Source organism: Salmonella sp. SAL-020 (assembly GCF_017372215.1).
Taxonomy (GTDB): Bacteria; Pseudomonadota; Gammaproteobacteria; order Enterobacterales; family Enterobacteriaceae; genus Salmonella; species Salmonella enterica.
In genome coordinates this window covers 2,241,605-2,356,947 of the sequence record NZ_CP071690.1, presented here as the reverse complement: position 1 = coordinate 2,356,947, position 115,343 = coordinate 2,241,605, and the positions used below count along the sequence as shown (strand labels likewise).

General features: G+C 51.2%; 106 protein-coding genes and 3 pseudogenes (1 of these 109 cut by a window edge). 60 read left to right on the top strand and 49 right to left on the bottom strand.

Going from position 1 to position 115,343, the window contains the following annotated elements; genetic code table 11:
• Positions 1-271, bottom strand: partial view of an L-asparagine permease gene (ansP, locus tag J1G48_RS11390; RefSeq protein WP_000857112.1) — the start only. Its footprint begins 1,223 nt before the window's first position; the window shows 271 of its 1,494 coding nt (coding positions 1-271); it begins with the start codon at positions 269-271; its stop codon lies beyond the left edge, outside the window.
• 512 nt (positions 272-783) lie between these two features.
• Between ansP and steA the strand changes: the two genes are divergently transcribed.
• Both steA and nhoA read left to right on the top strand, forming a co-directional pair.
• Entirely contained in the window at positions 784-1,416 is a 633-nt protein-coding gene (gene steA / locus J1G48_RS11385) for a type III secretion system effector SteA (RefSeq protein ID WP_001147138.1), read from the top strand.
• A 282-nt stretch (positions 1,417-1,698) separates the two neighbouring features.
• Positions 1,699-2,544 (top strand): N-hydroxyarylamine O-acetyltransferase, encoded by an 846-nt coding sequence (gene nhoA, locus J1G48_RS11380; protein WP_000200329.1) that lies wholly within the window; start codon positions 1,699-1,701, stop codon positions 2,542-2,544.
• A 35-nt stretch (positions 2,545-2,579) separates the two neighbouring features.
• On the opposite strand, the gene J1G48_RS11375 is transcribed toward nhoA, so the two are convergent.
• The 7 genes and pseudogenes from J1G48_RS11375 to J1G48_RS11345 form a co-directional block, all read right to left on the bottom strand.
• Entirely contained in the window at positions 2,580-3,473 is an 894-nt protein-coding gene (locus J1G48_RS11375) for a PhzF family isomerase (protein ID WP_000804298.1), read from the bottom strand.
• Positions 3,474-3,578: 105 nt separating this feature from the next.
• Positions 3,579-4,259 carry a respiratory nitrate reductase subunit gamma gene (narI, locus tag J1G48_RS11370; protein ID WP_000617106.1) on the bottom strand — a complete coding sequence of 227 codons (681 nt, stop codon included), beginning with the start codon at positions 4,257-4,259 and terminating at the stop codon, positions 3,579-3,581.
• Positions 4,256-4,951, bottom strand: coding sequence for a nitrate reductase molybdenum cofactor assembly chaperone (gene narW / locus J1G48_RS11365; protein WP_001166287.1), 696 nt, complete (start codon positions 4,949-4,951; stop codon positions 4,256-4,258). Before narW ends, narI begins: the two co-directional genes overlap by 4 nt.
• Entirely contained in the window at positions 4,951-6,495 is a 1,545-nt protein-coding gene (gene narH, locus J1G48_RS11360) for a nitrate reductase subunit beta (RefSeq protein ID WP_000702595.1), read from the bottom strand. The genes narW and narH overlap by 1 nt, the downstream gene beginning before the upstream one ends.
• Positions 6,492-10,232: pseudogene (locus tag J1G48_RS11355) on the bottom strand (nitrate reductase subunit alpha). Before J1G48_RS11355 ends, narH begins: the two are co-directional and overlap by 4 nt.
• Positions 10,233-10,323: 91 nt before the next feature.
• The gene (locus J1G48_RS11350) at positions 10,324-11,712 is read right to left on the bottom strand and encodes a NarK family nitrate/nitrite MFS transporter (RefSeq protein ID WP_000198243.1); all 1,389 of its coding nucleotides are present in this window, start codon (positions 11,710-11,712) and stop codon (positions 10,324-10,326) included.
• 214 nt (positions 11,713-11,926) lie between these two features.
• Entirely contained in the window at positions 11,927-12,505 is a 579-nt protein-coding gene (locus J1G48_RS11345) for a TetR family transcriptional regulator (protein WP_000121037.1), read from the bottom strand.
• Positions 12,506-12,622: 117 nt separating this feature from the next.
• On the opposite strand from J1G48_RS11345, the gene smvA reads away from it, so the two are divergent.
• Positions 12,623-14,110: a methyl viologen efflux MFS transporter SmvA gene (smvA, locus tag J1G48_RS11340; RefSeq protein ID WP_000489740.1), complete on the top strand. Its 1,488-nt coding sequence runs from the start codon at positions 12,623-12,625 to the stop codon at positions 14,108-14,110.
• A gap of 24 nt (positions 14,111-14,134) precedes the next feature.
• Here smvA and J1G48_RS11335 read toward each other — a convergent pair whose 3' ends face one another.
• The 3 genes from J1G48_RS11335 to yddG all read right to left on the bottom strand — a co-directional run bounded on the left by J1G48_RS11335 (position 14,135) and on the right by yddG (position 17,151).
• Positions 14,135-14,515, bottom strand: coding sequence for a GFA family protein (locus J1G48_RS11335; protein WP_014343841.1), 381 nt, complete (start codon positions 14,513-14,515; stop codon positions 14,135-14,137).
• A 143-nt stretch (positions 14,516-14,658) separates the two neighbouring features.
• On the bottom strand, positions 14,659-15,747 hold the full coding sequence (ompD, locus tag J1G48_RS11330; RefSeq protein ID WP_000769037.1) for a porin OmpD: 1,089 nt from the start codon (positions 15,745-15,747) through the stop codon (positions 14,659-14,661).
• A gap of 522 nt (positions 15,748-16,269) precedes the next feature.
• Positions 16,270-17,151: an aromatic amino acid efflux DMT transporter YddG gene (gene yddG, locus J1G48_RS11325; protein ID WP_000203795.1), complete on the bottom strand. Its 882-nt coding sequence runs from the start codon at positions 17,149-17,151 to the stop codon at positions 16,270-16,272.
• Positions 17,152-17,428: 277 nt separating this feature from the next.
• On the opposite strand from yddG, the gene fdnG reads away from it, so the two are divergent.
• From fdnG to fdnI, 3 genes are read left to right on the top strand one after another with little or no spacing between them, the layout of a single operon-like run.
• Positions 17,429-20,476, top strand: a complete 3,048-nt coding sequence (gene fdnG / locus J1G48_RS11320) for a formate dehydrogenase-N subunit alpha (protein ID WP_001574320.1) — start codon at positions 17,429-17,431, stop codon at positions 20,474-20,476.
• A 13-nt stretch (positions 20,477-20,489) separates the two neighbouring features.
• Positions 20,490-21,374, top strand: a complete 885-nt coding sequence (gene fdxH, locus J1G48_RS11315) for a formate dehydrogenase subunit beta (protein WP_000061599.1) — start codon at positions 20,490-20,492, stop codon at positions 21,372-21,374.
• Complete coding sequence (fdnI, locus tag J1G48_RS11310; RefSeq protein ID WP_000045657.1) at positions 21,367-22,023, top strand: formate dehydrogenase-N subunit gamma; 657 nt, start codon at positions 21,367-21,369, stop codon at positions 22,021-22,023. The genes fdxH and fdnI overlap by 8 nt, the downstream gene beginning before the upstream one ends.
• A 90-nt stretch (positions 22,024-22,113) precedes the next feature.
• Here fdnI and adhP read toward each other — a convergent pair whose 3' ends face one another.
• From adhP to bdm, 4 genes are all read right to left on the bottom strand, one after another.
• Complete coding sequence (gene adhP / locus J1G48_RS11305; RefSeq protein ID WP_000642447.1) at positions 22,114-23,124, bottom strand: alcohol dehydrogenase AdhP; 1,011 nt, start codon at positions 23,122-23,124, stop codon at positions 22,114-22,116.
• Positions 23,125-23,405: 281 nt separating this feature from the next.
• Positions 23,406-25,103: an NAD-dependent malic enzyme gene (locus tag J1G48_RS11300; protein ID WP_000447951.1), complete on the bottom strand. Its 1,698-nt coding sequence runs from the start codon at positions 25,101-25,103 to the stop codon at positions 23,406-23,408.
• Positions 25,104-25,279: 176 nt separating this feature from the next.
• Positions 25,280-25,423 carry a stationary-phase-induced ribosome-associated protein gene (gene sra, locus J1G48_RS11295; protein WP_000841559.1) on the bottom strand — a complete coding sequence of 48 codons (144 nt, stop codon included), beginning with the start codon at positions 25,421-25,423 and terminating at the stop codon, positions 25,280-25,282.
• 94 nt (positions 25,424-25,517) lie between these two features.
• Complete coding sequence (gene bdm / locus J1G48_RS11290) at positions 25,518-25,733, bottom strand: biofilm-dependent modulation protein (RefSeq protein ID WP_000495700.1); 216 nt, start codon at positions 25,731-25,733, stop codon at positions 25,518-25,520.
• A gap of 512 nt (positions 25,734-26,245) precedes the next feature.
• Between bdm and J1G48_RS11285 the strand changes: the two genes are divergently transcribed.
• The 6 genes from J1G48_RS11285 (at position 26,246) to glgX (ending at position 34,854) form a co-directional block, all read left to right on the top strand.
• Positions 26,246-26,677: an OsmC family protein gene (locus tag J1G48_RS11285; protein WP_000152297.1), complete on the top strand. Its 432-nt coding sequence runs from the start codon at positions 26,246-26,248 to the stop codon at positions 26,675-26,677.
• A 349-nt stretch (positions 26,678-27,026) separates the two neighbouring features.
• The gene (gene hdeB / locus J1G48_RS11280; RefSeq protein WP_001032161.1) at positions 27,027-27,356 is read left to right on the top strand and encodes an acid-activated periplasmic chaperone HdeB; all 330 of its coding nucleotides are present in this window, start codon (positions 27,027-27,029) and stop codon (positions 27,354-27,356) included.
• Between the two features lie 142 nt (positions 27,357-27,498).
• Entirely contained in the window at positions 27,499-28,284 is a 786-nt protein-coding gene (locus J1G48_RS11275) for an OBAP family protein (protein WP_000698598.1), read from the top strand.
• Between the two features lie 128 nt (positions 28,285-28,412).
• Positions 28,413-30,197 carry a malto-oligosyltrehalose trehalohydrolase gene (gene treZ / locus J1G48_RS11270; RefSeq protein WP_000095548.1) on the top strand — a complete coding sequence of 595 codons (1,785 nt, stop codon included), beginning with the start codon at positions 28,413-28,415 and terminating at the stop codon, positions 30,195-30,197.
• Complete coding sequence (treY, locus tag J1G48_RS11265; protein ID WP_000613139.1) at positions 30,194-32,722, top strand: malto-oligosyltrehalose synthase; 2,529 nt, start codon at positions 30,194-30,196, stop codon at positions 32,720-32,722. Before treZ ends, treY begins: the two co-directional genes overlap by 4 nt.
• 56 nt (positions 32,723-32,778) lie before the next feature.
• Positions 32,779-34,854 (top strand): glycogen debranching protein GlgX, encoded by a 2,076-nt coding sequence (glgX, locus tag J1G48_RS11260; RefSeq protein WP_000210596.1) that lies wholly within the window; start codon positions 32,779-32,781, stop codon positions 34,852-34,854.
• A gap of 112 nt (positions 34,855-34,966) precedes the next feature.
• Here the strand turns inward: glgX and J1G48_RS11255 are convergent, their stop codons facing one another.
• The 5 genes from J1G48_RS11255 to J1G48_RS11240 form a co-directional block, all read right to left on the bottom strand.
• Positions 34,967-36,169, bottom strand: coding sequence for a MalY/PatB family protein (locus J1G48_RS11255; RefSeq protein WP_000347156.1), 1,203 nt, complete (start codon positions 36,167-36,169; stop codon positions 34,967-34,969).
• 12 nt (positions 36,170-36,181) lie between these two features.
• Entirely contained in the window at positions 36,182-37,633 is a 1,452-nt protein-coding gene (nhaC, locus tag J1G48_RS11250; protein WP_001276624.1) for a Na+/H+ antiporter NhaC, read from the bottom strand.
• A gap of 143 nt (positions 37,634-37,776) precedes the next feature.
• The gene (locus tag J1G48_RS11245) at positions 37,777-38,784 is read right to left on the bottom strand and encodes a LacI family DNA-binding transcriptional regulator (RefSeq protein WP_000201082.1); all 1,008 of its coding nucleotides are present in this window, start codon (positions 38,782-38,784) and stop codon (positions 37,777-37,779) included.
• A gap of 296 nt (positions 38,785-39,080) precedes the next feature.
• Positions 39,081-39,203: a hypothetical protein gene (locus tag J1G48_RS23525; RefSeq protein ID WP_254888761.1), complete on the bottom strand. Its 123-nt coding sequence runs from the start codon at positions 39,201-39,203 to the stop codon at positions 39,081-39,083.
• A gap of 381 nt (positions 39,204-39,584) precedes the next feature.
• Positions 39,585-39,917 carry a DUF1493 family protein gene (locus J1G48_RS11240; protein WP_000253159.1) on the bottom strand — a complete coding sequence of 111 codons (333 nt, stop codon included), beginning with the start codon at positions 39,915-39,917 and terminating at the stop codon, positions 39,585-39,587.
• Between the two features lie 38 nt (positions 39,918-39,955).
• Between J1G48_RS11240 and J1G48_RS11235 the strand changes: the two are divergent.
• Positions 39,956-40,096, top strand: a pseudogene (locus J1G48_RS11235) (type II toxin-antitoxin system mRNA interferase toxin, RelE/StbE family); the annotation flags it as partial.
• A gap of 33 nt (positions 40,097-40,129) precedes the next feature.
• Positions 40,130-40,411, top strand: a pseudogene (locus J1G48_RS11230) (RidA family protein); the annotation flags it as partial.
• 57 nt (positions 40,412-40,468) lie between these two features.
• Here the strand turns inward: J1G48_RS11230 and J1G48_RS11225 are convergent.
• Both J1G48_RS11225 and J1G48_RS11220 read right to left on the bottom strand, forming a co-directional pair.
• Positions 40,469-41,542 carry an S-adenosylmethionine:tRNA ribosyltransferase-isomerase gene (locus J1G48_RS11225; protein WP_000954686.1) on the bottom strand — a complete coding sequence of 358 codons (1,074 nt, stop codon included), beginning with the start codon at positions 41,540-41,542 and terminating at the stop codon, positions 40,469-40,471.
• Positions 41,543-41,734: 192 nt separating this feature from the next.
• Positions 41,735-42,223, bottom strand: coding sequence for a MarR family winged helix-turn-helix transcriptional regulator (locus J1G48_RS11220; RefSeq protein ID WP_001293634.1), 489 nt, complete (start codon positions 42,221-42,223; stop codon positions 41,735-41,737).
• 44 nt (positions 42,224-42,267) lie between these two features.
• On the opposite strand from J1G48_RS11220, the gene J1G48_RS11215 reads away from it, so the two are divergent.
• The 5 genes from J1G48_RS11215 (at position 42,268) to J1G48_RS11195 (ending at position 49,096) form a co-directional block, all read left to right on the top strand.
• Positions 42,268-43,776, top strand: a complete 1,509-nt coding sequence (locus J1G48_RS11215) for an FAD-dependent oxidoreductase (protein WP_000199415.1) — start codon at positions 42,268-42,270, stop codon at positions 43,774-43,776.
• Positions 43,766-45,007, top strand: coding sequence for an MFS transporter (locus tag J1G48_RS11210; RefSeq protein ID WP_001095738.1), 1,242 nt, complete (start codon positions 43,766-43,768; stop codon positions 45,005-45,007). The genes J1G48_RS11215 and J1G48_RS11210 overlap by 11 nt, the downstream gene beginning before the upstream one ends.
• Positions 45,008-45,076: 69 nt before the next feature.
• Positions 45,077-46,633 carry a PhoPQ-activated pathogenicity-related family protein gene (locus J1G48_RS11205; RefSeq protein ID WP_000476916.1) on the top strand — a complete coding sequence of 519 codons (1,557 nt, stop codon included), beginning with the start codon at positions 45,077-45,079 and terminating at the stop codon, positions 46,631-46,633.
• Positions 46,634-46,809: 176 nt separating this feature from the next.
• Complete coding sequence (locus J1G48_RS11200) at positions 46,810-48,096, top strand: MFS transporter (protein WP_000824240.1); 1,287 nt, start codon at positions 46,810-46,812, stop codon at positions 48,094-48,096.
• A complete protein-coding gene (locus J1G48_RS11195; protein WP_000864924.1) occupies positions 48,071-49,096 on the top strand; it encodes a zinc-binding alcohol dehydrogenase family protein in 1,026 nt (341 codons plus the stop codon). Before J1G48_RS11200 ends, J1G48_RS11195 begins: the two co-directional genes overlap by 26 nt.
• Before the next feature lie 58 nt (positions 49,097-49,154).
• On the opposite strand, the gene J1G48_RS11190 is transcribed toward J1G48_RS11195, so the two are convergent.
• Both J1G48_RS11190 and J1G48_RS11185 read right to left on the bottom strand, forming a co-directional pair.
• Complete coding sequence (locus J1G48_RS11190) at positions 49,155-49,946, bottom strand: FadR/GntR family transcriptional regulator (protein ID WP_000388417.1); 792 nt, start codon at positions 49,944-49,946, stop codon at positions 49,155-49,157.
• A 45-nt stretch (positions 49,947-49,991) separates the two neighbouring features.
• Positions 49,992-51,083: a linear amide C-N hydrolase gene (locus J1G48_RS11185; protein ID WP_000976494.1), complete on the bottom strand. Its 1,092-nt coding sequence runs from the start codon at positions 51,081-51,083 to the stop codon at positions 49,992-49,994.
• Positions 51,084-51,510: 427 nt separating this feature from the next.
• Between J1G48_RS11185 and J1G48_RS11180 the strand changes: the two genes are divergently transcribed.
• From J1G48_RS11180 to hypA, 9 genes are read left to right on the top strand one after another with little or no spacing between them, the layout of a single operon-like run.
• Positions 51,511-52,614: a hydrogenase small subunit gene (locus tag J1G48_RS11180; RefSeq protein ID WP_001194442.1), complete on the top strand. Its 1,104-nt coding sequence runs from the start codon at positions 51,511-51,513 to the stop codon at positions 52,612-52,614.
• A gap of 2 nt (positions 52,615-52,616) precedes the next feature.
• Positions 52,617-54,419, top strand: coding sequence for a nickel-dependent hydrogenase large subunit (locus tag J1G48_RS11175; protein ID WP_000331200.1), 1,803 nt, complete (start codon positions 52,617-52,619; stop codon positions 54,417-54,419).
• Positions 54,370-55,113: a Ni/Fe-hydrogenase, b-type cytochrome subunit gene (gene cybH, locus J1G48_RS11170; protein ID WP_000924456.1), complete on the top strand. Its 744-nt coding sequence runs from the start codon at positions 54,370-54,372 to the stop codon at positions 55,111-55,113. The genes J1G48_RS11175 and cybH overlap by 50 nt, the downstream gene beginning before the upstream one ends.
• A gap of 5 nt (positions 55,114-55,118) precedes the next feature.
• Entirely contained in the window at positions 55,119-55,727 is a 609-nt protein-coding gene (gene hybD / locus J1G48_RS11165) for a HyaD/HybD family hydrogenase maturation endopeptidase (RefSeq protein WP_000852664.1), read from the top strand.
• Positions 55,727-56,026: a HypC/HybG/HupF family hydrogenase formation chaperone gene (hypC, locus tag J1G48_RS11160; RefSeq protein WP_000334904.1), complete on the top strand. Its 300-nt coding sequence runs from the start codon at positions 55,727-55,729 to the stop codon at positions 56,024-56,026. The genes hybD and hypC overlap by 1 nt, the downstream gene beginning before the upstream one ends.
• Positions 56,023-56,433, top strand: a complete 411-nt coding sequence (locus J1G48_RS11155) for a hydrogenase (protein WP_000155985.1) — start codon at positions 56,023-56,025, stop codon at positions 56,431-56,433. The genes hypC and J1G48_RS11155 overlap by 4 nt, the downstream gene beginning before the upstream one ends.
• 17 nt (positions 56,434-56,450) lie before the next feature.
• Positions 56,451-57,512 (top strand): hydrogenase expression/formation C-terminal domain-containing protein, encoded by a 1,062-nt coding sequence (locus J1G48_RS11150; protein ID WP_001109927.1) that lies wholly within the window; start codon positions 56,451-56,453, stop codon positions 57,510-57,512.
• Entirely contained in the window at positions 57,500-58,387 is an 888-nt protein-coding gene (locus J1G48_RS11145; protein ID WP_001189401.1) for an ATP/GTP-binding protein, read from the top strand. The genes J1G48_RS11150 and J1G48_RS11145 overlap by 13 nt, the downstream gene beginning before the upstream one ends.
• Positions 58,388-58,399: 12 nt before the next feature.
• Positions 58,400-58,741 carry a hydrogenase maturation nickel metallochaperone HypA gene (hypA, locus tag J1G48_RS11140; RefSeq protein ID WP_000544772.1) on the top strand — a complete coding sequence of 114 codons (342 nt, stop codon included), beginning with the start codon at positions 58,400-58,402 and terminating at the stop codon, positions 58,739-58,741.
• A 140-nt stretch (positions 58,742-58,881) separates the two neighbouring features.
• Here the strand turns inward: hypA and ompC are convergent, their stop codons facing one another.
• Complete coding sequence (ompC, locus tag J1G48_RS11135; RefSeq protein ID WP_000758335.1) at positions 58,882-60,000, bottom strand: porin OmpC; 1,119 nt, start codon at positions 59,998-60,000, stop codon at positions 58,882-58,884.
• 716 nt (positions 60,001-60,716) lie between these two features.
• On the opposite strand from ompC, the gene J1G48_RS11130 reads away from it, so the two are divergent.
• Complete coding sequence (locus J1G48_RS11130) at positions 60,717-61,259, top strand: nuclear transport factor 2 family protein (RefSeq protein WP_000513126.1); 543 nt, start codon at positions 60,717-60,719, stop codon at positions 61,257-61,259.
• Between the two features lie 55 nt (positions 61,260-61,314).
• On the opposite strand, the gene J1G48_RS11125 is transcribed toward J1G48_RS11130, so the two are convergent.
• From J1G48_RS11125 to sad, 4 genes are all read right to left on the bottom strand, one after another.
• Entirely contained in the window at positions 61,315-62,229 is a 915-nt protein-coding gene (locus tag J1G48_RS11125; protein ID WP_001676844.1) for a bestrophin family protein, read from the bottom strand.
• 254 nt (positions 62,230-62,483) lie between these two features.
• Positions 62,484-62,843, bottom strand: a complete 360-nt coding sequence (locus tag J1G48_RS11120; protein WP_000992449.1) for a DUF4186 domain-containing protein — start codon at positions 62,841-62,843, stop codon at positions 62,484-62,486.
• Positions 62,843-63,769, bottom strand: a complete 927-nt coding sequence (glsB, locus tag J1G48_RS11115) for a glutaminase B (protein ID WP_000312240.1) — start codon at positions 63,767-63,769, stop codon at positions 62,843-62,845. Before glsB ends, J1G48_RS11120 begins: the two co-directional genes overlap by 1 nt.
• A gap of 72 nt (positions 63,770-63,841) precedes the next feature.
• Positions 63,842-65,230 (bottom strand): succinate-semialdehyde dehydrogenase, encoded by a 1,389-nt coding sequence (gene sad / locus J1G48_RS11110; RefSeq protein ID WP_000178407.1) that lies wholly within the window; start codon positions 65,228-65,230, stop codon positions 63,842-63,844.
• 102 nt (positions 65,231-65,332) lie between these two features.
• Between sad and J1G48_RS11105 the strand changes: the two genes are divergently transcribed.
• Together J1G48_RS11105 and J1G48_RS11100 are read left to right on the top strand one after the other, a co-directional pair.
• Positions 65,333-66,205: a LysR family transcriptional regulator gene (locus J1G48_RS11105; protein WP_000366539.1), complete on the top strand. Its 873-nt coding sequence runs from the start codon at positions 65,333-65,335 to the stop codon at positions 66,203-66,205.
• Between the two features lie 115 nt (positions 66,206-66,320).
• The gene (locus J1G48_RS11100; protein WP_000154617.1) at positions 66,321-67,511 is read left to right on the top strand and encodes a sugar transporter; all 1,191 of its coding nucleotides are present in this window, start codon (positions 66,321-66,323) and stop codon (positions 67,509-67,511) included.
• 46 nt (positions 67,512-67,557) lie between these two features.
• Here J1G48_RS11100 and J1G48_RS11095 read toward each other — a convergent pair whose 3' ends face one another.
• Positions 67,558-68,223, bottom strand: a complete 666-nt coding sequence (locus tag J1G48_RS11095) for a MarC family NAAT transporter (RefSeq protein ID WP_000968968.1) — start codon at positions 68,221-68,223, stop codon at positions 67,558-67,560.
• Between the two features lie 258 nt (positions 68,224-68,481).
• Here J1G48_RS11095 and marR point away from each other — a divergent pair, with 258 nt between their 5' ends.
• The 3 genes from marR to marB are packed head-to-tail and all read left to right on the top strand — an operon-like array spanning position 68,482 to position 69,563.
• Complete coding sequence (marR, locus tag J1G48_RS11090; RefSeq protein ID WP_000843434.1) at positions 68,482-68,916, top strand: multiple antibiotic resistance transcriptional regulator MarR; 435 nt, start codon at positions 68,482-68,484, stop codon at positions 68,914-68,916.
• Between the two features lie 19 nt (positions 68,917-68,935).
• Complete coding sequence (marA, locus tag J1G48_RS11085) at positions 68,936-69,319, top strand: MDR efflux pump AcrAB transcriptional activator MarA (protein WP_000091194.1); 384 nt, start codon at positions 68,936-68,938, stop codon at positions 69,317-69,319.
• 28 nt (positions 69,320-69,347) lie between these two features.
• Entirely contained in the window at positions 69,348-69,563 is a 216-nt protein-coding gene (gene marB / locus J1G48_RS11080) for a multiple antibiotic resistance protein MarB (RefSeq protein WP_000783049.1), read from the top strand.
• 118 nt (positions 69,564-69,681) lie between these two features.
• On the opposite strand, the gene eamA is transcribed toward marB, so the two are convergent.
• Entirely contained in the window at positions 69,682-70,584 is a 903-nt protein-coding gene (gene eamA, locus J1G48_RS11075; RefSeq protein WP_000987750.1) for an O-acetylserine/cysteine exporter, read from the bottom strand.
• Positions 70,585-70,811: 227 nt separating this feature from the next.
• Here eamA and ydeE point away from each other — a divergent pair, with 227 nt between their 5' ends.
• Together ydeE and mgtS are read left to right on the top strand one after the other, a co-directional pair.
• Positions 70,812-71,999 (top strand): efflux MFS transporter YdeE, encoded by a 1,188-nt coding sequence (gene ydeE / locus J1G48_RS11070; RefSeq protein WP_001068051.1) that lies wholly within the window; start codon positions 70,812-70,814, stop codon positions 71,997-71,999.
• A 247-nt stretch (positions 72,000-72,246) separates the two neighbouring features.
• Positions 72,247-72,342, top strand: coding sequence for a protein MgtS (mgtS, locus tag J1G48_RS11065; protein ID WP_000901531.1), 96 nt, complete (start codon positions 72,247-72,249; stop codon positions 72,340-72,342).
• Positions 72,343-72,689: 347 nt separating this feature from the next.
• On the opposite strand, the gene J1G48_RS11060 is transcribed toward mgtS, so the two are convergent.
• Complete coding sequence (locus J1G48_RS11060) at positions 72,690-73,082, bottom strand: YdeI family stress tolerance OB fold protein (RefSeq protein ID WP_000776351.1); 393 nt, start codon at positions 73,080-73,082, stop codon at positions 72,690-72,692.
• A gap of 427 nt (positions 73,083-73,509) precedes the next feature.
• Here J1G48_RS11060 and J1G48_RS11055 point away from each other — a divergent pair, with 427 nt between their 5' ends.
• Entirely contained in the window at positions 73,510-74,037 is a 528-nt protein-coding gene (locus J1G48_RS11055; protein ID WP_001235355.1) for a 2-oxo-tetronate isomerase, read from the top strand.
• A gap of 135 nt (positions 74,038-74,172) precedes the next feature.
• Here J1G48_RS11055 and J1G48_RS11050 read toward each other — a convergent pair whose 3' ends face one another.
• Positions 74,173-74,355 (bottom strand): general stress protein, encoded by a 183-nt coding sequence (locus J1G48_RS11050; protein WP_000807638.1) that lies wholly within the window; start codon positions 74,353-74,355, stop codon positions 74,173-74,175.
• 343 nt (positions 74,356-74,698) lie between these two features.
• Positions 74,699-76,741 carry a peptidyl-dipeptidase Dcp gene (gene dcp / locus J1G48_RS11045; RefSeq protein ID WP_000106251.1) on the bottom strand — a complete coding sequence of 681 codons (2,043 nt, stop codon included), beginning with the start codon at positions 76,739-76,741 and terminating at the stop codon, positions 74,699-74,701.
• 138 nt (positions 76,742-76,879) lie between these two features.
• Between dcp and ydfG the strand changes: the two genes are divergently transcribed.
• The 3 genes from ydfG to ydfZ all read left to right on the top strand — a co-directional run bounded on the left by ydfG (position 76,880) and on the right by ydfZ (position 78,827).
• Positions 76,880-77,626 (top strand): bifunctional NADP-dependent 3-hydroxy acid dehydrogenase/3-hydroxypropionate dehydrogenase YdfG, encoded by a 747-nt coding sequence (gene ydfG / locus J1G48_RS11040; RefSeq protein ID WP_000636564.1) that lies wholly within the window; start codon positions 76,880-76,882, stop codon positions 77,624-77,626.
• A 129-nt stretch (positions 77,627-77,755) separates the two neighbouring features.
• Positions 77,756-78,442: a GntR family transcriptional regulator gene (locus J1G48_RS11035; RefSeq protein ID WP_058662145.1), complete on the top strand. Its 687-nt coding sequence runs from the start codon at positions 77,756-77,758 to the stop codon at positions 78,440-78,442.
• Between the two features lie 181 nt (positions 78,443-78,623).
• Entirely contained in the window at positions 78,624-78,827 is a 204-nt protein-coding gene (gene ydfZ, locus J1G48_RS11030; RefSeq protein ID WP_000989267.1) for a putative selenium delivery protein YdfZ, read from the top strand.
• Positions 78,828-78,893: 66 nt separating this feature from the next.
• Here ydfZ and J1G48_RS11025 read toward each other — a convergent pair whose 3' ends face one another.
• From J1G48_RS11025 to J1G48_RS11005, 5 genes are all read right to left on the bottom strand, one after another.
• Complete coding sequence (locus tag J1G48_RS11025) at positions 78,894-80,360, bottom strand: mannitol dehydrogenase family protein (protein ID WP_001181268.1); 1,467 nt, start codon at positions 80,358-80,360, stop codon at positions 78,894-78,896.
• Between the two features lie 143 nt (positions 80,361-80,503).
• Entirely contained in the window at positions 80,504-81,883 is a 1,380-nt protein-coding gene (locus J1G48_RS11020; protein WP_000192118.1) for an MFS transporter, read from the bottom strand.
• Positions 81,884-81,936: 53 nt separating this feature from the next.
• Positions 81,937-82,956 (bottom strand): Zn-dependent oxidoreductase, encoded by a 1,020-nt coding sequence (locus tag J1G48_RS11015; RefSeq protein WP_000836486.1) that lies wholly within the window; start codon positions 82,954-82,956, stop codon positions 81,937-81,939.
• Positions 82,957-82,966: 10 nt separating this feature from the next.
• Entirely contained in the window at positions 82,967-84,181 is a 1,215-nt protein-coding gene (gene rspA / locus J1G48_RS11010) for a starvation-sensing protein RspA (protein ID WP_000706266.1), read from the bottom strand.
• A 121-nt stretch (positions 84,182-84,302) separates the two neighbouring features.
• Positions 84,303-84,629: a YnfA family protein gene (locus J1G48_RS11005; protein WP_000921389.1), complete on the bottom strand. Its 327-nt coding sequence runs from the start codon at positions 84,627-84,629 to the stop codon at positions 84,303-84,305.
• A 151-nt stretch (positions 84,630-84,780) separates the two neighbouring features.
• On the opposite strand from J1G48_RS11005, the gene J1G48_RS11000 reads away from it, so the two are divergent.
• Both J1G48_RS11000 and speG read left to right on the top strand, forming a co-directional pair.
• Positions 84,781-85,122: a DUF1283 family protein gene (locus J1G48_RS11000; RefSeq protein ID WP_001066440.1), complete on the top strand. Its 342-nt coding sequence runs from the start codon at positions 84,781-84,783 to the stop codon at positions 85,120-85,122.
• Between the two features lie 35 nt (positions 85,123-85,157).
• On the top strand, positions 85,158-85,718 hold the full coding sequence (gene speG, locus J1G48_RS10995; RefSeq protein ID WP_000199997.1) for a spermidine N1-acetyltransferase: 561 nt from the start codon (positions 85,158-85,160) through the stop codon (positions 85,716-85,718).
• A 40-nt stretch (positions 85,719-85,758) separates the two neighbouring features.
• On the opposite strand, the gene J1G48_RS10990 is transcribed toward speG, so the two are convergent.
• Positions 85,759-86,469, bottom strand: a complete 711-nt coding sequence (locus J1G48_RS10990) for a YnfC family lipoprotein (RefSeq protein ID WP_000743121.1) — start codon at positions 86,467-86,469, stop codon at positions 85,759-85,761.
• A gap of 103 nt (positions 86,470-86,572) precedes the next feature.
• Between J1G48_RS10990 and J1G48_RS10985 the strand changes: the two genes are divergently transcribed.
• From J1G48_RS10985 to clcB, 11 genes are all read left to right on the top strand, one after another.
• On the top strand, positions 86,573-86,881 hold the full coding sequence (locus J1G48_RS10985; RefSeq protein ID WP_000975516.1) for a DUF1161 domain-containing protein: 309 nt from the start codon (positions 86,573-86,575) through the stop codon (positions 86,879-86,881).
• Positions 86,882-87,037: 156 nt separating this feature from the next.
• Positions 87,038-89,476 carry a selenate/tellurate reductase subunit YnfE gene (gene ynfE / locus J1G48_RS10980; RefSeq protein WP_058662144.1) on the top strand — a complete coding sequence of 813 codons (2,439 nt, stop codon included), beginning with the start codon at positions 87,038-87,040 and terminating at the stop codon, positions 89,474-89,476.
• 98 nt (positions 89,477-89,574) lie between these two features.
• Positions 89,575-92,010: a selenate/tellurate reductase subunit YnfF gene (gene ynfF / locus J1G48_RS10975; protein ID WP_000705278.1), complete on the top strand. Its 2,436-nt coding sequence runs from the start codon at positions 89,575-89,577 to the stop codon at positions 92,008-92,010.
• A 10-nt stretch (positions 92,011-92,020) separates the two neighbouring features.
• Positions 92,021-92,638, top strand: a complete 618-nt coding sequence (gene dmsB, locus J1G48_RS10970; RefSeq protein WP_000213062.1) for a dimethylsulfoxide reductase iron-sulfur subunit DmsB — start codon at positions 92,021-92,023, stop codon at positions 92,636-92,638.
• A gap of 1 nt (position 92,639) precedes the next feature.
• A complete protein-coding gene (locus tag J1G48_RS10965) occupies positions 92,640-93,497 on the top strand; it encodes a dimethyl sulfoxide reductase anchor subunit family protein (protein WP_000534697.1) in 858 nt (285 codons plus the stop codon).
• A gap of 42 nt (positions 93,498-93,539) precedes the next feature.
• Positions 93,540-94,154 (top strand): Tat proofreading chaperone DmsD, encoded by a 615-nt coding sequence (dmsD, locus tag J1G48_RS10960; protein WP_000206571.1) that lies wholly within the window; start codon positions 93,540-93,542, stop codon positions 94,152-94,154.
• 304 nt (positions 94,155-94,458) lie between these two features.
• Positions 94,459-95,169, top strand: coding sequence for an osmoprotectant ABC transporter permease OsmY (gene osmY, locus J1G48_RS10955; RefSeq protein WP_000557304.1), 711 nt, complete (start codon positions 94,459-94,461; stop codon positions 95,167-95,169).
• Between the two features lie 28 nt (positions 95,170-95,197).
• Positions 95,198-96,100 (top strand): osmoprotectant ABC transporter substrate-binding protein OsmX, encoded by a 903-nt coding sequence (gene osmX, locus J1G48_RS10950; RefSeq protein ID WP_001211193.1) that lies wholly within the window; start codon positions 95,198-95,200, stop codon positions 96,098-96,100.
• A 9-nt stretch (positions 96,101-96,109) separates the two neighbouring features.
• Positions 96,110-96,757, top strand: a complete 648-nt coding sequence (osmW, locus tag J1G48_RS10945; protein WP_000379673.1) for an osmoprotectant ABC transporter permease OsmW — start codon at positions 96,110-96,112, stop codon at positions 96,755-96,757.
• Positions 96,757-97,905: an osmoprotectant ABC transporter ATP-binding protein OsmV gene (gene osmV / locus J1G48_RS10940; RefSeq protein ID WP_000593089.1), complete on the top strand. Its 1,149-nt coding sequence runs from the start codon at positions 96,757-96,759 to the stop codon at positions 97,903-97,905. Before osmW ends, osmV begins: the two co-directional genes overlap by 1 nt.
• Before the next feature lie 135 nt (positions 97,906-98,040).
• A complete protein-coding gene (clcB, locus tag J1G48_RS10935) occupies positions 98,041-99,330 on the top strand; it encodes a voltage-gated ClC-type chloride channel ClcB (protein WP_000554906.1) in 1,290 nt (429 codons plus the stop codon).
• On the opposite strand, the gene bioD is transcribed toward clcB, so the two are convergent.
• The 3 genes from bioD to J1G48_RS10920 all read right to left on the bottom strand — a co-directional run bounded on the left by bioD (position 99,286) and on the right by J1G48_RS10920 (position 102,354).
• Positions 99,286-99,981 (bottom strand): dethiobiotin synthase, encoded by a 696-nt coding sequence (gene bioD / locus J1G48_RS10930; RefSeq protein WP_000919233.1) that lies wholly within the window; start codon positions 99,979-99,981, stop codon positions 99,286-99,288. The two genes, clcB and bioD, sit on opposite strands and share 45 nt — an antisense overlap.
• Before the next feature lie 125 nt (positions 99,982-100,106).
• Positions 100,107-101,327, bottom strand: coding sequence for a sugar metabolism global transcriptional regulator Mlc (mlc, locus tag J1G48_RS10925; RefSeq protein WP_000225087.1), 1,221 nt, complete (start codon positions 101,325-101,327; stop codon positions 100,107-100,109).
• A gap of 127 nt (positions 101,328-101,454) precedes the next feature.
• Complete coding sequence (locus J1G48_RS10920) at positions 101,455-102,354, bottom strand: LysR family transcriptional regulator (RefSeq protein ID WP_001019577.1); 900 nt, start codon at positions 102,352-102,354, stop codon at positions 101,455-101,457.
• A 119-nt stretch (positions 102,355-102,473) separates the two neighbouring features.
• On the opposite strand from J1G48_RS10920, the gene J1G48_RS10915 reads away from it, so the two are divergent.
• On the top strand, positions 102,474-103,727 hold the full coding sequence (locus tag J1G48_RS10915) for an MFS transporter (RefSeq protein WP_000091796.1): 1,254 nt from the start codon (positions 102,474-102,476) through the stop codon (positions 103,725-103,727).
• A 66-nt stretch (positions 103,728-103,793) separates the two neighbouring features.
• Here the strand turns inward: J1G48_RS10915 and J1G48_RS23320 are convergent, their stop codons facing one another.
• Positions 103,794-103,886, bottom strand: a complete 93-nt coding sequence (locus J1G48_RS23320) for a hypothetical protein (RefSeq protein ID WP_001068154.1) — start codon at positions 103,884-103,886, stop codon at positions 103,794-103,796.
• 235 nt (positions 103,887-104,121) lie between these two features.
• On the opposite strand from J1G48_RS23320, the gene asr reads away from it, so the two are divergent.
• Together asr and J1G48_RS10905 are read left to right on the top strand one after the other, a co-directional pair.
• Positions 104,122-104,370 carry an acid resistance repetitive basic protein Asr gene (gene asr, locus J1G48_RS10910; RefSeq protein WP_000756313.1) on the top strand — a complete coding sequence of 83 codons (249 nt, stop codon included), beginning with the start codon at positions 104,122-104,124 and terminating at the stop codon, positions 104,368-104,370.
• Between the two features lie 268 nt (positions 104,371-104,638).
• Complete coding sequence (locus J1G48_RS10905) at positions 104,639-105,460, top strand: serine protease (protein WP_000549649.1); 822 nt, start codon at positions 104,639-104,641, stop codon at positions 105,458-105,460.
• A gap of 39 nt (positions 105,461-105,499) precedes the next feature.
• Here the strand turns inward: J1G48_RS10905 and mdtI are convergent, their stop codons facing one another.
• Together mdtI and mdtJ are read right to left on the bottom strand one after the other, a co-directional pair.
• Positions 105,500-105,829 (bottom strand): multidrug/spermidine efflux SMR transporter subunit MdtI, encoded by a 330-nt coding sequence (gene mdtI / locus J1G48_RS10900; RefSeq protein WP_001183821.1) that lies wholly within the window; start codon positions 105,827-105,829, stop codon positions 105,500-105,502.
• Positions 105,816-106,178, bottom strand: a complete 363-nt coding sequence (gene mdtJ / locus J1G48_RS10895) for a multidrug/spermidine efflux SMR transporter subunit MdtJ (protein ID WP_000500278.1) — start codon at positions 106,176-106,178, stop codon at positions 105,816-105,818. The genes mdtI and mdtJ overlap by 14 nt, the downstream gene beginning before the upstream one ends.
• Before the next feature lie 417 nt (positions 106,179-106,595).
• On the opposite strand from mdtJ, the gene J1G48_RS10890 reads away from it, so the two are divergent.
• A complete protein-coding gene (locus J1G48_RS10890; RefSeq protein ID WP_001118268.1) occupies positions 106,596-107,630 on the top strand; it encodes an AI-2E family transporter in 1,035 nt (344 codons plus the stop codon).
• Between the two features lie 174 nt (positions 107,631-107,804).
• Here J1G48_RS10890 and pntB read toward each other — a convergent pair whose 3' ends face one another.
• Complete coding sequence (gene pntB / locus J1G48_RS10885) at positions 107,805-109,193, bottom strand: Re/Si-specific NAD(P)(+) transhydrogenase subunit beta (protein ID WP_000014048.1); 1,389 nt, start codon at positions 109,191-109,193, stop codon at positions 107,805-107,807.
• Between the two features lie 10 nt (positions 109,194-109,203).
• Complete coding sequence (pntA, locus tag J1G48_RS10880) at positions 109,204-110,733, bottom strand: Re/Si-specific NAD(P)(+) transhydrogenase subunit alpha (RefSeq protein ID WP_001219360.1); 1,530 nt, start codon at positions 110,731-110,733, stop codon at positions 109,204-109,206.
• 526 nt (positions 110,734-111,259) lie between these two features.
• Between pntA and ydgH the strand changes: the two genes are divergently transcribed.
• Together ydgH and J1G48_RS10870 are read left to right on the top strand one after the other, a co-directional pair.
• Positions 111,260-112,204 (top strand): DUF1471 family protein YdgH, encoded by a 945-nt coding sequence (ydgH, locus tag J1G48_RS10875; RefSeq protein ID WP_000769294.1) that lies wholly within the window; start codon positions 111,260-111,262, stop codon positions 112,202-112,204.
• 298 nt (positions 112,205-112,502) lie between these two features.
• Positions 112,503-113,885 (top strand): amino acid permease, encoded by a 1,383-nt coding sequence (locus J1G48_RS10870; protein ID WP_000412353.1) that lies wholly within the window; start codon positions 112,503-112,505, stop codon positions 113,883-113,885.
• 61 nt (positions 113,886-113,946) lie between these two features.
• On the opposite strand, the gene J1G48_RS10865 is transcribed toward J1G48_RS10870, so the two are convergent.
• The gene (locus tag J1G48_RS10865; RefSeq protein WP_000524877.1) at positions 113,947-114,282 is read right to left on the bottom strand and encodes a GlpM family protein; all 336 of its coding nucleotides are present in this window, start codon (positions 114,280-114,282) and stop codon (positions 113,947-113,949) included.
• A 126-nt stretch (positions 114,283-114,408) separates the two neighbouring features.
• Between J1G48_RS10865 and rstA the strand changes: the two genes are divergently transcribed.
• A complete protein-coding gene (rstA, locus tag J1G48_RS10860) occupies positions 114,409-115,140 on the top strand; it encodes a two-component system response regulator RstA (protein ID WP_001080048.1) in 732 nt (243 codons plus the stop codon).
• Positions 115,141-115,343 lie beyond the last annotated feature (203 nt).

Sequence of the window (115,343 nt, the reverse complement as noted above, 5' to 3'; positions counted from 1 at the left end):
TGGAAGGGCGATGCAATACCAGTTCGCCCAGCGCGCGTAAAATGAAAAAAGAAAAAATGCCGCATATCAGATAGACCAGCGCCAGTGCCGGTCCGGCCATTTGCAATCGGGCGCCTGCACCTAAAAATAAACCGGTGCCAATCGCGCCGCCGATAGCAATCATCTGAACCTGACGATTCCCCATCGCTTTGTGATACCCCTCTTCATGGGCGTTCAGCCAGCGTCGTTTCGCCGCATGTTGTTCTGCGGCGTGCGTAGTCTGTGTTTTCATTACGTTACCTGTTATAGCCTGTCCTGACAGAAAAATTCCTTATGCCGCGACGGGCGCTCACCAATCGATTGCCTGCAATGGCGAATGCCGCTTTTCCCTGATTCTGTGACAGGGATAAAACCGCCGGCGGAGCATCCTACCTGCAATTGTTAAATGACGCAAAACATACGGAAAGAAGAAAATGAGGATGTCGTGTTTATTTGTGCGGTCAGATGTGGTGCGGTGTGGTCACGATTCAGCCAGATAAGCTTTCAGCACAAATCCGCAGTGATTGCGTTGCGCAATAATTAATCAGGGTTAATCCCTGCAGGGATTTATGGTCATAGATATGACCTCGAACGATAAACCACCTGACGATATTGAAGCAGCATAAGATCAGGCCGTTGCGCCTGTTATTCTCATTTCCTCCTGAAAATGTATGCCTTTGAGCAATTTTGTTGATTGACATATCGTCATAATGAGAGAGGAGTAGGACATATAAAGCTATTGAGCAAAATTTGAAGGAGCAGGATATGCCATATACATCAGTTTCTACCTATGCCAGAGCTTTATCAGGAAATAAGCTACCTCATGTTGCTGCAGGAGATTATGAAAATAAATTATCAACAAAAATCATGAAAGGCATCTTGTATGTGCTTACCGCAGGACTGGCCTACGGATTTACGCGAGTAATTGAACATTATTGCAATGTTACGCCTAAAGTTGATGAGTTCTGTGCCAATGCAGGGAATATCCATAATCACCTTGCTGATGCTGTGTGTGATGGGCTGTATACTATAGATGTCGACCTTTCTGATGGTCGGAGGTTAACATTCGAACAACTCTCGCTGATGGCTGGACGTGAGCCAATCGTCAGGATATCGGATGGCGAACATACCGTTGAGGTTAAGGGGTCCTTTGAAGAGATTTGTATGAGACTGGAAGAGGGCTTTTTTGAAGCGCCAGCGTACTATGATTATGATATTGATGAAAAATATAAAACCGTCAGAGAGCGAATGGCAGCATATAATGCCTTACCTCAGGCATTAGGCGCCATTCCGTGTTTAGAATATTATATCGCTCGGGCCAGCAACATGCAGGAGGCGAAAGCGCAATGGGCGGCCGACATAAAAGCTCGCTACCATAACTATTTGGACAATTATTAAAAAGCGTTTATGTTTAGCCAGTTTTGTTAGAAATCAGACTCGCTGAGCCGGCGTTAAAAATTTTAACACGCCGCTATTTTGGCGGCGTGTCGCAAAGAGATTCTCAGAACCCGATTTCCGTTTGTACGCCAAAATTCCACGTACCTCCGGCGCGACAGCCGGCCTGTCTTATTTTTTCAAAAGTATCCAACGCTATTCCACGGATAGGGTATCCTGTTGCGCAGCGATATCCGCCTCAGCCTGTGTGCCGAACGCAAGCATTAATGTTAATGGAAGCCTCAGATGACCTCTTTTTTACATGCTTATTTTACGCGATTACATTGTCAGCCGTTGGGGGTTCCTACGGTTGAAGCGCTCAGAACGCTTCACTTAGCGCACAACTGCGCGATTCCTTTTGAAAATCTGGATGTGCTACTGCCTCGTGAAATACAGCTCGATGAGACGGCATTAGAGGAGAAACTGCTTTATGCCCGACGCGGTGGATACTGTTTTGAACTGAATGGTCTGTTTGAACGTGCGTTACGCGACATCGGTTTTAACGTCCGAAGCTTATTGGGGCGGGTCATTCTGTCTCATCCCGCCAGTTTACCGCCGCGCACGCACCGTTTGCTGCTGGTTGATGTTGAGGATGAACAGTGGATCGCTGACGTGGGGTTTGGCGGCCAAACGCTAACCGCGCCGCTTCGTCTGCAGGCTGAAATTGCCCAGCAAACGCCGCATGGCGAATACCGCCTGATGCAGGAGGGAAGCACATGGATTTTACAATTCCGCCACCATGAGCACTGGCAGTCGATGTACTGTTTTGATCTGGGGGTGCAGCAGCAGAGCGATCATGTGATGGGCAATTTCTGGTCGGCTCACTGGCCGCAATCCCATTTTCGTCATCATTTGTTGATGTGCCGCCATTTGCCTGATGGCGGCAAGCTGACATTAACGAATTTCCACTTCACGCGTTACCACCAGGGACATGCCGTTGAACAGGTCAATGTACCGGATGTACCGTCGTTGTATCAGTTACTTCAGCAGCAGTTTGGTCTCGGCGTAAATGATGTAAAGCACGGTTTTACCGAGGCGGAGCTGGCCGCGGTAATGGCTGCATTTGATACCCATCCGGAGGCGGGAAAATAATTTTTTGCCGCGAGGATTTGCGGGCCTGACAAAGATTAAAAAGTAATGGCCCATTCGGCATGAAACAGAATGACCGCCTGGCCGGAGATGGTGACGTTTTCCGGCTGGTTATCGCGAATGGTGACGGTAACATCAACAGTACCCTCTTTGCCTAAAGCGCGCCCCTGATGGCCTTGAATCTGCAGCGTTTTACCGTCATGCGCCATCAGGCCATGATGGACGAGCCATGCCCCCATCGGGCCATTGGCGTTTCCCGTTACCGGATCTTCCACAATTCCTATCGCCGGGGAAAACATTCGCCCATCGGTTTCGTTTTTTCCCGGACGAATCTGGAAAGGAAAAAAGCCGTTACAGCCAATTTGCTGGCTGATTGCCGTCAGGGCTGCCAGATTCGGAGAAAGGGCATCAATATCAACGTCTGGTTTGAGCAGGATCATCACTTTTGCATGTCCTGTTGAAGCCACCTGAATTGGCGCTCCCGGCACGATATCATCTTCAGTCAGGTTCAGTGCGGTGATAATGGCAGCCCGAATCTCTCCGACTAACGGTGGTTCAAAAGAGGGCTGACCTTGTTCCAGCGTGATGCGATAGTCGTTGTGTTCGGCATGAATTTCAACGCGATGACGGCCCGCTAACGAGGTTTGCCAGACGGTGGTGTTTCCCAACCCCAGTACCGTTGCCCGAACATAATGCGCGGCCACGGTGGCATGACCACAGATGGGGACTTCTACTGTCGGTGTAAAGTAGCGTATGCGCACATCACTCTCTTCGCTTTTTAGCAAAAAGGCGGTTTCCGAGTGACGAAGTTCACGGGCAATCAGCTGCATCTGCGCGTCGCTTAGCGTATCCGCATGTAAGACAACGCCAGCAGAGTTGCCGCGAAAGGGTTCGCTGGTGAAGGCGTCAACATGGTAAATCTGCGGTTTCATTGATGTTCTCCTTTGACTGAAGAATCATCATAGCCTGTGCGTTGCCGAATGACGACGCCCAGACGTTTTTCTTTGCCCGGTAAGCGTCCCCCCGGGCAAAGAGAATTAGCGGCGGGTACGAACAATCTGGTAGCGACGGGTGAAATACTCAAACGGCGCGCTCCAGACATGAACCAGACGGGTGAACGGGAAGAGCAGGAAAATAGTCATTCCCAGCACCAGATGAACGCGGAAAACAAACGCCACACCGCTCAGCATTTCCGAAGACCCGCCGCGGAAGGTGACAATACTTTGCGCCCAGCCCACCAACTTCATCATTTCGCTGCCATCCGGATATTGCGCCGAAAACGGAATAGTGCTCAGGCCAAGCAGGCACTGAATCAGCAAAATGCTCATGATGATAATATCTGGTGTAGTGGATGTCGCCCGCACACGCTGATTGGTCAGACGACGCCACAGTAATCCCGCGCCGCCGATCAACGTTAATACGCCGCACACGCCGCCGAGGATCATCGCCATCTGCTGTTTTACCGCAATCGGCAGGAACCAGGCATACATCCAGTGTGGCGTCAGCATTCCAAACAGATGGCCAAAAAAGATCCCCAGAATGCCAATATGGAACAGATTCGACCATATCACCATCCCACGCTTATCCAGCATCTGGCTGGACGACGCGCGCCAGGTATATTGTCCGTAGTCATAGCGCAGCCAACTGCCGAGGAAGAAGACCGTGGCGCAAATATAGGGGTAGATATCGTAAAAAAAGACGTTCAGGTACTGTATCATTTCGGGCCTCCCGCGCTGACGTCGACGTACTGCGGCGCCGCGTCCTGGCTAAAGCGTCGTTGATAATGGTGTAACGGTGAACTGTCACAGGTCGTGGCGTTATCTTCGATAAACTTCACCTGTTCTTCTTCCCAGACGGCATCCAGTGCCTGACGGGTATCATCCCGCGATTCCTGAACAATCTGTTTGGTGACACTGTCACTTGTAAGCGTACTGCCCGCCAGCGTCAGCAGGGCGTCAAACAGTTGATACCACGGCGCTCCTCGCTGTTTCAGACGACCGCCCAGTAGCGCCAGAATAGGGGCAATATTCTGTAATCCCTCGCGCGCTTCCGCTTCCGGCAACACGCTTAAGTATTCCAGATAGAGCGGCAGGTGATCCGGCAGTTCGCGGCAGTTGAGCTGCAGGCCCACGGTTTCATACTGGCTTAACAAATCGACCATCGCCTGGCCGCGATCGCGGGACTCCGCATGAACATGCTCGAATAACAGCAATGAAGTGGCGCGCCCGCGGTCAAACACTTCACACCATTCTGCTTGTTTATCCAGTAACGGCGCATAAAGCAGCTCGCGAGTGAAGTCGGCCAGCATTGGCGCATCGTGTTGGATAAGGGCAAGCGCTTCATCCCGACATTCCCACAACTCGTCGTCCGGATACTCCATCAACAGGCCAATCGCTTTGAGGATTTGCATTATTCCCCCTCCGCTTTATCACGTACTTCGGTGATATTGATGGCATCAATACGGCTACTGTTGAACAGGTTGAATTTGGTATCCGACCCGTGGCAACCGTCGCCAAAAGTAAAGCCGCAGCCGTTGCGCTCCGGAAAGGCATCGCGCGCCATTTCCCGGTGGCTGGTGGGAATGACAAAACGATCTTCATAATTGGCAATCGCCAGGTAGCGATACATCTCTTCAACCTGTTGTACGCTCAGACCGACTTCGTCAATCGCGCGGGTATCCGTCACGCCTTCAACCGTCTGCGAGCGCATGTAGTGGCGCATCGCCATCATCCGCTTTAGAGCCCGAATGACCGGACCGGTATCGCCCGCGCTGAGCATATTGGCCAGGTACTGGACCGGAATACGCAGCGTCTCCACCGCCGGCAGAATATTGCCATTGTGCGGTAACCCGCCCGCGTCGGCGTATGACTGGATGGGCGACAGCGGCGGTACGTACCAGACCATCGGCAGGGTACGGTATTCCGGGTGCAGCGGAAGCGCCAGCTTCCAGTCCATCGCCATTTTGTACACCGGCGACCGTTGGGCAGCGTCGATGACGTTTTGCGGGATGCCCTGTTTAAGCGCCTCTTCGATGACCGCCGGATCGTGCGGATTGAGAAACACATCACACTGACGTTCATACAAATCCGTCTCGTGTTCGGTACTGGCCGCTTCTTCAATCCTGTCGGCGTCGTAGAGCAGAACGCCAAGATAACGGATGCGCCCGACGCAGGTTTCCGAGCAAACGGTCGGCTGGCCGGATTCAATACGCGGATAGCAAAATATGCATTTCTCAGACTTGCCGCTCTTCCAGTTAAAGTAGATTTTTTTGTACGGGCAGCCGCTGATACACAAACGCCAGCCCCGGCATTTATCCTGGTCGATTAGCACGATGCCGTCTTCTTCACGCTTATAAATAGCGCCACTTGGGCAGGTGGCGACACAACTGGGGTTGAGGCAGTGTTCGCACAGGCGCGGCAGGTACATCATGAAGGTGTTTTCGAACTGACCGTACATCTCCTTTTGTATGTTGTCGAAGTTGCGGTCGCGGGCGCGTTTTTCAAACTCGCCGCCGAGCAGCTCTTCCCAGTTTGGCCCCCAGATCACCTTGTCCATCCGTTTTCCGTCGATCAGTGAACGAGGACGGGCAGTGGGCTGATGCTTACTCTCCGGCGCATTATGTAAATGCTGATAATCGAAGGTAAAGGGTTCATAGTAATCATCGATTTGCGGAATCACCGGGTTGGCGAAAATTTTGCTAATTACCCCCATTTTGCCGCCCAGACGGGGCCTTATCTTGCCATTAACATCACGAACCCAACCGCCTTGCCACTCCTGCTGGTCTTCCCAGTTTTTGGGATAGCCGATACCCGGTTTAGTTTCGACGTTATTGAACCATGCGTATTCCATCCCTTCACGTCCGGTCCAGACGTTTTTACAGGTGACGGAGCAGGTGTGACAGCCAATACATTTATCAAGATTCAGTACCATCCCAACCTGTGAGCGTATTTTCATTTTTTCGCCTCCTGTACCTGATCCCGGCCCTCATCATCCAGCCAGTTAATGTTTTTCATCTTCCTGATCATGATGAATTCATCGCGATTCGAACCCACGGTTCCGTAATAGTTGAAGCCGTAAGCCAGTTGCGCATAGCCGCCGATCATATGCGTCGGTTTTGGACAGACCCGGGTCACGGAGTTATGGATCCCGCCGCGCATCCCGGTCACTTCCGAACCCGGAATGTTCATAATCCGCTCCTGGGCGTGGTACATCATGGTCATACCCGGCGGGACGCGCTGGCTGACCACCGCACGAGCGGTAAGGGCGCCATTAGCGTTGAAGGCTTCAATCCAGTCGTTATCTTCAATACCCAATTCACGGGCATCGGCTTCGCTGATCCAGACAATCGGCCCGCCGCGCGACAAGGTCAGCATCAGCAGGTTTTCGCTGTAGGTGGAGTGAATTCCCCATTTCTGGTGCGGCGTCAGGAAGTTAAGCGCTTTTTCCGGGAAACCGTTGGGCGGAATTTCTCGCATTTCGCTGACGCTGCGGGTATCAATCGGCGGACGATATGCCACCAGGCTTTCGCCAAAAGCGCGCATCCACGCATGATCCTGATAGAGTTGTTGACGCCCCGACAACGTGCGCCACGGGATCAGTTCATGTACGTTGGTATAGCCGGCGTTATAAGAGACATGCTCGCTTTCCAGCCCTGACCAGGTCGGGCTGGAGATAATTTTGCGCGGTTGCGCCTGGATATCACGAAAGCGAATTTTCTCATCTTCTTTATTGATGGCCAGATGGGTGTGCTCGCGCCCGGTCATCTCGCCCAACGCCTGCCAGGCTTTCACCGCCACCTGGCCGTTAGTTTCCGGCGCTAAGGCAAGAATCACTTCCGAAGCATCCAGCGCGGTGTCGATCCGCGGACGTCCTTTCGCCGGGCCATCGTGTTTGGTGTAATTGAGCTTACCGAGGAAATCGACTTCATCTTGCGTATTCCAGGCAATACCCTTACCGCCGTTGCCTAATTTATCCAGCAGGGGACCCAGCGAGGTAAAACGTTCATAGGTGGCCGGATAATCGCGTTCAACCACGACGATATTGGGGGCGGTTTTGCCCGGAATAAGTTCGCACTCGCCTTTACGTCAGTCGAGAATATCAAATGGCTGCGCCAGTTCCGCCGGGGAATCATGCTGGAGCGGGTGTAACACCACATCGGTTTCCTGTCCGAGATGTCCGACACACACTTCAGAAAAGACGCTGGCGATACCTTTGTAGATCTCCCAGTCGCTTTTGGATTCCCAGGCAGGATCGACCGCGGCGGAAAGGGGGTGGATAAACGGATGCATATCCGAGGTATTCATATCGTCTTTTTCATACCAGGTGGCGGTCGGCAAAACGATATCGGAAAACAGACAGGTACTGGACATACGGAAATCAAGCGTGACCAACAGATCGAGCTTGCCCTCAATCGCGGCGGACTGCCATTCCACCTCTTCAGGCTTAATTCCTTCGCTGGAACCCAGCGCTTCGCCCTGAATACCGCTGTCGGTGCCCAGCAGATATTTGAGCATGTACTCATGACCTTTCCCGGAGGAGCCGAGCAGGTTAGAGCGCCAGACAAATAAATTTCGCGGGTGATTATGACCACTGTCAGGCTGTTCGCAGGCAAAACGGATAGCGCCTGATTTCAACGCCTGCACGGTATAATCCGCCGCAGACAGCCCGGCTTTATCGGCGCTCGCTTTCACGCTGAGCGGGTTAAGATTAAGCTGCGGCGCCGAGGGTAGCCAGCCCATACGTTCCGCGCGCACGTTGAAATCGATCAGGTGTCCGGAAAATTTAGCCGGATCGGCCAGCGGCGACAGCAACTCTTGCGCAGTCAGTTTTTCATAGCGCCACTGGCTGGCATGGTTGTAGAAAAACGAGGTACTGTTCATCTGACGTGGCGGGCGATTCCAGTCCAGCGCGAAGGCCAGCGGCAGCCAGCCGGTTTGCGGCCGCAGCTTCTCCTGGCCGACATAGTGCGCCCAGCCGCCGCCGGTTTGTCCAACACAGCCGCAGAACACCAGCATGTTAATCATCCCACGGTAATTCATATCCATGTGATACCAGTGATTCACTCCCGCGCCGAGGATGATCATCGAACGACCGTGAGTTTTATGGGCGGTCTCGGCAAATTCACGTGCAATAGTTTCGATATGTCGACGCGGCACGCCGGTAATCTGTTCGCCCCAGGCCGGCGTGTAGGCTTTTACGTCGTTATAATTATTGGCGCTATGGCCGTCATCCAGACCACGATCCAGCCCATAATTAGCCAGCACCAGATCGTAAACGCTGACGACCATCCGCTCGCTACCGTCCGCCAGAGCCAGGCGTTTCACCGGTAACTGACGTACCAGCACCGGTTCCTGCCGCACGCTGCGAAAATGCGGGTTTTCGTTACCGCCAAAATAGGGGAAGGCGACACCCGCCACGTCATCATGCTGACCGAGTAAAGAGAGCGACAGTTCAGTTTCGACGCCCGCCGCCACCGGTTCCAGGTTCCATTTTCCCTTTTCGCCCCAGCGAAAACCGATAGAACCATTGGGCGCGACCAGTTCGCCCGTACTGTTGAGCGCGACGGTTTTCCATTCCGGATTATTGGCTTCTCCCAGTCCATCCACCAGATCCGACGCGCGCATCATACGCCCCGGCACATAACTGCCGTCTGCGCGCTCATCCAACAGAACCAGCATTGGCATGTCGGTATAACGGCGGCAATAGTTAAGAAAATAGTCGCTGGGATTATCGAGATGAAACTCTTTTAAAATAACGTGACCCATGGCCATCGCCAGCGCGCTGTCGGTACCTTGCTTTGGCGCCAGCCACTGATCGCACAGTTTAGCGACTTCGGAATAGTCCGGGGTGATGGCGATCGTCTTGGTGCCTTTGTAGCGCACTTCGGTAAAGAAGTGGGCGTCCGGGGTACGCGTCTGCGGCACGTTAGAGCCCCAGGCAATAATGTAGGCTGAGTTATACCAGTCGGCGGACTCCGGCACGTCAGTCTGCTCGCCCCAGGTCATTGGCGACGCGGGTGGAAGATCGCAATACCAGTCATAGAAGCTCAGACAAGTACCGCCAAGCAATGACAGATAACGTGTTCCGGCGGCGTAAGAAACCATCGACATTGCCGGAATAGGTGAAAACCCCGCCACACGATCCGGACCATAGGTTTTGATTGTCCAGACGTTAGCAGCGGCAATGAGCTGATTCAGCTCTTTCCAGTTCGAACGAATAAAGCCGCCATGTCCGCGCACCTGTTTGTAACTTTGGCATTTTTGCGGGTCGTTCATTATAGATTCCCATGCCAGTACCGGATCGCTGTGCCGGGAAAGGGCCTCGCGCCACAGTTCTATCAGCCGCTTACGCACCAGAGGGTATTTCAAACGATTGGCGCTATAGAGATACCATGAGTAGCTGGCGCCGCGCGGGCAGCCGCGCGGTTCATGGTTCGGTAAATCGGGACGCGTGCGCGGGTAGTCGGTTTGCTGGGTTTCCCACGTCACCAGACCATTTTTGACATAAATTTTCCAACTACAGGAGCCCGTGCAGTTGACGCCGTGGGTTGAGCGCACGATCTTATCAAACTGCCAGCGCTGGCGATAACTGTCTTCCCAGTCGCGGTTGGTATGCATCACCTGAGCATGGCCGTCGGCAAAGGTATCGCCTTTTTGTTTAAAGTAACGAAAGCGATCCAACAGTTTACTCATGACATTTCTCCTGCTTCGATAAATTTTCCGCCATCCTGTCGATTTGGCGTTAAACCATTACCGGATGGCCGTCCTACAGGTGCGTATGTTGTTATTGTTGTTTAGGCTTACGACGCCCGTAGACCAGCCAGGTCAGCAGGACGCAAGCGATGTAAAACAGCAAAAAGATTTTCATGGCGCCCACCGGCGAGCCGGTCAAGGCCAAAGAGGTGCCAAACGCTTTTGGAATAAAGAAGCCGCCCACAGCGCCAATAGCGGAGATAAAACCGAGCGCGGCGGCGGTATCCGTCACCGCTTCGCGCTGCGCCTGCTCATCGCTCCCGCCGCGCAGTTTGACGTTGTAGAGCGTGATCTGACGGAAGATCACCGCAATCATCTGGAAGGTAGAACCGCTGCCGAGACCCGCTGTCAAAAACAGGCCCATAAAAACAAGATAGAACGCGCTAAAGCTGCCTGCGCCGGAGCCTGGCAGTGTGAGGAATAGCAAGGCGGTAAACAGCGCCATAAAGATAAAATTAATGAGCGTGACGCGAACGCCGCCGAATTTATCGGAGATCACGCCGCCTGCCGATCGCGCCAGCGCGCCGATAAAGGGGCCAAAGAACGCCAGTTGCAGAATGTTTACGTCGGGAAATTGCGTTTTGGCGAGCATGGCGAAACCTGCGGAAAAGCCGATGAATGACCCGAATGTCGCCAGGTACAACAGGCTAAGCAGCCACAGGTGCAGACGTTTTAGCACCGGCAATTGCGAGGCGACAGACGCTTTTGAACTGCCGATATCGTTCATACCAAACCAGGCGGCAAGCGTCGCGACAGCCAGTAACGGCACCCAGATCCAGGCTGCGTTAGTGAGGGCGAGCAGGGAGCCATCAGGTTGCGGCACGCCCCGGACGCCTAAAAAAGTAAATATCGGCAGAAAAATAACCAGCGGCGCAATCAACTGCATCACACTGACGCCAAGATTTCCCAGTCCGCCGTTAATACCCAACGCGCTACCTTGTCTGGCTTTTGGAAAGAAAAAACTGATGTTGCCCATACTGGACGCGAAGTTTGCCCCCGCAAAACCGCACAACAGAGCGATGAGCATAAATACCCCGAAAGGGGTGGCAGGATTTTGCACGGCGAATCCCAGCCAGGTGCAGGGAATAATCAATATTACGGTACTTAATACGGTCCATTTACGGCCACCAAACAGTGGTACCATAAAGGAGTAGGGAACGCGTAATATTGCGCCGGAAAGAGAAGGTAGTGCGGTTAATAAAAAGAGTTGGTCGGTGGTAAAATTAAATCCAATTTTATTGAGGTTGACGGCAACAGCGCTAAACAACATCCAGACGCAAAATGCAAGGAGCAAACAACTTACTGAAATCAATAAGTTTCTTCTGGCGATGCCTTTCCCTTTATTCTCCCAGAAGGCTGGATTTTCGGGTCGCCAGTCACTCAAGAGATAACGGTTATAATTCTCGTTTTGTCGTGTCATTTTACCCCTCACATGCGCATATCATTTGAAGAAAAACACAAAAAAGAGACAGAGCGTCACGCGCTCTTTTGAGAACTTATTGAAGTTTTTTTAGAATATTGAGTGAAAGAATAGATAAAAAACCAGGCCAGCGCGGCGCGATGAGGAGATATGATGTTTCTTAATTGTTACTATTTGTAAATTAAAAGCGATTTTTATTAAATTATTTGTAACTTTACGCAAAGAGTTCAAGCGTAATCATACGATCCAGATGGAATTTAAACGCGGGATCGGCCATTTCCGGAATCCCCAGTACATACATACCGTCCAGCCCGCACACCAGTGCGATAAGCCGCCAGGCGATATCCGTGGCGTTAGCAGTAAACGTAAATTCTCCTGCCTGTTTGCCCTGCTCGATAATTGTGACCGTTTCCTCATGCCACATCTGCATCGTGAGGAGATAAGCATCTCTGATGTGCGGATCCCGGTCGGCCAGAATTTGCGCCTCTCGCCACAATTTTATGTAAGGCTCAAAGCCGCCGTCTTCGCTACCCAACATAGCGTGAAGCCGTGCACGCCAGGTGGCGGGCGGCGGAACTTGCCCGGCATCAAGCAGGGTGCGGATCAAATGGACAAAGGCCAGCGCTTTGAGCTCGCCCGCCGAGCTGAAGTGGTGATGCACCTGGCCGGCGGCGACATCGGCTTCTGATGCAATTCGTCGCACCGTCATGGCGGCAAACCCGTCTGCCAGCGCCACGCGCATCGCCGCTTGCAGGATCACTTCGCGGCGTTCATCCCGGTTAAGGTAACTCATATTTTCCCCACATTAGCCAATGCGCGCAGTGTAACAAAAAGCTGGACATTCGTTCAACTTACCGTAGGATCCTGAAGCTGGACAAGCGTCCAAATTTGAGTTTTTGAAGGGAGAGTTATGTTTCGTCAGTGGTTAACGTTAGTCATTATTGTGCTGGTCTATATTCCTGTCGCCATTGATGCCACGGTCTTGCATGTCGCCGCCCCGACACTGAGTATGACACTGGGGGCCAGCGGCAACGAGCTGCTGTGGATCATTGATATTTATTCTTTGGTCATGGCTGGCATGGTGTTGCCGATGGGCGCGCTTGGCGATCGTATCGGTTTTAAACGCCTGCTGATGCTGGGCGGGACGCTCTTTGGCCTGGCGTCATTGGCGGCAGCGTTTTCGCATACCGCCAGTTGGCTTATCGCCACCAGGGTATTACTGGCTATTGGCGCGGCGATGATTGTACCGGCGACGCTGGCCGGAATACGCGCTACCTTTTGTGAAGAGAAGCATCGCAACATGGCGCTGGGCGTCTGGGCAGCGGTAGGTTCGGGCGGAGCGGCGTTTGGGCCGCTCATCGGCGGCATATTATTAGAGCATTTTTACTGGGGATCGGTTTTCCTGATCAACGTGCCGATTGTGCTGGTCGTCATGGGCTTAACCGCCCGCTATGTTCCTCGCCAGGCGGGCCGTCGCGATCAACCGCTCAATCTTGGCCATGCGGTGATGCTGATTATTGCCATTTTGCTGTTGGTCTATAGCGCTAAAACCGCGCTGAAAGGGAATTTGTCGCTGTGGGCCATCTCGCTTACCCTGCTTACCGGCACGCTGCTCCTGGGACTCTTTCTCCGCACACAGCTTGCGACATCGCGTCCGATGATTGATATGCGACTATTTACCCATCGCATTATCCTGAGCGGCGTCGTGATGGCGATGACCGCGATGATCACTCTGGTGGGTTTTGAGCTGCTGATGGCGCAAGAGCTACAGTTTGTTCACGGGCTATCGCCTTATGAGGCCGGGGTATTTATGCTGCCGGTGATGGTCGCCAGTGGATTCAGCGGGCCGATTGCGGGCGCGCTGGTCTCGCGTCTGGGGTTACGGCTGGTCGCGACGGGCGGCATGGCGTTAAGCGCGCTGAGTTTTTATGGCCTGGCGATGACGGATTTCAGCACCCAACAATGGCAGGCCTGGGGGCTGATGGCGCTGCTGGGATTTAGCGCCGCCAGCGCATTGCTGGCTTCCACGTCGGCAATTATGGCCGCTGCGCCGGCAGAAAAAGCGGCGGCGGCCGGCGCGATAGAAACGATGGCTTATGAACTGGGCGCGGGACTGGGCATTGCCATTTTCGGTCTGTTGTTAAGCCGTAGCTTCTCCGCGTCTATCCGTCTGCCTGCCGGGCTTGAGGCGCAAGAGATTGCCAGAGCGTCATCTTCAATGGGAGAAGCCGTGCAGTTGGCGAATAGCCTACCGCCCACGCAGGGGCAGGCAATACTGGACGCCGCCAGACATGCCTTTATCTGGTCGCATAGCGTGGCGTTAAGCAGCGCCGGGAGTATGCTTCTTTTGCTGGCGGTAGGGATGTGGTTCAGCCTGGCAAAAGCCCAACGCCGATAACATAACGCCTGGTGAGATAAGCGCTTAATGCGCTAGCTGGCAGGGGGAGTCCATTTCCTCAACCTCTTTACCGCTGAGGCGTGCGTATTGCCCCGTCAGTCGCCAGAAGGCAGGCTGGGTTTCGGTATAAATTTCCGCAGCCAGAATCAGCCGACGGCGATCAACTTCGTTCAGTTCCAGTAAGGTCCAGGGAATAAAATAGCGATCGGTATCGGTAAGCCGAAACCACAGCGGACACCCGCAGCCGGAACAGAAGTAGCGTTCGCCGCGCGAAGAGGATGAAAAGTATGGCGGTTCCGGGGAAAGGGGGGCTAGCTGTGGTTGCCCGCAGGCTTCCAGATACATGGCTATTCCACCCGACCATTTTTGACACAGCGTACAATGGCAGGCATAGACATCCAGCATTTCGACGTCAACGGTAAAATGGCTCTGTCCGCAAAGACAACGACCAGTGAACGTCTGCACGGCATACTCCTTATGACCGAGTCTACATCAAGAGAAAAAGCCAGCCCTGAAAGGACTGGCTTTGTATTCAGACTACAACAAAATTAGAACTGGTAGTTCAGACCAACAGCAACGATGTTGTCGGTAGACACTTTAGCCGCTTTGGTGAAGTCGCTGTCGTCCAGCAGGTTGATTTTGTAATCAACGAAGGTGGACATGTTTTTGTTGAAGTAGTAGGTAGCACCGACATCGATGTACTCAACCAGATCCTGGTCGCCGTAAGTACCCAGGTTTTTACCTTTGGATTTCAGGTAAGCGATGGACGGACGCAGACCGAAGTCGAACTGATACTGAGCAACTGCTTCAAAGTTCTGGGTTTTATTCGCGATAAACGCATCACCCGCTGAATCTTCACCAAAGGTGGTCATGTTCAGCGTTTCGGAGTAGGTGGTCGCCAGGTAGATGTTGTTCGCATCATATTTCAGACCAGCAGCCCAGACTTCAGCGTTTTTACCCGCAGCATTCAGGTTGCTCGCTGCTTTCACCTGGTTGTTAGTACGGTCAGACTTCGCATAGGCCGCACCTACGCCAAAACCTTCGTACTCATACGTTGCGGACAGACCGAAACCGTCGCCGTTAGACTCGTACGCGCCGTCACGGTCGTTTTTGCCCTGGTACTGCGCGGCAAAGTTCAGACCTTCAACCAGGCCAAAGAAGTCAGTGTTACGGTAGGTGGCAACACCAGTAGTACGGCCAGTCATGAAGACGTCAGTCTGAGTCCAGGTATCGCCACCGAACTCTGGCAGAACGTCGGTCCATGCGCCGATGTCGTAAGCAACGCCGTAGTTACGACCGTAGTCGAAAGAACCGTAGTCAGCGAATTTCAGACCAGCAAACGCCAGACGGGTTTTGTCTTTGTCAGCGCCCTGGCTTTCAGTACGGTTGCCTTTGAATTCATATTCCCACTGGCCAAAACCGGTTAACTGATCGTTGATCTGAGTTTCGCCTTTAAAGCCCAGACGCGCGTAAGTTTTGTCACCATCACTTCCGTTATCATCAGAGAAATAATGCTGAGCGTGAACTTTACCGTACAGATCCAGTTTATTGCCGTCTTTGTTATATACCTCGGCTGCATTTACAACGCCTGCTGCCAACAGGGAAGTCACTGCCACTGCCACTAACTTAAGTTTCATTTTAATAATCCTTATAATTTTCTTAGCGTGTTTCCTCAACCATTGTTAAACGAGGCGTTTGTCAATGGCAGACTATTTTTAAATGACGGAGTGGCATAAGTTCAATAATAAGTTTCATAAGATTACAAATTATTTTAATTTGTGTGATCGAGATCTCCTTAATACATTTGAGAGTATTAATTCAAATAGGGACTGTCTAATAAGATATATTTTCGGAGGGGACTATTGGGCTGTTTATGGTTTTATTTTTGGTAGTAACTACTGATTATTATATGCACTAATAACAGTTGCGAGCTAACGTTAATTATATATTTGTTAATATAATTATATCATTGCATTAACATGTTTAACGATTTTATAAAATTCATTTTTACCAGCGCAATCCTGGTATGGCGCAGGAGGAGCACGTGAAAATGGAAAATCGTCAAATACGCACAGGCAATAGATAAAAGCGTAGTTGTGTTATGAAGAGTGTCAAGGTACAGCGGGTCGATTTAATATCAATATCGGCCCGCCCGTCGCTTAGCGCCGCCGCGTTGCCAGCCAACAAAGTAGCGAACCTACGCAAACCATGACTGCGCCTTGCCAGAAGGAGAATGACAGTGGTGAGCTGAGTAACAGCGCGGCCAGAGCAGAGGACATGACGGGGGTAAAATAAGACCCTACGGCCATGATAGTCACATTGCCATGAAGTATGCCCACATTCCATGCGGCGTAGGCAAACCCTAACGTTAATGCCGCGGTAAAAAGTTTAGCAATCACCGGTAGGCTAAATATCATGGCAGGTTGCGGCGTAAGAAAATAGTGGAACCACAGCGCCACGGCGGTGAGTAACACAAAGACTGTGATACCGTTAAAACCACGCGCATATTTATTTGTGACGGTGCAGTACGTCGCCCATATAAACGCCCCAAGAAATGCCAGTAAATAACTTAGCGGACTGGTGGCGACATTGCTGATAATTTCTCCTGGATTAAGACCATTCTCGCCCCCCAGAACCCAGCAAACGCCAGTAAGTGCAATAAGCAATCCAGGAACAATAAGCCAGTTAGTTTTTTGCCCATTAAAAAGAATGGCAAACAGAATGGTCAGGCTGGGCCATAAATAGTTAACCATGCCGACTTCGATAGCCTGATGGCGAGTGGCGGCATAACCGAGAGAAAGCGCCAGGCATATTTCATAACTGACAAACAGTACGCTGCCTGCGATGAGGTATCGCCCCGGGAAACGGCGGATATCAGGTAATCCGACGGTAAAAATCAGCAGCAGACCGCTTAATGAATAGATCATGGCTGCGCCGCCTACCGGTCCGAGACCTTCGCTGACGCCGCGAATTAACCCAACCATCGTGCTCCACAGAACGATGGCAACAAGCCCTATTAGCGTTGCTTTTTGTGATGTCATGCTTTGTGACTGTCCTGAATACCGCGCAAAATAAACTGCCACTTATAGCACTTTTTCCGAGGGCGATGCCATGCAGTGTCATTTTTTAGTACCTCCCTGGAGTTATTGCGGTTTAAAAATAGGGCTATTTAATAGCGGAACCGTTTCAATATTGATTTGACGCAAAAAAGTTATCGATTTTGCTGTTAGTTTCCTCGCGAAGTTATACACGCATCCTGGGCTGAGGTTTTGCTGCAGTTCGAAGGAGGCGTGCATCCGTGGAAAAAAGAGGAAAGCAATGGACGTCAGCCGCAGACAATTTTTTAAAATCTGCGCGGGCGGTATGGCGGGAACAACGGTGGCCGCACTGGGTTTTACCCCTAAAATGGCCCTGGCTCAGGCGCGAAACTATAAGCTGTTGCGCGCAAAAGAGATCCGTAACTCCTGCACATACTGTTCCGTAGGTTGCGGGCTATTAATGTATAGCCTGGGAGATGGGGCAAAAAACGCGAAAGAAGCGATTTACCATATTGAAGGCGACCCGGATCATCCGGTAAGCCGTGGCGCGCTGTGCCCGAAAGGGGCCGGTTTGCTGGACTATGTTCACAGTGAAGATCGCCTACGCTATCCGGAATACCGCGCGCCGGGTTCCGACAAGTGGCAGCGCATTAGCTGGGATGACGCTTTCACTCGTATTGCTAAATTAATGAAAGCCGACCGCGACGCCAACTTTATTGAAAAGAATGAGCAGGGCGTCACGGTTAACCGCTGGCTCTCTACCGGGATGCTGTGCGCCTCGGCGGCCAGCAATGAAACGGGTATGCTGACGCAGAAGTTTGCGCGTTCTCTCGGTATGCTGGCGGTAGATAACCAGGCGCGCGTCTGACACGGACCAACGGTAGCAAGTCTTGCTCCAACATTTGGTCGCGGTGCGATGACCAACCACTGGGTGGATATTAAAAACGCCAACGTCGTGATGGTGATGGGCGGCAATGCCGCAGAAGCGCATCCGGTGGGTTTCCGCTGGGCGATGGAAGCGAAAAATAATAACGATGCGACGCTGATTGTCGTTGATCCACGCTTTACGCGTACGGCGTCGGTGGCGGATATCTATGCGCCAATACGTTCCGGTACAGACATTACCTTTCTGTCCGGCGTTTTGCTGTACCTGATCGAAAATAACAAAATCAACGCTGAATACGTTAAGCATTACACCAACGCCAGCCTGCTGGTGCGGGATGATTTTGCCTTTGATGACGGTCTTTTCAGCGGCTATGACGCCCAAAAGCGTCAGTACGATAAATCCTCCTGGAACTACCAGTTCGATGAAAACGGCTATGCCAAACGTGATGAAACGTTGACGCACCCACGCTGTGTGTGGAATCTGCTGAAGCAGCACGTTTCGCGCTACACGCCGGACGTCGTGGAAAACATCTGCGGTACGCCGAAAGCGGATTTCCTGAAGGTGTGTGAGGTGTTGGCCTCTACCAGCGCGCCGGATCGCACTACCACCTTCCTGTATGCGCTGGGCTGGACGCAACATACCGTCGGGGCGCAGAACATCCGTACTATGGCGATGATCCAGTTGCTGCTCGGCAATATGGGGATGGCTGGCGGCGGTGTGAACGCCTTGCGCGGCCACTCTAATATTCAGGGTTTAACGGATTTAGGACTGCTCTCCACCAGCCTGCCGGGTTACCTGACGCTACCGTCAGAAAAACAGGCCGATCTGCAAACTTATCTGGCAGCGAATACCCCCAAAGCGACGCTGGCCGATCAGGTCAACTACTGGGGTAATTATCCTAAGTTCTTCGTCAGCCTGATGAAATCTTTCTATGGCGATGCGGCGCAGAAAGAGAATGACTGGGGCTTTGCCTGGCTGCCTAAGTGGGATCAGTCCTATGACGTGATCAAATATTTCAACATGATGGATAGCGGGAAAGTCACCGGCTATTTCTGTCAGGGCTTTAACCCGGTGGCGTCCTTCCCGGACAAAAACAAAGTGGTGCAAAGCTTAAGCAAACTGAAGTATCTGGTCGTTATCGATCCGCTGGTGACTGAAACGTCAACGTTCTGGCAGAACCACGGCGAATCTAATGATGTCGATCCGACAACGATTCAGACCGAAGTCTTCCGTCTGCCGTCTACCTGTTTTGCGGAAGAGGATGGATCTATCGCTAACTCCGGTCGCTGGTTACAGTGGCACTGGAAAGGTCAGGACGCGCCGGGCGAAGCGCGTAACGACGGCGAGATTCTGGCCGGTATTTACCATCGTCTGCGTGAAATGTATCGCGCAGAAGGCGGTAAAGGCGCCGAACCACTATTGAAGATGAGCTGGAATTACAAGCAGCCGGATGAACCGCATTCGGAAGAAGTGGCGAAAGAGAACAACGGCTATGCGCTGGAAGATCTCTATGACGCCAACGGTACACTGCTTGCCAGGAAAGGCCAGTTGTTGAGTAGTTTTGCATTACTGCGCGATGACGGTACGACATCCTCCTCCTGCTGGATTTATACCGGTAGCTGGACGGAGCAGGGCAACCAGATGTCCAGACGTGATAACGCCGACCCGTCAGGGCTTGGCAATACACTGGGTTGGGCGTGGGCGTGGCCGCTAAACCGTCGCGTATTGTATAACCGCGCTTCGGCGGATCCGCAGGGTAAACCGTGGGATCCAAAACGGATGCTGATCCAGTGGAACGGCGCGAAGTGGACAGGGAACGATATTCCGGACTTTAACAACGCGGCGCCGGGGAGCGGGACCAATCCGTTTATCATGCAGCCGGAAGGGCTGGGACGTCTGTTTGCTATTGATAAAATGGCGGAAGGGCCGTTCCCTGAGCATTACGAGCCGATGGAAACGCCGCTGGGCACTAACCCGCTGCACCCGAATGTGGTCTCGAACCCGGCTGCGCGTCTGTATGAAGAAGATGCGCTGCGCATGGGTAAGAAGGAGCAGTTTCCGTACGTGGGCACGACTTACCGCCTCACAGAGCATTTCCATACCTGGACCAAACATGCGCTACTTAACGCTATCGCTCAGCCGGAACAGTTTGTGGAGATCAGTGAGACGCTGGCGGCAGCGAAAGGTATTGCTAACGGCGACTATGTGAAGGTGAGCAGTAAACGCGGGTTTATTCGCGCGGTCGCGGTGGTAACTCGTCGTCTTCGCACCCTGCATGTCAACGGTCAGCAGGTTGAAACGGTGGGGATCCCGATTCACTGGGGCTTTGAGGGTGTCGCGCGCAAAGGCTATATCGCCAATACTCTGACGCCAAATGTCGGTGATGCCAACTCGCAAACGCCGGAATACAAAGCGTTTTTAGTTAACATCGAGAAGGCGTAAGGGAGGCGAACATATGTCTATGGAAACGCAGGACATTATTAAACGGTCCGCAACAAACGCCATCACGCCGCCTCCGCAGGCGCGTGATTACAAAGCCGAAGTCGCGAAACTGATCGACGTCTCCTCCTGTGTCGGCTGTAAAGCCTGCCAGGTAGCCTGTTCTGAATGGAACGATATTCGCGATAACGTTGGTCATTGTGTCGGGGTGTACGATAACCCTGCCGATCTCAGCGCCAAGTCCTGGACGGTGATGCGCTTTACCGAAACCGAGCAGAACGGCAAGCTGGAGTGGCTGATTCGTAAAGATGGTTGTATGCACTGTGAAGATCCAGGCTGTCTTAAAGCCTGTCCATCTGCCGGGGCTATCATCCAGTACGCGAACGGGATTGTTGACTTTCAATCTGAACACTGTATCGGCTGTGGTTACTGTATCGCCGGGTGTCCGTTTAATATTCCGCGCCTCAACAAAGAGGACAACCGCGTTTATAAATGTACGCTCTGCGTCGATCGCGTCAGCGTGGGCCAGGAACCGGCCTGCGTCAAAACTTGTCCGACCGGGGCTATTCACTTCGGCACCAAAAAAGAGATGCTGGAACTGGGCGAGCAACGCGTGGAGAAGTTAAAAGCGCGTGGCTTTGAACATGCCGGTATCTACAACCCGCAGGGCGTCGGCGGCACGCACGTCATGTATGTGCTGCACCATGCCAATCAGCCGGAGTTGTACCACGGCTTGCCGAAAGATCCGCAGATCGATACCTCAATCAATCTGTGGAAAGGGGCGCTAAAACCGCTGGCCGCAGCGGGCTTTATCGCCACTTTCGCCGGTCTGATTTACCACTACATCGGTATTGGCCCGAATAAAGAAACGGACGACGATGAGGAGGATCATCATGAGTAAGTCGAAAATGATTGTGCGCACGAAATTTGTCGACCGCGCCTGTCACTGGACGGTGGTGATCTGCTTCTTCCTGGTAGCGCTGTCGGGAATTTCGTTTTTCTTCCCGACGCTACAATGGTTGACGCAAACTTTCGGCACGCCGCAGATGGGACGTATTTTGCACCCGTTCTTCGGTATTGCCATCTTCATCGCGCTGATGTTTATGTTCGTGCGTTTCGTCCACCACAACATCCCGGATAAAAAAGATATTCCGTGGCTGAAAAATATTGTCGAAGTATTGAAAGGCAATGAGCATAAGGTGGCGGATGTCGGCAAATACAATGCCGGACAGAAGATGATGTTCTGGTCCATTATGAGCATGATTTTTGTGCTGCTGGTGACTGGCGTGATTATCTGGCGTCCGTATTTCGCGCAGTATTTCCCCATGCAGGTGGTGCGTTATAGCCTGTTAATTCATGCGGCGGCGGGCATTATTTTAATGCACGCGATCCTCATCCATATGTATATGGCATTTTGGGTGAAAGGCTCGATTAAAGGCATGATCGAAGGGAAGGTCAGCCGTCGCTGGGCGAAGAAACATCATCCACGCTGGTATCGTGAAATCGAGAAGGCGGAAGCAAAAAAAGAGAGCGAAGAAGGTATTCAGTAATTCTTTCGCAATCTGATAAACAAGGCGCTATCCTGGTAGCGCCTTGTTTTCATCTGCTGTCTGTATACTCAGACGACCACAGCAAATCGTTTAACGACGGAAATCGATGACCATACGGCCACGAATTTGCCCTTGTTCCATCTCTTTAAAAATAACGTTGATATCTTCAAGCGGACGTAAAGCGACTTTTGGCACGACTTTTCCTTCCGCCGCGAACTGGAAGGCTTCGGTCAGATCCTGGCGTGTCCCCACCAACGAACCGACAACCTGAATGCCATCCAGCACCAGGCGAGGGATATCAAGGTTCATGGCTTCTGGCGGCAGCCCGACTGCCACCACGCGACCTCCGGCGCGAACGGCATCTACTGCGGAATTAAACGCCGCCTTAGCGACCGCGGTAACCACCGCTGCGTGCGCGCCACCGGTTTTTTCCTGCACAATTTTAGCCGCATCTTCCGTACGTGAATTAATGGTCAGATCTGCGCCCATTTCCTCGGCCAGTTTCAGTTGTCCATCATTGACATCAATGGCGATCACTTTCGCATTGAAAACGTTTTTCGCGTACTGCAAGGCCAGATTACCCAGACCGCCCAGACCGTAGATGGCAATCCACTGGCCAGGTTTAATATGAGAAATCTTCACCGCTTTATACGTGGTAACGCCCGCGCAGGTAATACTACTTGCCGCCGCAGAGTCCAGACCTTCCGGTACTTTCACCGCATAATCCGCGACGACAATACACTCTTCGGCCATGCCGCCATCTACCGTGTAACCGGCATTTTTCACGTTGCGGCATAAGGTTTCATTGCCCGTATTGCAATACTCACAGTGTCCGCATCCTTCATAAAACCACGCGACACTCGCGCGATCGCCGGGTTTCAGCGAGGTGACACCAGGACCGACTTCCGCCACGACGCCAATGCCTTCGTGTCCCAGAATGACGCCGGTTTTGTCACCGAAATCGCCGTTTTTCACGTGTAGATCGGTATGGCATACGCCGCAGCACTCCATTTTTAGCAAAGCTTCACCGTGGCGAAGGGGACGCAGCGTTTTCTCAGTAACATCAACCTGATGATCTTGTGTGACAACAGCAGCTTTCATAACCTTCTCCTTTTATTAATAGTGAACTGCATAGCAGGTAATAGCAGGTAAGGTGCTATTACCTCTTTAGGATTAATATTTCTGATGAGTTATGCAAGGCGGCAGAAATACAATGTAATAGTTTAGCCAGGATTATCCTGATAAATCCCCGTTCAATACATAAAGGTGGCTAATATTAGTAGCTTGACAAATAAGCAGGGAAAGGAATTCAGGTGTGTCGACAGACTCACTAAAACTAAAGAAGAAAATGATATCCGGCGGCATTCACCGCCGGGTACGTATTAAATGGAAGTCCGACGGTAGTCGCGGTATTCCGGTTTCCAGAAGTTATCGTCAATCGCCTGTTGCAGCGCTTCCGCAGAGGTTTTCACCGCTACGCCTTGTTGCTGCGCCATTTTACCTACGGCAAAAGCGATAGCGCGCGACACGACCTGGATGTCTTTAAGCGCTGGTAACACTAATCCTTCGCCGTTATTGACCAGCGGAGAATGTTTCGCCAGCGTCTCACTGGCTGACATCAGCATTTCATCAGTAATGCGCGATGCGCCGGAAGCGATAACCCCCAGACCGATGCCGGGGAAAATATAGGCGTTATTACATTGTGCGATCGGATAAATCTTATCTTTCCAGATGACCGGCGAGAATGGACTGCCGGTTGCCACCAGCGCGTTGCCTTCCGTCCAGGCGATAATGTCCTGTGGCGTGGCCTCCACGCGAGAGGTGGGATTAGAGAGCGGCATGACGATCGGGCGAGGGCAATGCTTATGCATCTCGCGGATGATCTCTTCAGTAAAGAGCCCGGTCTGGCCGGAAACCCCGATCAGGATATCCGGCTTCACGTTACGCACCACATCCAGCAGCGACAGCACGTCATTTTCGGTATCCCAGTGCTGGAGATTGTCGCATTTCTGCACCAGTTTTGCCTGGAACGGCAATAAATTAGGCATCCGGTCCGTCAACAGGCCGAAGCGATCGACCATAAAAACGTTCTGTCGAGCGGCATCTTCGCTTAAACCTTCACGCTGAGTCTGCGCGATGATTTGTTCAGCAATCCCACATCCGGCGGAACCCGCGCCGAGGAAAACGATTTTCTGCTCGCTAAGCTGACTGCCGGCAGCGCGGCTGGCGGCGATCAACGTACCGACGGTCACGGCTGCGGTGCCCTGAATATCATCGTTAAAGGAGCAAATCTCATCACGATAGCGCGTCAACAGCGGCATTGCGTTTTTCTGCGCGAAATCTTCAAACTGTAGCAGGATATCTGGCCAGCGCTGCTTAACGGCCTGAATAAACTCATCGACAAACGCATAATACTCATCGTCGGTAATGCGCGGATGACGCCAGCCCATGTAAAGCGGATCGTTGAGTAACTGTTGATTGTTGGTGCCGACATCCAGCACAACGGGAAGGGTATAGGCCGGACTAATGCCGCCGCAGGCGGTGTATAATGACAGCTTACCGATAGGGATCCCCATCCCGCCGATGCCCTGATCGCCAAGCCCCAGAATCCGCTCGCCATCCGTCACCACAATAACTTTAATGTTGTGGTTAGGCACATTCTGCAAAATGTCGTCCATATTGTGACGGTTCGGATAAGAGATAAATACGCCGCGCGCCCGGCGATAAATCTCAGAGAAGCGCTCACAGGCCGCGCCCACGGTCGGGGTATAGATAACCGGCATCATCTCTTCAAGATGGTTTTGCACCAGTCGATAAAAGAGCGTTTCGTTGGTATCCTGGATGTTACGCAGGTAAATATGCTTATCGATTTCTGTTTTAAACCCCTGATACTGGAGCCAGGCGCGTTCGGCCTGTTCTTCAATCGACTCGACGACCTCTGGCAGCAGCCCTGACAAATTGAAGTTGCGGCGCTCTTCTACGCTAAAAGCGCTACCTTTGTTTAACAGGGGGAATTCCAGCAATACAGGGCCAGCGTAAGGGATATAAAGGGAACGTGCTTTCTTGGTTATAGTTTCCATGTTACTCACTCTTTTTCGAATAACTGTCCCTGGCACCGTCGTTTATCATCATATATTGCCTTCCACCAGGGAACCGACCCTGAGTATAAAGCATTGTGAGACGTTAAGGTCATTCCTATAAACAAAAACACCATTGCAGATGCAATGGTGTTTAACGTCATTTCAGGACTGTACGATTACTTTTGGCTGTCGGCGCGGCGCTTTCTGCCGGTTGGGTTATTCACCACGCTGCTGGTGTCGCCTTCAGTAACAACCTTACGCTGGTTGGAAATTCTGTAATCCAGTCCAAGTATATGACGAGCCTGACGGTTCGATTTCATGTTAACTCCTCAATCCTGTTGCTAGTTTTAAGGACAAATTCGCTTACGCGAAAGAAACGTAACCCCTAAGGTTGCCGATACAGCATAGCAGGTTTTACAGAGTCGGGTGCTGCCCGCTTACCACATAGTTGATGGTCTGCTGGTAGATGTCACTGAGGATGTCATTGTCGGAAGCCTCAACCCATTTGGTCAGCTCCATTAAAATATCATCTTCAGTGACAACGCCTAACTCCGCGCGTAATCCTTGTTCAATCGCGTTGACCAAGGCCGGTTGTGCTGCTGAGGTATTTGCTGAGTGATAAGTAAACATATAATGCCTCCGTGAACATGTATTTATTTAGTACGGCTCGCAGAAAATTAATTCGTATTCAGCATGGCAAATATTTTTGCGGCTGTGGTTAAGATTAGTCCTGGAGTTATTTTAACGCAAGGCGGAACTCTAATTGTTTACCCCTGAAGAAAATATATTACGTTTGCCAATTACATATCCTCATACAAATAGTGGTCAATTAATATACATTTAAAAGGCTACTTATTGTGATTTTTATCCTTTATTACAATGTGATAGGATAAATCTCAATATACATATAAAATATACATAATGGAATACGCCTCCAGAAGAAAAAGTAAGGACAAAAGGAGGGATATATTCTTTAAAGAAAGGGAGCCCTGTTGGTTTAATATTCATCACTGAAAAAGCATACAACTATTTTCTATATCTGAAGTGCGGGTAATCGACAACATGCTACCTCCATCGGCATGGACAACGCAGATTAGCAGCATGGTCTATACTTTATTTTTTGAGCCAACAGGAGAGCAAAAATGACAATCCATAAGAAAGGTCAGGCACACTGGGAAGGCGACATCAAACGGGGTAAAGGTACTGTATCAACAGAAAGCGGCGTGCTTAATCAACAACCGTATGGATTCAATACCCGGTTCGAAGGCGCGCAGGGAACCAACCCGGAAGAGTTAATTGGCGCCGCACATGCGGCCTGTTTCTCCATGGCGCTATCACTCATGCTGGGAGAGGCTGGATTTACGCCGACATCCATTGACACCACCGCTGACGTATCGCTTGATAAGGTGGAGGCGGGCTTCGCCATTACCAAAATTGCGCTACAAAGCAAAGTCGCGGTAGCAGATATTGATGCTTCAACTTTCGATCAAATCATCCAGAAAGCAAAAGCCGGGTGCCCGGTATCGCAGGTTCTGAATGCGGAAATCACCCTCGACTACCAGCTTAACGCCTGATAACCTCTCCAGCCCGGTAACGATGGGTTGATCGGGCTGATGAATATACTTTCAGACGGAGGGCTTGCTCCCGGTCTATCTGAGATCCTGCCGTATTTCTATCACCTCAACGCGCCGTAGACCACGTCTGCGGCTATTGTCGTGGCCTACTTTTCCGCCTTAAAATCTGCTCGCCATGTTGCTTTATTCATCAAACATCAAAATCAGTCAACGTAAATATCAATAATAGCCATATCACGGAGGGTGATCTTTATTCCTGAGAGAGGAGGGGTATTATTTTCTGTGTTCTACATTAACGGGTTAACGCGCAGATGTAGAGGTTATTTATATAATTATTGGAGCAACAACAATGAATAAATTCTCCCTTGCTACAGCAGGTATTATCGTGGCAGCGCTGGTAACCAGTGTTAGCGTGAATGCGGCAACAGATACTACTAAAACAAACGTTACGCCTAAAGGTATGAGCTGCCAGGAGTTTGTTGACCTCAATCCGCAGACGATGGCGCCAGTCGCTTTCTGGGTGCTGAATGAAGATGAAGATTTTAAAGGCGGGGACTACGTAGATTTCCAGGAAACTGAGACGACAGCAGTGCCGCTAGCCGTTGAGCTTTGTAAGAAAAACCCGCAGAGTGAATTAAGCAAAATAAAAGACGAAATCAAGAAAGAACTCTCAAAATAAGAGTAAACTGATATCAAAACCCGGCCTGTGTGTCGGGTTTTACTATTTGTGACACCGTCACAAATAACATCTTCCATTTCTTCTACCAATCACGTGGTATTGCACTATTTTCATTAGAGCCCTTTCACTATATGGAGACCTAATGAAAATTTTACCGCTGGCACTCTTTATCATTCCTTTTCTGGCCGGATGCGGCGCCAATAATACGCCGCCGCAAACGCCTATTCCCGGGGAAAAAACCTCTGCCAAATTACGTACCCTGGAAACAGGCGCGGCGGCTATTCAATCCAGACCACCTGTCGATGCCATCAGTACCTACCTTGACGGGTTCCATTTTTATAGCGGTGATAAAAACGGACAGATGGAAGCGCACCATTACGTTACCGTCCTGAACGAAGATGTCATGCAGGCGGTGATTTACGACGGCAATACGAAAAACGCGCGCCTGATGGGGGTGGAGTACATTATCAGCGAACGTTTATTTAAAACGCTTCCTCCCGAGGAGAAAAAACTGTGGCACAGCCACCAGTACGAGGTGAAATCCGGTAGCCTGGTGGCGCCTGGCTTACCGCAGGTCGCTGATAAAGCGTTGATGAGTAAGATTGTTAATACTTATGGCAAGACCTGGCACACCTGGCATACCGACCGGGATAAAACCCTGCCAATGGGTATCCCTGCGCTGATGATGGGCTTTACTGGCGACGGGCAGCTTGACCCCGCGCTGCTGGCCGATCGGGATCGCCGTCTGGGAATTGATACCCAGGCCATTAAACGCGAGCGGCAGGATCTGCCTGAACATCCCGTTGTTAAGGGGGCTAACGCCTGGGAGCAGGGGGAGGTTATCCAGCTACAGCGTGTTCAGGGCTCTGGCGAACACGGGCGAGGCGATACCGCGCACTTCGGTACATCTGAGCAATCCCGACAATAATTCCACGGTTTTACACGCAGATAGGAAAAAGAATGCCTGTTAAGTGACAGTGTCACGTAAAGATTAGCCCCATAGTCTATGCTTGTTCTTCGGATGTTGTAGAGGTTATGGGTTAAACGGAGCGACAAATGAGTTCAAAAATTTTTTGCAAAAGCTGGGGGGCTGAATATATCGCCGCTGATGTTGTCCGCTTTCGTCTTTGGGCCACCGGTCAGCAAAAGGTTATGCTCAGGCTTGCGGGTAAAGACCAGGAAATGCAGGCGAGCGGTGACGGCTGGTTTACGCTGGACGTCTCCGGGGTGACGCCAGGTACGGAGTATAACTTTGTACTCAACGATGGCATGGTGGTCCCCGATCCGGCTTCCCGCGCCCAAAAAACTGACGTCAACGGTCCGTCATATGTGGTTGATCCAGGCAGCTACACGTGGCGCAACACCGGGTGGAAAGGTAGCCGTTGGGAGCAGGCCGTGGTGTATGAGATGCATACAGGCACGTTCACTCCGGAAGGCACCTTCCGCGCCGCAATAGCGAAGCTGCCTTATCTCGCTGAACTCGGCGTTACCGTTATTGAAGTGATGCCCGTTGCGCAATTTGGCGGCGAGCGTGGCTGGGGCTATGACGGCGTACTGCTTTACGCGCCGCATTCTGCCTATGGGACGCCGGATGATTTCAAGGCGTTTATTGACGCCGCGCATGGGTATGGTCTTTCCGTCGTCCTGGATATTGTGCTGAACCATTTCGGCCCGGAGGGAAATTATTTACCGCTATTGGCGCCGGCGTTTTTCCACAAAGAGCGCATGACGCCGTGGGGAAATGGTATCGCCTATGATGTCGACGCCGTGCGGCGCTATATCATCGAGGCGCCGTTATACTGGCTGACAGAATACCATCTCGACGGCTTACGCTTTGACGCTATCGATCAGATTGAGGACAGTAGCGCCAGGCATGTGCTGGTTGAAATCGCACAACGTATTCGGGAAGACATTACCGACAGACCCATTCATCTGACTACCGAAGATAGCCGCAATATTATTTCTCTGCATCCCCGTGATCAGGATGGCAATGCGCCGCTGTTTACCGCCGAATGGAATGACGATTTTCATAATGCCGTCCACGTTTTTGCGACCGGAGAGACCCAGGCCTACTACAACGATTTTGCTGATACCCCGGAAAAACACCTCGCGAGAGCGCTGGCCGAAGGATTCGCTTATCAGGGAGAAATTTCCCCCCAAACCGGCGAACCTCGCGGCGTAAAAAGTACCGGACAACCTCCGGTCGCCTTTGTGGATTTTATTCAGAACCACGATCAGGTCGGTAACCGCGCCCAGGGCGACAGACTGATAACCCTGGCGGGCGCTGAACGAACAAAAGTATTGCTCGCCACGTTGCTGCTTTCACCGCATATTCCGCTGCTTTTTATGGGCGAAGAGTATGGCGAAAGCCGTCCTTTTCTTTTTTTTACCGATTTCCATGGGGATTTAGCCCGCGCCGTTCGTGAAGGTCGCGCAAAAGAGTTTGCCGATCATGCAGGGGAAAATGTTCCGGACCCGAATGCGCCAGAGACCTTTCAACGCTCAAAACTTAACTGGAAGCAACAGCACAGTGAAGAGGGTAAAGCGTGGCTGGCATTTACCCGCGAACTACTGCTTTTGCGCCAGAAGCATATCGTGCCGCTGTTGTCCGCTGCCCGTGAGAGCTCAGGAACGGTATTGCAAACCGCGCCCGGGTTTATTGCCGTTAGCTGGCGTTTTCCGGGAGGAACGCTGTCACTGGCGCTGAATATTAGCGCCACGACGGTATTGCTGCCCGATTTACCGGGTAAGACCCTCTTCGCCTGGCCGAATGAATCCACCGGGTCGCTTTCCCAACATTCTCTTATTGTCCGCTTAGCCCAGGGAGAGTCTGCATCATGATCCCAACTGCAACGTATCGTCTTCAGTTTCGTAATGGCATGACCTTCGATCGCGCTGCGGCGCTGGTGCCTTACCTTAAAAATCTGGGTATCAGCCATCTTTATGCCTCACCCATCTTTACCGCCACCAAAGCGTCAACGCATGGTTATGATGTCACCGATGCGAATGAGATTGAGCCTTCTATTGGCGGGCGCGAAGGATTTGAAAGACTGGTGGCCGAACTTAAAGCGCAAGGTCTGGGATTGATCATCGATATTGTGCCTAATCACATGGCCAGCTCGCTGGAAAACGCCTGGTGGCGCGACGTGCTTGAATATGGCAAGGAGAGCCGTTACGCGCGCCATTTCGATATTGACTGGTCGCGCCGACTGACGCTGCCTTTTTTAGGCGACACGTTTGACGCCGTGCTGGAAAACGGAGAAATTGCGATCAAGCCCGATCCCGCTACGGGTAAACCCGCGTTCGCCTATTATGATAACTATTATCCGCTTGCGCCGGCGACGTGGCAGGGGCGCGAGGCCGAAATACTGGCGCTTACCGATAAAGCCGCTATTGCTGATTTGCATGAGCGCCAGCCGTGGAAATTAATGTCCTGGCGCGATGCCGCTCGCTCGCTTTCATATCGGCGTTTCTTTGAGGTCACAGGGCTGGTAGGAATGCGGGTGGAAGATAAAACCGTCTTCGACGATACACATCGGCTGATTCTGGAGCTGGTCAGAACGGGGGCGGTTGACGGTTTACGTATCGATCATATCGACGGACTTGCCGATCCGAAAGCCTATCTTGCGCGTTTACGTCAGGAAGTGGGGCCGGCGTGCTATATCACCGTGGAAAAAATTCTCGCTAAAGGCGAGCAACTTCCTGATGACTGGCCGGTTTCCGGCACCACAGGCTATGAATTTATCGCCTCGCTGGCGGAGGTGCTGGTTGACGATGAGCAGATAGACAATCTGCGCCAGGCTTACGAGACCGTTAAAGGCGCGCCAGTGGATATGCGGGCGGAATTACGGGCGGCTAAATTGCTGATGGTCGATCGCAATTTCGAGGGGGAATTTACCCGGCTGCTCGCGCTTGCGCTGTCGATTGCCAGCGAGCTACAGATCGCACAGGAAGAGAGCATCGTTCGGCAGGCGTTACGCGAGTTATTAATTGCCTTTCCCGTATATCGCACTTACGGCACGGCAGAAGGGCTACCGCCGACCGATATTTGCCTGTTACACCGTATTGTGGAACGGGTAAAGACGCTTGAAAATCCTCCGCAGCCAGAAGCGCTTACATTTCTGAGCCGTCTTCTTACTGGCGATGTTCCCGCCTCCAGCCAGGAGGAGGCGACACAGTTTCGCGTTCGGTTCCAGCAACTCACCGGTCCGCTGATGGCGAAATCGGTAGAGGATACGCTTTTCTTTCGTCAAAACATGGGACTGGCGTTAAATGAAGTCGGCGCCGAGCCCGTCACGCATCACTTCTCCATCGAACGCTTTCACCATGAGATGAAAACCCGACAGGCGCGACAGCCTGATGCGTTATCCGGTACGTCGACCCACGATACCAAGCGAGGCGAGGATGCGCGAGCACGCCTGTATACGCTTACCGAAGCGCCGGAACAGTGGAGCGAATGCCTTGCCCGCTGGCGGCAGATGAACCAGACCCATGTCAAATTTTTGAATGATGGCACTGCGCCAAAATCGGCGGATACGTGGATGTTATATCAGGCGCTGACCGGCGTCTGGCCCCCGATGCTACAACCACAGGACGAAACAGGTTTAAACGCGCTGAAAATACGCTTTGAAGCCTTTGTGGAGAAAGCGCTACGCGAAGCGAAGCTACGTACCGATTGGGTGGACAGTAATGAGGCTTACGAAACGGCAATGCTTGATTACGCCCGTTATTTACTGGCGCCGGATAATCAGACATTTTTGCAGGATTTTTATCGTTCCTTGCAACCCTTCATCCGCGCAGGGCTGGTTAACAGCCTGACGCAGACCGTTATCAAGTTAACCGCGCCGGGAGTACCTGATATCTATCAGGGAAGCGAGGCGTTGAATTTTAGTCTTGTCGATCCCGACAACCGCCGCGAACCGGATTTCGCCACGCTGGCGCAGCAGTTAGACCAACTAACGCCGGGAGTTTTCTCGCGCGAAGAGAGTTGGCTGAACGGGCAGGTGAATCAGTATGTCACCGCCGCCTTACTGCGTTTGCGTCAGCAGAATCATGAGCTCTTCCGTTTTGGCGACTATATACCGCTGCGGGCTGTTGGTCAGCGTGCCGACAAGGTCATCGCTTACGCCAGAGTCAATCATGATGATGCGCTGATTGTTGTTGCGCCCCGACTGGTGTTCGCCGAATGTGACGGCTTATTGTCACAATCGCATAGCGGTTTCTGGTCAGGAACCGACATTATTATACCCGGACAGCTTAATCAGCATCGTTATCGCAATGTGCTTACCCAGGAGAGGTTAATGCCTGGTGAACGCCTGTCGTTGGCCTCACACCAGGGCGGCGTACTGGTTTTAATGAGCGACTGAGTTTATGTGTTGATGTGCCGTGACAGGACAACGTTTACCGTGGGTGGAGAAAGAGAATGACAACAAACAGGGCTTTTGAAATCAGATCAGGATACAGCCATACGCTTGGCGCAAATTATGACGGCGAAGGCGTGAATTTCGCTATTTTTTCCGCCCATGCGGAACGCGTCGAGCTTTGTCTTTACGATCCGAGCGGGGAGCATGAAATCGCTCGTCTGGAGTTACCGGAATATACCGACGAAATATGGCACGGCTATGTCCCGAAGTTGCAGCCCGGCGCGCTGTATGGGTACCGCGTTTACGGTCCTTATGACCCGGAAAATGGTCATCGTTTTAACCCCAACAAGCTGCTTATTGACCCTTATGCCCGTGAGCTGGTGGGCGATATTCAGTGGAACGATGCGCATTTCGCGTATCAATTACTTCATGACGATAAAGATTTGACCTTTGATGACCAGGATAGCGCGCCATTTACGCCTAAATGCCGGGTGATTGATCCGGCTGAGGCGAATTGGGAGGATAGACAACGGCCTTCCATACCGTGGTCGAACGCCATTATTTATGAAACGCATGTAAAAGGCTTTACCCAGCTTAATTCCGCGATCCCTGAGCCTCTACGCGGTACGTTTGAGGGCATGGGACATAAAGCCAGCGTGGATTACATTAAAAGTCTGGGTATTACCTCCGTCGAGCTTTTACCCGTTCACTGGTTCCCGGACGATCAGCATCTGCTCGATAAAGGACTGAAAAATTTCTGGGGATACAACTCGCTGGGCTTTTTTGCGCCGGCGACGCGCTACTATGGTCCAAAAGGTATTCAGGGATTCCGCGATATGGTGCGCGCTTTCCATGATGCCGGCGTCGAAGTGATACTGGACGTGGTCTATAACCATACGGCAGAAGGGAATGAGCTTGGCCCCACGCTGTCATTTAAAGGTATCGATAACTTCTCTTACTATCGCACCATGCCCGATCAGCATCGCTATTACATTAACGATACAGGGACAGGTAATACCGTCAATACCTCTCATCCACGGGTACTGCAAATGGTGATGGATTCCCTTCGCTATTGGGCGGAGTCAATGCATGTCGACGGCTTTCGTTTTGATTTGGGCACCATTCTTGGTCGTGAGCCGGAAGGCTTTGATCAGAGAGGCGGTTTTTTTGATGCGGTAACGCAAGACCCGGTGCTGGCAAAACTGAAACTGATTGGCGAACCCTGGGATATCGGACCGGGCGGCTATCAGGTTGGCGGCTTTCCACCAGGGTGGGGCGAATGGAATGATAAATACCGCGATACGGTACGCGAATATTGGAAAGGTGACAACGTCACAAATGATTTCGCCGCACGCCTGCTGGGTTCCGGCGATCTCTATGATTTGCGCGGCCGTCGCCCCTGGTCAAGCGTTAACTTTATTACTGCCCATGACGGCTTCACGCTGAACGATCTGGTGTCTTATAACGACAAACATAATGAAGCCAATGGCGAAGATAATAATGACGGGCATAATGATAACCGCTCCTGTAACTATGGCGCAGAAGGGCCAACCGACGACGAGGGCATCAATGCGATACGCGAGCGACAGAAACGTAATTTCCTGACCACCTTGCTTTTCTCGCACGGCACGCCGATGTTATTAGCGGGCGATGAGTTTGGCCGCAGTCAGATGGGCAATAATAATGGCTACTGTCAGGACAGTGAAATATCGTGGGTCCACTGGGATAATTTGCCGGAAACCGCCAATGCGCTACGGGAGTTTACCCGTCATCTGATTCAACTGCGCGCCACGCAACCGCTGCTGCGCCGGGAAAGCTGGCGTGACGGTCTGGAGATCCGCTGGTTTAACGCCGGCGGAGGGGCGCAGCAATCCGAACAATGGGATGAGGGATCGACCATAGGCGTATGCATTAGTCGTCCCGATCTTCAGCCGGAAGCGGGGATCTGGCATGACGCCTTACTGCTTTTCAATCCGTTTGAAGGCAGCGTACCGTTCCGTATTCCGATGTGGGGAGAAGGCGGCTGGGTACTTGAACTGACGACTGCCGATAACGCGCAGCAGGGAATACGGATTACCGAAGAAATGGATTTCGATCTGGCCGGGCGCAGTATCGTGTTATTCAGACGCCCCTGATAGTGAAACCGCGCTCCGGACCCAACCGGCCTTGATGGCCGGTTTTTTACTGGCGCTCAGGCGATATCATGCCGCAGAAATAACACCGGTGTCAGTTTACCGCCCGAAAAATTCATCCGCCTGTTGGTATTCCTTTGATTGTCTTCACCGATATTCGCTTCAGGCCGTCTATTGCCATTTCAAGGTAGGTACGTGGACATCCCAGATTTAAACGGATAAATCCGCTGCCCGCCGGGCCAAAGCCGCTGCCCATTGAAGGAGCAATACCCGCGACATCCGCCATTACCCATTTTAGCTGTTCGTCATCCAGTCCCAGTTTTTTACAATCCATCCATAATAAATAGGTTCCCTGCGCCGGGACAATTCTTGCCCAGGGAAGGTGCTCTGTCGCCTGTTCAACAAACCAGCGGCGGTTTTCCGCCAGGTAATCCAGTAGCGAATCCAGCCACTGTCTGCTTTCATTCCATGCGGTAGTCGCCGCCTGAACGGAGAGGGCGTTAAAGACGTCCAGCCCATGAGCGTCCAGACGAGACAGGAATCGCTGGCGAAGCGTAGGATCGGGAATGAGAAAATTAGAAATTCGCAACGACGATAAGCCAAACGTTTTGCTGGCCGCAGTGGCGGAGATGACCCGTTTATGCCAGCGCTCCCCTAAATGCAGTACCGAGGTAAAGGTTTCGCCGGGCAGCAATAGATCGGCCCATATTTCATCCGAGATGAGAGTGACATCATAAGCTTCACATAATAAAAGCAGTTGCTCCAGCTCGTTGGCCGACCAGCAACGCCCGGTTGGATTATGTGGATTACACAAAATCATCAGCGGAGGGCGCTCATGGCGAAACAGCCTTTCCAGTTGGCAAAAATCCATCTGGTAGCCGTCGTCCGGCGACTCGCTAAGGGGATTCTCCAGCAGTTTTCTACCATTAAGCGTGATTATTTTGGCGAAGGAGCCATAGTATGGTCCCTGTACCACTACGCCGTCGCCTGGATGCGTCAACATTTGCACTAAGAGCGCCAACCCTGGTACGACGCCTTCCACGCTGCATACCCATTCCTGTTTTAACGTAAGCTGGTGGCGTGACGAAAACCAGTGAAGCAGGGCGTTAAAATAGGCCTCATCACGTTCGCTATAGCCAAATACGCCGTGCTCGATTCGCTGATGCAATGCCGCCTGAACCTCAGGCGGGCAGGCAAAATCGAAATCAGAAACCCACATCGGCAGCAGTTTCCCAGCGCCGTCGCCAAAGTGACGCTCAATAAAATCCCACTTTACCGAACCAGTATTGTTGCGATTGATAATCTGGTTAAAATCCATCTTGTTTCCTTATTATTTCGTCACTGACGTTTGCGGCGACTTTTCTGAAGCGGAGGCAGTTCTGGCAATACCAACTCCGCTAAAACCATAAATTAATGCGAAGAAGATCGCCGCATAGCACTGGATAGCCCAGGGCAGAAGATCAAGCGTGCTAACGCCCAGCGTGGTTGCCATGTAGACGCCAGCCGAGGTCCACGGCAGGAGAGGTTCGATAACGGTACCGGCATCTTCTATCGTCCGTGAAAGGTTTTTAGTATCCAGCCCCATACGACGATAGGCATCTTTAAACAGTTCGGCGGGAACTAACAATGCCAGTTTACCGTCGCTGGTCGCTCCTGTGACCAAAATTGTGGTGCCGATAGTGGCGGCAATGAGTTGACCAACGCTATGAATAATGGTCAGCAGTCGGTTAATGATGATCGTTAACGCGCCGGTTAACGTTAGCGCTCCGGCAAATGAAAAAGCGCAGAAAACTAACAGTATCGTTCCCATCATCGAGAACATTCCGCCCCGGTTTAGCAGTCGCGGAACATCGGCCACGACACCTTCTGCGCCTTGTGGGAACATGGCGATATCAAATCCATCAATGAAAGCGTCCAGTCCCTGTTTGATGCTCAGTCCCTGCATGATGACGCCGAGGAACAAGGCAAGTACGCAGGCGCTTAACATTAATGGGATGACAGGCTTTTTGCGAATTGCGCCCCACAGTACGATCACCGGCGGCAAAATAAGAATAATATTAAAATGGTATAGCGACTCCAGCGAGTGGATGATGTCCGTAACGCGCTGCGGCGTAGCCACCTCGCCCAGCATATTACTGTGTCCGGCGATAAGATAAACCACGGCGGCAAGCAGGAAACTTGGCAGGGTCGTCCAAAGTAAATGCTGAATATGCTCAAACAGAGTAGTGTCTGCGACAATCGCGGCAAAGTTAGTCGAGTCGGACAACGGTGAGATTTTGTCGCCGAAATAAGCGCCAGAAACAACGGCGCCAGCTGCTGCTGCAAGAGACACGTCCAGCCCGGCGGCAACCCCCATTAACGCAACGCCAACCGTCCCGGCGGATCCCCATGATGTACCGGTACAGACGGAGACCACGCTGGTTAAAAAGAAGGCTGCAATCAAAATATATTCCGGGCTTATGAGTTTTAGCCCCCAGTACACCATGTAGGGAATGGTGCCACTAAACATCCAGGTGCCAATCAAACCGCCCACGCAGATCAGGATCATGATAACCGGCATTGCTTTAGCCAGCTTATCCACCACTGAGTTGATGATGTCTTCCCAACAGTATCCTTGCCACCATGCAATGCCTGCCGCTACCGCCGCAGAGCACAGAAGGAGCGGTTCGATACGTAGCCCCATGATGCCGTAACCGATAATCAACAATAACAACATGGAGATGACTGGGATTAGCGCTAAACCCAATGACAGCGTTTTCTTCTTGTTTTGTGATGCACTCATAATGGAGCTCCGGTCAGTAAGGTAGCTCAAGGGTAGGGGGATACGCTTCTCACTACTGTGATCCATTACTTTCGTCCATGTAACCGATTACATGAGAAGGGTTAATTTGATAGTCATCACAGTTTTTACTGTTGACGACGCATTCATCGTGAAAAATAGGGCGCGACAGAATCGCGGATCACCAGTTCGGCATTGAAATGATTGCTGCTGGGCGGCGGCGTAATGCCCTGGTATAACTGTATCGCCAGTTGCGCGGCACAACGCGCCATTTGTTCGACCGGATAATGCATTGTTGTTAACGCCGGATAAAGATACCGGGCCAGCACCACATCATCAAAGCCGACAATAGAGAGCTGTTGCGGAAGCTGAACGCCGCGTTGATGAAGAATACGCATAATGCCAGCGGCCATCACATCGTTAAACGTGACCGCTGCCGTAAGGGGAAGCCCGCTATTAATAAGTTGATGCGCGGCCCGCTCGCCGCCTTCTTCGTTAAACGGAACGCTAATCACCCAGCGAGGGTCTGGAGAAATACCATATTCTTCCAGCGCCTGACGGTAACCATCAAGGCGTTCCTGACGATCGATAATTGGCAAGTCAGATGTCACACAGGCGATGCGCCGATGCCCGTTCGCCAGGAGATATCGGGTCGCTTCCCTGGCGGCGCTGCGATTTTCCAGCCAGATACACCGGTTGGCCATACCGGCGATATAACGATTAACAACAACCAGCGCTGGAAAGTGGGCTGCGTAGCGCAGCAGCTCTTTATCCGGTAATCGGCTGGCGTGTACAACAATAGCCTCACAGCCTTGATTAACCAGAAAATCCAGTCCCGCTTTTTCCATTTCTTCGTCGTGGCCGCCGCTACATACCATCAAGCGATACTGCTGCTTACGAGAAACATCTTCTACGCCGCGAGCAAGGCGGGCAAAAAAAGGATCGGCCAGATTGCCGGTTAACAATCCGAGCATATCGCCGCTACGTTTCGCCAGCGCGATAGCGGCGGCATTCCGGCGATAATTGAGATCGCGCATGGCTTTCTCTACACGTTCGCGCGTGACGGGTTCAACCCACGCGGTCTGGTTAATGACGCGTGATACAGTCGCGGTTGATACACCGGCCATGGATGCAACATCCTTTATTGTCGCCATGTTAAGCTCATATTTGTTCGTTTAAAGGGTATCAAAGCCATTGATTATCATGTTACGTGGAAATCAGTGCAATCACTGCGGCGCAGCCTGAATTTATAAACATTTTTAAAATCATCTTAAATCCTGGTAACTGCAAATTTTAGTAGCTACCGATTTTCCAGTGTATTGTCAGTATCATAACGACCTGGGTGCCGTCGAAAAATATCGTGCTGATTATAGGAGTAAAAAACATGGCCGCGTATGACATCGAAAAGGACATCGGGCCGCGGGTTCAGATTATCCAGGAGATACACGAATTAATTCTGGCGGGTGAAATGGAAGTCGCCAAAAGGATGCTGCGCACGCTGATTAAAGTCACGTTCGCTTATCCTGCGATTTTTGACGAGGTTCGGCAGGAATGCCAAATCAACAATGCGCATGTTGTCGCCGGATGTGGATCCGGGTATCAAAGCGTTTATAGCCGTTGTCAGAGCTGCAGAACATCAGTCAGAAAAAGCAGCGGACCAGGGTAAAACCCACTGAGCCAAAAACCTGCGCGACGAACCGGTCACAGTGGCCGGTTTTTTTATGCCTGCGTGGCGTGTGCTGCGTGAAATCGTGTGCAGGATAAGCGGGTGCAAATCAACAGAATTCGCGCAGCGTCACGGCAGGGAAGGGATCAAACTTATGGGCCAGAAGTTTTTTGACATACACGAATCCAGCCGCTTTAACATGTCTTTTAAATGTTCTGGTGAATTTAACATAATATACATTATGCGCACCATAATGGCGGAAGGCGAAAAGCAGCCCCCCAGCGTGAATCAGTCATACAACCAGCGACCAGCCCTGGCAGACGCAATGAGCATACCTATAGTGAAATCCGCCACCTGAGGAATATCGTTTTTGCGAAACGGATTAAGCAAATGCTTTAGCGGTGGTTCTGGCGGATAGTATGTTGTGATCGAGAAACTCCCTCTATCTACATTAAATGTCGTAAAAAAATCATCCATCAATGCCAGTGCTTCATCATCTTCCAGCCGTAGATCTGAATCCAAATCTGTTGACGGTGTCAGTTCTTTTTTCTTAAAGAGGTAAATTCCATCATGGCTTCTTACCAGTTCATAAATCCGCTGTTCAAGAGTATCACTTACCATATTTTATCGCTTCCTCTGGCAATGCGTTTGTAATCCCTGACTAGTACAAAATTAAGCTGTGTGGTGCAGGATACAGACTGGTCTACAGCGTCGAAGATGAAATTATCACGGTAACTATCATTGGTGTTGGAAAGCGTGAAAATGATGCCGTCTACAAAATGACACGACACAGAAGCTAATCACTCAGGAAATACTCTCTTTCCCGTCAAACGGTAGGCAGTCACACAGACGGAACGCCGGAGCCTGATTTTCAAAAACAAGTGAGGCTTGCTTTTGAAAACCTGAAAGCAACACTGACTGCAGCAGGATGCACATTCGATGACATAGTGGATGTCACCACCTTCCATACCGATCCAGAGCAACAACTTAACGACGTGATGGCGGTGAAACAGGAGATATTTGCCTATCCCCCTTATCCTAACTGGACCGCTGTTGGCGTTACCTGGCTGGCCGGCTTTGATTTCGAAATAAAGGTTATTGCCCGAATCCCCTGATGCTTATTCTCGGTAAAACCGGTAGCATTATGTGTACCGGTTTTATTTTATTCATCCCTACCCTTCATCCTGTATGATTAACATGCAATCACCAAACATATCGAACTGACATGACTGGATATCTTCTGAGGCATAGGCCTTCATGAGTAGATCAACCCCAGCAAACTGACCAGTTAACACCATATGCGTCGTTTTTGGCTGATGTAAGTTCGTTAGCAGGCAGTCAACCACTTTCAGTTGATAGCCTGGATGTATATAAAGCGCAGTCCAGCCAGAACTTGCTTTGAGGCAATTGTGCTCCCTCGAATACGCGGACTCCAGGCATCGTGTAACGGTAGTTCCTACGGCAAAAATACGTCCGCCATTTTGCTTCGCAGTATTAATGATATCCGCTGTTGCTTGCGGAACCTCGTAGTATTCTTCGTTGATAGTCACTTCCTCTACACATTTTGTTTGTATTTTTCTGTTGGACAACATTTCTGTTGATGCAACATGTAAAGTGATGAAGGATATTAACCCACCTTTATCTTTGATTTTTTGGATAAGATCCCAGGTAAAATGAATGCCGGCAGAAGGTATTTCCAAAGAACCATACTTTTTAGAAAAAACGGAACGGTAAGCATCTGGATATTTATAAAACAAGCTGGAGTCCACATACTCATCAAGACGCTCACCATGACTGGCTAAATAGCAAATTAAGGCCTCATGATTTTCCACGACGGCCCGGTACTGGCTCTCCTCGCTAAACCTTTGCTCTATCTTAATGGAAATTTCAGGGTTATCAACCAAATAGAAAACATCATTCGCGTTAAGCCTTTCCTTTAAAAGTCCGGAAATAATTACTCTATTATTTGGTAAAAATCCCTCTAAAACAATTTTAATTAGCCTATTCTGTCTTGTTTTACAGATAAACATATGGTTTATTATAGTACTGTCGTTAAAACAGATTACATCACCTTCTTTGATATAATCTGTTAATTTACTAAAGTCTACCTTATGAATTTCCCCTTTACTCCGGTTGAGGACAAGCATTTTACACTTTTCCCTGTATGAATCATTGGCTATCCAATGAGGTCTGAGTGGGATAGTCATCTGATCGGTAATGCGAAAATCATATTTTTCGGTAAGCATATATTTACCCTTTGAAAAACCATTGATACGGCGATTGTTATATAGCCGTATTCTGCAGTATACGTTGGCCTTTCAAAGGGTGAAAATTAACTCGATAAATGTTGTTGTTATATTTACTTTGCTGGCTATTTAATCAATGTCAGATACCGATATTAGCCTGGACGATCGGATTTGACCGCCCTTTTCTTTTGCTTATTCCGGCATTGAAGCATCGCTATCCATTGCATCGGCAAACTTTTGCATTAGCCGAACAAAGACATCAAGTTCATCCTGAGGCCAGTCTTTAAAAACAACTTTGCCCATTTGCTCTCGAGCGGCGTCTATACGCTCCGTCATCGCCTTTCCTGTACGGGAGATAACGGCCTCGCGTATACGACGATCGATGGCATTATGTTGCCGTATTATCAATCCCAACTTCTCCAGTTTGGCGACCTGTCGGCTTACCGTCGTATAATCACGACCGGCACGTTCGGCTAACTCAACAACGCCAATCGGCCCTAAACGTTCGATACTAATAAGGATCGAAAATAGCGCACGATCGAGTTGTATCCCCGCCTCTGCAATTAATTTCTCATCATTACGAGGCCGGTTAAGCGCGCTCACCACGCGAATCAACGCACCGTGAAGCGCCTTCATTTGCTCGGAAATATGTGTATCTTGCACATTTTTATTTTCTGACATAGCATGTCTCCTCTTATGTGCATAATACACATATCGGAGAGACGATGACAAGATACACCACTACAGATGTACTGATCTGCGGCGCTGGCGTTACCGGGCTTACTTTAGCCATCGAACTGGCGCGTCACGGGGTCTCATTTCGCCTGATTGAGAAAAGAACGACGCCTTTTATCGGCTCCCGCGGTAAAGGTATTCAGCCGCGAACGCAAGAAATCTTCGAGGATCTTGGAATACTCAATAAAGTGGTCGCCGCCGGCGGGCTCTATCCCCGACTACGAACCTACCGTCACGACGGAAGCTATGTAGATTCAGATATTGCGCATCATACAAAACCGACCCACGCCGAACCCTACCATCTGCCATTGATGGTTCCACAGAACGTGACAGAAACGATTATGCGAGAGCAATTAAAAGCATGGGGACATCGGGTGGAGTTCGGCTGCGAGTTACGACATTTTGCGCAAACCCCACGCACAGTCACCGCGTATGTTGCCGGGCCGGCTGGAGAAGAGGTCATCATCGCGCATTATTTGATAGGTGCGGATGGCGGCGGAAGCTTTGTCAGAAAAAAATTAGGCGTCAGCTTCCCCGGTCGTACGTTGGGAATCCATGCGCTTGTGGCTGACGCTTCACTTTCCGGTCTAAACCGGGATGTATGGCACCATTTTAACGATGGCGATATGACGCGGATGATAACGATTTGCCCTCTCGCCGGCACGCAGCTCTTTCAAATCCAGGCGTTGTTGGCCCCGGACGACTCGCAGAATTTCTCAGCCGACGTGCTCACGGCTTTTCTTACTGAACGAATCGGGCGGACGGATGTTCGCATCCATTCGATTCCCTGGGTATCGAAGTACCAGATGAATGCGCGCATAGCGGAACATTACCGTGTGGGTAAGGTATTTTTAGCCGGTGATGCCGCTCATGTGCATCCGCCGACGGGTGGGCAAGGATTAAATACCAGCATCCAGGATGCCTATAACCTGGGGTGGAAAATGGCAGCCTCGCTGCGGGGCGCAGGAGAAGAGCTTCTCGATAGCTATGAACAGGAACGCCGCCCGGTAGCCGAATCACTGCTCCACCTTTCGACCCGATTACTTGACTCTCAAAAACAGGGTGGCATCAAACGAGAACGCGACGTTCAACAACTTGACATCCAGTATACCGACTCCCCCTTAGCCCACACGTTGCCCGAACGTCAGCATGGGTTACAAGCGGGAGAAAGAGCTCCGGATGCTCCTCTTTTGGGCGCCGGCGGCCAATCATTACGATTATTTCAGTTACTACAAGGTCCGGACTGGAATCTGTTGGCCTACGAAACCCACGGTAAGGTCATCGATGCGCGGCGAGGACTGCGTATTCATCACATTGGCGAGCAGGACGAGCTCATCGATACCCTGGGGCACTTCCGGGAATCCTATCATCTGGCGCCGGGTCAATGCGTGGTGATTCGACCCGATGGCTATGTCGGCGCATTCTTTCACGGCAAACAGAGCAACGATATTGAAAATTATCTCTCTCGTTTTGCCATAGGGATTAAAGATGAATACTAATGTCTATGAGAACACCGACAGCGAAACTATCACCCCGCTCAACAAGCGGCGTATTTTGCCTGTTTTCCTGCTTGTCGGCCTTTACGCCGCCAGTACAGCGGCTGTAATGTCGGTACTGCCTTTTTATATCCGCGAGATGGGCGGTTCGCCGCTTATCATTGGAATCATCATCGCCACTGAAGCTTTTAGCCAATTTTGTGCGGCGCCCCTGATTGGCCACCTTTCCGATCGCGTTGGCCGCAAGCGAATACTGATTGTCACGCTGGCTATTGCGGCGATAAGTTTACTATTACTCGCCAACGCGCAATGTATCCTGTTTATCCTGCTCGCCCGCACGCTTTTTGGCATTAGCGCCGGGAATTTGTCAGCCGCCGCAGCCTATATTGCCGATTGTACGCACGTCAGAAATCGGCGTCAGGCAATCGGTATCCTCACAGGCTGCATTGGTTTAGGCGGTATTGTCGGGGCAGGCGTTTCCGGGTGGTTATCGCGTATCAGTCTGAGCGCGCCGATCTACGCCGCCTTTATACTTGTCCTTGGGTCTGCCCTGGTCGCGATTTGGGGGTTAAAAGACCCTTCCACAACATCACGTACCACAGATAAAATAGCGGCGTTCTCTGCCCGCGCTATTTTAAAGATGCCTGTCCTTCGCGTCTTAATCATCGTAATGCTTTGTCATTTCTTCGCCTATGGCATGTACTCTTCACAATTACCTGTTTTTCTTTCTGACACCTTCATCTGGAATGGGCTTCCCTTTGGGCCAAAAGCGTTAAGCTATCTGTTAATGGCGGACGGGGTTATTAATATTTTCGTTCAGCTATTTCTGTTAGGTTGGGTGAGCCAATATTTTTCGGAGCGAAAGCTAATTATCCTCATCTTCGCTCTTCTTTGTACTGGATTTCTCACTGCGGGTATCGCCACGACCATACCTGTGCTTGTTTTTGCTATCGTTTGTATTAGCATCGCTGATGCGCTAGCCAAACCCACTTATCTTGCCGCCTTGTCCGTCCATGTATCGCCTGCCCGACAAGGTATCGTCATCGGAACGGCGCAGGCATTAATCGCAATCGCTGATTTTATATCCCCCGTATTGGGCGGATTTGTCCTGGGTTATGCTCTGTATGGAGTCTGGATCGGTATAGCTATCTCTGTCGCCATTATTGGTCTGGTGACGGCAATGATTTACCTTTCAAAAAGTTCAGTGCTAATAGTGAAACCAGAAACAGAATAATATGACAACGTCACAAACATTATTGTTCCCTTCTTCCCTTATTTATCAAAAGTATTGTACTTATATTGAATGTTTAAGAGGTATTTATGGAAATTATGCTGGCTGGCATTTGCCCTTGTAAAGCGCGGGGAAAGCATGAAAAAAACATATCTCGTTGTTATCGTACTGTTTTTCATTTCTACAAAAGTTTATACACTACTTCATAACAACATCTTCTTTTGTCGAAACAGCCCGGAGTGTGATTTGTCTCATGTTCTCCCCGACTACCGGGAGCAGATTTCAGGCACACCGCTAAAATATACCTTGATTAATACAGCTCCATTAGCACAGGTGGTAGTCAGACACTATGAATTATTATCGCAACACTGGTCGCCAGATGACATGGTAACCCCTGCGCAATGGCGACATAACGTTGATATTTATATCCCTGAAACGGCAAAAGAGCACCATGCTTTGGTGGTTGTAAACAACGGAATTAATTATGATAAAGGCGTACAAATCACTGGTAAACCCGGTGATTTCCCCCAGGAAACACTGGCAAGCATCTCCCGTGATACGAATACCATCGTAATATCAGTGAGTGATATACCTAACCAATATTTAACCTTTCAGGATGATAAAAAACCACTGAAAGAGGACGAGAGCGTTTCCCGAAGCTGGGCATTATTTATGGAAGCGCCGGAGAAACGTGAGTTAATGCCTTTAAATATTCCTATGGTCACTGCCCTATCGCAAGCGATGAGATTAGCAAAAAAGGAGTTAACGCAATGGAATATAAATTCCTTTATCATTACAGGTATTTCAAAGCGTGGGTGGACCACCTGGTTGTCAGCTATCGCCGATCCTGATGTTGAAGCAATTGTTCCCTTCGCCATTGATCTACTTGATATTGATGCTTCACTTGAGCATATTTATCAATCATACGGTGGAAATTGGCCCATTACATTCTACCCCTACTACCAGCAAGGCATAGATGAGAAAATAAAATCCCCCACATTTACCCAACTAAGGCAAATAATAGATCCGTTAAGATATCTCAATACTATTTATCAACCCCGACTTGCAATACCGAAATATATTATTAATGCAAGTGGCGATGATTTTTTCGTACCAGACAACACTCGCTTTTATTATAGCAAACTTCCTGGCGTAAAATCATTACGTATAGTGCCTAATATGAACCACTACTCAATTAACCAGTTCGCTGAAGAAAGCCTCGTTCCTTTTATTAATAGGTTTCAAAGTAAAAAAACATTACCACAGTTGATCGGCCTTATTCACCACCATCTTCTTACGGTCTATTTCTCAGAAGCGCCGGTAAAAGTCGTTCGCTGGACAGCTAACAATCCAAATGCGCGTGATTTTCGTTATGCCTGTGGCATCCGCTATAAGCCGCTTACAATAGATATTCCCGCCAACAATAAGATCAGTATTACGTTAAATGAACCGAAGACAGGTTGGGAAGCTACCTATATCGAAGCCACTTTTAATGATGGCTATGTCGCCACGAGTCAGGTTTATATTACGCCCGATGAAAAATACCCACAGACAGCACCACCTTCCGTTAACGCCGCATGTCAAACGTTACCGGGGCGTGGATTAGGGGAAAACGATAGCCCCGATTGAATTTTCAAGTAATTATCTGAGTTTAAATAATTTTATCCATCACGCTTGCGATGGATAAAAATCCTCTGCGATAAATTTTTGTTATATTGATCACGTTCTAACCACAAGAGAGGTGATTTGAAAATAACCTTAAAATATTGTGGTCAGGCCGCTAGACCACAATAAGAGGATTAATCATGAAAAGAAAAACAATGGGATGGCTTATCGTTTTTCTTCTATTTATAGTTTACATGCTCAACTATATGGATCGTTCAGCATTGTCGATAACTGCCCCCTTGATCGAAAAGGAGTTAGGATTTAACGCCGCGGAGATGGGGATGATCTTCAGCGCGTTTTTTATCGGATACGCCCTGTTTAATTTTATTGGTGGCTGGGCCAGCGATAAAGTTGGGCCAAAAACGGTTTTTCTCATCGCAGCGTTACTATGGTCTGTATTTTGTGGCTTAACTGGTTTGGTCACCGGATTGTGGACAATGCTTATCGTGCGCGTTCTTTTCGGTATGGCTGAAGGACCGGTCAGCGCTGCCGGAAATAAAATCATCAATAACTGGATTTCCCGAAAGGAGTCTGCCACGGCGATCGGAATTTTTAGCGCCGGTTCCCCGCTCGGCGGCGCGGTGTCCGGGCCGATAGTGGGCCTGCTGGCGTTATCCTTAGGCTGGCGCCCCGCATTTGGCATTATTTTCTTATTTGGCCTGGTCTGGGTACTACTGTGGTACTTTATCGTTAGCGATAAGCCAACAATGAGTAAACGCCTGGCGCCGGAAGAACGCATTGATTTTGAAAATCATGAGGACGTTATTTTATCTGATGATGGCCGGGCTACGCCTTCACTCGGCTATTACATGAAACAACCAATGGTATGGGCGACAACTCTGGCTTTTTTCAGCTACAACTATATTCTTTTTTTCTTCCTGACCTGGTTCCCAAGTTACCTGAACCATTCGTTACATCTCGATATTAAAGAAATTAGTATCGCCACGGTAATTCCCTGGGTCATCGGCGCCATTGGTATGGTACTCGGCGGCGTCTGTTCTGATGTAATTTATCGGATTACCGGTAATGCTCTGCTCTCACGTCGACTTATTCTGGGCGTATGTCTGGCAGGCGCGGCGGTATGTGTTGCCGTTTCCGGTACCGTTAGCACTATTGGTAGCGCAATTACGCTCATGTCAGTTTCACTCTTCCTGCTCTATTTAACAGGCCCAATTTATTGGGCGGTTATTCAGGATGTTGTTCATAAAGATAAGGTAGGGAGCGTCGGAGGAGCCATGCATGGCCTGGCTAATATATCCGGTATTATCGGTCCGCTTGTCACCGGTTTTATCGTTCAATTTAGCGGTAAATATGACTATGCGTTCTATCTGGCTGGTGCTATCGCTATCGTTTCAAGCCTGTTGGTCTTCGTGTTTGTAAAAAGTAAAGGATTCAAAGCCAATGAAAGTCAAAGCTGTGTTCATTAATAAGCCTGGTGAAGTTGAAACCCGCTGGGTGGATTATCCCCATAAGAAAGAAAATGAAGTATTAATTAAGGTTGATGCTGCAGGCATTTGCGGATCGGATATCGGGGCTTTTCGTGGAACGAACCCACTGGTTACTTACCCAAGAATTATTGGGCATGAAGTGACCGGAATTGTTCTTCAGGAAGGCGCCGGAATGCCGGACAATATTAAAGAAGGTGACCGCGTAATTGTTGACCCCTATATTTATTGTGGTCACTGCTACCCTTGCTCTGTCGGCAGAACTAATTGCTGTGAAAATTTAAACGTCATTGGCGTGCATGTCGATGGCGCAATGCAGGAGGTGGTTACTCATCCCGCACATTTAATTCATAAAATACCAGATAATGTGCCTTCTGAAATGGCGCCGCTGGCAGAACCGCTGACCATCGCTCTGCACGCGCTGCATCGGGCAAACGTTAAGGCTGGGGAATATGTTGCCATCATCGGCGCGGGGGCCATTGGTCTTATGGCGGCATTAAGCGCGCGTCATTACAAGGCAACGCCTATTCTGATCGATATTGTGGAAGAAAGGCTACGCTATGCGCAAAAGCTTGGCGTTCCTTATGTGCTGAACGCCGCTGACGATCAGGTTATCGACGCTATTAAAAATATCACCCACGGCACCATGGCGCAGGTCGTGATAGAAGCTTCCGGCGCAAATAGCGCTATTCGAAATACGCTTGATTTAGCATCGTTTGCTGGTCGTATTTCGTTTACCGGATGGCCAAAACAGGAAACGTCGCTGCCGACGAACCTGATCACCTATAAAGAACTGGATTTACGCGGTTCCCGCACCAGTGCCGGTGAATTTGATGAGGCATTACGCATGCTGTCAACGCTGGAGATTAATCCGCAAGATGTTGTCAGTAAGGTCGTCAATCTTGATGAGATCCCTGATGCAGTTAAAGAACTTGATCGCTATCCGGAGCGCTACTTAAAGATTAATGCTGTTTTCCATTGATTTACGGCGAGTTCTACCGCATGGCATATCCGCCATGCGGTGTTATTTACCGACAAACTTAGCCGCCGACAATCTTTCTCACATAGCGTAAATGTTCCAGCGATCCCTCATAAGCGCTGTCAGCATCAGACTGGCGCATTGCATCCACTATCGCTTTATGTTGTTTGTTGAGATTAAGTAAAACATTTCTGTCTCCAGACTGCTCATCAAGCCCGGCATAAGGGATATTAATCCGTTGTTCCCATAACATACGGGACATATCGAACAACACCCGGTTACGGCTAGCCTCAGAGATCGCAAGGTGAAACTCTTTATCCAGCGAGTAAAAGCCGTGGACGTTATTATCGTTAATGGCTTGATCCATACGATGATAAATCGCCTCTATTTGGTTGATGACGTCAACGTTATCGTTTTGTGCGGCTAAGCGCGCACAATGGCTATCAACCAGCTCGCGAGTAGAGAGAATTTCTTCGATGGTATAGTCGCTGGCAAGGTGTTTTTTATCTGAAACGATAACCCCATTACCGGACTGAATCACGATCCATCCGGAGATCTCCAGTACAATAAGGGCTTCTCGCAAGGAGGCGCGGCTCACGCCAAGCTGTTTTGCCAGTTCGCGTTCTGGCGGTAAAAAAGTTCCCGGGGGAAAAATATTATCATTGATCAGCTTAATGATGAGGTTGGCTATCTTCTGATAGAGCCTCTCCTGCCTGACCTCAGGTATAACCATGCGCCCTCCAATCCATATCCAGGGGATTTTGAATGGATTTAGCATACCATCCTGGCGCTGGTGATCGTGATAATTAATTACCGTGCATGATAAAGAGAAGCAACCGCCGGTAGCCTCCATTACCTTCGCCGAGACTACCGGGGAAACTAAACCGAGATGAGCTATTTATCCTTTGACGTTGATTTTCTCGAACACGGGCGCTGTCGCGTTCTTAAACTGAGAAAGAGACCAGGTTTTATAGTTGATATCATTGTAGCCGCGCACCATCATCTCACCGTGCGTTAAGTCAGACAGCGTTGTCCAGACCGTATATTCTGAGACCGGTTTGCGGGTAGCGTTGCCTTCCCCTTCACTCCCCATATAATCAACCGTAATATTTTTCGGACGATCGAAACGGCTCATAATATGTGCAAGCGTATTCATTGCGTCGTGGGCGGATGTCGCTTGCGGCGCATATGTGGTGTAATAAACGCCGCGTATAAAACGGGAAACCGACGTATCGGACGATGGCAAGTCTGCAATAGCAATCCCGCTATCAGGCTGCATCACTTTTATCCCGCCCAATGTGCCTGAAGAGCGGTCCACATTGGTTAATTGCGTATAATTATTCAGATTTGTCAGATGCCAGGGGAATGCGGGACCATTTGTCATCACGCGAGTGGGATTGTCATAGACATGGAATTTGCCATTTTCCACTTCAACGACAATGCTTCCTCCTTTCTTGTCGTAAAACGCGTAATGAAATGGCGATTTCAGATCGCCAAACCGATGCAGTTCCGGTGACCAGAATTTGCCCTCTTTTATTGCCTGTTTTACCTCGCCGACAGTAGCAAAACGGGCCAGCGCCCATTCTCCCAACGAGGTGACAGGAATTGCCTGTTTATATTCACTCGCGGGCAATGGCGGCAACTGCGCATTCATGATCATGTTTTCACTAAATGACAATCCCGCGCTATTCATGCCTTCAAGTATGTCTCTGCTATCGCCATCAGTAATGGTGGAAGTAATGGCCAGTATCGGATACTTCGCCTGATAGCTTATCCCCTGGCTGCCATCCGGCGTTTTTTTATCAAACTGTGTTCCCGCCGGGTAATACGTTAACCATGAGGGTAAATCCTGCATATATTCCAGCGTACGCCCATGAAAAATATCGCCTTGTTTATCCTGAATAGCAAGGGTTGTGCAGGCCTGTGCAGCCATGGCGTATGAAAACAGCGCCGGAGCGATAAATAAAATTGCTTTACTTTTTTTCATCATGCTCTCCTTGTTTGTAAAATGAATTGGATGAATATATTAAATTAAACCTATCAATGGTTATGCAGCACGTAATTAATTGTGATCTTATTTTACAAGCTAATAAATTTAACTGACGGGTTTAAAGGAGAGTTAAACACAGCGAACTAACATGAAACGCGTTATCCGTGTGACCATTTAAAAAAATCCCATCATGTTATAAATAAAAAACACGGTTTCTTATCAACATTAAGAGATATCTTCACAACGCTATATTTACTCCACATCACCAATAACATTAAATTAATTTATGTTTTTGAGTAATGTGAGTAGCACACATGTAATCAGTTGTTACGAATTAGAAACATAATTGCTACTAAAACACGTTGAGAAAGACAAGAAATGCAACATATGATGCCCACACTAACTATAGTGGTTTGGGATAAACGTTATGCAAACACAAGATACATTTTATCAAGTTATGCGTAGACACGGCGTGACAAGGCGTAGCTTCCTCAAGTTTTGCAGCCTTACCGCAACGTCTTTAGGCCTGAGCAGTTCGATGATTCCTCAGATAGCTTATGCCCTGGAGAATAAACCGCGTACGCCAGTGATATGGCTGCATGGTCTTGAATGTACCTGCTGTACCGAATCTTTCATTCGCTCTGCGCACCCGTTGGCAAAAGATGCCATTTTGTCGCTCATTTCCCTGGATTATGACGACACCATTATGGCCGCCGCAGGGCAACAAGCTGAGCAGGCGTTGGCGGATGTGATGCGTGAGTACAAAGGAAATTATATCGTTGCCGTGGAAGGTAACGCGCCGCTGAATGAAGATGGGATGTTTTGCATACTGGCTGGCGAGCCGTTCCTGGAGAAGTTAAAACGCGTCAGCGCGGATGCTAAAGCGATTATCGCCTGGGGGGCCTGCGCATCATGGGGCTGCGTGCAGGCAGCCCGTCCCAACCCAACTAAAGCCACGCCGGTTCACAAATTAATTACCGATAAACCCATTATTAAAGTGCCAGGCTGCCCGCCTATACCTGAAGTGATGTCCGCCGTTATCACCTATATGCTGGCATTTGATCGCATCCCTCCCCTTGATCGTCTTGGACGACCAAAAATGTTTTATGGCCAGCGAATTCATGACAAATGTTACCGACGCGCGCATTTCGATGCCGGTCAGTTTGTGGAAGCGTGGGATGACGAAGGCGCCAGAAAAGGGTATTGCCTGTACAAGATGGGCTGTAAAGGCCCGACCACCTATAACGCCTGTTCAACCGTTCGCTGGAATGATGGCGTGTCTTTTCCTATCCAGTCGGGTCATGGATGCCTCGGATGTTCGGAAGATGGATTCTGGGATTACGGTTCTTTTTACAGCCGGGCAACGGGCATTCCGCAAACCGGCATTGAAGCTACCGCCGATAAAATCGGACTGGGCGTTGCCGGCGTCGCGGGCGCTGCCGCCATCGCTCACGCCACGGTGAGCGCCATAAAACACGCCCGCAATAAAAACAACACGTCATCAGAAAACGCTCCGGAAGAGAAAAAATAATTATGGCATATCCTTATCAGACTCAGGGTTTTACGCTGGACAATAGCGGACGGCGAATTGTGGTCGATCCGGTTACTCGCATCGAAGGGCATATGCGTTGCGAAGTGAATATCGACAGTAATAATGTCATTACTAACGCCGTGTCGACCGGCACCATGTGGCGCGGCCTGGAGGTTATCCTGAAAGGTCGCGATCCGCGAGACGCCTGGGCATTTGTTGAACGCATTTGCGGCGTCTGCACCGGTACACACGCTCTGACCTCAATCCGTGCCGTAGAAAATGCGCTGGGAATCGCGATTCCGGACAACGCAAACTGTATCCGTAATATGATGCAGGCTACGCTACACGTTCACGATCACCTGGTGCATTTTTATCATCTGCACGCGCTGGACTGGGTTGATGTGGTTGCCGCCCTGAAAGCCGACCCGCATCAGACCTCCGCCATCGCGCAAAGCCTTTCCGCATGGCCGCTATCCTCGCCGGGATATTTCCGCGATTTGCAAAATCGACTGAAGCGGTTTATCGAGTCCGGTCAACTTGGCCCTTTCCGTAATGGCTACTGGGGACATCCGGCGATGAAACTTCCGCCGGAAGCCAATTTGCTGGCGGTCGCCCACTATCTTGAAGCGCTCGATTTTCAAAAAGAGATCGTAAAAATTCACACCGTTTTCGGTGGTAAAAACCCGCATCCTAACTGGCTGGTGGGCGGCGTTCCTTGCGCCATCAACCTTGACGAAACGGGCGCGGTCGGCGCAGTGAATATGGAACGCCTGAACCTTGTCAGTTCCATCATCCAAAAAGCTCGCCAGTTCTGCGAACAGGTTTATCTTCCGGACGTCTTGCTGATTGCCAGTTATTACAAAGACTGGGCAAAAATCGGCGGCGGGTTATCGAGCATGAACCTGCTGGCTTATGGCGAGTTTCCGGATAACCCTAACGATTATTCCGCCAGTAATCTTCTGCTTCCGCGTGGGGCTATCATTAACGGTCGTTTCGACGAAATTCATCCTGTCGATTTAACCGCCCCCGATGAGATTCAGGAGTTTGTCACTCACTCCTGGTATACCTATGGTAACGGCAATAACGATAAGGGCCTGCATCCCTGGGATGGTCTGACCGAACCGCAACTGGTCATGGGCGAACACTATAAAGGCACAAAAACTTTTATCGAACAGGTGGATGAGTCCGCTAAATATTCATGGATTAAATCGCCGCGCTGGAAGGGACATGCGATGGAGGTAGGTCCGCTGGCGCGTTATCTGATTGGATATCATCAAAATAAACCGGAATTTAAAGAGCCCGTGGATCAACTGCTGAGTGTATTAAAGCTGCCTAAAGAAGCGCTCTTTTCTACATTAGGACGTACTGCCGCGCGTGCGCTGGAATCCGTATGGGCAGGCAATACGCTGCAATATTTCTTCGATCGTCTGATGCGTAACCTCAAGTCCGGCGATACGGCGACGGCAAACGTCACGCTCTGGGAACCCGATACCTGGCCTACATCGGCAAAAGGCGTTGGTTTCAGCGAGGCGCCGCGTGGCGCGCTGGGGCACTGGATAAAAATTGAAAATCAGAAAATCGACAGCTATCAGTGTGTGGTACCGACAACCTGGAATGCCGGGCCACGTGACGATAAAGGTCAAATTGGCGCGTACGAAGCGGCGTTAATGGGGACTAAACTCGCCGTTCCCGATCAACCATTGGAGATTTTACGTACTCTGCACAGCTTCGATCCCTGCCTGGCCTGCTCCACCCATGTTATTGATAATCATGGAGGGGAGCTGGTCAGGGTTCAGGTACGATGACGACGATTCGGAGGTCTCAATGCATCTCAAAGAAATAACCAGCCAGGGGTACTATATCTATGAAGCTCCGGTCCGTTTATGGCACTGGATCACGGCGTTATCCATTGTCGTCCTGGCTGTTACAGGATATTTCATTGGCCGCCCCCTGCCATCGATTCAAGGTGAAGCGACCTTTATGTTTTGGATGGGCTGGATACGACTGATCCATTTTACCACGGCGTATATTTTTACTGTCGCGCTGCTGTTTCGTATTTACTGGGCATGTGTCGGCAATGAGTACGCCAGGGAGATGTTTCTGGTTCCGTTCTGGCGCCGCGCCTGGCGCAAAGGCGTTATCAGCGAAATCCGCTGGTATTTTTTCCTCGAAAAAGAGGCCCATCGTTACTATGGACATAATCCGGTAGCGGGACTGGCGGTAATGTTCTATTTCTGGATGTCCGTACTGATGGTGTGTAGCGGCTTTGCGCTCTATGGCGAAGGACTTGGAACAGACAGTTGGGCGTATCAATGGTTTGGCTGGATGATTCGCCTGACTGGCAACGATAGCCTCGCGCTGCATTTCTGGCACCGGCTGGGCATGTGGTTCATTATCGCCTTCGTCATTGCGCATGTTTATACCGCTATCCGCGAAGACATTATGAGCCGACAAAGCGTGATTTCCGTCATGATAAGCGGCTGGCGCTGGTTCAGGTGATAACAATGGCAGAAGTAACAATCTTAGGGCTTGGCAACCTGCTTTGGGCAGATGAAGGGTTCGGCGTCAGAGCGGCGGAAAAGCTGTTTGAACAGTATGCCGATAACGAGAAAGTTGACGTTGTTGATGGCGGTACGCAGGGGCTGGCGCTGCTGCCCTGGCTGCAACAGACCGAAAAACTGTTAATCATGGATGCTATCGATTTTGGTATGGCGCCAGGTTCGCTGGCGATGTTTCGTGATGAACAGGTTCCCGCCTATCTGACGGCGAAAAAACTCAGTTTACATCAGACCAGTTTTTCTGAAGTGCTGGCATTGCTGCAATTAACCGGCGGCCAGTTATCGGAGATTGTGCTGATTGGCGTGCAGCCGGAATGTCTGGATGACTATGGCGGGAGTCTTACGCCGCAGGTAAAGGCGCAACTGATGCCTGCGGTCTATCTCGCGCAGGAAGTGCTGGCGCAATGGGGTATCACCGCCTCTTCAGCGGCCTTGCCCACTGAAAGACTCAATCATTACAGCCTGTGTATGGAACGCTACGAAGATGAACGCCCAGATGCGCAAAGCGCTTGCCGGGTCGGCGATATTCGGGTGCTACAGAGAGAGAAATCATAATGTGTATCGGCGTTCCTGTGCAGGTTATTTCACCCGGTCAGTGGTTCGCCAAATGCCGCGACCGACACGGCGAGCTTATCGACGTTGATATTCGGCTTGTGGCTCCCCCCTTAGCAGGCGCATGGCTGCTGACATTTGGCGGCGCAGCACGACGAGAAATGGACGAAGCGGAAGCCGCTGAGGTACTGGCGGCGCTGGACTCACTGGAACAGGCCATGCTCACGCAAAGCGATCCGCTGACCGGTTTTGCCGATTTATTGTCTCGCACGCCTGAATTACCGGAGCATTTAAAAAAATGACTATCTCACCCCAAAATCCTGTTTGTCCACTGGCGGATAAAGGCTTTCTGGTTACCGATGCGCAAACGCTCCCGTCGTTGATTAATGCGCATCCGACTGTGCTGGTTTTGCTGCAAAGCGACCCCAACAAACATCCGGAAGTCGCCGACAGTTGGGTCATCATCCCGGAGATCCTCAAGCAATTTCCGGCGACGTCTTATACCGCGGCATTTGCGGATAGCGAACAGAGTGAACTGATCGCCCGGGAGTATCGCATTCTGAAATATCCGGCGCTGCTTTTCTTTCGCCAGCACCGTTTTGTCGGCAGTCTGGCGGGATTATATAGCTGGCAAGAATACTCTCAGCGGGTGGCCGCATTGCTGACCACACCGGGCTATCGTCAGGATATTCCCGTTATCACGCAATAGAATGAAAGGTAACACACGTGAATTATTCCAGAACTATTCCAGTCGTTAATATTGCCGGACCAGGCTCGCAGCCAGAAGAGGAAGACTTTAACTTTCTTCCTATCCCCGCCGGCATTAATCTCCCGCTGACGCCGGTTTTACCGGAACAGGCGCTGCCCGCTGAGCTCCGTGTTGCCAGACACATCCTGACTACGCTTATTCGCGATATGGATAACCCAGTGGCAACGCTCCCCTTTCCCCTGAGCTATAAGCTGAATGCCACTGAGCAACAGAATAGCGGTTTATTGGATCAACTGCTCGGCGAAGGTGAAATCTCCGCCCGGGTACTATTATCCGATGGAAAAGAACAGCGTATTCAGGAGACGGTTTTTACGGGCGTCTGGCGTGTGCGTGAATATAACGCTGACCAGCAACGGGTTGCCGATGAAATTATCATTGGCCCGATCCCAGAGAGCATCTGGCAGACGCATCCGCAGCCGCCGATTACGCCAGAATTGCCGCCACAACCGGCGGGATTGATGAATGGTGCCTTTATCGCGCATGAAATAGCCGAGCGCGTAAAACAGCCGGTAAAAGAGCCGCATATCATTAACTTAACGCTGTTGCCAGTAAACGATGCCGATCGCGAGTATCTGGATCATTTTTTAGGCGAAGGTTGTAGCGCTATTTTTTCACGCGGATATGGTAAATGCCGGATTGTAAGCACGCATTTTCCCGGCGTATGGCGGGTCAATTATTTCAATGATATGAACACATTACTGCAAGATATGATTGAGATAGCGGACATTCCTGATATCGCCGTTGCAGGCATCGATGATATCGAAGATGCCTACGCGGGGCTAAAAAATACGTTGGAATGGTTGAAAGAATACCCGGTTACAGAAAATGAGCCAGTGGTGCGCATGGAGTGCAAAGTATGTTGGTGGGTTTACGACCCTGCGCTGGGCGATGACGTATGGCAAATTCCACCCGGTGTGCCCTTCAGCCAGTTACCTGATTACTGGTGCTGTCCGGTTTGCGAAACCAGTAAGTCCGGGTTTATGGTGATCGATGAAGGTAATAGTTCGTGCAAAGATTGACCGTCTATTCTCACCCGCTACGGATTATCTGGCAGGAGGCGCCGATCGGTCGTTTGTTACAGGGCGCAACGCCGGTATACGCAAAAACGCTTATTTCACGTTTGTTTACGTTGTGCGCTCAGGCGCACAGCGCGGCGGCGGCTTTACTGTTGTTTCCTGAAAAGAAGCCAGATATGCAGGCCGCACAACAAGAGCTGGCGCGAGAAACGCTCCGTCGCGCGTTGACAGACTGGCTCCCCCTGTTTAGCCACCGACAGGCAACCGCTGAAGAATGGGCGTTGTTACGTCGCGGAGAGTTATCCCCGCTGGCAAGCACAATCTTTTTTGACGATGATCCTCAGACCTGGCTTGCCGCTGGCGTAAAGGGCTGGGAAGCCTGGTTTTTGCAAGAGCGTTCTGAAACCGCCCGCTGGCTGGCGGCAGTACAGAATATCATTACACCTACACTACCGATGGCATCGTCCCCGGACCATACGTTAATAACCCATGGTCCCCTGGATGTCTCGCCTCTGGCTATCGAATATCCGCTGCTGTCAGCCTGTTGTCTTAGCGGTAAAACGACTGCGCTACGTCTGCTGGCCCGCTGCATTACGCTCGCCCGAAGTTTGAGCGCCCTTCCCACCCTGCGCTGGAATCGTTTTGATGATGGCGAATGGAAAATAGCGGTAGTGGAAACCGCGCGAGGATGGTTAGTTCATCAGGCCAGACTGACGACGTCAGGCAATATTCTTGATTACCGTATTATCTCGCCTACCACACGTCACGCCCAACCTGACGGCGTCATTGCTCGCGAACTGGCCACTATTCCACTCTCATTGTGGTCGCAACAGTTACAGGTAATTGATCCTTGTGTCGCCGTAAATATTGTTGAATGAAGGAGCTGGCCCATGCATGAATTAGCCCTGGCGCAAAATATTATCGAATTGCTGGAGGAACAGGCAGTAAATCACCAGTTCAGCAAGGTAAAGCAAGTCTGGCTGGAGATTGGCGTTATGGCCTGTGTTGAGGTGCCGGCGCTGCATTTTGGCCTGGACGTCGCCGCTCGTCATACCCTTGCCGACAATGCGCGTTTCCACATTACTATCGCACCGGCGCAAGGTTGGTGTCTGTCCTGTAATCAACCCTTCACCTCTCAAACATCCACACTCTGTTGTCCCTTTTGTCATTCAGGCAAAGTGCAGATAGATGACAGTAGCAGAATGCGCATTCGCGAGATCGAAGTCGAATAGTCAACGAATAGGCAATAAAAAAGGACGCCAGAAGCGTCCTGAAATAATAAAAGAATAAATTAACAATAATAAAGGTTAAGCAGTGACCCAGTTTTGGGAAAAGGAGGGTATCCCTAAACTGTCTTAATCAGCAAGTTTTATCAAAACTCGTAGACTAAGCCGAGCGCCACGGTGTTGTCTGTATTAGGATTCGATGGGTTGCCATCTTTTAGCAGATTGATTTTGTAGTCAACATACGCGGACATATTTTTATTGAAGTAGTAATAGGAACCCACATCAATATATTTCACAAGGTCGAACGAACCCAGTCCATCAACATCATTGGCTCTGGATTGCAGGAATGCCAGTGACGGGCGTAAGCCATTATCAAATTGATATTGCCCTACCATTTCCCAGTTATCGGTTTTATGTGCAAAGCCGCCCAATGTATCGCCCATATAGGTCATATCATAAGTACGGGTATAGTTTGCCGCCAGGTAAATATTATTGGCATCATACTTCACGCCGCCAGTCCAGGCTTCAGCGCGGTCGCCATTGTCGTATTTATCTTGCGTCATCTGATCAAGCGTGCGTTTGGAACTGGTATAGGCTGCCCCCAGGCTCACCCCCATGCCCAAATCATATGTCGCTGATGCCCCGAAACCATCGCCATTCTGGTACGCGATACTTTTTCTGGCATTATTACTTAAAGGATCGCCTTCTTTCGACAGGCCGTCATTTTTACCCTGATACTGCAACGCAATATTCAGACCATCAACCAGACCAAAGAAATCATTATTGCGATAAGTCAGAACGCCATTCGCGCGTCCGGTCATAAAATTATCGGAAGCTTCATACGAATCATTACCAAATTCAGGCAGTACGTCAGTCCATGAACCAATGTCGTATAACACGCCATAGTTACGACCATAATCAACAGACCCCATATCGGCAAATGCCAAACCAGCAAAACCGAGACGCGTCCAGCTTTGCGGGGAACCGCTGGAGTCACCATCTTCCGGACGATTGGCGTTGACCTGATACTCCCACTGTCCAAAACCGGTTAGTTGATCGGTAATTTGAGTCTCGCCTTTAATACCCATACGGATATAAGATTGATCGCCATCCGTACTATGATTACTGGAAAAATAATGCAGGCCGTCGACCTTGCCATACAAATCCAGTTTATTGCCATCCTTGTTATAGATTTCTGCTGCGTTGGCGGCTCCAGCCATCATTACGGCTGCGGCTACCGCAGATAACACCACTACTTTTTTCATTTTATATGCCTTATTTGTCTTATTTTTGGACTTTCCGCAAAACCTGCTCGCGGAACTGTCCAGGACAATATCACTAACAATTACCGTGCGTTAAGTTTCAAAGTGTAATATTAGCTTGCTATGTATTAGTGATGTTAAAATGCAAGTTAAGCATGACTACATCAATGATATGCCCTGTTTTCTGCTGTAATAACAAGGGGGTTACCAGTAGAGAACTGGCTTACGGTCGGGGATGCCAGGGCGAGAATGGCACTGAATACTCGGCTGACATTCGTTAAGACGGAATCATAATCAAGTCAGTTGAGGCCACAGTCCTTCTTATTTTTGTGTATAATTTGTTACGTTTACATTTATTTCTAAATTAGCGTTATGAAAATATCAGTACTACTGAAATAGCACTTCTTCGCTTCGTGTATTTTTACTATGGTTAATTATCACATAGCGCAAACGGTCATTTGCATATCACTATTCATAAGATTAACTATTTACCAGCGGTAATAAACATAAAAGTAAGTCAATGGACAACAACAATACTGAAACTCTAAATGTTGATATTTTGAGTCATGTCGTTACAAACAAATACGATATTCTTAATTGCACTACTCCCTTTTCGGGGTAGTTTTATAGAAGGATGTTTTTTATTGTTCGTGAGCCATGCTCCTTTAGTATAAAAGTGAACGTAACAGGAAAGATAAAGCGTCTCAAAAACAGACCATATGGGTATAACTATTATGCAAAAAACGTCACTATTGTTTTCGGCCGCCGCGATAACGTTAACTCTGATGGTGTCATCGGCATCAGCGGCAACGCCAACCGCCGCACAAAATGAAGCTACGTCGACCGTTAAACAAGAAATTACAGAAGGCATTAACCGTTACCTTTATTCAATAGATAAGGCAGACCCAACGTTAGGCAAGCAGCTCTTTTATGTTTCACCGGAAACCAGTTTTATTCATCCACGCGGTCACGAACGCGGATGGTCGCAGATCGCTGAAAATTTTTATGGCACCACTATGGGTAAAACTTTCAGTAAACGCACATTAAAACTGGACGCTCCCCCTGCTATTCATGTGTATGGCAATGCCGCCGTTGCAGAGTTCGACTGGCATTTTACCGCGGTACGCCGTGATAATGGGCAGACTCAACACACGACAGGCCGCGAAAGCCAGGTGTGGGCGAAGATACCAAACACAGGATGGCGAATCGTTCATGTCCACTACTCCGGTCCAGCCAAAACCGGCGTTGGAGAAGGCTATTAAGCTTTGCTCTTCAGGTTATGGCGCAGATGAACATTCTGCGCCTGTTAAGACAAACTCAGGTCAGTTGATAGCGCTTATCCGGTATCCGTTTTTCCGGAATATCCCTTTCATCATTCATTTGCAGTAAATCGATTTCTATCGCATTGCATATCGCATCCAGCGGTAAATCATTATTTTCAGTACCGAACGGATCTTCCAACTCTTCCGCTAACGCATCCAACGCGATAAACGTATAAGAAATAAGCACCGAAATAAACGGCGTCATATAGTGCAGATCAACCACCAGTGCAAATGGCAACATAATGCAGAAAAGATAAACCGTACGATGCAAAATTAACGTATAGGCAAAAGGCACCGGCGTGTTGGCGATGCGTTCACAGCCGGCCAACACTGACGACATATCATTTAAACGGTTGTTGAGGCTATGAAATAAAATATCGGAAAGCTTTCCGCTGCGGCGGCGAATCGCCAGCCACTCTCCCATCAGCAATAAGATACGGTTAGCAGGGGAATGGGAAGCGACAACTTTCTGTAACGCCTCCTGGTCAAGATAGTTGCCCAGAACTTGCGTTTGAGGCTGTCGACGCAATGTCATACGCAAACAGTGGGCAAAAGCGATTTGTAACCGAACAAAATCCTCGATACCGCGTTCATCAGGCAAGGTTGTTTTCACCTCACGCAGTATTGAGCGTGAAGCGATCATCAACTGCCCCCACAAATGTCGCGCTTCGACGTAACGCGCATAACAGGCATTATTGCGAAACCCCAGAAAAATGGCGATAGCGACGCCCAGTATGCTAAACGGCGCAAGGGTAAACTTAATACCCAGCATTGTGTACCAGGGCAGCATGATAATAATGGCGATAGAAAGAAGAAAGTTAAGGAGCAGTCGTGAAAAGATTTTAGATAACACGGAACCATGCCAGACAAATATCAGGCGAATCCAGTGCTGTTGTGGTCTAACGATCATGATTATCTTCAGCAGGTAAAAAAGCACTGTCATTAAACGTGATCCAGATCAAGGTTGCAAGCTTCTGGTGATACACGGATCCCCTGCCCTGTAGAACATTTTTTGCACAGTGCTGACAGGCATTGAAAAAAAACAACCAAACGTATGTTGTAACTAAAAAGACACTTCAGCACATGAGATATATAACGGTCAACGGCTGCTATCAGTGGTATAGGGTGATTTATCGGGGAAAGCGTCAGCAACGACGCGCTGCTCTACCGCTGATTCATTTGTATGACCAGCCAGTAATGGATAACGCTGACAATATACTGTTGCTGCGCTTCGCTCAGCGGTTCTCCCTGAGGAATCTGGTGCCACTTCGCCAGGCACCCGCGACAGCAGGTTGCCGTCGCATGTTGCGCGATAAATACCGGATGGCCCCGCATCGGCGTTTGCTTACCATCATTCGCCGGGTGAGCTGGCGCCAGTCGCTGGGCGATAAAATCGGCGGCGTGTTTATCAATCACCTCCGCGCCTTTATCCCAGCAATATTGTCTTTCTTTTATCCCGAGACGAAAACGCGAACGAAATGTCGATCGCGCCAGGCGGGCAAAGAGCGGTTCAAGCGCATTCATCAGTATACCGAACGTCCTAACGTTTGTGTTAATTGTTCAAGCGCGGCGATACCTGCCAGAGAGTTTCCCGCAGGATCCAGCTCCGGACTCCAGACGGCAATCGCCATTTCATGCGGCACAATGGCGACAATACCACCGCCCACGCCGGATTTAGCGGGCAATCCTACCCGCCAGGCAAACTCTCCGGCATTCTGATACATCCCGCTGGTCGCCATTAGCGCATTAATTTGCCGGGCCTGCATGGGGGTCACTACCGGCTCGTCGAGATGAAACGCCTCGCCCTGATTCGCCAGAAAGACAAACGTCCTCGCCAGTTCCATGCAGCTCATTTTCAACGCACAGTAGTGGAAGTAATTTTGCAACACGGTAGGCACATCATGATGAAAATTACCGAATGATTTCATCAGCCAAGCAATAGCGGCGTTACGGGCGGAATGCTCAAATTCAGAGCGCGCGACCGTAGCGTCATACGTAATATCCGATACGCCGCAAAGCGCGCGCACAACTTCCAGCATCCGCTGACGCGGCGCGCTAAGCCGGCCTTGCAACATGTCGCATACCACCAGCGCGCCCGCATTAATAAATGGATTACGCGGGATGCCTTGTTCCATCTCTAACTGAACCAACGAATTGAACGGCGAGCCGGAAGGATCTTTTCCGACGCGCTGCCAGATCTCCTCTTCCGGATAATGACGCATCGCCACCACCAGACTGAGCACTTTCGAAATAGACTGAATAGAGAAGCGTTCGTGCGCATCGCCCGCCTGATAATGCTGCCCGTCCACGGTACAAATCGCTATCCCCAGCTTTGAACCCTCGACGGACGCTAATGCCGGAATATAGTCAGCGACTTTGCCCTGGCCAATGAGGGGGCGAACGCGCTGTAAAATCGTCTCTAAAATTGCATTATCCATGGCCCAGGCCACAACATGCTCCTTGCTCGCAGGTCTGAAAAGGCCTGCGAGTATAGCAGAGGGCGCCACGCGACGTCAGGGCAATTAGACGCGGTTCTTCCAGACGGTCTGCACATTACAAAATTCGTGTAAACCAAAGTGCGAAAGCTCGCGACCGAAGCCACTTTTCTTCACCCCGCCGAATGCCACACGCGCATCGCTGGCGCTGTACCCATTAATGAATACCCCGCCGCACTCAAGACGCGCCGCCATCTCCGCGGCCAGCGTATCGTCGGCGGTAAAGATCGTCGCCGACAGGCCAAACTCACTGTCATTCGCCAGCGCGAGGGCGTGCGCCGCATCTTTTGCGACGGTAATGGCGGCAACAGGCCCAAAAAGTTCCTGACGAAATGCAGTCATGTCAGGTGTAACATCCGCCAGAACGGTCGCGGCATAATAGTTGCCCTCCCCGGCGATTTTCTCCCCGCCCAACAGTAGCCGTGCGCCTTCGGCGACGGAAGCCTGCACCTGTTGATGGAGTTCATCACGCAAATCAAAGCGCGCCATCGGCCCCAGGTCATTCTCTTCAACCAGAGGATCACCTATCTTTAATGCTGCGGCAGCCGCCACAAAACGATCGGTAAACGCCTGCGCAATGCCCTCTTCGACAATAAAACGTTTGGCGGCGGCGCAGACTTGTCCGGTGTTTTGATAGCGTCCTGCAACCGCAGCTTTTACCGCCAGCTCGAGATCGGCATCATTGAGTACAATAAACGGATCCGAGCCCCCCAGTTCCAGTACGCACTTTTTCAGCGCCGCCCCAGCCTGAGCGCCAATCGCCGCGCCGGCGCGCACGCTACCGGTCACCGTCACCGCCGCGATTCGCGGATCGTTAATCATCTGACTCACGCCCTCATTATTGGCGTTCACCCATCCATAGACGCCAGCGGGAGTACCGGCTTCCGTCAAGATTCGGGCTATCATCTGCGCGCAACCCGTGACATTGGGCGCATGTTTTAACAAGTAGCTATTCCCCGCCAACAGTATCGGCACTGCCCCGCGTAACACCTGCCATAAAGGAAAATTCCACGGCATTATCGCCAGAATGACGCCCAGCGGACGGTATTCAATCACCGCCTGCTGATTTTCTACCAGCGTAGGCTCAGGATTCAGCATTGCCGGGCCATGTTCCGCATACCAGTCGCATAACGCGGCGGATTTCGTCACTTCCGCACGCGCCTGCTTTATGGGTTTACCCATTTCACGCGTAATACATTGCGCCATCTCTTCTGCATGAGCGCGAAGCGCCTGACCAATATCGCGTAATGTTTGCGCCCGTTGCGCTACTGATGTCATTTTCCACTTTTTGAAACCGCTCGCCGCCAGACTCAGCGCATGTTCAATCTCTTGCGCGTTAGCCCAGGGCATTGCCGCCAGCGTCTGGCCGGTCGCAGGATTAACGGATAACGCCTGTGTTGCAGTCATCATGGTCATGTTCTTTCTCTCGTTATCAGGGGAGTTGTACCATCATGACGCCCTTTACCATTTCTGAAAAATGAATAATATTAACCAGACTATTCACGAATTAAGAAAACCATGGACCTGACGCAACTGGAAATGTTTAACGCTGTCGCTCTGACGGGCAGCATTACGCAGGCGGCGGCAAAAGTACACCGCGTTCCGTCCAACCTGACCACGCGTATCCGCCAGCTTGAAGCCGACCTGGGCGTCTCTCTGTTTATTCGCGAAAACCAGCGACTCAGGCTGTCACCAGCCGGGCATAACTTTTTACGTTACAGCCAGCAGATCCTGGCGCTGGTCGATGAAGCCCGCATGGTGGTTGCCGGAGAGGAACCGCAAGGACTGTTTTCACTCGGCGCGTTAGAAAGTACTGCCGCCGTACGTATCCCCGCGCTGCTGGCGGGTTATAACCAGCGTTACCCTAAAATTCAGTTCGCGTTAACGACCGGTCCTTCCGGCGCCATGCTGGATGGCGTGCTCGAGGGAAAGCTGAACGCCGCCTTTATTGATGGCCCGCTAATGCATCCGGGGCTGGAAGGTATACCGGCTTACCAGGAAGAGATGATGATCGTCGCGCCACACGGCCATTCCGTCGTTTCGCGGGCCAGCGAGGTGAATGGTTATAACATCTATGCTTTTCGCGCCAACTGTTCTTACCGACGGCATTTCGAAAGCTGGTTTCATGCCGATGGCGCGACCCCCGGTACGATTCACGAAATGGAGTCATATCATGGAATGTTGGCGTGCGTAATTGCCGGCGCAGGTATTGCGCTGATGCCAGCAAGTATGCTCAACAGTATGCCAGGACATCATCAGGTGGAAGCCTGGCCGCTGGCGGAGAAGTGGCGCTGGCTTAACACATGGCTAATGTGGCGGCGCGGGGCGATGACGCGTCAGCTTGAGGCCTTTATCGAGTTACTTAACGCCCAACTGGCGAGCGTCGACTGAAGACGAAACGGCCTGCGAAGTAAATGAGAAGCAGGTCACAAAATGATTGTCTTTTCGCCAGTAAACGTTTTAAGATCGCGGCCTCACCTTCTCGCAACTAACCCGAAATATTTTTATGACAATCAATCCAGTTTCCCGCAAGGTCGCGTGGCTACGGGTAGTTACGCTTGCTATTGCCGCTTTTATTTTCAATACCACAGAATTTGTGCCGGTTGGTTTGCTATCAGACATTGCTGAAAGCTTTCATATGCAAACCGCGCAGGTCGGCATCATGCTAACCATTTACGCCTGGGTAGTTGCCGTCATGTCGCTGCCTTTTATGCTTCTTACCAGTCAAATGGAGCGCCGTAAGCTACTAATTTGTCTGTTTGTTTTGTTTATTGCCAGCCATGTGCTCTCCTTTCTGGCATGGAACTTTACCGTGCTGGTCATTAGCCGTATTGGTATCGCTTTCGCCCACGCTATTTTCTGGTCGATAACCGCCTCGCTGGCGATCCGCCTGGCCCCTGCCGGGAAACGCGCGCAGGCATTAAGTCTGATAGCGACCGGCACCGCGTTGGCCATGGTGCTTGGGCTGCCGATAGGTCGCGTTGTTGGTCAGTATTTTGGCTGGCGCACCACCTTTTTTGCCATCGGCATGGGCGCATTAATTACGCTGCTATGTCTGATTAAGCTTCTACCGAAATTGCCGAGCGAGCATTCCGGCTCACTAAAAAGTTTACCTTTGCTATTCCGGCGCCCGGCGCTGATGAGCCTCTATGTGCTGACCGTCGTTGTGGTGACTGCGCATTACACAGCTTATAGCTATATTGAACCGTTCGTTCAGAATGTCGCCGGGCTCAGTGCGAATTTTGCTACCGTCCTGTTACTGATCCTCGGCGGCGCCGGGATCATCGGCAGCCTCGTGTTTGGTAAACTGGGTAATCGCCATGCCTCGTCGCTCGTCAGTATCGCTATTGCCCTGCTGGTTGTCTGTCTGCTTCTGCTGCTGCCTGCGGCGGATAGCGAAGCGCATCTGGCCATACTGAGCATTTTCTGGGGCATCGCGATTATGGTGATAGGGCTCGGTATGCAGGTGAAAGTACTGGCGCTGGCCCCGGACGCGACCGATGTCGCAATGGCGCTATTTTCAGGCATCTTTAATATTGGTATTGGCGCTGGCGCGCTGGTAGGCAATCAGGTGAGTTTGCACTGGTCAATGTCGGCCATCGGCTATATTGGCGCCATACCCGCCTGTGCCGCGCTGGTATGGGCTGTGCTCATATTCCGCAAATGGCCAGTGACGCTGGAAGAACAACCGCATTAAGACATTCGTCTGCCGGGAACAGGTTTCCGGCAGACGAAAATGCGCCTTAGTGGTACGTTTTAATAATTTCCAACACGCCGTTGATAATAAATTGCACGCCCATACACACCAGCAGGAATCCCATTAAGCGGGAGATCGCTTCAATCCCCCCTTTACCCACCAGCCGCATAATAGCGCCAGAACTGCGTAAGCATCCCCACAGGATCACCGCCACGGCAAGAAAAATAATCGGCGGCGCGACCATAATGACCCAGTCGGGAAACTCGCCGCCATGACGCACCGTGGAAGCGGAACTGATGATCATTGCGATGGTCCCCGGTCCTGCGGTGCTTGGCATAGCCAGTGGAACAAATGCAATATTAGCCGTCGGTTCGTCTGCCAGCTCCTCCGATTTGCTTTTCGCTTCCGGCGACTCATGCGCCTTCTGCTGCGGGAAAAGCATTCTGAAGCCGATAAACGCCACGATTAACCCCCCGGCGATCCGTAGCCCTGGAATCGAAATACCGAAGGTGTTCATAACTAACTGCCCGGCGTAGTACGCCACCATCATAATAGCGAAGACATAAACCGAAGCCATATAGGACTGCCGGTTGCGTTCCGCACTATTCATATTGCCCGCAAGGCCAAGAAACAGCGCCACGGTGGTTAGCGGATTGGCTAACGGGAGCAGTACGACCAGCCCCAATCCAATCGCTTTAAACAAATCCATCATAATACTATCTCTTACCCATCAGCGTTTCATGAACCGGAAGTATAAAGTGATATTGCCCAGGCGCGCCATTTCGCCAGTGTGCAAGTCAATATTCTTTACAACCTATAACCTGTAATTATCAATTAGTTACAAGTTATCACAGCACAATACCCCGGACGCCTTTTAGCAAATCGTGGCATCGGCCAATTCATTTAGTTGACTTATACTTGCCTGGGCAATAGTATCTGACGAAATTAATTACTTGCCGGGGCAACCATTTTGAAAAGCACCAGTGATCTGTTCAATGAAATCATTCCGCTGGGTCGCTTGATCTACATGGTAAATCAAAAAAAAGATCGCCTGTTAAATAACTATTTATCCCCGCTGGATATCACCGCAACACAGTTTAAAGTGCTTTGCTCGATACGCTGCGCGGGATGTATTACCCCGGTTGAACTTAAAAAAGTGCTGTCTGTCGATCTCGGCGCATTGACGCGAATGCTCGACCGCCTGCTGTGCAAAGGCTGGATCGAAAGACTGCCGAATCCTAATGACAAACGCGGCGTACTGGTGAAGCTAACGCCGGACGGCGCGGCAATTTGTGAGCAATGTCATCAACGACCAGGGCAAGACCTGCATCAGGAATTAACAAAAAACTTAACGGCGGACGAAGTGGCAACGCTTGAGTATTTGCTCAAGAAAATTCTGCCGTAGACAAAAAAGAGGTATGACGATGTCCAGACGCAACACTGACGCTATTACTATTCATAGCATTTTGGACTGGATCGAGGATAACCTGGAGTCGCCGCTCTCACTGGAAAAAGTGTCTGAGCGTTCAGGATATTCCAAATGGCACCTGCAACGGATGTTTAAAAAAGAGACCGGTCATTCATTAGGCCAATACATCCGCAGCCGTAAAATGACGGAAATCGCGCAAAAATTAAAAGAGAGCAACGAGCCCATTCTCTATCTGGCGGAACGCTATGGCTTTGAGTCACAGCAAACATTGACCCGGACGTTCAAAAACTACTTTGATGTGCCGCCACACAAATACCGGATCACCAATATGCATGGCGAATCACGGTATATGCTGCCGCTGAACCATGGCAACTACTAGTTTGTTTATGCGCCACGCGAAGAGCACTATGAAAATGCTGTTTCCCGCCCTGCCGGGTCTGTTACTTATCGCCTCCGGATATGGCATTGCAGAACAAACTTTGTTACCTGTGGCGCAAAATAGCCGCGATGTGATGCTGCTGCCCTGTGTAGGCGATCCGCCAAATGACCTTCACCCCGTGAGCGTGAACAGCGATAAGTCAGATGAATTAGGCGTGCCCTATTATAACGACCAACACCTTTAACCTCTTTGCCCCGTTTTGCGGGGCATTTTTTTAGTACCGTCTGGCGATGACAAGTCCGCCGCTATTACCTCGCGGCATGGTCTGAAATTAGCGTTTGTCTTCTTAGTAACATAATGCCTCATCCCCTGACGCGGGCAGTACGGCGCACACGAAATCCAAACACATTGATATAGAGTCCAGCCATAATCAGTACTGCGCCCGCAAGCTGCATCCCGGTCAACGTTTCCCCGAGTAACACCGCGGCGCTCGCCAGCCCGACTACCGGCACCAGCAATGATAACGGCGCCACGCGCCAGGTCTCATAGCGCCCCAGTAACGCGCCCCAGATGCCGTAGCCAAGTATAGTGGCGACAAAAGCCAGATAAAGCAGCGACAATATCGTCGTCATATCGATGGTAATAAGGCTTTGCGTAATGTGATCCGCCCCCTCCAGTAGCAGCGATGACAGCAGGAACGGCAGGATCGGGATCAGCGCGCTCCAGACCACCAGCGACATCACCGCCGGGCGCGGACTATGTTGCATAATTTTTTTATTAAAGATATTGCCGCAGGCCCAGCTAAATGCCGCCGCCAGAGTCAGCATAAATCCCGACATCGCTATATGCTGTCCGTTGAGACTGGCTTCAATCAATACCAGTACACCTATAATCGCCAGGGCGATCCCCGCTAACTGCTTACGTTGTAACCGCTCACTAAAAACAAACGCCCCCAAAGCCATGGTAAAAAAGGCCTGCGCCTGTAATACCAACGACGCCAGTCCTGCGGGCATACCAAACTTTATCGCGCAAAAGAGAAAGGCGAACTGCCCAAAGCTTATCGTCAGCCCATAGCCCAGCAACAGCGTAAGCGGGACTTTAGGCCGGGCGACAAAGAAAATTGCCGGAAACGCCACCAGTAAAAATCGTAATCCTGCCAGCAATAATGGCGGCATATGGTGCAGGCCTACTTTGATGACAACAAAATTGAGCCCCCATACGACAACCACCAGTAACGCCAAAAAACCGTCTTTACGCGACATCATCGGCCCCTGTCATTATTAAAATTTTGTAAAAAGGTAAGTTATCGGAAATCAGTGCGCCATAACAGGACTTTTCTTTTTACCGTGAGCATGGCATTGAACAACACACGATGGGCAAAATCCTGCGTTATGGTATGTTAAGACTACGCTATAGCGTATAGACATCATGCTTTTGCGGGCACGGTAGATTAAAACGTCCCGATACGTAACCTCCATTTCAGGCAGGAAAAATGAATCCAGGATTGAGACGTTCGACGTTGGCTCTACTCGCCTCATCGCTGTTATTGACAATTGGACGCGGTGCCACGCTCCCCTTTATGACCATCTATCTTAACCGTCAGTACGGTTTAGGCGTGGATCTGATTGGCTACGCGCTGACCAGCGCGTTAACGATCGGCGTCATCTTTAGTCTTGGCTTTGGGATTCTGGCGGACAAGTTTGATAAAAAGCGCTACATGTTACTCGCGATTATCGCCTTCGCCTGCGGATTTATCGCCATCCCAATGGTGCATAATGTCGTACTGGTTGTCCTGCTTTTTGCGCTTATTAACTGCGCCTATTCGGTTTTTTCTACCGTCCTGAAGGCCTGGTTCGCCGATAACCTCACCGCGACAACAAAAACACGGATTTTTTCGCTCAATTATACCGTACTCAATATCGGCTGGACGGTTGGCCCGCCGCTCGGCACGCTGCTGGTGATGCAAAGCATCAATTTACCCTTCTGGCTTGCCGCCATCTGTTCCGCATTCCCGCTGGTCTTTATTCAGGTATGGGTGACACGATCGGTTGCCGCCAGCGAGGGGAAAAATGCCGCTATCTGGTCTCCCTCCGTTCTGCTGCGCGACAAAGCATTATTGTGGTTTACGCTTTCGGCATTTCTGGCCTCCTTTGTGGGGGGGGCCTTTGCGTCCTGTATTTCACAGTACGTTATGGTCGTTGCCGATAGCGGCTTCGCGGAAAAAGTGGTAGCCGTCGTCCTGCCGGTTAATGCGGTTATTGTGGTCAGTTTGCAATACGCCGTGGGCCGTCGACTTACCGCCGTCAATATTCGACCAATGATGACGACCGGCACCGTCTTTTTTATCGCCGGGCTCATCGGATTTATTTTTTCAGGCGACAATCTGTTTTTTTGGGGGCTTTCAGCGGCAGTATTCACGATTGGCGAAATTATTTATGCCCCCGGCGAATATATGTTAATTGACAACATTGCGCCTGCCGGGATGAAAGCCAGCTATTTTTCAGCGCAATCGCTGGGCTGGCTGGGTGCGGCGGTAAACCCGCTGGTCAGCGGCGTCATCCTGACGACGCTTCCCGCCTGGTCGCTTTTCGTTGTCCTGATAATCGCCATTGTGTTCGCATGGGCACTGATGTTAAAAGGAATGCGGATTACCCCTACGCAACAGGCTATCACCTGTTAATTATCTGCAGCCAGTCATGTGCGCCGTTTCTGGCGCACCGGGTTAACCCTATATATTGCAGGCTAATTATCTGCTGTCACTGCGGTAATTCAGGAATATTCCTGGGCGCTGACGAAAATATTCTAATGCTTTACCCTTCCAGTAAAATAAATACGCAATTCAGACTTTGCTTAAGTATAAATTAGTACTATAGTCTGTACGAGGTTTTTTAAAAAAGAGGATGCACGCTAAAATAAGGAGAAACGAGATGTTAGGCAGTATTAACCTTTTTATCGTTGTATTAGGAATTATTTTATTTTCCGGATTTCTGGCCGCCTGGTTCAGTCATAAATGGGATGATTAATGAACGGAGATAATCCCTCGCAGAGCCGGCCCCTTGCTGCATCGTTGCGCAAGGGGCCGCTTTTGTCTGGATGGCAGGCAAAAAAAAACCGCCGGTTCACCAGCGGTAAATGCTTGCATGGATAGATTTGTGTTTTGCTTATACGCTACCGGGCAAATTCTTGCGAGGATAACGGATCGCTAACGACTGTAGCACCGTCAATATCAATGAAGCTTAAACGATACGCAACCAGACCTGAATAAGACATTATGGGACCTTTTGTCCCCCAGGCGCTTTTACAAGACCCATGGTATCAGGCCAGCCGCGTGCCCCGTATGGCTGACCTGGAGATTGCCGGTTAGCGCGCGTTATTTTTGCAGTCGGTTCACGCGGACAAGCGGTTCCTTCGCTTTCTTGTCCAGACTACCGTTAATGTTGATCATTTGATCCGGCTGAACTTCCCGCCCATCAAATACGGCGGAAGGAATTATCACGTTAATCTCGCCGGATTTATCACGAAATACATAGCGATCGTCACCTTTATGATCAATAAGGTTGCCGCGCAGCGAAACGGTCGCGCCATCATGCAGGGTTTTTGCCTGTTCGATGGTCATTTTTTCTGCATCATCCGTACCGCGATAACCATCCTCAATAGCATGAGGCGGCGGCGGTGCCACGTCTTTTTTTAATCCCCCCTGATCTTCCGCTAGCGCGTAAGGCATTATCAGAAAACTTAAAAATGCAGCCACCTGTAGTTTCATGCTCTCTCCTTAATAACGTCTATTTGACGTATTAAGTCTGGCCGCTATTTTTAGTTTTTACAAACATGAATTTACCCGCAGAATATTAAGCAATAAAATCAACCCATCCGGATTAATATGCAACCGACATCAGCGCCGGTGAGCGCGAAAGCGTAACGGCGTAATAGAGAACTTGCCACATAGCTGAAGTCATATGCATCAACGTTTTGATAGCAATTCAGATTAATCGGCTTTATTTTTTGAGGATAATGGCCTTACGCATAATCAATGACAGTCATCGCCGTAAGAAAGTAAGCAAGTTATGCAACAGCGGGTTTGTTGGTAACTGGATAAAATAATCATTCACTGACAATGTCATAAAATAAATATGCCATACTTGAGAAGAACGAACAGATTTCTTTTGTCTCTGGTAACGGAAAAATAAACGATGAGATTAGAACAGCACGATATTGTCACCCTTGATGAAGCCGAATCCGTCGATAGCCTGACAAAAAAACTTGGTGATTTACTGGTTAACCAGAAACTCCGTCTGACCACTGCAGAATCCTGCACTGGCGGGAAACTGGCTTCAGCATTGTGCGCAGCAGAAGATACGCCCTCATTTTACGGTGTGGGGTATGTCACCTTTACTGATGAAGCCAAAGCAAAAATCTTACGCGTACAACGCCACAGCCTTGCCGAACATACCGCCGTCAGCGAAGCGGTCGTTACTGAAATGGCACAGGGCGCTAAGGATCAGGCTGAGGTCAATATCAGCATAGCGATCAGCGGCTATGGCGGTCCGGAAGGCGGCGAAGATGGCACGCCGGCGGGCACCGTTTGGTTTGCCTGGAATATTAACAATACAACTTTTACAAGCCGACAACATTTCAACGGAGATTGTCAGGAAGTATTAGAAAAATGCGTACACTTCGCCCTCGCTGAATTGCTTTTTCTGTTAACGAAGAAAGCATAAACAATAATTTCATCTGACCGGTCAGAACAACTCCCGGTCAGAACAACTCCCGGTCAGAATAAAAAAATGCGAGCCTATGGCCCGCATCGTATGTGCAATATTTCAGAATATATTTACGAAATATCAGGAGTAAAATTAATTGCCGGATTTCCGTCCGCCACTGTGGTTATTCTGGCCACCTTTTTTACCCGCTTCAGATGCACGTTGTGGGTCGTTTTTAAAGTTCCCACCGCTATGCTGGCCGCCTTTACGACCTGCTTCTGAGGCTTTCTCTTTATCTTCTGCAAAATTACCGGAACCGCCGCGATGTTCTGCCATAATATAATCCTCATGATGATGTTGCGTTTTAAATATGATATGTCTTCTCATATCATGTGATACAGTTCTAAATCTAGTCGCCCTGTGCGCAGTGTCAAATTCATTTCTGCATTATTTACATAATACCATCACATGGCGGAAAATATATTTTTTAAAACATCAGCAGCGAAGCGGTAATAAATCTTTGGCAATCAAGCCACCACGGGAAAATAAGTAGAAAAATCCGAATGCACGCCCTCTTTATATTCAGACAATTTAACCCCATAAATTTAACTGGCTGTCATCAGAAGTGCAGGATTCATTTTCAGGCGGTTGTTCGACAGTGCCGAACAACCGTATCAGCTTAGCGATCGAGCCCACGATATTGCAACATGGGGTCAATATGCGGTTCATGTCCACGCCAGGCTGAATAAAGCGTTTCTAAATCAGTACTATTCCCCCGGGAAAGGATAGCATCACGAAAACGCTGCCCGTTTTCACGCGTCAGGCCGCCCTGCTCTACAAACCATTGATAACCGTCATCCGCTAACATTTGCGTCCACAGGTAGGCGTAGTATCCCGCTGCGTAGCCGCCGCCGAAGATATGGGCAAAATAACTGCTGCGATAGCGGGGCGGCACTGCCGGTAAATCAAGATGCTCGGCGGCCAGCGCCTGCTGCTCGAACTCAGCGACAGACTGCTCTGCTACGCTCTCCTCCAGCATATGCCAGCGCATATCCAGCAATGCGGCGCCGAGCAATTCAGTCATATCGTAACCTTTATTAAATAAACTCGCCTTGCGCATTTTTTCCTGTAAATCAGCGGGCATTTTTTCACCGCTGTCGACATGACGCGCGTAGCGTTCGAACACGCGTGGATGGCTCGCCCAATGCTCATTAATCTGGGAGGGAAACTCGACAAAGTCGCGGGGCGTATTGGTACCTGAAAGCGTGGCATAGCGCTGAACGGCAAACAAACCATGTAACGTATGACCAAACTCATGGAAGAGCGTAATAACGTCGTCCCAAAGCAGTAATGCAGGCTGCCCATCAACCGGTTTCTGATAGTTACATACATTGTATATAACGGGCCGGGTTTCATTGAGTGTGGATTGCTCGACAAAATTCCCCATCCACGCGCCGCCGCTTTTCGAGTCCCGCGCGAAGAAGTCGCCATAAAATAACGCCATGCCGACACCATCGGAATCGAAAATCTCCCACACCCGAACATCAGGGTGATACACCGGAATGTCAAAACGCTCGACGAAGGTGATGCCGAATAGCTGGTTGGCGGTCCAGAAAACCCCCTCTTGCAACACCGTATTTAAGGCAAAATAGGGCTTCAGTTGCGCTTCATCTAACGCATATTTTTCCCGCCGTACCTGTTCGGCATAGAACATCCAGTCCCAGGCCTGAACGGTGTAGCCGCCCTGCTCACCATCAATGACGTTCTGAATTTCCGCCTGTTCATTGAGTACACGCTGACGCGCTGGCGGCACAATGCCACGCATAAAGCTCAGTGCGGCTTGCGGCGTTTTCGCCATCTGATCGGCCATTTTCCATGCGGCATAATTGGGGAAACCCAGCAGTTTTGCCTGACAGCGACGAATCTCTACCAGACGCTGAACGATAGCGCGGGTATCGTGGGCATCTCCTTTTTCCGCCCGAGTCCATGACGCTGCGAATAAATTTTCGCGAGTCTGGCGATCGCGCAGCGTAGCAAGCGCAGGCTGTTGCGTCGTATTAAGGAGCGGAATGAACCAGCGCTCCTCCAGGCCTTTTTCACGCGCCGCTTCAGCAGCGACGGTCATTTCTTCCGGGCTTAATCCTGCCAGGCAATGCGCGTCATCGACCGCCAGCCCGCCCGCTTTACTTGCCGCCAGCAGACGCTGATTAAACTGACTCATTAAGGTCGCGGATTCAGTATTCAATACCTTCAGTTGCGCTTTATCCTCTTCGGCAAGCTGCGCGCCTGCCAACACAAAACGCTGATGGATCACATCGACCAACCGTAGCGACTCATCATCCAGCCCCAGTGAGTGACGCTGTTGCCAGACGGCATCCACGCGAGCGAATAACGCGCTATTCAGATAAATATCGTTGGAGAGCGCCGCCAGCTCGGCAGAAAAGGCCTCATCCAACCGCTGGAGTTCATCGTTAGTGTGCGCGGCCGTCATCGCGAAAAAAATGCTGGTGACGCGTGACAGAAGCGCCCCGCTTTGCTCCAGCGCCAGAAGCGTATTCGTAAAGTCAGGGGCCGCCGGATGATTGACGATGGCCTCGATTTCCACGCGTTTTTGCCGAACGCCCTCATCAAAAGCAGGACGATAATGGCAATCTTTGATCCGATCAAAACGCGGTGCCTGATAGGGCAACATACTCTGGTCTAACAAAGGATTCGTCGACATTTTTCACTCCTGAAAATAGGTTGATCATAAGAGTAAGCTTCCCCCTATGCTGACCGCAACCGTGTTAACCAGGATTACCCTTTCATAAACGCCGCGTGCTATGGTAATACAACACAAAAAGCGTTGAGGAACTGTGTGATGATCGTTTTAGTAACTGGAGCAACCGCAGGGTTTGGCGAGTGCATTGCACGCCGTTTTGTTGAGAATGGACATAAAGTCATTGCCACGGGACGTCGTCATGAACGCCTGCAAGCGTTAAAAGATGAGCTTGGCGAGAACGTATTGACCGCCCAACTGGACGTGCGCAACCGCGCGGCCATCGAAGAGATGATGGCCTCTCTGCCTGCGCAGTGGCGCGATATTGATGTGCTGGTCAATAACGCCGGTCTGGCGCTGGGTCTTGAACCGGCGCATAAAGCCAGCGTAGAAGACTGGGAAACTATGATCGATACTAATAATAAAGGCTTAATTTATATGACCCGCGCCGTGCTGCCAGGAATGGTCGAACGTAATCGCGGTCATATCATTAACATCGGTTCAACCGCCGGCAGTTGGCCTTATGCTGGTGGCAACGTCTATGGCGCGACGAAAGCCTTTGTGCGCCAGTTTAGCCTGAATTTGCGCACGGATTTACACGGCACGGCGGTTCGCGTGACCGACATTGAACCGGGCCTGGTTGGCGGTACCGAGTTTTCCAGCGTTCGTTTCAAAGGCGACGATGAGAAAGCGGGTAAAACCTACGAAAATACCACCGCGCTCACGCCAGAAGACATTACCGAAGCGGTATGGTGGGTGGCCACACTCCCCGCGCATGTGAATATTAATACCGTTGAAATGATGCCTGTTACCCAATCTTTCGCAGGGCTCAGCGTCCACCGTAGCTAAGAGGTTATACCCGGTCTGCGGGCCGGGTAATCCCTGGCAAACGTATCTGCAACCAGAAACATGATCGGTATAGACCGCCACGGAAAAGTGGTAGAGTATCCGGGTCAACCGCCTAAAAAGTAAGAATGAATGACCGTCGAAACGCAGTTTAACCCTACACAGCCTGTCAACCAGCAAATTTACCGTATTCTTCGGCGTGATATCGTGCATTGTCTTATCCCGCCTGGCACGCCGCTATCAGAAAAAGAGGTCTCAACCCGTTTTAACGTTTCGCGTCAACCGGTGCGCGAGGCTTTTATAAAGCTGGCGGAAAATGGGTTGATTCAGATCCGCCCTCAGCGCGGTAGTTATGTGAATAAGATTTCGCTTTCTCAGGTACAGAATGGCTGCTTTGTTCGGCAGGCGATCGAATGCGCGGTGGTCCGCCGTGCGGCGGCGATGATCACCGACAACCAGTGCTATCAACTGGCGCAAAACCTGCACCTGCAACATATTGCTATCGAGCGCAAACAGATTGATGATTTTTTCCAGCTTGATGACGATTTCCACCAAAAGCTGGCGCAGATCGCCGATTGCCAGTTAGCGTGGGATACCATTGAAAATATCAAAGCGACAATCGACCGGGTTCGCTATATGAGTCTGGATCATGTTTCTCCGCCGGAGATGTTGTTGCGCCAGCACCATGATATTTTCTCCGCGCTGGAAAATCGTGACGGCAATGCGGTTGAGAGCGCAATGACCCAGCATTTGCAGGAAATTAGCGAATCCGTCCAGCTTATCCGTCAGGAAAACAGCGGCTGGTTTAGCGAAGACTAACCCCCCTTTAACGTCGGGGTGAGACGCCTTCTCCGCTTTCTCACCCTGCACATTCCCGCCTAAAAAGCCGTGAGCTTGATCAAAAACAAAAAAAATCCGCAACGATAAGCGTATTTATATGTCGCCCGTCATGCGGGGAAACCTGCGGGCTTTGGCAGTAAGTTTGAAAGGAGAAAACACGATGATGACATACGATCGTAACCGTAACGCAATCACTACCGGTAGCCGGGTCATGATAAGCGGCACGGGTCATACCGGGATTATCAAAGCCATTGAGAGCGAAGGTCTGGATGCAGGTCAAATTCGCCGCGGCAAAACGGTGATTGTCGAAGGTTGTGAAGGTAAATTCGCGCCGGTTGAATTGATTCGTCTTGGCATGAACTGATACCACAGGCCGCCAGGAACCGTTCCGGCCTTCCCGGTAGCATAATGCTACCGGGTCTCTGTTACGCTATTTCAAGCGCTCGGCATATTTCGCCACGCTCGCTTTCGCGCCATATGTCAGTAAACTGTCATAGGCTTCTTGCACTTTTTGCGTAAACCGCTCCGCCTGCGGCAAATCGTTGCCGAAAATTTCAGCCATTCCCAGCAGCGCCTTAACACGACTGGCGCCTTCTTCACTGTTTGCCACGGCGCGCTGAATAACCGGCAATAGCGGATCGCTGACGTCGATCGCCTTACCCTGCTCATCCACGCCGCCAACGTAACGCATCCACCCCGCCACGCCCAGCGCCAGCAAATCAAAATCGCTATGATTAGCAAGATGCCAGCGAACGGAGTCCAGCATACGCTGCGGAAGTTTCTGGCTGCCATCCATCGCAATCTGCCAGGTACGATGACGCAGCGCCGGATTACGGTAACGCGCAATCAACTGATCGGCATAACGCTGTAAATCTACCCCCTGGACTTTCAGCGTGGGCGCCTGCTCGCGTAACATTAACGCCTGCGCGGTCAGACGATAGTTGTCGTCAGCCATGCAGTCATTAATATGCTGATAGCCGGCAAGATACCCCAGATAAGCCAGGAATGAATGACTGCCGTTAAGCATTCGCAGTTTCATCTCTTCAAACGGAACCACGTCGGCGACCAACGTCGCGCCCGCGTTTTCCCACAGCGGACGACCCGCCACAAACGTATCCTCTATCACCCACTGGCGAAACGGTTCACAGGCAACGCCCGCCGGATCGCGCACGCCGGTCAGTTGTTCGATTTTATCCAGCGTCTCCGGCGTGACCGCAGGGACAATCCGATCAACCATGGTTGACGGAAATGTCACGTTTTGCTCGATCCATATCGCCAGTTCCGCATCCACCTCCCGGGCGTAAGCCGTCACAACCTGACGCGTCACATGCCCATTTTCCGGCATGTTGTCGCAGGACATCACGGTAAATGCCGGTAAGCCTGCGGCTTTACGACGCGCTAACGCTTCGACAATAATACCCGGTGCCGTTAGCGGTTGATGCGGATTTTGCAGGTCGGCGGCAATCATGGGATGTTCCAGCAGAAGTTGGCCCGTGGCTGGCGAATGACAATACCCTTTCTCGGTAATGGTCAGAGACACAATCGCTATTTGCGGTTCGCACATCGCCGCCAGCACACGTTCCAGACCATCAACCTGAACATGCAACGCCGCTTTGACGACGCCCACCACACGCGCCGTCCAGGCTTCCGCCGACATCTCCGCCACGGTATAGAGGTTATCCTGCTGCTTTAGATCGGCAATCTGCTGTTCGCCGCCAATAAGATTAACCTCATAATAGCCCCAGTCGCTATGCTGCTCCGCAGCCAGAATATCTGTATAAACCCCCTGATGCGCGCGATGAAACGCGCCAAAACCGAGATGGACCATCCGCGCCACCAGCGCCGCACGATCGTAATCAGGAAGCGTCGCCTTTGCCGATAAAAGCCTGTTTTGCATTTTATAACCTCTATATTCTGAAAGCGGAACAGTCGCAGAGTAACGCCTGCCCTGGTACATTTGGATTTACGCTAATTAAACAAAAGTGACCGGGCAGCATGGCCGAAACCGCATTAGCGTTCCGGCCATACCGTCGACACGATTTAACTCGTCTGGGTTGCGGAGTGGCGTAACTTCTCTGCCGCTGTCGCTTCCGCCGCATCCTCAGGCAAGCTCAGATCGCGATCTCTGACCTCCGGCATCAACAACGCAGAAATCAGACCAATACACGAGTAGAGCACCAGCATAATTAAGATGGGCAGCCAGGAATCGGTCATGTTACAAAAGATCCCTGCGAGGACGGGGCCAAAACCGACCGCCACCAGCCCCCCTGCCTCTTTTGAAATCGCCATCCGGGTGAAGCGATTACGCGATCCGAAAATTTCCGCCATGGTGATGTTTTCCAGCGCAAATAATCCCAGCACGGCAAAGTTATGAATAACAATGAGCGCCGCCATAATTACGCCAGGGCTATACGTTTTATCTACCACAATAGACAGCATCGGCCAGGCGAGAATAATCGCGGAGATATTCAATATTATATACGGCAGCCGACGACCGTATTTATCGGACAACCACCCCAAGAGTGGGATAGTGATAAAACCAATTACGGAACTTATCATTAACGCATCGGTTGGGATAGATTTGTTAAATAATAACGTCTGAACTAAATATCCGGCAAGGAAGGTTTGAATAAGCCCGGAATTGCCCGCCTGCCCAAAACGTAAACCGGTAGCCAGCCAGAAAGATTTGCTGGTAAACATCGCGCCCAATGTATTTTCTGACGCAGGCGTTAACGCTGGCGATTTTTCGCCTTCGCTTACTTTTTCGAATACCGGACTTTCTTTCAGATTCATTCGCAGCCAGATCGCGAATATCATAACAACGACGCTCGCCAGGAAAGGAATACGCCATCCCCAGGCGATCAGTTGTTCGCGTTCAAGCGCAAAGAACATCACCGCCCAGATCGCCGTCGCGCTCAACGTACCGCAGTTGGTGCCCATCGCGACCAGCGAGGAAATGATACCACGCTTTCCTTTCGGCGCATACTCGGCCAGCATAGTACCCGCGCCGGAAATTTCCGCCCCGGCGCCCAGCCCCTGTATAATTCGCAATGTCACCAGTAATACTGGCGCAAAAATGCCGATTTGCGCATACGTCGGCAGTACGCCAATCAGCGTGGTGCAGATCCCCATCATGGTGATGGTAATAAACAATACTTTTTTTCGTCCGATTCGGTCGCCCATTTTACCAAAAACAAAGGCGCCGATAATTCTGGCTATATAACCTGCACCATAGGTGCCCATTGCCAGAATAAGCGCCATCGCGGCAGACTGTTCCGGAAAAAATATCTCATGGAAGACCAGAGCCGCGCCTAGTGAATATAACTGAAAATCCATAAATTCAAGCGCGGTGCCTAACCATCCAGATACGGCAGCGCGCACTAAATCCTGAGTCGATCGTTCATGCTTTATTTGTGTCATATAGGCAATCTCTAAGAGGTAAGATGCGTACCACTTACTCGCAATTATTTATATTATTTCGCAAACGTGAGTAAGACTTTGCAGCATTGACGCTGGTCTTTCTCGAAAAGCTCAATCGCGTCGGTGACATGTTGATAATCAAATGTATGCGTTATCAGCTTATCCGGATCAATAAGCCCTTTATTCAGCCAGTCAATCACGACCGGGAATTTATTGGCATTAAGACGCGATGAATAAATAGCCAGCTCTTTTCCGGTAATACCCTGCTGTACAATCTCACACGGGTCGCTGGAAAATCCCATCAGGACAATGCGTGCCGCAGACGATGCAAGTGTAATCGCCTCTTGCAGGATAGCGGGATGACAGGCGGCATCGACAATCAAGGTCGGCTTTAGCGCCTTCTGCTGTAGAAATTCCGCCAGTGAATGTTGACCATTATTGAGGGTCCAGTCAGCGCCGCTCTGCTTCGCCATCGCTAAACGCTCTTCAATGCGATCAACGACTATGACCGTTTTAACCTGATAAACCCCCTTCAGCGCCTGTACGGTCGTCAGTCCCATCGGGCCTGCGCCATAGATAAGCGCCACGTCCTGCTCGGTCGGATTCACTTGTCCCGTCACATTTGCCGCAATGGTAAACGGCTCAACCATGACGGCATGATGATCTGCGATGTTGTCCGGTATGCGATGAGCATTACGGGCCGGCGCCACCGCATACTCGCTGAAACCGCCGTCACGATGCACGCCCAGCACCACCAGCGAGGTACACACATTGGGTTTACCGACTGAACAAGGGTAACAATGCCCGCAACTGATCACCGGATCGACGGATACCCGTTCTCCTATCCGGTCGCGATTGATGTTGTCGCCTACCGCGTCGATGACACCGAAAAATTCATGGCCTATGACACGGGGATATTTTGCAAAGGGATTATGTCCCCGATAAATATGGCTATCGGAACCGCAGATACCCGCCAGTTTCACTTTAATGCGAACTTCGCCCGGCGCAGGCTGCGGAAGCGCGCGCGTTTCGATAGTTAATGTATTCGGTTTTTCGATTACGATGCTTTTCATTTTTCGCTCCTTACCAGTTCCACAGTGTGCCGTCTTCCAGGCGGGCCACCGGCAAATAGGCTGGATCGTACGGATATTTCGCCGCCAGTTTTTCATCGAACTCAATGCCCAGTCCTGGCTTGTCGCCCGGATGCATATAGCCGCCCTCGAACGTCCAGTTATGCGGGAAAACCTCCAGCATCTGTTCGGAGTAGCCCATAAACTCCTGCACGCCAAAGTTAGGCACCCACAGGTCGAAATGTAATGCAGCGGCCATACAAACCGGCGACAGATCGGACGGCCCATGCGAACCGGTACGCACCTGGTAGAGCGAGGCAAAATCGGCAATGCGGCGCATCCCGGTAATACCACCGGCATGGGTAAGCGTGGTGCGGATATAGTCAATCAATTGCTCTTCAATGAGCTGTTTGCAATCCCAGATACTGTTAAAGACTTCGCCTACCGCAATCGGCGTGACCGTATGCTGGCGGATGAGGCGGAAGCATGCCTGATTTTCAGCCGGCGTCGGATCTTCCATCCAGAACAAACGATAGTCTTCAATACCTTTGCCAAAGCGGGCAGCCTCAATAGGCGTCAGTCGGTGATGCATATCGTGCAGAAGATGTTCATTAAACCCGAACGTATTACGCACGGCGTCAAACAGCTTTGGCGTAAAATCGAGATACTTTTCCGTTGACCACAATTGTTCTTCCGGCCACTGGCCTTTTGTCGCGGGCTCATAGGCCAGCCCCTTGCCTTTCGCCATGCCGTAGGTGGTTTTCATCCCCGGAACGCCGCACTGCACGCGGATTGCTTTGAACCCTTGCTCTTTATGACGCGCGTAGTCTTCCAGCACATCGTCGATGGTGTGGCCTGTGGTATGGCAATACACCATGACGCCTTCACGCGAAGCGCCGCCGAGTAACTGATACAACGGCATATTGGCGGCTTTGGCTTTAATATCCCATAGCGCCATATCAACCGCGGAAATGGCGGACATGGTGACAGGGCCACGGCGCCAGTACGCGCCTTTGTAGAAGAACTGCCAAATATCTTCGATGCGGCGAGCATCCCGCCCGATGAGCTGTGGGCACAGGTGATCGGTAAGGTACGAGGCCACCGGGAGCTCGCGTCCGTTCAGGGTGGCATCCCCCAGACCGGTGATCCCGTCTTCCGTGGTTATCTTTAAGGTGACGAAGTTACGCCCTGGACACGTAACAAAAACTTCAGCCCCTACAATCTTCATTTTTATTCCTTACATCGCATTATGGGATGCAGGAAATTTACCCAACTGAGCTACTACCATACAAGTATATTGATGTAAAAAGCGCTGCCAGATCACAAAATGTTCTGGTCGCGCGGCAATGTTACGTACGTCCCCATCCGACGACGATAATCAGCATTCCACACAGCGCGATCAGCGCGCCGCACCAGTCATAAACCGTGAGCCGGACGCCATCGACAACACGTAACCACAGGAGCGCAGTACAGACATATACCCCACCGTAAGCCGCATAAACCCGCCCACTCGCCGCCGGATGCAAGGTCAAAAGCCAGACGAATAACGCAAGTGACGCAGCGGCGGGCAGAAGCCACCACACGCTGGCGCCGCGCTTAAGCCATAGCCAGGGAAGAAAACATCCAATGATTTCACAGAGGGCGGTGACAAAGAAAAGCAGAGTCGTCTTTAGCATGAGATTCATTTGGTTACGAAATGATAAGTGATAATACAACAGAATATCGTTACGGTTATCCGGCCATTCTTGTGTATATGCCAGGCATAAGGATTGGTGTAGAATTTACAGGTGGTTTACCGCTTTTCCCCTCTAATGAAAGGATGTTGTGATGAACAATACGCTGAGCAAACGCCTGTGCCTGACGGCAATGCTTACGTTGGCGGCCGTTGTATATACTACTTCCGCATTCGCTGAAACCAGTAAACTGGTGATTGAATCGGGAGATAGCGCACAAAGTCGTCAGGAAGCGGCTATGGAAAAGGAACAATGGAACGACACTCGCAGTCTGCGCCAGAAAGTGAATACCCGCGCAGAAAAAGAGTGGGACAAAGCCGATGCCGCCTTTGATAACCGCGATAAATGCGAGCAAAGCGCCAACATCAACGCCTATTGGGAGCCCAATACGCTGCGGTGTCTGGATCGTCGTACAGGTCGCGTTATTACGCCCTAATGCAGGATAACTAAAAGGAAGTGTAAGGATACAGTATGACAAGTGACTACAAGGTCAGACTGCGCCCGCTTGAGCGTGAAGATTTACGATTTGTCCACCAGCTTGATAATAATGCCAGCGTTATGCGTTACTGGTTTGAAGAGCCGTATGAGGCTTTTGTCGAACTGTCGGATCTCTACGACAAACACATCCACGACCAAAGCGAACGGCGCTTTGTCGTCGAATGCGACGGTGAAAACGCCGGGCTGGTAGAACTGGTGGAAATTAACCATGTGCATCGGCGGGCGGAATTTCAGATTATTATCTCGCCGGAGTACCAGGGAAAAGGCCTGGCGTCACGCGCGGCCAAACTGGCGATGGATTACGGATTTACCGTACTCAATCTCTATAAATTGTATTTGATCGTCGATAAAGAGAATGAAAAAGCGATTCACATCTACCGTAAACTCGGGTTTAGAGTAGAAGGCGAGCTGATTCATGAGTTCTTCATTAACGGCGAATACCGTAACACCATCCGCATGTGTATCTTCCAGCAGCAGTATCTGGATGAACATAAAACGTCCGGTTCTACGCTCCTGAAACCCACCGCGCAGTAAACGCGGCGCGGTAGTCACGGAGAGTCGCACCGCGCCCGGTTTAGTAGTAATCGATACGATTTTTAATGGTGTAATGGTGGAACACTGCCGGCTTAACGCTCTCATCGACGATAACAAGCCGGCAGTCAACAGGGTTCGCGTACGCATCATATTCGCAGCTCTGTGTGACGTTGCCGACCTGTCGATCATCCACCCGGCTGACTGCCGTATAATCCAGCTTTTTACGCGGGTCCGCGGAGGGTTTTGCCGTCACAGAGAGCGTATTCTGCGAGTTTATGGTTGTCTTACCTAACGGATAGCCTTCGCTATCATAGCGGTACTCGACCTTCATCTCTTTGCCCGTCGCCGATACCACAAAACCGTTGTCGTCCGTTTCCCAGGTCACGCCCGCCGAAGGCAACGCCGCCAGCTGGCACTTCCCCTGTAACTGCACCTTTTTTTCCAGCGTCTGAGCATCCCGGTAATAATTGGCATCCAGCACGAGTGCCAGCCCCGTATTATTCTCCAGATCGTGTAACTCAAGCGTATCAAAACAGCCTTCCTGTGAAAGCGTACCGGTGACCTGCTTCGCCACTTCGCCATTCTCACTCATCAATGTCTGGCTGAAATCCTTTACCGGACCACGTAATGGATCAAAATCAAATTCGTTCGAAAAACTGGCCATTTCCGGCGTAAAAGACTCAAGGGATTTCGGGTTATCACAACCTGCCAGTATCATGCACAATAACGTCAGTAAAAGGGGTTTCTTCACACGTATCACCAGGATGAAAAGATATTTATCATCATATTAGCAAATACAGTTATTTACACGAAAAATGCTAAGCTTAGAACATCGTCATTAATCACAGGAGTTCATGATGAAAATCGCAACTGCAATAGCCGCTCTGGCGTTAGTTAGCGCCCCCTCGCTGGTGATGGCGGCACCGGGATCGTGCGAGAGAGTAAAAAGCGATATTGAACAACGTATCATCAATAACGGCGTGCCGGCGGATAATTTTACGCTCACTATCGTTCCTAACGACCAGGCCGATCAGCCGGACTCACAGGTGGTGGGCCATTGCGCGAACGACACGCATAAAATTCTTTATACCCGCACCAGCAGCGGCAATGCGCCAGCCAATACCTCTCCCGCTCAGGACGGTTCATCCGCCGAACCGCAATAACCTCCTCCTGCCCTCCGGGTCCGGAGGGTAACGCTCTTTGACATGGATTAATAATCCTTACTCCCAAAGGGGTAAACTCATTACATCATTAGCATGTTAATAATTTCGTTATAGTTATCAATATATAGCGAAATAATAACGACAATGGAGTGAGTGATGCCCGGAGAAAAGCAACAAACAGGCGTTAGCCGCAGGACGTTAGTGAAATCAGCGGCGCTTGGCTCACTGGCGCTGGCTGCCGGAGGCGTATCTTTACCGTTTGGGATGCGTACCGCGGCCGCGGCGGTGCAGCAGGCTATGCGCAACGAAGAAGATAAAATCGTCTGGGGCGCCTGTTCGGTCAACTGCGGCAGTCGCTGCGCCCTGCGTCTGCATGTAAAAGATAATGAAGTCTGGTGGGTTGAAACTGATAACACTGGCGACGATGTCTACGGCAATCATCAGGTTCGCGCCTGCCTGCGGGGCCGTTCAATCCGTCGGCGTATTAACCATCCGGATCGCCTTAACTATCCCATGAAACGCGTTGGCCGCCGCGGCGAAGGCAAATTTGAACGCATTAGCTGGCAGGAAGCACTGGACACCATTAGCGCCAGCCTGAAAAAGACCGTAGAGACCTACGGCAATGAAGCCGTTTATATCCACTATTCATCCGGCATCGTAGGCGGCAACATAACCCGCTCGTCGCCTGCCGCCTCGCCGGTGAAGCGTTTGATGAACTGCTACGGCGGTTCGTTGAATCAATACGGCTCATACAGTACCGCGCAAATTTCTTGCGCCATGCCCTGCACCTATGGTTCCAACGACGGCAACAGCACATCTGATATCGAAAACAGTAAACTGGTGGTCATGTTCGGCAATAATCCGGCTGAAACACGCATGAGCGGCGGCGGCATTACCTGGTTTCTGGAGCAAGCGCGTGAACGCTCAAATGCGCGCATGATCGTAATAGATCCGCGCTATACCGATACCGCTGCCGGACGTGAAGACGAGTGGATACCGATTCGCCCCGGCACCGATGCCGCGCTGGTGGCGGGAATTGCCTGGGTATTGATTAACGAAAATCTCGTTGACCAGCCTTTTCTCGATAACTATTGCATCGGCTACGATGAAAAGACCCTTCCGGCTGACGCGCCCCCCAATGGCCATTATAAGGCTTATATTTTGGGCCAGGGCGAGGACGGTATCGCCAAAACGCCGCAGTGGGCATCGCATATTACCGGCATCCCCGCCGATCGGATTATCAAACTGGCGCGCGAGATAGGCAGCGTCAAGCCGGCCTACATCTGTCAGGGTTGGGGCCCGCAGCGTCAGGCGAACGGCGAACAAACCGCTCGCGCCATCGCCATGTTACCGATTCTGACCGGCAACGTCGGCATTCATGGCGGTAATAGCGGCGCACGCGAATCCACTTACACCATTACCATTGAACGTCTGCCGGTCCTGGAGAATCCCGTTAAAACCACCATCTCCTGCTTTAGCTGGACGGACGCCATTGCGCGCGGCCCGGAAATGACCGCCCTGCGCGACGGCGTACGCGGCAAAGATAAGCTGGATGTCCCGATCAAATTTCTATGGAACTACGCTGGCAACACCCTGATTAATCAGCATTCGGATATTAATAAAACCCATGAAATTCTTCAGGATGAAACGAAATGCGAAATGATTGTGGTCATCGACAATTTTATGACCTCTTCCGCGAAGTACGCCGATATTTTACTGCCGGATCTCATGACCGTCGAACAGGAAGATATCATCCCCAATGATTACGCCGGCAATATGGGATATCTGATTTTTATCCAACCGGCGACGACGCCTAAGTTTGAACGCAAGCCCATCTACTGGGTACTCAGCGAAATCGCCAGACGCCTCGGCGACGATGTGTATCAGCGGTTTACCGAAGGCCGTACACAGGCGCAATGGCTGCAATATCTGTACGCCAAAATGCAGGCAAGAGATCCGGCATTGCCCGCGTATGACGATCTGAAAAAAATGGGCATCTATAAACGCAAAGATCCCAACGGCCACTTTGTCGCCTATAAAAAATTTCGTGAAGATCCGCAGGCCAATCCGTTAAAAACGCCGTCCGGTAAAATCGAAATCTACTCAAGCAAACTCGCTCACATCGCCAGTACCTGGGAGCTGGCGGAAGGCGACGTGATAAGCCCACTGCCGATTTATACCCCTACTTTTGAAGGATGGGACGATCCGAAGCGGAGCACCTTCCCGCTACAGCTGTTTGGCTTTCACTATAAATCCCGTACCCATTCAAGCTACGGCAATATTGATGTTCTGCAGGCCGCCTGTCGCCAGGAGGTGTGGATAAATCCGCTCGATGCGCAAAAACGTGGTATCGCGAATGGCGATAAGGTTCGCGTCTTTAACGATCGTGGAGAGGTGCGTCTACCCGCCAAAGTCACGCCGCGTATTCTGCCGGGCGTCAGCGCGATGGGTCAGGGCGCATGGCATAATGCGGATATGGCTGGCGATAAAATTGACCACGGCGCCTGCATCAATACGCTCACGACGCTGCGTCCTTCCCCCCTGGCAAAAGGGAATCCTCAACATACAAATCTGGTGGAAATCGAAAAAATCTAAGCCGCCTGCTCCGGGACGTTTTTACGCGCCCGGAGCTCCCCGTTTTGCGAACACAACGACATTTAAAACTCTTTTTTGGATGAGCATAGTGAGCTGTTATGAAAATCACCAACCCTGAGGCATTAATGGCGGCCAGTATCAGCCGACGAAGCCTGGTGAAAACCTCCGCTATCGGTAGCCTTGCGCTTGCCAGTAGCGCTTTCACCCTTCCGTTCTCCCGCATCGCACACGCCGCAGCAGACCTCGCATCCGGCAATGTGGCAGAAAAAGCGGTCTGGAGTTCATGTACCGTTAACTGCGGCAGCCGCTGCCTGCTGCGCCTACACGTAAAAGATGACACCGTATATTGGGTTGAATCAGATACCACGGGCAACGATGAATATGGCAACCATCAGGTACGCGCCTGCCTGCGCGGCCGTTCTATTCGTCGCCGGATGAATCATCCCGATCGCCTGAAATATCCGATGAAACGCGTTGGTAAACGAGGAGAAGGCAAATTCGAACGTATCAGTTGGGATGAAGCGTTGGATACCATCGGCGATAACCTGAAACGTATCCTCAAGGACTACGGCAACGAAGCGGTACATGTCCTTTACGGTACCGGCGTGGACGGCGGCAATATTACCAATTCTAACGTACCGTATCGCCTGATGAACGCCTGCGGCGGCTATCTCAGCCGTTACGGTAGCTACAGCACCGCCCAAATCAGCGCGGCCATGAGCTATATGTTCGGCGGCAACGACGGCAACAGTCCGGATGATATCGCCAATACAAAACTGGTGGTGATGTTTGGCAATAACCCCGCGGAAACACGTATGAGCGGCGGCGGCGTGACATACTATGTCGAACAAGCGCGCGAGCGCTCCAACGCCCGGATGATCGTGATTGACCCGCGTTATAACGACACTGCCGCCGGCCGCGAAGACGAGTGGCTGCCGATTCGCCCTGGTACCGATGGCGCGCTGGCGGCGGCAATCGCCTGGGTGCTGATTACCGAAGATCTTATTGATAAACCGTTTCTGGATAAATACTGCATCGGCTACGACGAAACCACTCTGCCCGCCTCGGCCCCGCGTAACGCGCACTATAAAGCCTATATTTTGGGTCAGGGCGACGACGGTATTGCTAAAACACCGCAATGGGCCGCGCAGATTACCAGTATTCCGGCGGAAAAAATCATTCAACTGGCGCGGGAAATCGGCTCGGCGAAACCGGCTTACATTTGCCAGGGCTGGGGACCGCAACGCCACTCTAACGGGGAGCAGACCGCACGCGCAATCGCCATGCTGTCTGTACTCACCGGTAACGTCGGCATAAATGGCGGTAATTCCGGCGTGCGCGAAGGCACCTGGGATCTGGGCGTCGAATGGTTTTCTATGCTGGAGAACCCGGTAAAAACCCAGATTTCGGTCTTTACCTGGACCGACGCTATCGATCATGGCGCGGAAATGACCGCCACACGCGACGGCGTGCGGGGAAAAGACAAGCTCGACGTGCCGATCAAATTTTTGTGGTGCTACGCCAGTAATACGCTGATCAATCAGCATGGCGACATCGCCCACACCCACGAGGTGCTTCAGGACGACAGTAAATGTGAAATGATCGTCGGCATCGAGCACTTTATGACCGCGTCGGCAAAATATTGCGACATTCTGCTGCCTGATTTAATGCCGACCGAGCAGGAAGATCTGATTTCCCACGAATCCGCAGGCAATATGGGCTATGTCATTCTTGGTCAGCCCGCCACCTCGCCGAAATTTGAAAGAAAGCCCATTTACTGGACGCTCAGTGAAGTGGCTAAACGGCTTGGTCCGGACGTATACCAGACCTTCACAGAAGGCCGCACGCAGCATGAGTGGGTCAAATACCTGCACGCAAAAACCAAAGCGCGTAACCCGGAAATGCCGGATTACGAAGAGATGAAACAGACAGGGATTTTCAAGAAAAAATGCCCGGAGGAGCACTACGTCGCTTTCCGCTCATTCCGCGAAGACCCTGCCGCCAACCCACTGAAAACGCCGTCCGGTAAAATCGAAATCTATTCCGAGCGTCTGGCAACCCTCGCCAACACGTGGGAGCTGAAGAAAGATGAGATTATCCATCCTTTACCCGCCTATACGCCAGGCTTTGACGGTTGGGACGATCCGCTTCGTCAGCGCTACCCGCTACAGCTAACCGGCTTCCACTATAAAGCGCGTACCCACTCCAGCTACGGCAATATCGACATCCTGCAACAGGCGTGTCCGCAGGAGATCTGGATCAACCCGATTGATGCGCAAGCGCGCGGCATTCAGCATGGCGACACCGTGCGGGTCTTTAACCAGAATGGAGAGATGCTCATTCTGGCAAAAGTCACGCCGCGCATATTGCCTGGCGTCACCGCTATCGGCCAGGGCGCCTGGTTAAATGCCGACATGTTTGGCGACAAAGTCGATCGCGGCGGCTCCATTAACATTCTGACGTCGCACCGGCCTTCCCCACTGGCGAAAGGTAATCCGTCACACAGTAATCTTGTTCAGGTTGAAAAGGCGTAAGGAGTAACCGATGACAACCCAGTATGGATTTTTTATTGATTCCAGTCGTTGCACCGGTTGCAAAACCTGCGAACTGGCCTGCAAGGACTACAAAGATCTCACTCCCGACGTCAGTTTCCGGCGGATATATGAATACGCAGGTGGCGACTGGCAGGAAGATAACGGCGTCTGGCACCAGAACGTCTTTGCCTATTATCTCTCCATTTCATGCAACCACTGCGAAGACCCGGCCTGTACCAAAGTCTGCCCGAGCGGCGCGATGCACAAGCGCGATGACGGTTTTGTGGTGGTGAACGAAGAGGTCTGTATCGGCTGCCGCTACTGCCACATGGCCTGCCCGTACGGCGCGCCGCAGTACAACGCCGCCAAAGGTCATATGACTAAGTGCGACGGCTGTCATGATCGCGTCGCCGACGGCAAAAAGCCGATTTGCGTGGAGTCCTGCCCGCTGCGGGCGCTGGACTTTGGCCCGATAGACGAACTGCGTAAAAAACACGGAGAGCTGGCTGCCGTCGCGCCGTTGCCGCGCGCGCATTTCACGAAGCCGAATATTGTGATTAAACCGAACGCCAACAGCCGCCCGACCGGGGACACTACCGGTTATCTGGCCAATCCGAAGGAGGTATAAGATGGGAAGTGGATGGCATGAATGGCCGTTGATGATCTTCACGGTCTTTGGTCAGTGCGTGGTCGGCGCGTTAATCGTTAGCGGACTGGGCTGGCTGACGGCAAAAGACGATACCATCGCCCGTCAGCGCATCGTGCGTAGCATGTTTTTTCTGTGGCTGGTGATGGGACTAGGATTCCTCGCGTCGATTATGCATCTCGGCTCGCCGATGCGCGCGTTTAACTCGCTTAACCGCGTAGGCGCTTCCGCACTGAGTAATGAAATCGCCGCAGGATCGGTGTTCTTTGCCGTAGGCGGCATCTGGTGGCTGGTGGCGGTACTCGGTAAAATGCCCCCGGCGCTGGGTAAAGTGTGGCTGCTGGTCAGTATGGCGCTCGGCGTTGCATTCATCTGGGCAATGACGCTCGTTTATCAGATAGATACCGTGCCAACCTGGTATAATGGCTACACCACGCTGGCCTTTTTCCTCACGGCATTCCTGTGCGGCCCGGTGTTTGCGGCGCTACTGCTACGCATCGCGCGCGTCCCATTTTGCAGCGTGACGTTTGCCAGTATTAGCGGCCTAGCATTGGTGGTGTGCGTGGCGGTCATCGTACTACAAGGACTGTCTCTCTCAACCATTCACAGTTCCGTGCAACAGGCCAGCCATCTCGCGCCGGATTACGGTATGCTACAGGTCTGGCGCATTGTCTTGCTTGCCGCCGGATTAGGCTGCTGGCTATGTCCGCTAATCCGTCGCCGCGAACCGCATACCGTTGGTTTGCTGCTCGGTGTCGTGCTGGTGCTGGCGGGCGAAATTATTGGCCGCGGACTTTTTTATGGCCTGCATATGACCGTAGGTATGGCCATCGCAGGTTAATTTATGCGTGCGGGGCGACCCGCACCTTTCGGGATTGTTTGAATGACCACTTTTTTACAACGTGATGATTTTTCAGTAACGGCGCGTGTTCTTGGCGCGTTGTTTTATTATTCGCCGGAAAGCCACGAAACCGCTCCTCTGGTTCAGGCGCTATTAACCGACGACTGGCAGGCGCAGTGGCCGCTTGATGCCGAGGCGCTTGCGCCTGTGGCGGCTATGTTTAAGACCCACAGCGAAGAGTCGTTGCCACAGGCCTGGCAGCGTCTGTTTATCGGCCCTTACGCTCTGCCGTCTCCGCCGTGGGGTTCCGTCTGGCTGGATCGTGAGAGCGTATTATTTGGCGATTCTACGCTGGCGCTACGTCAGTGGATGCGCGAAAACGGAATTCAGTTTGAAATGCAACAAAACGAGCCAGAAGATCATTTTGGGTCGCTGTTGCTGCTGGCGGCCTGGCTTGCCGAGAATGATCGTCATCATGAATGCGAACAACTCCTGGCCTGGCATCTGTTTCCGTGGTCGTCCCGCTTTCTGGACGTATTTATCGATCATGCCGGGCATCCGTTTTATCAGGCGTTGGGGCAACTGGCGCGTCTGACTCTGGCGCAATGGCAAGCTCAACTTATTATTCCCGTCGCTGTAAAACCGTTATTCCGTTAATCCCCACAAAAGGCAGGATTTTACCTGCCTTTTCTCCCATTGCGGCCTATTTTTATCTACAAAAAGTGACAACGTCACACTACATTTCTGTTTTTAAGATAATTCTTTATCGTGAATGTTTACGCTAAGCCGCATAAGGGCAAAGCATAATTGTTAATAGATGTTTAATAGTGTTAAACATCACGCTTCGCTGGAATCCTTCCCAACCTGTTGCTATAGCTCAAAGTACCCTGCCGGAACATGGCATAACAACACGCGACTCTTAACGTCGCCATAACACATGCAAACAGGGAGACACACCGCAATGCACACCCTCACCCTAAAACGTGTACTTGGGTTCACTATCGTCATTTTGCTGTTACTGGCGCTGTTTATCTGGGGAATCGGTCTGGAGACGCTGAAAGCGCGTCAGGTCGATCTGCTGTATCTCGGGCAACGGCATTTGATGCTGGTCTTTACGTCCATGTTTTTTGCTTTACTGGTCGGTATCCCGAGCGGGATTTTACTCAGCCGACCTGCGGCAAAAGGATTTGCTGAATATGTCATGCAAATCTTTAATGTTGGTAATACCTTGCCGCCGCTGGCCGTTCTGGCCTTAGCGATGGTGATTATCGGGATCGGCGATACGCCCGCCATTGTCGCGCTATTTCTGGCCTCCCTTCTGCCTATCGTCCGCAATACCTATGCGGGCCTCTGTTCCGTTCCCGCCTCACTGATTGAAGCGGCGAACGGGATTGGGATGACAAAATGGCAGCGGCTTCGTCAGGTAGAGCTACCTAATGCGTGGCCAGTGATGCTGTCCGGTATTCGCATCGCGACCGCCATCAATGTCGGCACCGCGCCGCTGGCCTTTCTGATCGGCGCCAGCAGCTACGGCGAGCTGATTTTCCCGGGAATTTATCTCAACGATTTTCCGACGTTGATCCTCGGCGCAACGGCCACGGCGTTATTCGCGCTGATTCTTGACACTCTGCTTGCCTGGTTTGGGCGACGCCTTAGCCCTCATACCGTCTGAACGCATAAATAACAATAAGGAGCGTTAAATGAGATTCAAAAAACACCTGTTGGGATGGCTTGCCGCAACGCTGTTGTTCAGTAGCCAGACGCAGGCCGCGCCGCTGGTTCTCGCCACCAAAAGCTTTACCGAGCAGCATATTCTTTCCGCTATGACCGTTCAGTATTTGCAGAAGAAAGGCTTTCAGGTTCAGCCGCAAACCAATATCGCCGCGGTGATTTCACGTAATGCGATGGTGAATAAACAAATTGATATTACCTGGGAATACACCGGTACATCGCTGATTATTTTCAACCGTATCGATAAGCGCATGAGTCCACAGGAAACCTACGACACGGTAAAACGCCTGGATGCGAAGCTGGGCCTGGTATGGCTCAAACCGGCTGACATGAACAATACTTACGCGTTCGCGATGCAGCGCAAACGCGCCGAGTCGGAAAATATCACCACCATCTCGCAAATGGTGGCAAAAATCGAACAGGTCCGGCAGAACGATCCTGACCACAACTGGATGCTCGGTCTCGATCTGGAATTTGCCGGGCGCAGCGATGGGATGAAGCCCCTTCAGCAAGCCTACCAAATGCAGCTTGATCGCCCGCAAATACGACAGATGGACCCAGGGCTGGTCTATAACGCCGTTCGGGATGGGCTGGTTGACGCCGGGCTGGTCTATACCACCGACGGACGGGTGAAAGGGTTTGATCTGAAAGTGCTGGAAGATGATAAAGGCTTCTTTCCAAGTTACGCTGTCACGCCCGTGGTGCGTAAAGAGGTGCTGGAAGCCAATCCTGGCCTTGATGACGCCTTAAACACCCTTTCCGGCCTGCTCAATAACGATGTGATATCGACCCTAAACGCCCAGGTCGATATCGAGCATCGCACGCCGCAACAGGTAGCCCATCAATTTTTGCAGGACAAAGGTCTGCTGTAAGGAGCGCCTATGGATACGATACATTATATGCTGGATAATGCAGGCTATCTCGCCAGCCTTACCTTTCAGCATCTCTGGCTGGTCGCGCTGGCCGTCGGTCTGGCGATTATCATCGGCGTACCGTTAGGCGTTTTGATTGTACGCCACAAATGGCTGGCAATGCCGGTATTGGGCGCCGCCACGCTACTTCTTACCATTCCGTCTATCGCGCTGTTTGGATTAATGATCCCGCTCTTTTCGCTGATCGGGCATGGTATTGGCGTTCTGCCCGCTGTGACGGCCGTTTTTCTCTACTCTTTACTGCCGATTGTCCGTAATACCCATACTGCGCTTGATAGTTTGCCGCCCGGTCTGCGTGAAGCGGGACGCGGCATCGGTATGACTTTCTGGCAACGGCTGCGCTGGGTCGAAATCCCAATGGCCCTACCGGTTATTTTCGGGGGTATCCGCACCGCGGTAGTGATGAATATCGGCGTGATGGCGATTGCCGCGGTGATCGGCGCTGGTGGTCTGGGGCTGCTACTGTTAAACGGCATTAGCGGCAGCGATATTCGCATGTTAATTGCCGGCGCGCTAATGATCTGTCTACTGGCAATTGTACTTGACTGGCTGTTGCATCGTCTGCAAGTCGTACTGACACCTAAGGGGATACGATAATGATAAAACTGGAAAATCTCACCAAACAATTTGTACAGAAAAAGGGTCAGCCGCTAAAAGCCGTCGACAACGTCAACCTGAACGTGCCGGAAGGCGAAATGTGCGTCTTACTCGGTCCCTCCGGCTGCGGCAAAACCACCACGTTAAAGATGATCAACCGGCTGATCGCGCCCAGCAGCGGTAATATTCTTATCAACGGCGAGAATACCAACGATATGGATACGGTAACGCTACGCCGCAATATTGGGTATGTTATCCAGCAGATCGGCCTGTTTCCTAATATGACGATTGAAGAAAATATTACCGTTGTGCCGCGCATGTTGGGTTGGGACAAAGCGCGCTGTAAGCAACGCGCCGAAGAGTTGATGGACATGGTGGCGCTGGATGCCAGAAAATTTCTGCATCGCTATCCAAAGGAGATGTCCGGGGGACAGCAACAGCGTATTGGCGTGATCCGCGCTCTGGCCGCCGATCCGCCGGTACTGCTGATGGATGAGCCCTTCGGCGCGGTGGACCCCATTAACCGCGAAGTGATCCAGAACCAGTTTCTGGATATGCAGCGTAAGCTAAAAAAGACCGTGATGCTGGTCAGCCATGATATCGACGAAGCGCTAAAGCTCGGCGACCGTATCGCCGTGTTCCGTCAGGGGCGAATTGTACAGTGCGCCAGTCCTGATGAACTGCTGGCCAAACCGGCTAACGAGTTTGTCGGGTCGTTTGTCGGTCAGGACAGAACGTTAAAGCGTTTGCTACTGGTCTCCGCGGGCGATGTTACCGACCAACAGCCAACCATTACCGCGCGGCCTTCCATGCCGTTAAGCGAGGCATTCGGCATTATGGATGATCACGATATTCGCGCCATTACCGTCATTGACAACGACGGTAAGCCACTGGGATTTGTGAAGCGCCGGGAAGCGCGGAACGCCAGCGGAATCTGCGCCGATATCACCCATCCTTTCCGTATTACGGGCAAAGCGGAAGATAATCTGCGTATTGTGCTGTCCAGATTGTACGAAAGTAATACTAGCTGGATGCCGATCGTTGATGAAGACGGACGCTATAACGGTGAAATCTCTCAGGATTACATCGCCGATTATCTCAGCTCAGGCCGCACGCGTCGGGCGCTAAATATTCACGAAAGCAGCTAACGTTGCCGCCGGATGGCCTCTCGCTATCCGGCAGTATCATTATTGTACGCAATATTATATCGCACATAGTGCTTTTGCGTCTGACGCCATTTCCCCGCAGAATAGGCTATCCTGAAACTCCCTATTTACCCGCTCATGCATCGTTTACACGCTTACCCGGATCTGCGCGCGATGTTTCGTCGCCTGCTGATCGCTACGCTCATCGGTATTCTCGCGGCGCTGGCTGTCGCCGCCTTCCGTCATGCGATGCAATTGCTGGAGTGGATTTTCCTGAGTAATGACACCGGCAGTCTGGTGAATGCGGCTGAGGGGCTTTCGCCCTGGCGACGGCTGATTACGCCAGCGCTTGGCGGCCTGGCCGCTGGTCTGTTGCTGTGGGGGTGGCAAAAAATGAACCAACAGCGCCCCCATGCGCCCACTGACTATATGGAAGCATTGCAAACCGACGGGCAATTTGACGTTGGCGCCAGTCTGGTGAAATCGCTGGCCTCGCTGCTGGTCGTGGTCAGCGGCAGCGCAATTGGTCGCGAAGGCGCAATGATCCTCCTCGCCGCGCTGGCGGCATCCAGCTTTGCCCGACGCTTCACGCCGCGTGAGGAATGGAAATTATGGATCGCCAGCGGCGCCGCTGCGGGCATGGCGGGCGCTTACCATGCGCCGCTGGCGGGCAGCCTGTTTATCGCGGAAATCCTGTTCGGTACCTTAATGCTGGCTTCCCTCGGCCCGGTTGTCGTTTCCGCCGTCGTCGCCCTGCTAACCACCCATCTATTAAACGGTAGCGATTCACTACTCTATACCGTACATCTGACCGTTGATCTCCACGCGCGGGAGTACGTCATGATAGTCAGTACCGGCCTGGTCGCCGGTCTGTGCGGTCCATTACTGATGTGGCTGATGACGGCCAGCCATAATAGTTTCTTACGCTTAAAACTGTCCCCGCCCTGGCAACTGGCGTTGGGCGGGCTTATTGTCGGATTACTGTCGTTACTCACGCCCACGGTATGGGGAAACGGCTATAGCGTCGTACAATCATTTTTGCTCTCTCCGCCGCTATTCTCGCTGATTGGCGGAATTTTTGCGTGCAAAATCCTGGCGGTGCTCGCCAGCAGCGGGTCTGGCGCGCCGGGCGGCGTCTTTACGCCAACATTATTTGTCGGATTATCAATTGGAATGTTTCTGGGTCGGATATGGGGATTCTGGCTGCCAGGCTCGGATGAAATAGCGATTTTATTGGGGCTGGCGGGTATGGCGACGCTACTGGCGGCGACAACCCATGCGCCGATAATGTCCACCCTGATGATTTGTGAAATGACCGGCGAGTATCAGTTACTCCCCGGTCTGCTGATTGCCTGTGTAGTCGCGTCAGTGCTCTCGCGAACGTTACGCCATGATTCTATCTACCGCCAGCACGCTGCCGAGCATTGACAAACGAATATACTGCCCCAGCTCACGCTGCTCGGCGCGCGGCAGGTACGGTAGCTCGCCAATCAGCGGCGCTGGCAGTTTTTTCCCAAGCACATCAATAATTTCAGCATAATGCGCCAGGCCAGGATTGATACGATTCGCCACCCAGCCAATTAAGGGCAGTCCATCATTAGCGACAGCTTGCGCAGTCAGTAGCGCATGATTAATGCACCCCTCCTGAATCCCTACCACCATCAATACCGGTAACTGTTCCTGTACCACCCATTCAGACAATGGACGTAAATCATTCATCAAACTACGCCAGCCACCAGTGCCCTCCACAACAACGTGGTCCACTTTATCGCTCAGGCTCGCCAGACCGTTGGACAGCAAGGTGTAATTTATAGGACAGCTATGCGCGACGCTGCTTTCTTCTTCGCTTAACGCGATCGGATTAATCGCCTCATACGGCAACTCCAGCGAAGAGACGCTTTGCAATACCAGCGCATCTTTGTTGCGCATCCCTTCTGCAGTCTCTTTGCTCCCTTTAGCGACAGGTTTATACCCTGCAACGCTCTTACCACTCGACGCTAACGCTTGTAGTAATGCGCGGGAAACCACCGTCTTCCCAACAGAAGTGTCTGTACCTGTAATAAAGAAACGCTTCAGCATCACTAACTCCACCGTTATGCTTCGAAAATATAAGCCAGGAAAATAATACAGTGGAGAAAGTCTAAGATATGGCAAGGGCAATCAGCTTGAGTTAGCGCAAATTTTTGTACAACAGTTAAAAAATGTTAACCCTGTAATAGACGAATCAACAAAGAGCCGTTATACATCGCGTCTTTTACCAACGCCGCCCCGGCCATCGTACCCTGGTTGGTAAACTGCGTGCTTTCCACAACCGTATTCCTGCTGTAGGCGGGCAGCGCCTGTTGACGGATACTGTCAGCAATGGCTGGAAAAAGGATATCAGCCGCTTTACTTAGCGGCGAACCAATAAGAATTTTTTGCGGATTAAATAAATTCACCATGATAGCCAGAATGCGTCCGACATGCGCGCCAACGCCGCTAATAATATCTTTTGCTAATAGATCTCCCTGCATCGCCGCCTGACACAGTGAATCTACCGTTAACGGCTGGCCGTGCAACATTGAACTCATCGACTGATTAAGCCGAAGCTGCGTAAGTTCCAGCACGCTATCGACGCTGGCGATGGTCTCCAGACAGCCATGATTACCGCAATAACAGCGCTTACCATAAGGATCGACCTGGGTATGCCCAATCTCTACCAGACTGCTACTACCCGCATGAAGCAAATGACCGTCGGTGATAACGCCCGCCCCCACATTATGATCAATCACCACCTGGATAACGTCGCGCGCGCCGCGTGAGGCGCCAAAAAGCGCCTCTGCCATCGTCCAGGCGCTAATATCATGCTGAATGTAAACCGGTACGCCGGTGTGCCGCTCCAGCGCATCTCCCAAAGGCATCTCTTTGACATCTTCGTAATACGGCATCCGGTGCACAACGCCGTTTTCGGTATCGATAATGCCCGGTAACGTAATGGCAATGGAGGTCAGACGCTCCAGTTTCTGCTGATGGCGGGTAAAAAACCGATCAACGTGCGTAATAATTCGCTCAAGCAACGGCGTAGCTTCGTTTAACGGCAGCGCCAGACACTCTTCTACCACCAGTTTGCTGCTAAGATCGCGCAGTGCAAGGAAAATTTCGCCACGGCTAATACGAATAGATAAATAGTGCCAGGCTTCCGTTTCCACCATCAGCCCTACGGCGGGACGTCCGCGACTGCCCGCCTCTTTAATTTCAAGTTCCTGAACCAAATGCGCTTCCAGCATTTCGCGAACAATTTTCGTAATACTGGCAGGCGCCAACTGCGCCAGACGAGACAGGTCAATTCGCGATACCGGTCCGAGCTGATCAATCAGGCGATACACTGCGCCAGCATTGGTCTGCTTAATTTGATCGATATGCCCAGGCTGACTATCAGCAACCACCGCTCACTCCCTTTATTTTCGCGCTCCGAAATAATCTGTGTGCTATGGTGAAACACTTCAATACTCGCCGTCAACTTTTTGCTTAGCCGTGTGATTAACTGCACATTTTCACCCTTTTTAAGCGTAATTAATCCCGTCGGGCAGCCAGTAATAGCAGTTGGCAAAACCGCTGTACGGCATGACTCTGTTCATGATGCTTTGGCCATACCAGCCACATTTCAGATACGGCGTCCTCTTCCGCCAGGGGAACCCAGCGCATCTCGCTCATCTGTACACGCTTAAAGGATGCCGGCAGAATCGAGACACCCAGTCCCGCCGCTACCAGACCGATAATGGTCATTGCCTCGCCAACCTCCTGCGTGATGGTCGGCGACAGGTTATAGCGCCGCATCAGGCCGAGGATATCGTCGTAGAGGCCCGTCCCGACATGCGGATCGAAAAAGACGAAAGGTTCTTCCGCCAGTTCTGTCAGACTGACGACCGGCTTTTGCGCCAGCCGATGTTCGCGCGGGATCATGGCCATAAGCGGCTCATGCAAAATCACCTCGCGATTAAGTGTGTCGGGCAACGGCGTATTCCGCAGTAAGCCAATATCCAGTACGCCTTCGTTGAGCGGCGCGATTTGCTCACGCGTATTCATTTCACGCGTTTGCATATGCACCCCCGGATAGGACTGGCGGAACAGCGAAAAGGTATGCGATACCGCCCGAATAAAAGGCGCTGAAGACGTAAAGCCAATACGGATTTCACCCGCTTCGCCCTGATGCAACCGCTCGGCGCGAGCGGCGGCGTCGTTTACCAGACTCAGGATGTGTCGGCTATCCACCAGAAACTGTCGCCCGGCGGCGGTTAACGCTACGCTGCGGTTAGTCCGCGCCAGTAATCGCGCGCCGACCTGCTGCTCCAGAATTTGTATCTGCTGACTCAGCGGCGGCTGCGAGATATTGAGGCGCGCGGCGGCGCGACCAAAATGCAGCTCTTCTGCTACCGCCACAAAGTAACGTAAATGACGTAATTCGATATTCATATTTTTAACGTCTTATTTGAGACAATTAATATATTAGACAGAATATTTTGCTTTTTCTATGCTTTACATGTCGGTTATACCCGTCTCCTGTTGACGGAGATGTAAAGCAAGGATTTAACGTGAGTCGTACAACTATTCTCGATGACGCCACGGCGAGCGATATCGATGAACAACGCCATTCTCAGCCGGTTCAATTTATTAAACGCGGTACAGCGCCTTTCATGCGCGTCACGCTGGCCCTTTTTTCCGCGGGCCTGGCGACTTTCGCGCTCCTTTATTGCGTTCAGCCTATACTACCGGTACTTTCCCAGGAGTTTGGCGTCTCCCCCGCCAGCAGCAGCGTTTCACTTTCTATTTCTACCGCCATGCTGGCTATCGGCTTACTTTTTACCGGCCCGCTTTCTGATGCGATAGGCCGTAAACCGGTGATGGTCACCGCCTTGTTATTAGCCTCCTGCTGCACATTGTTATCAACCATGATGACCAGCTGGCATGGTATTCTGATTATGCGCGCGCTGATCGGTCTGTCGTTAAGCGGCGTCGCCGCGGTGGGAATGACCTACCTGAGCGAAGAAATCCATCCCAGCTTTGTCGCTTTCTCTATGGGGCTTTATATTAGCGGTAATTCCATCGGCGGGATGAGCGGGCGTTTATTAAGCGGCGTCATGACCGACTTTTTTAACTGGCGCATCGCGCTGGCGGCCATCGGATGCTTTGCGCTGGCGTCCGCGCTGATGTTCTGGAAGATTTTACCCGCCTCGCAACATTTCCGTCCCACGTCGCTACGGCCTAAAACGCTATTTATTAATTTCCGTCTCCACTGGCGCGATCGGGGGTTACCTCTGCTGTTTGCAGAAGGTTTTTTACTGATGGGCGCGTTCGTCACCCTGTTTAACTACATTGGTTATCGCCTGATGCTCTCCCCCTGGGAATTAAGCCAGGCCGTGGTCGGACTGTTATCCGTAGCCTATCTCACCGGCACATGGAGCTCGCCGAAAGCTGGCGCCATGACCTCACGCTATGGCCGGGGGCCGGTGATGCTGTTCTCTACCGCAGTAATGCTGGGTGGGCTTTTACTGACGCTTTTTACCTCGCTTTGGCTGATTTTTGCTGGGATGCTGCTTTTTTCCGCCGGCTTTTTCGCCGCGCACTCCGTGGCCAGTAGCTGGATTGGCCCGCGTGCGCGTCGGGCGAAGGGACAGGCCTCGTCACTTTATCTTTTCAGCTATTATCTGGGGTCCAGTATTGCCGGGACGCTAGGCGGTGTATTCTGGCATAGTTACGGCTGGAACGGCGTAGGTGGTTTTATCGCGCTAATGCTGGTGCTGGCCATCCTGGTCGGGACGCGGTTACATCACCGTCTTCATGCCTGAAAAGAAATATTCCGGCGATAGCAACGTGCGCTATCGCCGGGCTGGTTTCACGCCACGACTCACTGTTCACCATAGACCTGTCAGGCTTGATACGCCCATAACTTCTCTGATTGCATCCAGCGCCAGAAGCGTAAATACCACCCAGATTATCGGATTCATATACGGTGTGCCTGTTATTCTGGAGGGCGGATATTACCGACTCTGCGGCCAAAAATAACGGCCGGTAACGTAAAGCTACCTATTATGGTGGGGGCTGACATCGCGTTACCGGGGGATTGTACATAGCGTTACATGCCGAAACCAATCACTCACGGAAGCCTTTTGATAACAGCGATATAGTCATTTCACCGGCCCCGCAGTGGGGTTGAATGAAAACCAAATCGAGGGTATCAAAATGAAAAAAGTATTAGCTCTGGTTGTTGCCGCTGCAATGGGTCTCTCTTCCGCAGCATTCGCGGCTGAGACTGCAACGCCTGCGAAAACCGCAGCGCCTGCCAAAACAACCCAGAACACCCAGCACCACAAAAAACAGCATAAAAAAACCGTTGAGCAAAAAGCGCAGGCGGCTAAAAAGCACCAGAAAAAAGGTGGTAAAGCGCCAGCCAAAACCCCGTCAAAACCAACTACTCAACCGGCTGCGTAAGTCGTAACATGCTGCGGCGCGCCCCCGCGCCCGTTTTTACGGCGCTAAATTGTTCTGGTTTAGCGCCGCCTTCCGGGAGGGCAAAAAAGTGTCTCGCTACCGCTTTGAGCTCATTCTTATCGTGCTTATTTTATGCGCCGCTATTGCCACGCATTTCTATCTTTCCTGAGTGTAGTTATCTGATTTTACTCCCACTTTCTTACCGTCACGTCTATAGTAGTACTGAGGGTTTGTTGTTAATAATCATAATTACCCACCAGAGTGTGATATGCATAAAACCATTGCTGTATTACTGGGCATAGTGTGTTTTTTACCGGTTATGGCGAAAGCCAGGGGGGCTGAAACAGACGCCACGGATGCCAGCGACGTCAAAACGCTTTTTTTTAACCATGATGATCGGGTGCCCGTCGCCGATCCTACCCAATCGCCGTGGGATGCCATCGGGCAACTAGAGACCGCCAGCGGTAATTTGTGTACGGCAACGCTTATCTCCCCGCATATCGCCCTGACAGCAGGTCACTGCCTGCTAACGCCACCGAAAGGAAAACCAGACAAGGCGGTTGCGCTGCGTTTTGTGGCGCGAAAAGGAGTATGGCGCTATGAAATCCACGGCATTGAAGGCCGCGTTGAACCGTCGCTGGGCCGACGCCTGAAAGCGGATGGCGATGGCTGGATTGTGCCGCCTGCCGCGGCAAGCTGGGATTTTGGTCTGGTAATATTGCGCTACCCACCTTCCGGTATCACGCCAGTGCCTTTATTTACCGGCGATAAAGCGGCGCTCACTGCGGCGTTGAAAGCCGCAGACCGAAAAGTCACGCAGTCCGGTTATCCGGAAGATCATCTGAATGCGCTCTATTCCCATCAGGATTGCGTCGTGACCGGCTGGGCGCAGAATGCCGTACTCTCACACCAGTGCGACACGTTACCTGGCGACAGCGGCTCGCCGCTCTTATTGCACACGGATAGCGGATGGCAGCTCATTGGCGTACAAAGCTCCGCCCCTGCGGCTAAAGATCGCTGGCGCGCCGATAACCGCGCTATATCCGTCACCGGCTTTCGCGATAAGCTGAAAGCTCTGGCGCAGGATTAATGCGGGAATCGCTGCCTGAACCGACAGGCAGCGATCGTCTCAGGCAAATTTGATCATGACCATTCCGGCGAGCAGCAATATCACGCCAACCCAGCCTTTGGGGTTTAAGCGCTGGCCGAAGAGCACCCAGCCCGCCGCCAGCGTGGCGGCAATACCAAAACCGCCCCATAACGCATACGCCACCGACAGGTCTATCCCTTTTACCGCCTGGGAAAGCGCGCTGAAGGCGGCCAGAACAGCGGCAAGCGATAAGATGCCATAGCATTTACGGCGAAAGCCGTCCGAAAATTTCAACAGTACGTTAGCCGCGATTTCCAGCATTATTGCCAGCCCAAGCCAGGCGCCGTGTATCCATTCAAATTGTTGCACGAGTCGCCTCCTTCACCGGTTTGCCGGGTTTACGCGTCCCTGATTTGATCAATACTATGCCGGCGACCAGCGTCAGCAAGCCGGCAATCTTCATGGTTGATAATGCTTCATCAAATAGCAGCACGCTAAAAATGGTAATAAATAAAATGCCGATCCCTTCCCATAAGGCATACGCTACACCCAGGGCAATCTTTTTTACCGCAAAAGAAAGAAATATATATGACAGCGTGATCATCACCAGCATTAAAATAAAACCCGCATTGCCATTACCCACGCTAGCCCATTTCATTGAGAGCGTGCCGGTAATTTCAGTCGCGATAGCCAGAGCTAATAAAATCCAGTAAAACATGACACTTCTCCTGCATGAGAATATACTCTTTCGAGTCTGCTGCACGCAGCAAACTAAAAAATAAAATCAGTTAGCACAGCGCATTGCGCCAGCTCAGGCAGAAGTGAGAGACTAAAGTGCGTTACGCCAGTGCTGCTCGCCGATAAGCAGGAAAAAGGAGGTAGAGTGAAGATGCGTTTGCGTGGAGAAAAAAGCGCTGAACATATTGTCCATAATATTACAATTATCCGCAGTGTTGCTTCTCGTCATCGCGGATGATAATTGTCCTCGGTAGTTGAACACGCCTGATTTGTATCATAAGCCAGGAATTAACTCAAAATATTTTCACTTCTTTACCTGAAGTATTTGATTTTAACCAGAACAGGTCGACCGACATCACATTATTATTCGTGTCGGCATCAGAAAACAGGGACTGATATGGCAAAACCGATCATCACGCTCAATGGTCTAAAAATCGTCATTATGCTGGGAATGCTGGTGGTTATTCTGAGCGGTATCCGCTTCGCCGCAGATATCATTGTTCCCTTTATTTTGGCGTTATTTATTGCGGTCGTTCTCAATCCCGTTGTGCAACGGATGACCCGATGTCGAATTCCGCGCGTTATCGCCGTGTCATTGCTCATTGTGATTATTGTCATGCTAATGGTACTGCTACTGGCCTATTTGGGGACATCATTAAATGAACTGGCCCGTACCCTACCGCAGTATCGCTCCTCATTGGTGATACCGTTGCAACGTATCGAACCGTGGTTGCAGCGAGCAGGCATTGGCGTGTCGGTTGATGAGCTGGCGAAATATATCGATCCAAACGCCGCAATGACTCTGGTAACGAACCTGCTCACCCAGCTGTCCAATGCCATGTCGTCCATCTTTTTATTGTTATTGACCGTGGTATTTATGCTGCTGGAGGTTCCACAATTGCCTGAAAAACTGCAGCAGATGATGAGCCGTCCGGTGGAGGGCATGGCGGCAATTCAACGCGCGCTTGATAGCGTTTCCCATTATCTGGTGCTAAAAACAGCGATCAGTATCGTGACGGGACTGGTCGCATGGGGAATGCTGGCCGCGCTGGATGTCCGCTTCGCCTTTGTCTGGGGACTACTGGCCTTCGCGCTGAACTATATTCCTAATATTGGATCGGTGCTCGCTGCCCTGCCGCCCATTATTCAGGTGCTGGTATTTAACGGGTTTTATGATGCGCTGCTGGTGCTGGCAGGCTATCTGCTGATTAATCTGGTCTTCGGCAATATCCTTGAGCCACGAATCATGGGACGTGGTTTAGGCCTTTCAACCTTAGTGGTATTTTTGTCGTTAATTTTCTGGGGCTGGCTATTAGGTCCGGTGGGCATGCTGCTCTCCGTTCCGTTAACCATCATTGTCAAAATCGCCCTCGAACAGACCACCGGCGGGCAGAGTATCGCCGTTCTGCTTAGCGATTTAAACAAAAGATAAAATGCAATACATACACAAAATCATTCAAGATGCCTCGCGGCGGCAAGGGAAGAAATCCCCGGGAGCATAGATAACGATGTGACCGGGGTTTCTGAGCGCAGCCAACAAAGAGGCAGCGTAAAGGATGAAGTGTATAAAAACGGCCTCCGAAGAGGCCGCCGCACGTTTAAAAGATTAAAGCGCTTTCAGAATTGCATCCACGCTGGCTTTGGCATCGCCAAACAGCATTTGCGTATTCTCTTTAAAGAACAGCGGGTTCTGCACACCAGCATAACCAGTATTCATTGAACGCTTAAAGACCACGACATTCTGTGCTTTCCACACTTCGAGAACCGGCATACCGGCGATCGGGCTGCGGGGATCGTCTTGCGCCGCCGGGTTCACCGTATCGTTCGCGCCAATCACCAGCACGGTATCGGTATCGGCGAAATCATCATTGATTTCGTCCATTTCCAGCACGATGTCATAAGGCACTTTCGCCTCTGCCAACAGCACGTTCATATGCCCCGGCAGGCGACCCGCCACCGGATGAATGCCGAAACGCACATTGATACCGCGCGCACGCAGTTTTTCGGTGATTTCCGCCACCGGATACTGCGCCTGCGCCACCGCCATCCCGTACCCCGGCGTAATAATGACGGAGTGGGAGTTTTTCAGCATCTCAGCGGTCTCTTCCGCCGTGATTTCGCGATGTTCGCCAGCTTCCTGATCGTCGCCCGTTGAGGAGCCGTCAGTACCGAACCCACCAGCAATAACGCTGATGAAAGAGCGGTTCATCGCTTTACACATAATGTAAGACAGGATCGCGCCTGACGAACCGACCAGCGCGCCGGTCACAATCAGCAAATCGTTGCTCAACATGAAGCCAGCCGCCGCGGCAGCCCAACCGGAATAGGAGTTCAGCATTGAAACAACCACCGGCATGTCCGCCCCGCCGATAGAGGCGACCAGATGCCAACCAAACGCCAGCGCGATAATGGTCATCAGCAGCAGCGCCAGAACCTGTAGACCCACGCTTTCGGTGCGGACAAAAACCAGCAGCAACAGGAAAGAAACAACCAGCGCCGCCAGGTTCATTTTGTGACGGTTAGGCAACATCAACGGCTTAGAAGAGATTTTGCCGCGCAGTTTACCAAACGCTGCGATCGATCCAGTGAAAGTGACTGCGCCAATAAAGATACCGAGGAAGACTTCGGTCAGATGAATATTCACCAGCACCGGCGCCAGACTGGCGTCATGGTACAGATAGCTGTTAAAGCCAACCAGTACCGCCGCCAGGCCCACGAAACTGTGCAGAATCGCGACCAGCTCCGGCATCTCGGTCATCTCAACTTTTTTCGCCATGCGGATGCCAATCGCGCCGCCAATAATCATGGCGACCAGAATCCATGCCACGTTGCCGGTATCCGGCCCGAAAATGGTCGCCAGCAACGCGATCGCCATCCCGGCAATACCGAAGTTATTCCCCTGGCGGGACGTTTCATGCTTTGAAAGCCCGGCAAGACTGAAAATAAACAGGATCGCGGCAACAATGTATGCAGCTGTAACTAATCCTCCAGACATGTGTTACCCCTTAGTTTTTCCGGAACATTTTCAGCATACGCTGAGTCACGGTGAAGCCACCGAAAATATTAATGCTGGCGATAAGCACCGCGATAAAGCTCAGGAAGCTGACCCAGCCGCCCTGACCAATTTGCAATAATGCCCCGACAACAATAATCCCTGAAATTGCGTTGGTCACCGACATTAATGGCGTATGAAGCGCATGAGACACGTTCCACACCACGTAATAACCAACCACGCAGGCGAGCGCAAACACGGTAAAATGGCCGAGGAACTCTTTTGGCGCGACATCGGCCAGCCAGCCAAAAAGAATGATCGCCAGCGCCATTAACGCATACTTCCGCCAGGGTGAAGCGGGCTTTTCCGGCTCTTTTGGCGCAGGTGCTGCTTTAGGCGCGGCCTGTGGCTGCGCGGAAACCTGGATTGGCGGCGCAGGCCAGGTAATGTCGCCGTCACGAATCACCGTCACGCCACGGATCACGACATCGTCAAAATCCACGTCAATATTGCCGTCTTTCTCTTTGCACAGCAGCTTCAGCAGGTTAACCAGGTTGGTGCCATAAAGTTGGGATGACTGCGTCGGCAAACGCCCCGGTAGATCGGTGTAGCCAATCACTTTCACGCCATTGTCCGTCGTCACAACCTGATTAGCGACGGTATATTCGCAGTTACCGCCGTTCTGCGCGGCCAGGTCGACAATCACGCTGCCGGCCTTCATAGAATCGACCATATCGCGGGTAATCAGCTTCGGCGCAGGTTTGCCCGGAATCAACGCGGTGGTAACAATGATATCGACCTCTTTGGCCTGGGCGGCAAAGAGCGCCATTTCCGCTTTGATAAACGCCTCGGACATCACTTTGGCGTAACCATCGCCGCTACCGGCTTCCTCTTTAAAATCCAGTTCGAGGAACTCAGCCCCCATACTCTGGACCTGCTCTTTGACTTCAGGACGAGTGTCAAACGCGCGGACAATCGCCCCCAGGCTGTTTGCCGCGCCGATAGCCGCAAGACCGGCAACGCCCGCGCCAATCACCATCACCTTCGCCGGCGGCACTTTCCCGGCGGCAGTGATTTGGCCGGTAAAGAAGCGCCCAAATTCATGCGCGGCCTCTACAATGGCGCGATAACCCGCGATATTCGCCATTGAGCTTAACGCGTCGAGCGATTGCGCGCGGGAAATACGCGGCACGGAGTCCATCGCCATCACCGTAACCTTACGTTCGGCAAGTTTCTCCATTAACCCAGGATTTTGCGCAGGCCAGATAAAACTGACCAGCGTAGTCCCGGGGTTCAGTAAAGCGATTTCCTCTTCTTCAGGCGCATTAACCTTGAGAATAATTTCCGACTGCCAGATAGCATTGCCGTCTACAATATCCGCGCCAGCCTGCGCAAACGCTTTGTCGTCAAAACTTGCCAGTTGACCCGCCCCGCTTTCGATAGCGACGCTAAACCCCAGCTTCAGTAGCTGCTCTACCGTTTTCGGCGTCGCAGCGACACGGGTTTCATTGGGTAACCGCTCTTTTGGTATGCCAATTCGCATAAATGTTCCCTTCCATCGATATTTTTGATGATGGTTTGTCAGTAAGCGCGAGAAGCGTACGCCTGCCCGCGTTTGAGGTAAATGTTACCCCAGCAGAATAAAACCGTTACAAACTCTCTATAACCTACTGAAAATAACGCCTGTGATCTAGCGCCAAAAAACAGAATTTTTTATCAAATTTGCAAAACATGAACGATTCAGCCGCTAAGCAGCCATAATGCCTTGAAAATGGCCTGCGAGGGCTGATAATTCGCTCAAATTTGACAGCAAAACATCATTAAACCCCTGGCGCGATCAAGAAATTAACATTAAATTAACTTATTAAATTTATGCGCTTCATTAGCTTAGCCGCCCGGACGCCGTTTTTTTCGACATATCGGCAAATGTTATCATCAAAGATAGGATACATGACACGATGCGTGAAAAATCCCGCAGACATCCATATGGTTTAAATGCAATAATCAGCCACGTTTCTAGTCAATAACAATACCAGTACCTGGTTTGCGCAAGGCGAAGGATTATTTTTATGAAGCTTAAGAACACTCTCCTGGCGTCGGCTCTGCTTTCTGCGGCTGCTTTTTCTGTCCATGCAGCAACAGAACTGACGCCGGAGCAAGCGGCTGCACTAAAACCTTATGACCGCATCGTTATTACCGGTCGTTTTAATGCTATTGGCGATGCGGTCTCCGCCGTGTCCCGCCGCGCAGATAAAGAAGGCGCAGCCTCCTTCTATGTTGTCGACACCTCGGAGTTCGGCAACAGTGGTAACTGGCGTGTTGTGGCGGACGTGTATAAAGCCGACGCGCCGAAAGCCGACGCGCCCAAAAATCGTGTCATTAATGGCATCGTGGAATTACCGAAAGACCAGGCCGTACAATTAGAACCGTATGATACCGTCACCGTTCAGGGCTTCTACCGTAGCCAGCCGGAAGTTAACGATGCCATTACGAAAGCGGCGAAACAAAAAGGCGCATACGCTTTCTATATTGTTCGTCAGATAGATGCGAATCAGGGCGGAAACCAGCGCATCACTGCATTTATCTATAAACAAGATGCGAAAAAACGCATCGTCCAGAGCCCGGACGCTATTCCGGCAGACTCTGAAGCTGGCCGCGCCGCGCTGGCTCAGGGCGGCGAAGCTGCGAAGAAAGTCGAAATTCCAGGCGTCGCCACGTCAGCCTCGCCGAGCGCCGAAGTAGGCCGTTTCTTCGAAACGCAATCCTCCAAAGGCGGACGTTACACTGTCACACTTCCGGATGGCACAAAAGTTGAGGAGCTGAATAAAGCGACGGCTGCGATGATGGTGCCTTTCGACAGCGTTAAGTTCACCGGCAACTACGGCAATATGACAGAAATCTCCTATCAGGTCGCCAAACGCGCGGCGAAGAAAGGCGCTAAGTATTATCATATTACGCGTCAGTGGCAGGAGCGCGGCAATAACATCACCATCAGCGCCGACCTCTATAAATAAGGCGCGCGCCGCCATCAGGCTTTCTCGCCGGATGACGGCATACCTGCCTTATCAGGCCTACACGATCGTTCAACGGCAGGCCTGATAAGCCACCATCCGGCACTTTCTCGCGGGATGCCAGTTCCGTCAAATATCGCGATGAATCTCACTTTTCGCTTTTTTGGCGATAAATCTTATCCAGGCCGTTGCATGCGGTCCCTTCTCTCCGTAAAATCCCGCGCCTTAGTGGCTTTCACCATTTTTATGCGTTTTGCCATAATAATTATTCTTCCAATTTCATTTTTATAGCTGGATACCAATGGAAAAAAAACTGGGACTGAGCGCGCTGACCGCGCTGGTTTTAAGCTCAATGCTTGGCGCAGGTGTTTTCAGTCTGCCCCAGAATATGGCCGCCGTTGCCAGTCCGGCTGCGTTGTTAATTGGCTGGGCCATTACCGGCGTGGGGATACTCTTACTGGCATTCGCCATGTTAATCCTTACGCGCATTCGCTCCGAGCTTGACGGCGGCATCTTTACTTACGCCCGCGAAGGCTTCGGCGAACTGATTGGCTTTTGTTCTGCCTGGGGCTATTGGCTGTGCGCGGTCATCGCCAACGTATCCTATTTGGTTATCGTTTTTTCAGCGCTGAGTTTCTTTACCGATACGCCTGCGCTGCGTCTGTTTGGCGACGGTAATACCTGGCAGGCTATTGTCGGCGCTTCAGTCCTGCTCTGGATTGTCCATTTCCTCATCCTGCGCGGCGTACAAACGGCAGCCAGCATCAATCTGGTCGCGACTCTGGCGAAACTGTTGCCGCTCGGCGCGTTTATTGTGCTGGCTATCATGATGTTCAAACTGGATACCTTCACACTGGACTTCACCGGTGTTGAACTCGGTATTCCCGTATGGGAACAGGTCAAGAACACCATGCTTATTACGCTGTGGGTATTTATTGGCGTTGAAGGCGCCGTCGTCGTCTCGGCCCGAGCGAAAAATAAACGCGATGTAGGCCGCGCCACGCTACTGGCGGTTCTCGCGGCGCTGGGAATATATCTCCTGGTCACGCTGCTTTCTCTTGGCGTTCTTGCGCGTCCGGAACTGGCGGAGATGCGTAACCCGTCGATGGCCGGACTGATGGTAAAAATGATGGGGCCGTGGGGAGAAATTATTATTGCAGCGGGACTGATTGTGTCTGTCTGCGGGGCTTATCTAAGCTGGACTATCATGGCGGCAGAGGTGCCGTTTCTGGCGGCAGCCTATAAATCCTTCCCGGGCATCTTCGCGCGACAAAATGCGCAAGGCGCGCCTTCTGCATCGTTATGGCTCACCAATATCTGTGTGCAAATCTGTCTGGTGCTGATCTGGCTGACCGGTTCGGACTACAACACGCTATTGACGATTGCGTCAGAAATGATTCTGGTGCCCTACTTTCTGGTCGGCGCATTTCTGCTGAAGATTGCAACACGTCCCCTCCATCGGGCGGTCGGTATCGGAGCCTGTATTTATGGCTTATGGTTGTTATACGCGTCGGGTCCCATGCACCTGCTGCTGTCCGTCGTACTGTACGCGCCTGGATTACTGGTTTTCCTGTATGCGCGTCGGACGCACAAGCATGACAACGTGTTAAATCGTCAGGAAGTCGTGCTGATTGGTTTATTGCTGGTCGCGGCGGTTCCGGCTACGTGGATGCTGGTGGGTTGACAACCTCCCCATCGTAATATCCGTCTGTATTACGATGGGGAAACCACGGTCTTTGCCAATATTAATGCCATTTAATCCAGCAAAAAATCAGCAGCCACGCGCTTAGCCCCCAGCAGACCACCGCACCGCCAAGCGCGACGGGCAGGCGCATCACGCCGCTGAAATACCATAGCGTTGCAAGATAAATGAAATAAGGAATGATCGACCACATGCTAAAGACGATGGTGGTACGCATCGCGTCGATGCCCCGCTCGCTGGCCACGATATAGTGCGCGATAAGCGCAAACGTTGGAAACAGAGGAATTAATCCGGCGATATAATAATTTTTCGTTTTTGACAGCAGACCAATCAATACGACGACCAGCGCCCCCAGGGCAGCTTTAATCACGAGTCCCATTACCTTGCCTTAACACGCTAATAACAACAGCGTGTAGCATAACGGAACCGCTCTCGTTTAGAAAAGATTTATGGAAGGGAAAACAGAGGCGGTGTATGTTGGCGTTTTCTATTCTCCATTTATAATATGAACCGCATTGTATTTGTTGAAGACGACGCTGAAGTGGGTTCTCTCATTGCCGCTTATCTGGCGAAACATGATATTGATGTCATTGTTGAGCCGCGTGGTGACCGGGCGGAGGATCTTATCCTCACCACTCAGCCCGATCTGGTTTTACTGGATATTATGCTTCCAGGTAAAGATGGCATGACGATATGTCGCGATTTACGCCACCGCTGGCAAGGCCCGATTGTCCTGCTCACCTCGCTGGACAGTGATATGAATCATATTCTGGCGCTGGAGATGGGCGCCTGCGACTACATCCTCAAAACCACGCCTCCGGCCGTTTTGCTGGCGCGTCTGCGCTTACACCTGCGGCAAAGCGAACAAACGCAACAGGCAAAAAGTCTTCAGGAGAGCGCGCTTACGCCGCATAAAGCGCTGCGTTTTGGCGCGTTAACCATCGATCCCCTTAACCGGGCGGTCCAGCTCAATGGCGATTTCATATCGCTCTCCACCGCCGATTTTGAATTGCTCTGGGAACTGGCGACACACGCCGGACAAATTATGGATCGCGACGCGTTGCTAAAAACGCTGCGCGGCGTCAATTATGATGGTCTGGATCGCAGCGTGGATGTGGCGATTTCCCGCCTGCGTAAGAAACTGCTGGATAGCGCTGCTGAGCCCTATCGTATAAAGACCATTCGCAATAAAGGCTATCTTTTTGCCCCTCATGCCTGGGACGAAACGACGGGATAAGTTAGCCGACAAATTTTACCTGCCTTTATCAAGTCATAGTGGCGATGCTCATCACCGCCACTGTTCAAAAAACAGACATTGTATACATGAATGCTATTTTTATTAGTCGAAACGGCCCCTTTATTACCGTTTTCTCTGCGTTGTGGTTCATGATTACGTCTTTTTCGCTCAAGAAAGTTAAATTAAAAAAACTCGAAGCCAGT

Coding starts and splice junctions, on each gene's coding strand:
- steA (WP_001147138.1), top strand. CDS start 784: ATGCCATATACATCAGTTTCTACCTATGCCAGAGCTTTATCAGGAAAT.
- nhoA (WP_000200329.1), top strand. CDS start 1,699: ATGACCTCTTTTTTACATGCTTATTTTACGCGATTACATTGTCAGCCG.
- J1G48_RS11375 (WP_000804298.1), bottom strand. CDS start 3,473: ATGAAACCGCAGATTTACCATGTTGACGCCTTCACCAGCGAACCCTTT.
- narI (WP_000617106.1), bottom strand. CDS start 4,259: ATGATACAGTACCTGAACGTCTTTTTTTACGATATCTACCCCTATATT.
- narW (WP_001166287.1), bottom strand. CDS start 4,951: ATGCAAATCCTCAAAGCGATTGGCCTGTTGATGGAGTATCCGGACGAC.
- narH (WP_000702595.1), bottom strand. CDS start 6,495: ATGAAAATACGCTCACAGGTTGGGATGGTACTGAATCTTGATAAATGT.
- J1G48_RS11350 (WP_000198243.1), bottom strand. CDS start 11,712: ATGACACGACAAAACGAGAATTATAACCGTTATCTCTTGAGTGACTGG.
- J1G48_RS11345 (WP_000121037.1), bottom strand. CDS start 12,505: ATGAGTTACCTTAACCGGGATGAACGCCGCGAAGTGATCCTGCAAGCG.
- smvA (WP_000489740.1), top strand. CDS start 12,623: ATGTTTCGTCAGTGGTTAACGTTAGTCATTATTGTGCTGGTCTATATT.
- J1G48_RS11335 (WP_014343841.1), bottom strand. CDS start 14,515: ATGCTGGATGTCTATGCCTGCCATTGTACGCTGTGTCAAAAATGGTCG.
- ompD (WP_000769037.1), bottom strand. CDS start 15,747: ATGAAACTTAAGTTAGTGGCAGTGGCAGTGACTTCCCTGTTGGCAGCA.
- yddG (WP_000203795.1), bottom strand. CDS start 17,151: ATGACATCACAAAAAGCAACGCTAATAGGGCTTGTTGCCATCGTTCTG.
- fdxH (WP_000061599.1), top strand. CDS start 20,490: ATGTCTATGGAAACGCAGGACATTATTAAACGGTCCGCAACAAACGCC.
- fdnI (WP_000045657.1), top strand. CDS start 21,367: ATGAGTAAGTCGAAAATGATTGTGCGCACGAAATTTGTCGACCGCGCC.
- adhP (WP_000642447.1), bottom strand. CDS start 23,124: ATGAAAGCTGCTGTTGTCACACAAGATCATCAGGTTGATGTTACTGAG.
- J1G48_RS11300 (WP_000447951.1), bottom strand. CDS start 25,103: ATGGAAACTATAACCAAGAAAGCACGTTCCCTTTATATCCCTTACGCT.
- sra (WP_000841559.1), bottom strand. CDS start 25,423: ATGAAATCGAACCGTCAGGCTCGTCATATACTTGGACTGGATTACAGA.
- bdm (WP_000495700.1), bottom strand. CDS start 25,733: ATGTTTACTTATCACTCAGCAAATACCTCAGCAGCACAACCGGCCTTG.
- J1G48_RS11285 (WP_000152297.1), top strand. CDS start 26,246: ATGACAATCCATAAGAAAGGTCAGGCACACTGGGAAGGCGACATCAAA.
- hdeB (WP_001032161.1), top strand. CDS start 27,027: ATGAATAAATTCTCCCTTGCTACAGCAGGTATTATCGTGGCAGCGCTG.
- J1G48_RS11275 (WP_000698598.1), top strand. CDS start 27,499: ATGAAAATTTTACCGCTGGCACTCTTTATCATTCCTTTTCTGGCCGGA.
- treZ (WP_000095548.1), top strand. CDS start 28,413: ATGAGTTCAAAAATTTTTTGCAAAAGCTGGGGGGCTGAATATATCGCC.
- treY (WP_000613139.1), top strand. CDS start 30,194: ATGATCCCAACTGCAACGTATCGTCTTCAGTTTCGTAATGGCATGACC.
- glgX (WP_000210596.1), top strand. CDS start 32,779: ATGACAACAAACAGGGCTTTTGAAATCAGATCAGGATACAGCCATACG.
- J1G48_RS11255 (WP_000347156.1), bottom strand. CDS start 36,169: ATGGATTTTAACCAGATTATCAATCGCAACAATACTGGTTCGGTAAAG.
- nhaC (WP_001276624.1), bottom strand. CDS start 37,633: ATGAGTGCATCACAAAACAAGAAGAAAACGCTGTCATTGGGTTTAGCG.
- J1G48_RS11245 (WP_000201082.1), bottom strand. CDS start 38,784: ATGGCGACAATAAAGGATGTTGCATCCATGGCCGGTGTATCAACCGCG.
- J1G48_RS23525 (WP_254888761.1), bottom strand. CDS start 39,203: ATGCGCATTGTTGATTTGGCATTCCTGCCGAACCTCGTCAAAAATCGC.
- J1G48_RS11240 (WP_000253159.1), bottom strand. CDS start 39,917: ATGGTAAGTGATACTCTTGAACAGCGGATTTATGAACTGGTAAGAAGC.
- J1G48_RS11225 (WP_000954686.1), bottom strand. CDS start 41,542: ATGCTTACCGAAAAATATGATTTTCGCATTACCGATCAGATGACTATC.
- J1G48_RS11220 (WP_001293634.1), bottom strand. CDS start 42,223: ATGTCAGAAAATAAAAATGTGCAAGATACACATATTTCCGAGCAAATG.
- J1G48_RS11215 (WP_000199415.1), top strand. CDS start 42,268: ATGACAAGATACACCACTACAGATGTACTGATCTGCGGCGCTGGCGTT.
- J1G48_RS11210 (WP_001095738.1), top strand. CDS start 43,766: ATGAATACTAATGTCTATGAGAACACCGACAGCGAAACTATCACCCCG.
- J1G48_RS11205 (WP_000476916.1), top strand. CDS start 45,077: ATGTTTAAGAGGTATTTATGGAAATTATGCTGGCTGGCATTTGCCCTT.
- J1G48_RS11200 (WP_000824240.1), top strand. CDS start 46,810: ATGAAAAGAAAAACAATGGGATGGCTTATCGTTTTTCTTCTATTTATA.
- J1G48_RS11195 (WP_000864924.1), top strand. CDS start 48,071: ATGAAAGTCAAAGCTGTGTTCATTAATAAGCCTGGTGAAGTTGAAACC.
- J1G48_RS11190 (WP_000388417.1), bottom strand. CDS start 49,946: ATGGAGGCTACCGGCGGTTGCTTCTCTTTATCATGCACGGTAATTAAT.
- J1G48_RS11185 (WP_000976494.1), bottom strand. CDS start 51,083: ATGATGAAAAAAAGTAAAGCAATTTTATTTATCGCTCCGGCGCTGTTT.
- J1G48_RS11180 (WP_001194442.1), top strand. CDS start 51,511: ATGCAAACACAAGATACATTTTATCAAGTTATGCGTAGACACGGCGTG.
- J1G48_RS11175 (WP_000331200.1), top strand. CDS start 52,617: ATGGCATATCCTTATCAGACTCAGGGTTTTACGCTGGACAATAGCGGA.
- cybH (WP_000924456.1), top strand. CDS start 54,370: ATGTTATTGATAATCATGGAGGGGAGCTGGTCAGGGTTCAGGTACGAT.
- hybD (WP_000852664.1), top strand. CDS start 55,119: ATGGCAGAAGTAACAATCTTAGGGCTTGGCAACCTGCTTTGGGCAGAT.
- hypC (WP_000334904.1), top strand. CDS start 55,727: ATGTGTATCGGCGTTCCTGTGCAGGTTATTTCACCCGGTCAGTGGTTC.
- J1G48_RS11155 (WP_000155985.1), top strand. CDS start 56,023: ATGACTATCTCACCCCAAAATCCTGTTTGTCCACTGGCGGATAAAGGC.
- hypA (WP_000544772.1), top strand. CDS start 58,400: ATGCATGAATTAGCCCTGGCGCAAAATATTATCGAATTGCTGGAGGAA.
- ompC (WP_000758335.1), bottom strand. CDS start 60,000: ATGAAAAAAGTAGTGGTGTTATCTGCGGTAGCCGCAGCCGTAATGATG.
- J1G48_RS11130 (WP_000513126.1), top strand. CDS start 60,717: ATGGGTATAACTATTATGCAAAAAACGTCACTATTGTTTTCGGCCGCC.
- J1G48_RS11125 (WP_001676844.1), bottom strand. CDS start 62,229: ATGATCGTTAGACCACAACAGCACTGGATTCGCCTGATATTTGTCTGG.
- J1G48_RS11120 (WP_000992449.1), bottom strand. CDS start 62,843: ATGAATGCGCTTGAACCGCTCTTTGCCCGCCTGGCGCGATCGACATTT.
- sad (WP_000178407.1), bottom strand. CDS start 65,230: ATGACCATGATGACTGCAACACAGGCGTTATCCGTTAATCCTGCGACC.
- J1G48_RS11105 (WP_000366539.1), top strand. CDS start 65,333: ATGGACCTGACGCAACTGGAAATGTTTAACGCTGTCGCTCTGACGGGC.
- J1G48_RS11100 (WP_000154617.1), top strand. CDS start 66,321: ATGACAATCAATCCAGTTTCCCGCAAGGTCGCGTGGCTACGGGTAGTT.
- J1G48_RS11095 (WP_000968968.1), bottom strand. CDS start 68,223: ATGATGGATTTGTTTAAAGCGATTGGATTGGGGCTGGTCGTACTGCTC.
- marA (WP_000091194.1), top strand. CDS start 68,936: ATGTCCAGACGCAACACTGACGCTATTACTATTCATAGCATTTTGGAC.
- marB (WP_000783049.1), top strand. CDS start 69,348: ATGAAAATGCTGTTTCCCGCCCTGCCGGGTCTGTTACTTATCGCCTCC.
- eamA (WP_000987750.1), bottom strand. CDS start 70,584: ATGATGTCGCGTAAAGACGGTTTTTTGGCGTTACTGGTGGTTGTCGTA.
- ydeE (WP_001068051.1), top strand. CDS start 70,812: ATGAATCCAGGATTGAGACGTTCGACGTTGGCTCTACTCGCCTCATCG.
- mgtS (WP_000901531.1), top strand. CDS start 72,247: ATGTTAGGCAGTATTAACCTTTTTATCGTTGTATTAGGAATTATTTTA.
- J1G48_RS11060 (WP_000776351.1), bottom strand. CDS start 73,082: ATGAAACTACAGGTGGCTGCATTTTTAAGTTTTCTGATAATGCCTTAC.
- J1G48_RS11055 (WP_001235355.1), top strand. CDS start 73,510: ATGAGATTAGAACAGCACGATATTGTCACCCTTGATGAAGCCGAATCC.
- J1G48_RS11050 (WP_000807638.1), bottom strand. CDS start 74,355: ATGGCAGAACATCGCGGCGGTTCCGGTAATTTTGCAGAAGATAAAGAG.
- dcp (WP_000106251.1), bottom strand. CDS start 76,741: ATGTCGACGAATCCTTTGTTAGACCAGAGTATGTTGCCCTATCAGGCA.
- ydfG (WP_000636564.1), top strand. CDS start 76,880: ATGATCGTTTTAGTAACTGGAGCAACCGCAGGGTTTGGCGAGTGCATT.
- J1G48_RS11035 (WP_058662145.1), top strand. CDS start 77,756: ATGACCGTCGAAACGCAGTTTAACCCTACACAGCCTGTCAACCAGCAA.
- ydfZ (WP_000989267.1), top strand. CDS start 78,624: ATGATGACATACGATCGTAACCGTAACGCAATCACTACCGGTAGCCGG.
- J1G48_RS11025 (WP_001181268.1), bottom strand. CDS start 80,360: ATGCAAAACAGGCTTTTATCGGCAAAGGCGACGCTTCCTGATTACGAT.
- J1G48_RS11020 (WP_000192118.1), bottom strand. CDS start 81,883: ATGACACAAATAAAGCATGAACGATCGACTCAGGATTTAGTGCGCGCT.
- J1G48_RS11015 (WP_000836486.1), bottom strand. CDS start 82,956: ATGAAAAGCATCGTAATCGAAAAACCGAATACATTAACTATCGAAACG.
- rspA (WP_000706266.1), bottom strand. CDS start 84,181: ATGAAGATTGTAGGGGCTGAAGTTTTTGTTACGTGTCCAGGGCGTAAC.
- J1G48_RS11005 (WP_000921389.1), bottom strand. CDS start 84,629: ATGCTAAAGACGACTCTGCTTTTCTTTGTCACCGCCCTCTGTGAAATC.
- J1G48_RS11000 (WP_001066440.1), top strand. CDS start 84,781: ATGAACAATACGCTGAGCAAACGCCTGTGCCTGACGGCAATGCTTACG.
- speG (WP_000199997.1), top strand. CDS start 85,158: ATGACAAGTGACTACAAGGTCAGACTGCGCCCGCTTGAGCGTGAAGAT.
- J1G48_RS10985 (WP_000975516.1), top strand. CDS start 86,573: ATGATGAAAATCGCAACTGCAATAGCCGCTCTGGCGTTAGTTAGCGCC.
- ynfE (WP_058662144.1), top strand. CDS start 87,038: ATGCCCGGAGAAAAGCAACAAACAGGCGTTAGCCGCAGGACGTTAGTG.
- ynfF (WP_000705278.1), top strand. CDS start 89,575: ATGAAAATCACCAACCCTGAGGCATTAATGGCGGCCAGTATCAGCCGA.
- dmsB (WP_000213062.1), top strand. CDS start 92,021: ATGACAACCCAGTATGGATTTTTTATTGATTCCAGTCGTTGCACCGGT.
- J1G48_RS10965 (WP_000534697.1), top strand. CDS start 92,640: ATGGGAAGTGGATGGCATGAATGGCCGTTGATGATCTTCACGGTCTTT.
- dmsD (WP_000206571.1), top strand. CDS start 93,540: ATGACCACTTTTTTACAACGTGATGATTTTTCAGTAACGGCGCGTGTT.
- osmY (WP_000557304.1), top strand. CDS start 94,459: ATGCACACCCTCACCCTAAAACGTGTACTTGGGTTCACTATCGTCATT.
- osmX (WP_001211193.1), top strand. CDS start 95,198: ATGAGATTCAAAAAACACCTGTTGGGATGGCTTGCCGCAACGCTGTTG.
- osmW (WP_000379673.1), top strand. CDS start 96,110: ATGGATACGATACATTATATGCTGGATAATGCAGGCTATCTCGCCAGC.
- osmV (WP_000593089.1), top strand. CDS start 96,757: ATGATAAAACTGGAAAATCTCACCAAACAATTTGTACAGAAAAAGGGT.
- clcB (WP_000554906.1), top strand. CDS start 98,041: ATGCATCGTTTACACGCTTACCCGGATCTGCGCGCGATGTTTCGTCGC.
- bioD (WP_000919233.1), bottom strand. CDS start 99,981: ATGCTGAAGCGTTTCTTTATTACAGGTACAGACACTTCTGTTGGGAAG.
- J1G48_RS10920 (WP_001019577.1), bottom strand. CDS start 102,354: ATGAATATCGAATTACGTCATTTACGTTACTTTGTGGCGGTAGCAGAA.
- J1G48_RS23320 (WP_001068154.1), bottom strand. CDS start 103,886: ATGAATCCGATAATCTGGGTGGTATTTACGCTTCTGGCGCTGGATGCA.
- asr (WP_000756313.1), top strand. CDS start 104,122: ATGAAAAAAGTATTAGCTCTGGTTGTTGCCGCTGCAATGGGTCTCTCT.
- J1G48_RS10905 (WP_000549649.1), top strand. CDS start 104,639: ATGCATAAAACCATTGCTGTATTACTGGGCATAGTGTGTTTTTTACCG.
- mdtJ (WP_000500278.1), bottom strand. CDS start 106,178: ATGTTTTACTGGATTTTATTAGCTCTGGCTATCGCGACTGAAATTACC.
- J1G48_RS10890 (WP_001118268.1), top strand. CDS start 106,596: ATGGCAAAACCGATCATCACGCTCAATGGTCTAAAAATCGTCATTATG.
- pntB (WP_000014048.1), bottom strand. CDS start 109,193: ATGTCTGGAGGATTAGTTACAGCTGCATACATTGTTGCCGCGATCCTG.
- pntA (WP_001219360.1), bottom strand. CDS start 110,733: ATGCGAATTGGCATACCAAAAGAGCGGTTACCCAATGAAACCCGTGTC.
- ydgH (WP_000769294.1), top strand. CDS start 111,260: ATGAAGCTTAAGAACACTCTCCTGGCGTCGGCTCTGCTTTCTGCGGCT.
- J1G48_RS10870 (WP_000412353.1), top strand. CDS start 112,503: ATGGAAAAAAAACTGGGACTGAGCGCGCTGACCGCGCTGGTTTTAAGC.
- J1G48_RS10865 (WP_000524877.1), bottom strand. CDS start 114,282: ATGGGACTCGTGATTAAAGCTGCCCTGGGGGCGCTGGTCGTCGTATTG.
- rstA (WP_001080048.1), top strand. CDS start 114,409: ATGAACCGCATTGTATTTGTTGAAGACGACGCTGAAGTGGGTTCTCTC.